Annotated in this window: 99 protein-coding genes and 1 other RNA gene (2 of these 100 running past the window's edge); 55 read left to right on the forward strand and 45 right to left on the reverse strand. The window is 63.7% G+C overall.

The features are described from left to right. From V1293_RS31635 to V1293_RS31645, 3 genes are all read right to left on the reverse strand, one after another. On the reverse strand, window positions 1–939 hold the 5' portion of the coding sequence (locus V1293_RS31635; protein WP_334515115.1) for a DUF4403 family protein. It extends 630 nt beyond the left edge of the window; 939 of the gene's 1569 nt are visible here — the first part of the coding sequence; the start codon lies at window positions 937–939; its stop codon lies off the left edge, out of view. A gap of 150 nt (window positions 940–1089) precedes the next feature. Beyond that, on the reverse strand, window positions 1090–1773 hold the full coding sequence (locus V1293_RS31640; RefSeq protein ID WP_334515117.1) for a L,D-transpeptidase: 684 nt from the start codon (window positions 1771–1773) through the stop codon (window positions 1090–1092). Between the two features lie 399 nt (window positions 1774–2172). Then, window positions 2173–3567, reverse strand: a complete 1395-nt coding sequence (locus tag V1293_RS31645; protein ID WP_334515119.1) for a TAXI family TRAP transporter solute-binding subunit — start codon at window positions 3565–3567, stop codon at window positions 2173–2175. 137 nt (window positions 3568–3704) lie between these two features. Between V1293_RS31645 and V1293_RS31650 the strand changes: the two genes are divergently transcribed. The 3 genes from V1293_RS31650 (at window position 3705) to V1293_RS31660 (ending at window position 6237) form a co-directional block, all read left to right on the forward strand. Further along, window positions 3705–4760, forward strand: a complete 1056-nt coding sequence (locus V1293_RS31650) for a glycosyltransferase family 4 protein (protein WP_334515120.1) — start codon at window positions 3705–3707, stop codon at window positions 4758–4760. A gap of 47 nt (window positions 4761–4807) precedes the next feature. After that, entirely contained in the window at window positions 4808–5497 is a 690-nt protein-coding gene (locus tag V1293_RS31655) for a class I SAM-dependent methyltransferase (protein ID WP_334515121.1), read from the forward strand. Between the two features lie 122 nt (window positions 5498–5619). Further along, a complete protein-coding gene (locus V1293_RS31660; protein ID WP_334515123.1) occupies window positions 5620–6237 on the forward strand; it encodes a hypothetical protein in 618 nt (205 codons plus the stop codon). A 204-nt stretch (window positions 6238–6441) separates the two neighbouring features. Here V1293_RS31660 and V1293_RS31665 read toward each other — a convergent pair whose 3' ends face one another. Continuing rightward, window positions 6442–8106 carry an aminotransferase class III-fold pyridoxal phosphate-dependent enzyme gene (locus V1293_RS31665; RefSeq protein ID WP_334515125.1) on the reverse strand — a complete coding sequence of 555 codons (1665 nt, stop codon included), beginning with the start codon at window positions 8104–8106 and terminating at the stop codon, window positions 6442–6444. 34 nt (window positions 8107–8140) lie between these two features. Between V1293_RS31665 and asd the strand changes: the two genes are divergently transcribed. Together asd and V1293_RS31675 are read left to right on the forward strand one after the other, a co-directional pair. Continuing rightward, window positions 8141–9004 carry an archaetidylserine decarboxylase gene (gene asd / locus V1293_RS31670; RefSeq protein ID WP_334517002.1) on the forward strand — a complete coding sequence of 288 codons (864 nt, stop codon included), beginning with the start codon at window positions 8141–8143 and terminating at the stop codon, window positions 9002–9004. A 73-nt stretch (window positions 9005–9077) separates the two neighbouring features. After that, window positions 9078–9593 (forward strand): NUDIX hydrolase, encoded by a 516-nt coding sequence (locus tag V1293_RS31675; protein ID WP_334515127.1) that lies wholly within the window; start codon window positions 9078–9080, stop codon window positions 9591–9593. Between the two features lie 51 nt (window positions 9594–9644). Here the strand turns inward: V1293_RS31675 and V1293_RS31680 are convergent, their stop codons facing one another. Both V1293_RS31680 and V1293_RS36265 read right to left on the reverse strand, forming a co-directional pair. Continuing rightward, the gene (locus tag V1293_RS31680) at window positions 9645–11021 is read right to left on the reverse strand and encodes a FecR family protein (RefSeq protein ID WP_334515129.1); all 1377 of its coding nucleotides are present in this window, start codon (window positions 11019–11021) and stop codon (window positions 9645–9647) included. Window positions 11022–11189: 168 nt separating this feature from the next. After that, window positions 11190–11330: a hypothetical protein gene (locus V1293_RS36265; RefSeq protein ID WP_442894311.1), complete on the reverse strand. Its 141-nt coding sequence runs from the start codon at window positions 11328–11330 to the stop codon at window positions 11190–11192. Window positions 11331–11715: 385 nt separating this feature from the next. On the opposite strand from V1293_RS36265, the gene V1293_RS31690 reads away from it, so the two are divergent. Further along, window positions 11716–12429, forward strand: a complete 714-nt coding sequence (locus V1293_RS31690; protein ID WP_334515131.1) for a DNA helicase — start codon at window positions 11716–11718, stop codon at window positions 12427–12429. A gap of 114 nt (window positions 12430–12543) precedes the next feature. Here V1293_RS31690 and V1293_RS31695 read toward each other — a convergent pair whose 3' ends face one another. After that, entirely contained in the window at window positions 12544–13248 is a 705-nt protein-coding gene (locus V1293_RS31695; RefSeq protein ID WP_334515132.1) for a DUF2147 domain-containing protein, read from the reverse strand. Window positions 13249–13455: 207 nt separating this feature from the next. Here V1293_RS31695 and V1293_RS31700 point away from each other — a divergent pair, with 207 nt between their 5' ends. Then, window positions 13456–14304, forward strand: a complete 849-nt coding sequence (locus V1293_RS31700; RefSeq protein WP_334515134.1) for a DUF2147 domain-containing protein — start codon at window positions 13456–13458, stop codon at window positions 14302–14304. A 389-nt stretch (window positions 14305–14693) separates the two neighbouring features. Then, window positions 14694–15947 (forward strand): extensin-like domain-containing protein, encoded by a 1254-nt coding sequence (locus V1293_RS31705; protein ID WP_334515136.1) that lies wholly within the window; start codon window positions 14694–14696, stop codon window positions 15945–15947. Window positions 15948–16042: 95 nt separating this feature from the next. Here the strand turns inward: V1293_RS31705 and V1293_RS31710 are convergent, their stop codons facing one another. From V1293_RS31710 to V1293_RS31730, 5 genes are all read right to left on the reverse strand, one after another. Further along, complete coding sequence (locus tag V1293_RS31710) at window positions 16043–16966, reverse strand: FAD binding domain-containing protein (protein WP_334515138.1); 924 nt, start codon at window positions 16964–16966, stop codon at window positions 16043–16045. Continuing rightward, window positions 16963–19653 (reverse strand): molybdopterin-dependent oxidoreductase, encoded by a 2691-nt coding sequence (locus V1293_RS31715; protein ID WP_334515139.1) that lies wholly within the window; start codon window positions 19651–19653, stop codon window positions 16963–16965. The genes V1293_RS31710 and V1293_RS31715 overlap by 4 nt, the downstream gene beginning before the upstream one ends. Then, window positions 19650–20324 (reverse strand): TetR/AcrR family transcriptional regulator, encoded by a 675-nt coding sequence (locus tag V1293_RS31720; protein WP_334515141.1) that lies wholly within the window; start codon window positions 20322–20324, stop codon window positions 19650–19652. Before V1293_RS31720 ends, V1293_RS31715 begins: the two co-directional genes overlap by 4 nt. An 83-nt stretch (window positions 20325–20407) precedes the next feature. Further along, window positions 20408–20758 (reverse strand): KTSC domain-containing protein, encoded by a 351-nt coding sequence (locus V1293_RS31725; RefSeq protein WP_334515143.1) that lies wholly within the window; start codon window positions 20756–20758, stop codon window positions 20408–20410. A gap of 76 nt (window positions 20759–20834) precedes the next feature. Next, window positions 20835–21089 carry a PilZ domain-containing protein gene (locus tag V1293_RS31730; RefSeq protein WP_334515145.1) on the reverse strand — a complete coding sequence of 85 codons (255 nt, stop codon included), beginning with the start codon at window positions 21087–21089 and terminating at the stop codon, window positions 20835–20837. Window positions 21090–21363: 274 nt separating this feature from the next. Here V1293_RS31730 and V1293_RS31735 point away from each other — a divergent pair, with 274 nt between their 5' ends. Continuing rightward, window positions 21364–22872 carry a sensor domain-containing diguanylate cyclase gene (locus V1293_RS31735; RefSeq protein ID WP_334515146.1) on the forward strand — a complete coding sequence of 503 codons (1509 nt, stop codon included), beginning with the start codon at window positions 21364–21366 and terminating at the stop codon, window positions 22870–22872. A 289-nt stretch (window positions 22873–23161) separates the two neighbouring features. Further along, window positions 23162–25417: a TonB-dependent siderophore receptor gene (locus V1293_RS31740; protein ID WP_334515148.1), complete on the forward strand. Its 2256-nt coding sequence runs from the start codon at window positions 23162–23164 to the stop codon at window positions 25415–25417. A gap of 28 nt (window positions 25418–25445) precedes the next feature. Here the strand turns inward: V1293_RS31740 and V1293_RS31745 are convergent, their stop codons facing one another. After that, the gene (locus tag V1293_RS31745) at window positions 25446–26087 is read right to left on the reverse strand and encodes a TetR/AcrR family transcriptional regulator (RefSeq protein WP_334515150.1); all 642 of its coding nucleotides are present in this window, start codon (window positions 26085–26087) and stop codon (window positions 25446–25448) included. A 202-nt stretch (window positions 26088–26289) separates the two neighbouring features. Here V1293_RS31745 and V1293_RS31750 point away from each other — a divergent pair, with 202 nt between their 5' ends. From V1293_RS31750 to V1293_RS31760, 3 genes are all read left to right on the forward strand, one after another. Continuing rightward, window positions 26290–27573: an HlyD family secretion protein gene (locus V1293_RS31750; RefSeq protein WP_334515153.1), complete on the forward strand. Its 1284-nt coding sequence runs from the start codon at window positions 26290–26292 to the stop codon at window positions 27571–27573. A gap of 51 nt (window positions 27574–27624) precedes the next feature. After that, window positions 27625–29205, forward strand: coding sequence for a DHA2 family efflux MFS transporter permease subunit (locus V1293_RS31755; RefSeq protein WP_334515155.1), 1581 nt, complete (start codon window positions 27625–27627; stop codon window positions 29203–29205). A gap of 329 nt (window positions 29206–29534) precedes the next feature. Beyond that, entirely contained in the window at window positions 29535–31337 is a 1803-nt protein-coding gene (locus V1293_RS31760) for an ABC transporter ATP-binding protein (protein ID WP_334515157.1), read from the forward strand. Between the two features lie 349 nt (window positions 31338–31686). Here V1293_RS31760 and V1293_RS31765 read toward each other — a convergent pair whose 3' ends face one another. Then, window positions 31687–32718, reverse strand: a complete 1032-nt coding sequence (locus V1293_RS31765) for a DMT family transporter (protein ID WP_334515159.1) — start codon at window positions 32716–32718, stop codon at window positions 31687–31689. Between the two features lie 72 nt (window positions 32719–32790). After that, window positions 32791–33534 (reverse strand): sulfite exporter TauE/SafE family protein, encoded by a 744-nt coding sequence (locus V1293_RS31770; RefSeq protein WP_334515161.1) that lies wholly within the window; start codon window positions 33532–33534, stop codon window positions 32791–32793. A gap of 186 nt (window positions 33535–33720) precedes the next feature. Between V1293_RS31770 and V1293_RS31775 the strand changes: the two genes are divergently transcribed. Beyond that, window positions 33721–34434 (forward strand): alpha/beta fold hydrolase, encoded by a 714-nt coding sequence (locus tag V1293_RS31775; RefSeq protein WP_334515162.1) that lies wholly within the window; start codon window positions 33721–33723, stop codon window positions 34432–34434. A gap of 143 nt (window positions 34435–34577) precedes the next feature. On the opposite strand, the gene rnpB is transcribed toward V1293_RS31775, so the two are convergent. Beyond that, window positions 34578–34995, reverse strand: an RNA gene (gene rnpB, locus V1293_RS31780) — RNase P RNA component class A. A gap of 143 nt (window positions 34996–35138) precedes the next feature. On the opposite strand from rnpB, the gene V1293_RS31785 reads away from it, so the two are divergent. From V1293_RS31785 to V1293_RS31800, 4 genes are all read left to right on the forward strand, one after another. Next, entirely contained in the window at window positions 35139–35570 is a 432-nt protein-coding gene (locus tag V1293_RS31785) for a PAS domain S-box protein (protein WP_334515165.1), read from the forward strand. Window positions 35571–35687: 117 nt separating this feature from the next. After that, window positions 35688–36038 (forward strand): YciI family protein, encoded by a 351-nt coding sequence (locus V1293_RS31790; protein WP_334515167.1) that lies wholly within the window; start codon window positions 35688–35690, stop codon window positions 36036–36038. 39 nt (window positions 36039–36077) lie between these two features. After that, complete coding sequence (locus V1293_RS31795; RefSeq protein WP_334515168.1) at window positions 36078–37313, forward strand: RNA polymerase sigma factor; 1236 nt, start codon at window positions 36078–36080, stop codon at window positions 37311–37313. Window positions 37314–37667: 354 nt separating this feature from the next. Next, window positions 37668–38948, forward strand: a complete 1281-nt coding sequence (locus V1293_RS31800; protein ID WP_334515170.1) for an IS4 family transposase — start codon at window positions 37668–37670, stop codon at window positions 38946–38948. 38 nt (window positions 38949–38986) lie between these two features. On the opposite strand, the gene V1293_RS31805 is transcribed toward V1293_RS31800, so the two are convergent. Beyond that, complete coding sequence (locus V1293_RS31805) at window positions 38987–39775, reverse strand: N-acetylmuramoyl-L-alanine amidase (RefSeq protein WP_334515172.1); 789 nt, start codon at window positions 39773–39775, stop codon at window positions 38987–38989. A gap of 643 nt (window positions 39776–40418) precedes the next feature. Here V1293_RS31805 and rsmH point away from each other — a divergent pair. The 13 genes from rsmH (at window position 40419) to murC (ending at window position 55941) form a co-directional block, all read left to right on the forward strand. Beyond that, window positions 40419–41414: a 16S rRNA (cytosine(1402)-N(4))-methyltransferase RsmH gene (rsmH, locus tag V1293_RS31810; protein WP_334515174.1), complete on the forward strand. Its 996-nt coding sequence runs from the start codon at window positions 40419–40421 to the stop codon at window positions 41412–41414. 3 nt (window positions 41415–41417) lie between these two features. Then, window positions 41418–41810 carry a cell division protein FtsL gene (gene ftsL, locus V1293_RS31815; protein ID WP_334515176.1) on the forward strand — a complete coding sequence of 131 codons (393 nt, stop codon included), beginning with the start codon at window positions 41418–41420 and terminating at the stop codon, window positions 41808–41810. Further along, window positions 41807–43558, forward strand: a complete 1752-nt coding sequence (locus V1293_RS31820) for a peptidoglycan D,D-transpeptidase FtsI family protein (RefSeq protein WP_334515178.1) — start codon at window positions 41807–41809, stop codon at window positions 43556–43558. Before ftsL ends, V1293_RS31820 begins: the two co-directional genes overlap by 4 nt. 47 nt (window positions 43559–43605) lie before the next feature. Continuing rightward, window positions 43606–45066, forward strand: a complete 1461-nt coding sequence (locus V1293_RS31825) for a UDP-N-acetylmuramoyl-L-alanyl-D-glutamate--2,6-diaminopimelate ligase (RefSeq protein WP_334515180.1) — start codon at window positions 43606–43608, stop codon at window positions 45064–45066. After that, window positions 45063–46445: a UDP-N-acetylmuramoyl-tripeptide--D-alanyl-D-alanine ligase gene (locus V1293_RS31830; protein ID WP_334515182.1), complete on the forward strand. Its 1383-nt coding sequence runs from the start codon at window positions 45063–45065 to the stop codon at window positions 46443–46445. Before V1293_RS31825 ends, V1293_RS31830 begins: the two co-directional genes overlap by 4 nt. A gap of 182 nt (window positions 46446–46627) precedes the next feature. Further along, window positions 46628–47734 carry a phospho-N-acetylmuramoyl-pentapeptide-transferase gene (gene mraY, locus V1293_RS31835; RefSeq protein WP_334515184.1) on the forward strand — a complete coding sequence of 369 codons (1107 nt, stop codon included), beginning with the start codon at window positions 46628–46630 and terminating at the stop codon, window positions 47732–47734. 10 nt (window positions 47735–47744) lie between these two features. Next, window positions 47745–49145 carry a UDP-N-acetylmuramoyl-L-alanine--D-glutamate ligase gene (gene murD / locus V1293_RS31840; RefSeq protein WP_334515186.1) on the forward strand — a complete coding sequence of 467 codons (1401 nt, stop codon included), beginning with the start codon at window positions 47745–47747 and terminating at the stop codon, window positions 49143–49145. A 3-nt stretch (window positions 49146–49148) separates the two neighbouring features. After that, window positions 49149–49538, forward strand: a complete 390-nt coding sequence (locus tag V1293_RS31845) for a hypothetical protein (RefSeq protein WP_334515188.1) — start codon at window positions 49149–49151, stop codon at window positions 49536–49538. Further along, window positions 49522–50187, forward strand: a complete 666-nt coding sequence (locus V1293_RS31850; RefSeq protein WP_334515190.1) for a nucleotidyl transferase AbiEii/AbiGii toxin family protein — start codon at window positions 49522–49524, stop codon at window positions 50185–50187. Before V1293_RS31845 ends, V1293_RS31850 begins: the two co-directional genes overlap by 17 nt. Before the next feature lie 153 nt (window positions 50188–50340). Continuing rightward, window positions 50341–51678 (forward strand): DUF5107 domain-containing protein, encoded by a 1338-nt coding sequence (locus V1293_RS31855; protein ID WP_334515192.1) that lies wholly within the window; start codon window positions 50341–50343, stop codon window positions 51676–51678. 419 nt (window positions 51679–52097) lie between these two features. Next, on the forward strand, window positions 52098–53249 hold the full coding sequence (ftsW, locus tag V1293_RS31860) for a putative lipid II flippase FtsW (protein WP_334515194.1): 1152 nt from the start codon (window positions 52098–52100) through the stop codon (window positions 53247–53249). 47 nt (window positions 53250–53296) lie between these two features. Next, window positions 53297–54397: an undecaprenyldiphospho-muramoylpentapeptide beta-N-acetylglucosaminyltransferase gene (gene murG / locus V1293_RS31865; RefSeq protein ID WP_334515196.1), complete on the forward strand. Its 1101-nt coding sequence runs from the start codon at window positions 53297–53299 to the stop codon at window positions 54395–54397. Window positions 54398–54537: 140 nt separating this feature from the next. Further along, complete coding sequence (gene murC, locus V1293_RS31870) at window positions 54538–55941, forward strand: UDP-N-acetylmuramate--L-alanine ligase (RefSeq protein ID WP_334515198.1); 1404 nt, start codon at window positions 54538–54540, stop codon at window positions 55939–55941. 56 nt (window positions 55942–55997) lie between these two features. Here murC and V1293_RS31875 read toward each other — a convergent pair whose 3' ends face one another. Next, window positions 55998–56333, reverse strand: coding sequence for a GIY-YIG nuclease family protein (locus V1293_RS31875; protein ID WP_334515201.1), 336 nt, complete (start codon window positions 56331–56333; stop codon window positions 55998–56000). Between the two features lie 20 nt (window positions 56334–56353). On the opposite strand from V1293_RS31875, the gene murB reads away from it, so the two are divergent. The 9 genes from murB (at window position 56354) to ligA (ending at window position 69230) form a co-directional block, all read left to right on the forward strand. Further along, window positions 56354–57274, forward strand: a complete 921-nt coding sequence (gene murB, locus V1293_RS31880; protein WP_334515202.1) for a UDP-N-acetylmuramate dehydrogenase — start codon at window positions 56354–56356, stop codon at window positions 57272–57274. A gap of 118 nt (window positions 57275–57392) precedes the next feature. Next, entirely contained in the window at window positions 57393–58385 is a 993-nt protein-coding gene (locus tag V1293_RS31885) for a D-alanine--D-alanine ligase family protein (protein ID WP_334515204.1), read from the forward strand. 310 nt (window positions 58386–58695) lie between these two features. After that, the gene (locus V1293_RS31895; RefSeq protein WP_334515206.1) at window positions 58696–59682 is read left to right on the forward strand and encodes a cell division protein FtsQ/DivIB; all 987 of its coding nucleotides are present in this window, start codon (window positions 58696–58698) and stop codon (window positions 59680–59682) included. Beyond that, entirely contained in the window at window positions 59679–60998 is a 1320-nt protein-coding gene (gene ftsA, locus V1293_RS31900; RefSeq protein WP_334515208.1) for a cell division protein FtsA, read from the forward strand. The genes V1293_RS31895 and ftsA overlap by 4 nt, the downstream gene beginning before the upstream one ends. 90 nt (window positions 60999–61088) lie before the next feature. Beyond that, window positions 61089–62879 carry a cell division protein FtsZ gene (ftsZ, locus tag V1293_RS31905; RefSeq protein ID WP_334515210.1) on the forward strand — a complete coding sequence of 597 codons (1791 nt, stop codon included), beginning with the start codon at window positions 61089–61091 and terminating at the stop codon, window positions 62877–62879. Between the two features lie 353 nt (window positions 62880–63232). After that, complete coding sequence (gene lpxC, locus V1293_RS31910; protein WP_334515211.1) at window positions 63233–64192, forward strand: UDP-3-O-acyl-N-acetylglucosamine deacetylase; 960 nt, start codon at window positions 63233–63235, stop codon at window positions 64190–64192. A gap of 283 nt (window positions 64193–64475) precedes the next feature. After that, window positions 64476–65384, forward strand: coding sequence for an outer membrane protein assembly factor BamD (locus V1293_RS31915; RefSeq protein WP_334515213.1), 909 nt, complete (start codon window positions 64476–64478; stop codon window positions 65382–65384). 13 nt (window positions 65385–65397) lie between these two features. After that, window positions 65398–67071, forward strand: a complete 1674-nt coding sequence (gene recN / locus V1293_RS31920; protein WP_334515214.1) for a DNA repair protein RecN — start codon at window positions 65398–65400, stop codon at window positions 67069–67071. An 11-nt stretch (window positions 67072–67082) separates the two neighbouring features. Beyond that, window positions 67083–69230 (forward strand): NAD-dependent DNA ligase LigA, encoded by a 2148-nt coding sequence (gene ligA, locus V1293_RS31925; protein WP_334515216.1) that lies wholly within the window; start codon window positions 67083–67085, stop codon window positions 69228–69230. A gap of 113 nt (window positions 69231–69343) precedes the next feature. On the opposite strand, the gene V1293_RS31930 is transcribed toward ligA, so the two are convergent. Further along, window positions 69344–70627, reverse strand: coding sequence for a multidrug effflux MFS transporter (locus V1293_RS31930; RefSeq protein ID WP_334515217.1), 1284 nt, complete (start codon window positions 70625–70627; stop codon window positions 69344–69346). Window positions 70628–70857: 230 nt separating this feature from the next. Then, window positions 70858–72693 (reverse strand): aminopeptidase P family protein, encoded by a 1836-nt coding sequence (locus tag V1293_RS31935; RefSeq protein WP_334515219.1) that lies wholly within the window; start codon window positions 72691–72693, stop codon window positions 70858–70860. Between the two features lie 190 nt (window positions 72694–72883). Between V1293_RS31935 and V1293_RS31940 the strand changes: the two genes are divergently transcribed. After that, the gene (locus V1293_RS31940; protein WP_334515220.1) at window positions 72884–73072 is read left to right on the forward strand and encodes a hypothetical protein; all 189 of its coding nucleotides are present in this window, start codon (window positions 72884–72886) and stop codon (window positions 73070–73072) included. Window positions 73073–73075: 3 nt separating this feature from the next. On the opposite strand, the gene V1293_RS31945 is transcribed toward V1293_RS31940, so the two are convergent. Next, a complete protein-coding gene (locus V1293_RS31945) occupies window positions 73076–73966 on the reverse strand; it encodes a 50S ribosomal protein L11 methyltransferase (RefSeq protein ID WP_334515222.1) in 891 nt (296 codons plus the stop codon). 199 nt (window positions 73967–74165) lie between these two features. On the opposite strand from V1293_RS31945, the gene V1293_RS31950 reads away from it, so the two are divergent. Together V1293_RS31950 and V1293_RS31955 are read left to right on the forward strand one after the other, a co-directional pair. Then, the gene (locus V1293_RS31950; protein WP_334515224.1) at window positions 74166–74327 is read left to right on the forward strand and encodes a Flp family type IVb pilin; all 162 of its coding nucleotides are present in this window, start codon (window positions 74166–74168) and stop codon (window positions 74325–74327) included. Between the two features lie 432 nt (window positions 74328–74759). Further along, window positions 74760–74909 carry a hypothetical protein gene (locus V1293_RS31955; RefSeq protein WP_334515226.1) on the forward strand — a complete coding sequence of 50 codons (150 nt, stop codon included), beginning with the start codon at window positions 74760–74762 and terminating at the stop codon, window positions 74907–74909. 69 nt (window positions 74910–74978) lie between these two features. On the opposite strand, the gene V1293_RS31960 is transcribed toward V1293_RS31955, so the two are convergent. Next, the gene (locus tag V1293_RS31960; RefSeq protein ID WP_334515229.1) at window positions 74979–76580 is read right to left on the reverse strand and encodes a phytoene desaturase family protein; all 1602 of its coding nucleotides are present in this window, start codon (window positions 76578–76580) and stop codon (window positions 74979–74981) included. A 168-nt stretch (window positions 76581–76748) separates the two neighbouring features. Between V1293_RS31960 and V1293_RS31965 the strand changes: the two genes are divergently transcribed. After that, complete coding sequence (locus tag V1293_RS31965) at window positions 76749–79034, forward strand: spermidine synthase (RefSeq protein WP_334515231.1); 2286 nt, start codon at window positions 76749–76751, stop codon at window positions 79032–79034. 45 nt (window positions 79035–79079) lie between these two features. On the opposite strand, the gene V1293_RS31970 is transcribed toward V1293_RS31965, so the two are convergent. Next, entirely contained in the window at window positions 79080–79481 is a 402-nt protein-coding gene (locus tag V1293_RS31970; RefSeq protein ID WP_334515233.1) for a carboxymuconolactone decarboxylase family protein, read from the reverse strand. Between the two features lie 149 nt (window positions 79482–79630). On the opposite strand from V1293_RS31970, the gene V1293_RS31975 reads away from it, so the two are divergent. Both V1293_RS31975 and V1293_RS31980 read left to right on the forward strand, forming a co-directional pair. Continuing rightward, window positions 79631–80056: a YeeE/YedE family protein gene (locus tag V1293_RS31975; protein WP_334515235.1), complete on the forward strand. Its 426-nt coding sequence runs from the start codon at window positions 79631–79633 to the stop codon at window positions 80054–80056. Between the two features lie 3 nt (window positions 80057–80059). Further along, entirely contained in the window at window positions 80060–80518 is a 459-nt protein-coding gene (locus tag V1293_RS31980; RefSeq protein ID WP_334515238.1) for a DUF6691 family protein, read from the forward strand. A 45-nt stretch (window positions 80519–80563) separates the two neighbouring features. On the opposite strand, the gene V1293_RS31985 is transcribed toward V1293_RS31980, so the two are convergent. The 6 genes from V1293_RS31985 to V1293_RS32010 all read right to left on the reverse strand — a co-directional run bounded on the left by V1293_RS31985 (window position 80564) and on the right by V1293_RS32010 (window position 86767). Continuing rightward, window positions 80564–81346 (reverse strand): L,D-transpeptidase, encoded by a 783-nt coding sequence (locus V1293_RS31985; RefSeq protein ID WP_334515241.1) that lies wholly within the window; start codon window positions 81344–81346, stop codon window positions 80564–80566. A gap of 359 nt (window positions 81347–81705) precedes the next feature. After that, window positions 81706–82467 carry an ABC transporter permease gene (locus V1293_RS31990; RefSeq protein WP_334515244.1) on the reverse strand — a complete coding sequence of 254 codons (762 nt, stop codon included), beginning with the start codon at window positions 82465–82467 and terminating at the stop codon, window positions 81706–81708. After that, the gene (locus tag V1293_RS31995; protein ID WP_334517003.1) at window positions 82464–83387 is read right to left on the reverse strand and encodes an ABC transporter ATP-binding protein; all 924 of its coding nucleotides are present in this window, start codon (window positions 83385–83387) and stop codon (window positions 82464–82466) included. The genes V1293_RS31990 and V1293_RS31995 overlap by 4 nt, the downstream gene beginning before the upstream one ends. Window positions 83388–83525: 138 nt before the next feature. Further along, window positions 83526–83816, reverse strand: coding sequence for a type II toxin-antitoxin system HicB family antitoxin (locus tag V1293_RS32000; protein ID WP_334515245.1), 291 nt, complete (start codon window positions 83814–83816; stop codon window positions 83526–83528). An 8-nt stretch (window positions 83817–83824) separates the two neighbouring features. Further along, on the reverse strand, window positions 83825–84019 hold the full coding sequence (locus tag V1293_RS32005; RefSeq protein ID WP_334515247.1) for a type II toxin-antitoxin system HicA family toxin: 195 nt from the start codon (window positions 84017–84019) through the stop codon (window positions 83825–83827). Between the two features lie 84 nt (window positions 84020–84103). Beyond that, window positions 84104–86767 (reverse strand): ATP-dependent helicase, encoded by a 2664-nt coding sequence (locus tag V1293_RS32010; RefSeq protein WP_334515249.1) that lies wholly within the window; start codon window positions 86765–86767, stop codon window positions 84104–84106. Window positions 86768–87056: 289 nt separating this feature from the next. Here V1293_RS32010 and V1293_RS32015 point away from each other — a divergent pair, with 289 nt between their 5' ends. After that, window positions 87057–87230: a DUF1328 domain-containing protein gene (locus V1293_RS32015; RefSeq protein WP_334515251.1), complete on the forward strand. Its 174-nt coding sequence runs from the start codon at window positions 87057–87059 to the stop codon at window positions 87228–87230. A gap of 69 nt (window positions 87231–87299) precedes the next feature. Here V1293_RS32015 and V1293_RS32020 read toward each other — a convergent pair whose 3' ends face one another. Continuing rightward, on the reverse strand, window positions 87300–87824 hold the full coding sequence (locus V1293_RS32020; RefSeq protein WP_442894312.1) for a thioesterase family protein: 525 nt from the start codon (window positions 87822–87824) through the stop codon (window positions 87300–87302). Between the two features lie 88 nt (window positions 87825–87912). On the opposite strand from V1293_RS32020, the gene V1293_RS32025 reads away from it, so the two are divergent. Then, window positions 87913–89325, forward strand: a complete 1413-nt coding sequence (locus V1293_RS32025) for an FAD-binding oxidoreductase (protein WP_442894385.1) — start codon at window positions 87913–87915, stop codon at window positions 89323–89325. Between the two features lie 46 nt (window positions 89326–89371). Here V1293_RS32025 and V1293_RS32030 read toward each other — a convergent pair whose 3' ends face one another. Further along, window positions 89372–90295: a LysR substrate-binding domain-containing protein gene (locus tag V1293_RS32030; RefSeq protein WP_334515254.1), complete on the reverse strand. Its 924-nt coding sequence runs from the start codon at window positions 90293–90295 to the stop codon at window positions 89372–89374. Window positions 90296–90304: 9 nt separating this feature from the next. Here V1293_RS32030 and V1293_RS32035 point away from each other — a divergent pair, with 9 nt between their 5' ends. Together V1293_RS32035 and V1293_RS32040 are read left to right on the forward strand one after the other, a co-directional pair. Further along, window positions 90305–91780, forward strand: a complete 1476-nt coding sequence (locus V1293_RS32035; protein WP_334515255.1) for an MFS transporter — start codon at window positions 90305–90307, stop codon at window positions 91778–91780. 365 nt (window positions 91781–92145) lie between these two features. Continuing rightward, the gene (locus V1293_RS32040) at window positions 92146–92844 is read left to right on the forward strand and encodes an outer membrane protein (protein WP_334515256.1); all 699 of its coding nucleotides are present in this window, start codon (window positions 92146–92148) and stop codon (window positions 92842–92844) included. 57 nt (window positions 92845–92901) lie between these two features. Here the strand turns inward: V1293_RS32040 and V1293_RS32045 are convergent, their stop codons facing one another. The 9 genes from V1293_RS32045 to V1293_RS32085 form a co-directional block, all read right to left on the reverse strand. Further along, on the reverse strand, window positions 92902–93891 hold the full coding sequence (locus tag V1293_RS32045; protein WP_334515257.1) for a hypothetical protein: 990 nt from the start codon (window positions 93889–93891) through the stop codon (window positions 92902–92904). Beyond that, on the reverse strand, window positions 93888–94676 hold the full coding sequence (locus V1293_RS32050; RefSeq protein WP_334515261.1) for a creatininase family protein: 789 nt from the start codon (window positions 94674–94676) through the stop codon (window positions 93888–93890). The genes V1293_RS32045 and V1293_RS32050 overlap by 4 nt, the downstream gene beginning before the upstream one ends. A gap of 16 nt (window positions 94677–94692) precedes the next feature. Continuing rightward, on the reverse strand, window positions 94693–95478 hold the full coding sequence (locus V1293_RS32055) for a DNA-binding domain-containing protein (protein WP_334515263.1): 786 nt from the start codon (window positions 95476–95478) through the stop codon (window positions 94693–94695). Beyond that, window positions 95475–96380 (reverse strand): MNIO family bufferin maturase, encoded by a 906-nt coding sequence (gene bufB, locus V1293_RS32060; RefSeq protein WP_334515265.1) that lies wholly within the window; start codon window positions 96378–96380, stop codon window positions 95475–95477. Before bufB ends, V1293_RS32055 begins: the two co-directional genes overlap by 4 nt. Before the next feature lie 110 nt (window positions 96381–96490). Continuing rightward, window positions 96491–96748 (reverse strand): BufA2 family periplasmic bufferin-type metallophore, encoded by a 258-nt coding sequence (gene bufA2, locus V1293_RS32065; protein WP_334515268.1) that lies wholly within the window; start codon window positions 96746–96748, stop codon window positions 96491–96493. A gap of 193 nt (window positions 96749–96941) precedes the next feature. Beyond that, window positions 96942–97205, reverse strand: a complete 264-nt coding sequence (gene bufA2 / locus V1293_RS32070; RefSeq protein ID WP_334515270.1) for a BufA2 family periplasmic bufferin-type metallophore — start codon at window positions 97203–97205, stop codon at window positions 96942–96944. Between the two features lie 373 nt (window positions 97206–97578). Further along, on the reverse strand, window positions 97579–99366 hold the full coding sequence (locus tag V1293_RS32075) for a thioredoxin domain-containing protein (RefSeq protein WP_334515272.1): 1788 nt from the start codon (window positions 99364–99366) through the stop codon (window positions 97579–97581). Window positions 99367–99455: 89 nt separating this feature from the next. Next, the gene (locus tag V1293_RS32080; RefSeq protein WP_334515274.1) at window positions 99456–99920 is read right to left on the reverse strand and encodes a DoxX family protein; all 465 of its coding nucleotides are present in this window, start codon (window positions 99918–99920) and stop codon (window positions 99456–99458) included. A 137-nt stretch (window positions 99921–100057) separates the two neighbouring features. Next, window positions 100058–100789: a cytochrome c biogenesis CcdA family protein gene (locus V1293_RS32085; protein WP_334515276.1), complete on the reverse strand. Its 732-nt coding sequence runs from the start codon at window positions 100787–100789 to the stop codon at window positions 100058–100060. 199 nt (window positions 100790–100988) lie between these two features. Between V1293_RS32085 and V1293_RS32090 the strand changes: the two genes are divergently transcribed. Beyond that, on the forward strand, window positions 100989–103028 hold the full coding sequence (locus tag V1293_RS32090; protein WP_334515278.1) for an adenylate/guanylate cyclase domain-containing protein: 2040 nt from the start codon (window positions 100989–100991) through the stop codon (window positions 103026–103028). Window positions 103029–103129: 101 nt separating this feature from the next. Then, entirely contained in the window at window positions 103130–104119 is a 990-nt protein-coding gene (locus V1293_RS32095) for a hydroxyacid dehydrogenase (protein WP_334515280.1), read from the forward strand. Between the two features lie 99 nt (window positions 104120–104218). Here V1293_RS32095 and V1293_RS32100 read toward each other — a convergent pair whose 3' ends face one another. From V1293_RS32100 to V1293_RS32110, 3 genes are all read right to left on the reverse strand, one after another. Further along, window positions 104219–106201, reverse strand: coding sequence for a hypothetical protein (locus tag V1293_RS32100; RefSeq protein ID WP_334515282.1), 1983 nt, complete (start codon window positions 106199–106201; stop codon window positions 104219–104221). Window positions 106202–106240: 39 nt separating this feature from the next. Further along, window positions 106241–107347: a phosphatase PAP2 family protein gene (locus tag V1293_RS32105; protein WP_334515284.1), complete on the reverse strand. Its 1107-nt coding sequence runs from the start codon at window positions 107345–107347 to the stop codon at window positions 106241–106243. Between the two features lie 119 nt (window positions 107348–107466). Then, window positions 107467–109377, reverse strand: a complete 1911-nt coding sequence (locus V1293_RS32110; protein ID WP_334515286.1) for an adenylate/guanylate cyclase domain-containing protein — start codon at window positions 109375–109377, stop codon at window positions 107467–107469. Between the two features lie 339 nt (window positions 109378–109716). On the opposite strand from V1293_RS32110, the gene V1293_RS32115 reads away from it, so the two are divergent. Continuing rightward, window positions 109717–111018, forward strand: coding sequence for an MFS transporter (locus V1293_RS32115; RefSeq protein WP_334515289.1), 1302 nt, complete (start codon window positions 109717–109719; stop codon window positions 111016–111018). 23 nt (window positions 111019–111041) lie between these two features. Here the strand turns inward: V1293_RS32115 and V1293_RS32120 are convergent, their stop codons facing one another. Both V1293_RS32120 and V1293_RS32125 read right to left on the reverse strand, forming a co-directional pair. Next, window positions 111042–112067 (reverse strand): M23 family metallopeptidase, encoded by a 1026-nt coding sequence (locus tag V1293_RS32120; RefSeq protein ID WP_334515291.1) that lies wholly within the window; start codon window positions 112065–112067, stop codon window positions 111042–111044. 102 nt (window positions 112068–112169) lie between these two features. After that, on the reverse strand, window positions 112170–112781 hold the full coding sequence (locus tag V1293_RS32125; RefSeq protein ID WP_065749568.1) for a TetR/AcrR family transcriptional regulator: 612 nt from the start codon (window positions 112779–112781) through the stop codon (window positions 112170–112172). 108 nt (window positions 112782–112889) lie between these two features. Between V1293_RS32125 and V1293_RS32130 the strand changes: the two genes are divergently transcribed. Together V1293_RS32130 and V1293_RS32135 are read left to right on the forward strand one after the other, a co-directional pair. Then, window positions 112890–114122, forward strand: a complete 1233-nt coding sequence (locus V1293_RS32130) for a cytochrome P450 (RefSeq protein WP_334515294.1) — start codon at window positions 112890–112892, stop codon at window positions 114120–114122. A 170-nt stretch (window positions 114123–114292) separates the two neighbouring features. Then, window positions 114293–115343, forward strand: partial view of an AsmA family protein gene (locus tag V1293_RS32135; protein ID WP_334515295.1) — the 5' portion only. 296 nt of this gene lie beyond the right edge of the window; 1051 of the gene's 1347 nt are visible here — the first part of the coding sequence; the start codon lies at window positions 114293–114295; the stop codon falls past the right edge of the window.

The raw sequence follows: 115343 nt of genomic DNA on the forward strand, positions 1-115343 counted from the left end.
GAATGGGCAGGACGGCCTGGTCTCGGCCGGCGTGATGCGGGTCTCGGCCTCGATGCCGAGCGTCAGCGTAAGGTTCGCAGCGTCGATGCGCGGCTGCGCGGCAATCGCCCGTATGGGGCGCAATTCCAGCCACAGCGTCGGCATCGTCGAGCCGGCCGTCGTGCCTTGCAGCGGGATCGAGCGGCAGGCCTTGGCCCATTGCGCCCGCGCGTTCTGTTCGAAGGCCGGATCGTTGCGCATGCGCGCCTGCACCAGCGCGATCTGCTCGGCGACGTTCTTGTCGATCAATGGCTTCACCTGCGCGGGAACGTTGACGCGCGCACCCGCCACGCTGAGGCTACTGTCGCCGAGATTGACCTGCGCTGCCAGGTTGGGCTCGATGCGCCAGTTCGCGGCGATCTTCGGCCGCGCTGATATGACGACGTTGCCCTTGATCTCGGCGCTGGCGTTGAGGTTCTTGATGTTCACGCTGCCGATCTGCTTGGCGACATTGCCGCCGAGCAGGCCGCCGAGCGCGTCGCCGACCGCACCCGTCGCCTTCGCCGACAGCGAGCCGGTGACGTTGAGCGTTCCCGTCAGCGGCGTCGCCAGCGTCAGCACGTCGGGCGCGCCGGTAGCTACGATCGGTCCGCGCGAGGCGGTCCAGCCGATGTCGGCGTTCTGCAGGATCTGCGAGATCGGATTGTCGGCCTTGCCGGTGAAGTTGCGCGGCGCGCCGCGATCGGCGGCGTCGCGGATTGCCGACAGCGCAACCGCGATTGGCGCCATCACGGTGGATGCGCGCGGCGCCGGCGGCAGCGGCGGCAATTCGGCGAGCGCGGGCGGCTGGTTCGTGGCGCGCGGCGCGACGAAGTCCATCACCTTCAGGCTCGCCGCAAACGAGACGATTAGGACCGCAAGCGCAATCGAAATCGTCTTCAGATGCATCGGCAGACGCATCGTCCCCCCGATCCCATTGAATAGCCCCACAACGTTCTACAGCGGCGGCGAGGGCCACGCCACTGCGCAATAAGGGCTGCATCAGATCAATACAAAACGGCCCCGGCGAAGGCCGGGGCCGCATTCTTCGCATTAAGAAACGCTAATGACTTAGCGAATGGTGCGGCCGAGATCGGCGCGGCGATCCGTCATCGGCAGCACGATCACCTTGGTTCCAACGCTGACGCGCGAATAGAGATCTCTGACGTCCTCGTTGGTGAGGCGCAAGCAGCCCGAGGAGACACGGGTGCCGATCGTCTCCGGCGCGTTGGTGCCGTGGATGCGGTAGATGGTGCCGCCGAGATACATCGCGCGGGCGCCGAGCGGATTGCCGGGGCCGCCGGCCATGTGGCGCGGCAGATAGGGCTGGCGGGCGATCATTTCCGGGGGCGGGGTCCAGGCCGGCCATTCGGCCTTGCGGGTGATGGTCTGCGTGCCGGACCAGGTGAAGCCGTCGCGGCCGATGCCGATGCCGTAGCGCATCGCCTGGCCGTTGCCGAGCACGAGATAGAGATAGGTGTTCGGGGTGTCGATGATAACAGTGCCCGGCGCCTCGCGGGTGTAGTAGTTCACGACCTGGCGGCGCAGCCGCGCCGGGATCTCGACCGTCCGGTCTTCGTCGTCCTGGGGCACGGCCGCAACCGGCGGCGGGGCCGCTTCGATCTGCGGCAGGAAAAACGGAAACAGCGGCAGCGGAGCCGCTGCAGCGGGTGCGGAAAATGCGGTCGCGCCGATCGCCAGCGCACCAAAAGCGGCGGCAGCAATGCGGATGTTCAGCTTCAATGAATTAAACATGGTCGTCCCCTGTTCTACGCCCAGTCGCGCCGTTTTCGGCGCGTCGTTGGGGAAGCATGTACAGGTGAACCGTTTCAGGACATTTGCACAAAATCGCCAAAATGGTTTCGTCCCGTTAGGGAATTGTTTCATTAAGGTTTCGTTGACGGCGGGCGGGGCTGGTCTTCCCCTCTCCCCTTGTGGGAGCGAGACGAGCGAAGCTCGCTCTTGGGGTGGATCAATCGCGCAAAGCGCGATTGAGACGGGGTGAGGGGTTCTCTCCGCGAAGACAGACCCCTCATCCGACCTCGCTGACGCGAGGGCACCTTCTCCCACAAGGGGAGAAGGAAGAAGAACTCCCGCTGCGCCGGATCAGGCAAGTGAGCTGATCGAAGGAAAGGCGTCCGTACCAATCAGGCTTTAGCTGGCGCGCATTCGCGGCGTCCCGGCAACGCCGGCGCCGAGCACGACACGCCGGTCGGCGACAGCATGGTGAAATTGCTCGAGCGCGAGCCCGATCACCGACAGGTCGCCGTCCTCGACCGCGCCGTCGTCATAGCAATCGAACGCGTGACGCAATATGCCGTCGGCTGCATTCTGCATCTCCGCCAGTTCGTCTGGCGTTTCCGCCTGGCGTACCCTGGAAATCAGGTCGAGCAGTTCATCGCGATGGCCGACATACACCTCGCGTTCGTCTCTGTTCCAGTAGTGCCTGAACCAGGCGCCGACTGACCCCAAGCCTGAGACAAGCAAGATCGCGCCCCAGATATAGTCGGTGTATTTTTCGAGGAACGTTCGTTCATTGCCGTCGATATAGGCCGCCGCTCCTGCATGCGCCGGTAGCGCGGCGTCTTTGTCGGTATCCGGCTTCTCGATCTGCGAGGCGGTCGGCAATTCGCGCGCGAGCTGCTGGCGGTTGGTGAAGAGCTGGCGAGCCAAGGCGGCGACCGCCGTGTCCGACAGCGACTTCGGCGCGATGATCAAGTGGTTGACGGCAACGGTATCGATCTTGTCTTCCGGCCGCTGCGGCGAGGAGCCGAAGATGCTGGCGGGAATCTCCTCGGATTCGTAGATCGGGTTTTTTTTCGCGATCGCATCGGCAACCTCGATCGGCAGGAATTTCGGTTCGCCGCGGGCGGTCGCCGTTGCCGCGATCGCGTCCACGGTGATCTTGCTCTTGAGCGGGCCGACCGCCATGAACGCGTCGACCGATTGGTCGCGCGCCATCTCATTGATCTGGTTGGTGGCAAACTGGCTGATCGTGACCTTGTCGGGGTTGATGCCGGACTCTTTCAGAACATTGCGCAGCAACGCGACATTGGCCTGCGTCCGCCCGATCACGCCGACACGGTGGCCGGCCAGTTCGTCGAGACTCTTGATCTTGGGCGTGGGATGCTTCTTCGAGCCTTTGGCGGGAAGGCCCGAAGGCGCCCACAGCACAACGACATTCTTGCGCAGGATGGCGACCGACTCGGCGTTGGCCGGCAGGTTCAGGTCGCCGCGTGCCACCGCGAGGTCGGCTTTGCCGGCCGTGAACAACGCGATGCTCTCCGCCGCGCCTTCCGTCGTGATCGGCGCCAGCCGGACCGACCCGCCCTCGCGCGCAAACGTCTGCGCCATCAACTGGACTAGTTTCTGGTCCTCGCTGCCGGCGGGCCCGACCGCAATTCGCAGGGTTGTCGGCCGCAGCACGTAATAAAGCGTGCCGGCGACGACGCAGAACGCAAGCATGCCGGCGGCAAGGATAAGAAGCGCATAGCCCTTCTGCTTTCGCCGTCGGCGGGATCGCGCATTATTGTCGTTTGGATCTGACATCTTGCTGTCACGTTACACGAAAATGCATGGAGAGGGGCTTAAAAAACAACCTTACAGAACGATGACGTCATACGCCTGAAATATCCATGTCCCAACGTCGGATTTGAGAATCGTTCACGAAATCTCGGGTCCGGGACATGAAGATACTGATTGCGACCGATGCGTGGCATCCGCAGGTGAACGGCGTCGTCCGCACGCTGACGTCGCTGGCGAAGAGCGCCACAGCGCTTGGCGCCGACATCGGCTTCCTCACCCCGGACGGATTTGCCTCGATGGCGTTGCCGACCTATCCGGGGTTACGCATCGCGCTGCCGAACCGGTGCGAGATCGCGCGGCGGATCGGAGAGGCCGCGCCGGATGCCATCCACATCGCAACCGAGGGGCCGATCGGCTGGGCGGTGCGCGCCTATTGCCGCCGCCGCAAGCTTGCGTTTACCACGTCCTATACGACGCGCTTTCCCGAATATATCGCCGTCCGCACCGGGTTCCCCTCCAGCGTCGGCTATGCGGTGCTGCGGCACTTTCATGCCGCGTCTTCCACCGTCATGGTCGCAACCGATTCGCTGCGGCAGGAACTTTCCACGCGGGGTTTCCGCAAGCTCGGCTTCTGGACGCGCGGCGTCGATACCGAACTGTTCAACCCGCATGCGCCGGCGACGCTCGATCTGCCGCGGCCGATTTTCATGACCATGGGCCGCGTTGCGGTCGAAAAGAATCTCGAAGCGTTTCTGTCGCTGGACCTGCCGGGATCGAAAGTGGTCGTCGGCGACGGGCCGCAGAGGGCGCAACTCGCCAAACAATACCCCGACGCGATTTTCCTCGGCGAGAAAAAGGGCGCGGACCTGACCGCGCATCTTGCGGCTGCCGACGTCTTCGTGTTTCCGAGCCTCACCGATACGTTCGGCGTCGTGCAGCTCGAGGCGCTGGCCTGCGGCGCGCCGGTCGCGGCGTTCCCGGTCACCGGCCCGAAGGACGTCATCGCCGATCACCCGATCGGCGCGATCGATACCGATCTGCGCAGCGCGTCCTTGCGCGCGCTGACGATGTCGCGCGAGGCCTGCCGGAATTTTGCGCTTTCGCGTTCCTGGGAAAACAGCGCGCGGCAGTTCATCGGCAATCTGACCGCGCTGCAGCCGAGCCGCGCGCTGCGGCCGGTGCGCCGGGCGCCCGCTACAAGCGCTGTGCAGAGCTAAGACCATCAAATCAGTCATACGCGTAAGACGAGAAGGCAGAACCAACCATGGCAGACATCATCAAGCTTGACGGTAGCAGGACCCTGGACTTCGACCGCGAAACGGTCGAGCAGGCCTATGATCGCTGGGCGCCGGTTTACGACCTCGTGTTCGGGGGCGTGTTCAGCAAGGGCCGCAAGGCGGCGATCCAGGCGACCAACAAGATCGGTGGCCGCGTGCTCGAGGTCGGCGTCGGTACCGGCATTTCGTTGCCGCTATACGCTCAGCATCTGCGCATCTTCGGCACCGATATTTCGGAAGCGATGCTGCAGAAGGCGAAGAAGCGCGTCGACGAACTCGGCCTGAAGAACGTCGAGGGCCTTGCGGTGATGGACGCCGAAAACCTCGAATTCACCGACAATTCGTTCGACGTGGTGATGGCGCAATATGTCGTCACCGCAGTGCCTAACCCGGAAAAGGCGCTCGACGAATTCGCCCGCGTGCTGCGGCCGGGCGGCGAACTCATTATCCTGACCCGCGTCAGCGCCGATGCCGGCATGCGCCGCTTCATCGAGCAGCGGCTGCAGCCGGTGGTGCGTCCGCTCGGCTTCCGGACCGCTGAGTTCGCCTGGTCGCGCTACGCGCAATGGCTGGCGGGTGCGCGCGGCATCGAACTGGCGGAGCGCCGCCTGGTGCCGCCGCTCGGCCATTTCTCCCTAGTGCGTTTTCGTAAAGGCGACATCGCCGCGGCGGCCTGACGCGAAGCGTTGCCGCCCGCGTCATCGCGTCCCTGCGAGCCGTTACATGTCGACATGATGATGTCACATGCCGGACATCGAATCTCGATAAGCACAAACCCGAAAGAATTTGGGGGTAGAGAATGATCAAGAACTTCCTGCAGGAACTGCGAACCCAGCGCTGGGATGACCATCGCTATTATCACCACAGCCGCATCAACCAGTCGCTGCACTTCGTCAGCGCAGCGAGTTTCCTGTTCGCTTATGCGATGCTGTTCTTCGATCCCGTGGTGTCGGCGCTGGTCGGCTGGCTGGTGTCGATGACGACGCGGCAGGCCGGTCACTTCTTCTTCGAGCCGCGCGGCTACGACCACGTCAATCACGCGACCCATGAGCACAAGGAAGAGATCAAGGTCGGCTACAATTTGCAGCGCAAGGTCGTGCTGATGACGGTCTGGGCGCTGTCGCCGCTGGTCCTGTATCTCGACCCGACGCTGTTCGGCCTGTTCACGCCCTGGACCTCGACGGCGGACTTCATGCGCCAGGTGGCGAAGATCTGGCTGGCGGTCGGCATCGGCGGTCTGTTGTTCCGCACCGTCCACCTGTTCTTCATCCGCGACGTCGAGACTGGCCTCGTCTGGATGACCAAGATTCTCACCGACCCCTTCAGCGATCTCAAGCTGTACTACAAGTCGCCGCTGTATCTGATGAAGGGCGAACTGATCGATCCCGGCCTCGAGAAGCACGTCAAGCCGGCTTGAGTGGCCGGAATGGTCGCCGTCATGCCCGGCCTAGTAACGGGCATCCACGTCTCTGGCACTGTCATTCCGGGATGGTCCGCAGGACCAGACCCGGAATCTCGAGATTCCGGGTTCGACGCTTCGCATCGCCCCGGAATGACGGTGGAACAGAGACAGGAATGTCCAGAATCAGGCTGGTCACGGAGGTGGAAAAAGGCAGCGCCCTCAGCGCTCAAACCTCTTGGCAAGCATCTCTTTCAGGATTTGCCGCTTGATGCTCTTGTTGGTCAGCGCGGCATCGTGCCACCACCAGCCGTCGCGCTTCATCTTTTCGGTTGCCGCGACAAAGCGATCGGCGACTTCGGTGAAGTCAGCGTCGGTGTAGTTGAGGCTGAAGATCAGCCGGCCGGTTCCGACCCAACTCAACGCCAGCCCCTCGGCGCGCAGATAGTATTGGAGCATCCAGTTGTAGCGGGACGGCTCGGTATATTGCACCATCCAGATCGAAGAGAGATTGCTGACGCGGACGGGCAAATCGCTTGCGGCCAGCCGCTCGTTCAATGCGGCGGCGCGTCCGTTCCAGGTTTCATCGAGCCCCTGATAGACCGCATTGAAATTCGGACTGGCGAGGCGGCTGAGGAATTCATCCATCGCCGTCATCACGTAGGGGTGCGAATTGAAGGTGCCGCGGGCGAAGCAGACGTCCGCGGGGCGGTCATCGCGAAAACGCCGCATCAGTTCCTTAGCGCCGCAGACGACGCCGACCGGAAGTCCGCCGGCGAGGCTCTTGCCGTAGGTAACCATGTCGGCGCGAACGCCGAAATATTCCTGGGCGCCTTTGGCGGCGAGGCGGAAGCCGACGAAGACTTCATCGAAGATCAGCACGATGCCGCGCTGGTTACAGACCTCGCGCAGCTTCTTCAGCCATTCGGTGTAGCCCGCGCGATCGAACGCGCCCTTGCGCGAACTGTCGACGAGGGCGGAATCGCCGGGCGCGTTGGCGTTCGGATGCAGCGCCTGCAGCGGATTGACCAGCACGCAGGCGATGTCGCGGCGTGTGCGCAGCACATGCAGCGTCCGCGCCGACATGTCGGCCAGCGTATAGGTCTCATGCGGCGAAACCGGATTTCCGACGCCCGGCTGCACGTCGCCCCACCAGCCGTGATAGGCGCCGGCGAAACGAACCAGATGCGTACGCTTGGTGTGATAGCGCGCCAGCCGCACCGCCTGCATGACGGCTTCGGTGCCGGACATGTGGAACGAGACTTCGTCAAAGCCGGAGATTTCGCACAGCCGCTGCACGTTGTCGGTAATGACGGGGTGATAGGGACCGAGCACGGGGCCGAGCGCATGGGCGCGCTTTTCGGCTTCCGTGATGCACTCCTTGTAGAAGTCGTTGCCAAAGATGTTGACGCCGTAGGAGCCGGTCAGGTCGTAGAACACATTGCCGTCGACATCGGTGACGGTGACGCCGGCGGAGGACTGCATGAAGGCGCCGGTGCCGAGATTTTCCCGGACCAGCCGGCTGTACTGGAACGGCACCCGGTAGCTTTCGGTGAACTGCAGGTCCGAGATGTGCCCGGCCGCCTCAGTCGTCATCTGCCGGCCCTTGGCGTAGCGCTCCTGATAGAGGCGGGCGAGGCGGAAGAAGGCGTCCTGGCGCTGCATGGCGACGTTGCCGGGCGCGCCGTCGGAGCAGAAGAAGCCGTCGATATCGAACTCGTAGTGCGGCAGCAGCCGCGCGACCATTTTGGACATTTTGGAATGTCCGGCCAGCGAACGGTGCTTGGCGCGCGACAGCGCCAGCCGCGCCTGCAATTTGGGGAAGACTGCCGCGGCACTCACGACCGCAGCGGCGGACAGCGAAAGAATCGGAAGGGACGAATCCATGCCTGAAGCGCTAGCCAATCCTGCTGACAGATTGATGACAATGAGGGGCCTGATCGCCCGCTTTACCCAGCAGGAGGACCTCAACTTCCTGCTGACCAACCGGATTCCGCGGGCGGCGCTGACGCGCTTCATGGGCTGGTTCAGCAAGATCGAGAACCCGTTCGTGCGTGATGCTTCGATCGCCTGCTGGCGGCTGTTTTCCGATCTCGATCTGTCGGAAGCCAGCAAGACCGAATTCAGAAGCCTGCACGATTGTTTTACCCGCGAGCTGCGGCCCGGCCTGCGTCCGGCCGATCCCGATCCCGCCATCGTGGTCAGCCCCTCCGACGGCATCATCGGCGCCTTCGGCAGAATCGCGGATACCGAACTGTTCCAGATCAAGGGCGCGCCTTATTCGCTGCTCGACCTGCTCGGCGATCCCGCGCTGGTCGAGAGCCACCGCAACGGCCGCTTCCTCACTTTGCGGCTGACGTCGAGCATGTATCACCGCTTTCATGCGCCGCATGATGCCGCGATCGAGAAGGTGACGTTCATGCATGGCGACGTCTGGAACGTCAATCCGATCGCGCTGAAGCGGGTCGAGCGCCTGTTCTGCAAGAACGAGCGCGCGGTGCTCGAGATGCGCCTGCCATCGGGCGAAGCGCTGACGCTGGTGCCGGTCGCGGCCATTCTGGTGGCCAGCATCCGGCTGCATTTCCTCGATGTGACGCTCAACGCGCAGAGCAGGGGGCCGGCGGTGTTTCCCTGCGATGCGAAAGTCAGCAAGGGCGACGAACTCGGATGGTTCGAGCACGGCTCGACCATCATCGTGCTGGCGCCGGATCATTTCGAATTCGCTGACCATGTCGCGGAGGGAGCCCGCATCCGCGCAGGCGAGCCGCTGTTGCGAAAACCGTAGTTCCCGATCTCGATCTTGCGGCCGCTTGCCGCTATATGGTCGCGAGATTCGAAATCGGGAAACGGGAAGAGAGATGGCGCGAACGCCCGTTCTGGCGGCGGGAGGCATTGTGCTGCGGCAGGCGGAGTCGCCGCTGGTCGCGGTGGTGCGCTTACGCAAGGGCAATGAATGGTGCCTGCCCAAGGGCAAGCTCGATCATGGCGAGACGCCGCGCACCGCCGCCGAACGTGAGGTGATGGAAGAAACCGGGCACGACGTCTCCGTGCACGAATTTCTGGGCACGCTGGTCTATGAGACACGCGGTGGCCCCAAGGTCGTGCATTACTGGCGCATGGAGGCGGGCGGCACGCCGGTGCGGGAATTGATGCGCGACGTGAAGGCGGTGGACTGGCTGCCGCTGGGGGAGGCCGTCGAGCGGCTGTCGCGCGGCTATGAGCGCGCGTTCCTGGAGAACGTTGGACCGATCGCGCTGGCCGCGGCGAGCGGTGTCGAAGGCGTGGCATTGCCGGACGTGGCGCAGCCTGCGTTGCGCGAGCACAAGACGGACCGCGTGGGCTTTCTTCGAAACTTGCTCAGGCTCTTTCGCTAGCTCGTGTCCCGATGCAGCGCGCAAGCGATGCGTCGCAGAACCGGGGCACGACTATCGCAATTCCTTTGGCGGCGGCTTGCCGCGTTGCGGTGCGGGCGCAGGCCGCCTCGGCGCGGCGGGCAATCCCGGACGCTGCAGGGCGGGCGCTCCCTGAACGGCGGGCGGCCGGTGCAGTCCGGGCACGCCGAACCTGTTCGGCAGTCCTGGCCGTGCCGGCGGCGCGGCGGGCTGCGCCGGCACATTGGGCTGTTGCGGTTGGCCTGCGCGTGGCGGCAGTCCGGGCTGTGCCGGCAAGCCGGGGCGTGACGGTTGTGCGGTCCGCGGCGGCACGCCGGTTTGGCTGGGCGAGCCCGGCTGCTGCTGTCCCTGGCGGTTCGGCACAGTCGGCAGTGGCGGCTGACCGGGTTGCCCCGGCAGACCGTTCTGCCGCGGCTGACCCGGACGGTTCAACTGACCAGGCTGCTGTTGTCCGGGCCTGTTCTGTCCGGGCAAACCATTTGGCCGCTGCTGGCCAGGCTGAAGCTGCCGGATCGGCCGGTTCGGATTGACGAAGCCAGGATTGGCGCGGCGGAATTCGCGCTGCTGGAACACGACCTGCCGGCCGACATTCTGCGTCGAGTGAAGCTGGCGCACAAAGCCCTGGTCGCGCAGCATCACCTGTTGCGGGATCACCAGCGGCACCGCGGCGAAGCGCGCGCCGCCGGCGCCCGGACGGATCGTGAAGCCGCTCGCGCCTTGCGTCAGAAAGCCGAGCCTCGCTCCGGCGCGATCGTTGACCTCGATGCGGCCGACGCGCCCGTCGGCGTCGGGATAAAGCTTGACCGCGACGTTGTTCGGATTGTTGGCGGCGGCGCCTTCGGGCACCTCGACGAGACCGGTGGTGCCGCGAATGCCGAGCGTCGCCGTCGGCGTCGTGATCTTCATGTCGCCGGTTTTTGCCACCGAGGCGGCGACGAACGCGGCGGTGCCCTTGGCGACGTCGAAGATCGCCGCGTTGCTCTTGCCGCCATCCTCATAGACGTAATTGTCGATGGTGATCTTCGTGTTGGCCTTGAGATTGAAGGTGGTGTTGTCGATGAAGGTGATGCCGAGCGCGGCATTAGCTCCGGTCTGCACGATGTCGTTGAGATAGATGTCGTCCTTGACCTTGAGCGGCGTGGTCTTGTCGTCGCGGATCACGCTGGCGCTGCCGGTCACGGTTGCGACGTTGCCGATCGGCTCCTCCGGCGCCTGCGCATCCGCAGCGGGCGTAGTCGCGTCGGGCGTGGCGGGATCGGGTGCGGCCGTCGCCGGTGCGGCGGGCTGCGAAGGGTCGGGCTGTGCCTGCGCCAATTGAGTCGGGTCGGACGGAGCCGCGGAAGCATTGGTCATGCCGATCGACGCGCTGCAGGCCAACAGCAGTAGCGCGAAGGAAAGCTGGCGCGACATCGGGGATTTCCGTTCACGGGGGAAGGCAGAAGGCGGGGCCGTGATTTCAGCGCCGTCAGCCTGAATGTGGGATGAACACCGCACTTGTCGTCACGGGAGGCCAAAACGGGCAAGCGCCACGTCCGGGATGTCAGGACATGGCGCTGTGACCTTAATAAGGAAAAATGCTCAGCCGCGCTTGTGCGGGGTCAGGTTGAGCGGCTTGGAGGGCTTTGCCGCGGGCGCGTAGTTCACCGGCGTGGCGGCCGGCGGCACGTAATGAAAGACCGCCTTGCAGTCGTCGCTGAGCTGCGCGCGCTTCTGGACCATGCAGGCGGTAACGCGCTCGACATGAGCAAAGCCGCATCGCATCGCCGGTGCACATCTGCTCCTGCTCCTGCGAATAGGCTTGAGCTGCCGTACCCAGCGCGCCTAGCGCAAATGTGTTTCGTCGCAGGGAGATTTGTTTCGCGGGAGCGCGGTCCTCCGCATGGCTGCCGGTCGAGCCCGTTTCCACTACTCCGCAACCTCGTTCAAGGTTGGCAATGTCCCTTCGGCACAGATCGGCTATAATCTGATTCTGGCGCGGCCCATGCCTCCCCCCTCCGTCGGGAAAGCATCATTCATGCGGGGCCATTGCGATCATCGAACCAACTGTTCGAGCACCAAGCATAAGGAGGGGTTGTGATCATTGCTCGCAATAGGAGGTTCTTCGATGAAGCTGTCTGCGCCCCTTTATCACTTGAAGCGTAAGGCCAAACTTCTATCCCGTGCAGAAAATATCCCGCTGCACGAGGCGCTCGACCGCGTTGCCAGGCAAGAGGGTTTTGGCGGCTGGAGTTTGCTCGCGGCCAAAGCGACCGCAACCGCGCCCGCTGAAAAACTGTTTGCGCGGCTGGCGCCCGGCGACCTGGTGCTGGTGGGGGCGCGCCCGGGCCAGGGCAAAACCCTGATGAGCCTCGAACTTGCCGTGCAAGCCATGAAGTCCGGCAGTCGAGGCGTGTTCTTCACGCTGGAGTACACCGAAAAGGACATGCTGGATCGTTTCCGCGCCATCGGCGTGGCGCGGGAGGATTTTGCCGGCCTGTTTGAATTCGACAGCTCCGACGAGATGAGTTCGGATTACATCGTCAAGCGGCTGGCCACCGCGCCTCGCGGCACCCTGGTGGTCGTGGACTATCTGCAACTGCTCGACCAGAAGCGTGAGAATCCGGAATTGATGGTTCAGGTTCGCACCCTGCAGTCGTTCGCCCGCGATCGCGGGCTGATCTTCGTCTTCATCTCCCAGATCGATCGCTCATATGATCCGTTGAAGAAACCATGCCCCGACCTGGAAGATGTCAGATTGCCGAATCCGCTGGATCTGAGCCTCTTCACCAAGACATGTTTCCTGAACAACGGCGAGGTTCAGTTCCGCGCGGCAAGCTAGGACAGCGCCAACCGGCGCCATTTAGCGATGTGCATAAAAGAGGCCCCGTGAAATCTCACGGGGCCCAAGTCTTGGGAGACAAGTCTTGGGAGAATAGGGTCTCGGGGAAAAATATCAGCTCGTGCGCTTCCAGGTCTGGCCGCCGCAGAACATTCCGCCGAAAGCGCAGCCCTGGACCTTGAGCGTATCGGTGCCCTTCAGCGCGATCGTCGAGTCGTAATTGCGGCCGCTGCTGGGATCATGAATCCGGCCGGTCCACTTGCCGCCCTGCGGCTTCATGTTGATCAAAATCCGTTCGCCGGTGTTGACGGAATAGCCGCACAGATTGGCGCCGCATTCCTCGATGCGAACGTTGCCCTTGTTCTCTTCCGTCGCCCAGATGCCGATCGGCGAGTTCGGGTCGGACGCGGTGGCTGCGGGAGCCGGCGGCGGCACGGGTGCGGCGGCGACAGGGGCGGGCGGCGGAGGCGGAGCGGGCGGCGCAGCTTCGGTCCGTGCCGGTGTTGCGGCCGCAACGGTAGTTGGAGCGGGTGCGGGCGTCACCGCTGTTGTGGCGGTGGCCTGGGCCGGAGCGGGCGCTGCCGGTGCGGTCGCCACGACGTCATCGTCGTTCTTGCTCTTCGAGCCCATGCCCTTGAGATCGACATTGCCGAGCGTGCCGTTGTAGCCGGGCGCGGTGATCTTGATGCAGGAGATGGCGCTGCAGTTGCGCGGCGCTTCAACGCGAACACGCTCGCCGTTGATCTGGAGGGTGATTCCGCCGGCATGGGCCGAGGTGGTGGCCATCAACAATGCGGCGAGGATGTAGAGCTTCTTCATGAGAGCCTCCTGAACGGCTTGCGAGCGGGTGCGGAGAACGTGGGCGGACCCTACGCGGCGCGAGGGAGGCGTTCTGTGACGTAGGTCACAAGACGCCCGGAAGCGCCGCAGCCGGAAGCGCCGCTGCGGCGCGGCTCGGTGATTCAAATCACATCCAGTCGGGGTTCCTCGCGACTAGTTTTCCGCGTCACCAGCGGGGAGGCTTCGATGAAACGATTTTGTTTTCTCGCCGTGCTGATCGCGCTCAGTTCGTCGGCCCATGCCGGTCGTTCGATTTCGTTCAGCGTCGGTAGCCACCGGGTGCACATCGAATCCTCCAGGCGTTGCCATTCGGTATCGTGCGCCAGGATGTCGATCTCCAGAAGCCTCGACTGGCGCCGCAAGCGTGACCGCTATGACGACGCGCGCGACACGGCAGTGCCGGCGAAGCCTGTGCCGCCACCTGCGCCGCAGACGGTTTCGCCACCCGCACCACCCGTACCGCCGGCGACCACGGCGCCGGCCAAGACCATCGTTGCCGCGCCGCCACCGGCCGTTTACACGACGGCCGCATCGAGAAGCCAGCCCGTCGCTGCGCCTTCGCCACCTCCGCCGCCGCAGGTTTCGATTCCAGTGCCGCCGCCCACGCCGCCTCCGAAACCGGTCGAGACCGCGCAGCCTGCGTCGCAGGTTGAGCGCGTCTCGCATCAGGCCGAGGAAGAGCCGTCCGATTCTCCGATCGGTGATTGGCAGACCGAAGGCAAGGGCACGGTGCGGATCGCCAAATGCGGCAATGCGCTGTGCGGCTTTGTGCTCGGTTCATCGAACGAGAAGGGCGAAGCGATCCTGATCAACATGAAGCCGAAGAAGGAAAGGCAATGGACCGGCGGCGTCTACAGCCAGGACTCTGGCGAGACGTATTACGGCACGATGTCGATGAAGGGGATCAACACGCTTCGCGTCGAAGCCTGCGCGCTCGGCCGCTTCTATTGCTCCGGCAACAATTGGAGCCGCATCACGCGCCGCGCCGACAGCCTGGTGACGTCGTGGCAGACGTTATCGGGATCGCGCTCGTAGAGCCTTCAACGGTTCTTCGCTCTTGACGCTATGTGCGCCCACGAAAACGCCCGGTGACACCGTCACCGGGCGTTCGGGTCCATCTCTGGACGGGAAGTCTAGAACACGCCGAGCACAATCGCGGCGACGAAAGCGAATGCAACATACGCAGTTACAACGCCAAGTCTGCTGGCGAGAGGACTTACGAAATCCATTGGGGAAAGCTCCCTGGGTTCACGTCGTGCCCGCACATAACACTGAAAGCTAGCAAAGCGTTCCCGGCCCAAAAAGTCAGTGTTGCTGTCCATCCACCCGCTCTCCACGGGCGGCAGTCCCCGAAAACATGGTAAAAAATTCGTAAAATCAACATGTTGAAGAGTCTTTAAATAAATTGGTTGAACGTGCGGGGGATGACGCGCGGAGTTCGTTTGTATCTCGTCGGCTCCTTCGTCCTCGTCTCGCTAGCGGGTTGTGGCCGCGGATTTTTTCAGTCCGCCGAGCGCGAACCGTGGCGTGCCGAGGCCGAAATCGCTTGCCTGAAGTCCGGCGCGGTCAAGGAGAGCCCGGAACTGGTCCGGATCGACCCGATCGCCGGTCCCGGCGTGTGCGGTGCGGAATACCCGCTGAAAGTGGCGGCGCTCGGCGAAAACATCACCAGCTTCGGCTTTGCCGACGAAAGCCTGCGGCCGCCCGGCAATATCGGCAATCAGCCGCGCTGGCCGATCACCCGCGCGCCGGCGGCAGCGCCGCCCCAAGGAAACTATCAAGGAAATTATCAGGGAAGCTATCCGGCTCCGGCGCCGCGCCAGCCGAACTATGCTGCGCCGTCGAACGGCCCGATCTCGCTGTCCGCGCCGGGTGTCGGCCCGCAGGAGGATGACATCGACCTGCCGCCCGAAGGCGCGCCGACCTCGCGCGACGGCGGCTATGTGGCGGCGCCGTCCTATCCGCCGCGCGACCGCTACACCGCGCCTTCTTCTGCGCCGCATCCGCAGCCATCCTATTCGCCACCACCGGCAATGCCGGCCGCGCCGCGGCTCGGGCCCGCACAGGGCAATTCCGTCAGCGCCTTCGGACAGGTTTCGATGAAGCCTGCGGCGACGCTGGCGTGCCCGATCGTCTCGGCGCTCGACCGCTGGCTCACCGATTCCGTGCAGCCGGCGGCGATGCGCTGGTTCGGCGTCCGCGTCGTCGAGATCAAGCAGATATCGGCCTATTCGTGCCGCGGCATGAACGGCAATCCGCACGCGCATATTTCCGAGCACGCCTTCGGCAACGCGCTCGACATCGCAGCCTTCACGCTCGCCGACGGCAGGCGCATCACGGTCAGGGGCGGCTGGCGCGGCATGCCGGAAGAGCAGGGCTTTCTGCGCGATGTGCAGGGAGCCGCCTGCCAGCAGTTCAACACCGTGCTGGCGCCCGGCTCCAATGCCCACCATGAGGATCACATCCACGTCGACCTGATGCGCCGCGCCTCCCGCCGCACGATCTGTCAACCGGCCGCCGTGCCGGGCGAACAGGTCGCAGCCCGCGCCGGGCAGCGTAATCCCTACGCGTCACGCGATCCGTATTTGACGGGCTCGCTCGGAGCCAAGAAGTCGATCTCGCGCTGGTTCAGGGGTAACAGCAAGGTCAACGAGGAAGACGAGTTCGAGGATCATTGACGTTGGGCAGATTTGTCCGACGCGTATGGGTGGAGCGCAGCGATATCCATCAATCCCGTTGGTGGGTTTCGCAAGCGCTCAACCCGTCCTACGGGTCACCCCGCCAGCCGTTCCAGCAAGTCCTGCACGACGCCCTTCAGCAGATCGAGTTTGTAGCCCGTCATCGGTAGCGGCTTTGCACCTGATGTGGCTTGTTCTGCGGCGCTGGCAATCGTTGCTGCATTGACCTTCTTTCCCTGCAACGCGGCTTCCGCGGCCGCGAGCCGTAGTGGCACCGGGGCGATGCCGCCGGCGGCGAGGCGGACCAACTGGAACGCGCCGTCCTTGATCACGGCGCGGGCGCAGATCTCGACCAGCGGCCATTCGGCATGGGAGCGGCTGATCGCGCGCTTGTACAGCGCGCGTTCGCCCTGCAGCGGAACGGGCAGCTCGATGCTCTTGATCATCTCGCCCGGCTGCAGCGCGTTGTCGGCGCTGCCGTTGGAGCCGTCGCCGAGGAGATCGCCGATCGTCAGCGAGCTTCTGCGATCGGTCGTCACCTTCGCTTCATAGGCGAGCAGCGCGGCGGCCATCGTCGAAGGATGCGGCGCCACGCAGGGACCGAGATCAAACGCGACGTGATAGAGATGATTGCCCGATCGTGCCGGACAATCCGATCCGCCCTTCTTGAGACAGGCGATATGCGGATTTCGAAAATACCAGCAGCGCGAACGCTGCGCGAGGTTGCCGCCGAGGGTCGCGAGGTAACGGATCTGCGGCGTCGCCAGACCTTGCGCGGACGCCGCAATGCCCGGATAAGCCGCGGCGATGCGTGCATCGGTGGCTATGGCGGCAATGGTGGTGAAGGCGCCGATGCGCAGACTTCCCTCGGCGCCCCAATGCATCCCGATCATGTCGGGCGCGGCTGATATATCGATCAGCGGTCCTGTTGAGACGCCGCTGCGCCGCCTCTCGCTGAGATCGGTGCCGGCTGCGCGGAATTCGGCTGCTTGCGTGGCAGTCATGGCTGATGGTGTCATGCGGCGGCCCTCCCTTTGAGTGCGGCGACGAGACGGTCGGGACGGATCGGCAATTCGGTCAGCCGAACGCCGGTCGCATTGTGAATCGCATTGGCGACCGCGGGCGAGGTCGGCACGGTGGCGACCTCGCCGATGCCGACGCTGCCGCCGAGCACGTGATCGAAGCCGCCTTGGTCGAAATGCACGTCGATCACAGGCGTGTCCGCGATGCCGGGAATGCGATAGTCCTCCATGCCGCCGCTGAGCACGTCGCCGGTACGGGAATCGACTTCGCGTGCTTCATAGAGCGCGTAGCCGATGCCCTGGATGACGGCGCCGGCCGCCTGGCTGTGCGCCAATGCCGGCGCCACGATCCTGCCGACCGCAATACCGGTGTGAACGTTGACGACGCGCACATGGCCGAGCCAGGTATCGACTTCGACTTCGACGACCTGCACCGAGCTCGGAACGCCGGCGCCGATCGCAAGGTTGGAGAAGCGCCGCATCATCCAGCCGAAGATCATGCCCATGAATCCGGCCTGCTTCAGCGGCGACTGGACGCCCGGCGCCATCTGCCGGGAGTCTTCCGGGCGTACGCCGGAAGCGGAGAGGTCGGGCGATGCCGCGAGCATGTCACGCCATGGCGCGTTGGAGCCGGGGACCGGTTGCCGCCTGGCGTTTTGCCGGATCGCGGTCTTCAACTGCTCGATCGCCAGCAGCATCGGCGGGATCACCGAAGCCGTGACCCTACTGCCGCCCGAGCCCGGCCCCTCCGGCAGTTTTGAATCGCCGATCCTGACCTCGATCTCATGCGGCTCCAGCCCAAACTCGTGCGCAACCGTATTGGCGATCACGGTGCGGGTGCCGGTGCCGATATCCTGCGTCGCGGTGCTGGCGATCAGGCGTCCGCCCTTCACCGCCACCTCGACCTTGGAGCCGGGCTGCCACAGATAAAGCCAGTAGCCGGTGGCGACGCCGACGCCGCGGCGATATCGTCCGCTCTGCGCGGCTATCGGTTTCCGGTTGCGCCACACCTCCAGGTTCATGGCCCAATCGTACAGCCGCTGGCGGTTGGTATCGGGATCCCATCGCTTGCGCAGCGCGATCGGATCGACGTGCAAGCGCAGCGCCGCTTCGTCGATGGCCTGCTCCAGCGCAAAGGCCATCGGCGGCCCACCGGGCCCCCGGAAGGGAGCACCGGCCGGCAAATTGCTGATGACATCGAAATCGGCGAGCTCTTTGGCTTCCGCCGGATAGATCAGGCGCGCCAGTGCGGCGATGGTGGAGTTGGTCGCGGCTCCGGTATCGGCGTGCGCCGTCAGCGACAGCGCTTTCAGTTCGCCCTGCTCCGACGGCAGTAGTGCGATCTTCATCTCCGCGGCCGGCCGATAGCCGGTCACCGAAAGCTCCTCGTGCCGGTCGTAGGCAACCCTGACCGGCGCCCTGGCTTCGCGCGCCAGTTCGATGGCGGTGGTCGTTTCCACGCCAAGTGCTGCCTTCGAGCCAAAACCTCCGCCGACATGATCGGCAATCACGCGTACCTTGTCGCGGTCGAGCTTGTAGCGTTTGGCGATCAACTCCATCGTGTGAAACACCGCCTGCGTCGAAACATGCACGGTCAGCCGGTCGCCGTCAAAACGCGCGACCGCGGCATGCGGCTCGAGGCAGGCGTGCTGTTGCGTGCCGGTGCGGAAGGTGCCCTCCACCAGCAGCGGATTGTTCGCCGCACGCGCAGCGTCGACCCAGCTCCGCACTTTTTTCGGCTTTTTGGAGAAAGCCGCCGACGGTCCGCGGATATTGCCTTTCCAGGAGGCCGGCGAACCGCCGCCTTCGGAGACGTTGCCGGCCTTCTTGCGCGCGGATTTTTCGAACACCACCGGCGCATCGGCCCGGCGCGCCTCGTCGAGCCCGATCGCCGAGGGCAGGCGTTCGCTGCCGAGCTTGATGGCGGCGATGGCGGCCAGCGCGGTCCTGCGATCCCTGGCCGCGATGGCGGCGATCGGTTGGCCGACAAAGCGGACGATGCGGTCGTCGCCGAGCAGCGAGATCACGGCACTCACGCCCGGCATCGCGCGCGCCGGCGCCAGATCGAGTTCGCTGATACGCGCATGCGCAAACGGCGAGCGCAGGATCACCCCTTCGAGCTGGCCGTCATGATGGATGTCGACGGTATACTTCGCCATTCCCGTCACCTTGTCGCGCGCTTCCATGCGCGGCGGCAGGATATCGTTGCCGTCGAAGCGGCCGGCGCAGGCATCTGCTACCGCACGGAAGATGCCGTCATAGGCGCCGCAGCGGCAGAGATGGCCCGACAGCGCCGCGCCGATTTCCTCGCGCGACGGCACCGCCGTTCCCTTGGCCGCGCGCCAGGAATCACAAAACGCTACGGCCTCGACGATGAAGCCCGGCGTGCAGAAGCCGCATTGCAGGGCGTCGTGCGCCATGAAGGCCTTCTGCACCGGGTGCAGTCTTGCCGCGCCGATGCCTTCGACCGTCGTCACGTTCTTGGTTGCGGCTGATCGAGCCGGCATCAGGCAGCTCACGGCGGGTTCGCCATCGACCAGCACGGTGCAGGCGCCGCAGACGCCGGCCCCGCACACGAGCTTGGTGCCGGTGAGGTCGAGCGCGTCGCGCACGACGTCGACCAGCAGCGCATCGGGATCGTCGGGGAGGGGAGCAAGCTTGCCGTTGATCGTCATGGTGCTCATCTGCGATCTCCAGGTTTGCGGGAAATGGATCGGGGGGCTGCTCCCTTCGCAGGCTTCGGCGTGGCGGCGCGCGACCTGGATGCCGGGCGCACGGCGCCCGCGACCAGCGTTCGCAACATGATTTCCAGATCCTTCAGGAAAGCATCGGCCGGCTGCATCGCGGGGTAGGCGGATTTCGTGCCGTTGACCGCCATCTCGACGCAGCGCGCAAGATCGCGCGGTGTCATGCCGGCGTTGAGTACGAGGCCTTGCTTGCGGCAGACGCGCACAATCGTCGCGGCGAGCTGCTCCGCATAGGCTGTTGTGTATTTCTGGTAGAGGTCGCGCGCCTGCAGGAGATGTTCGGAGAACAGTTCCTCGACATGGGGCGAGCCGTCGAGCGAGGCCGCCAGTTGGCCGAGTTTCGCGCTGACCGACGCGACCAGAATATCGGCAAGGCTGCCGTCTTGCTTCTCGGCGGCGGCCGCCGCCGCAATCTCGGCCGCGAGTGCGTCCTCATGCAGCCGCTCGATGACGGCGCGGAACAACGCTTCCTTGGACTTGAAGTGATGATAGAGCGCCTGCCGCGTCAGGCCGGCGGCCTCCGCCGCCTGCTCGATCGACGAGCGCCGGAAACCGTGCCGGCGGAACACCAGCATCGCGGCATCGAGAATTCGGGTGCGCGGGCCCATTTGACGATTTTGACAAAACTGAAAGAAATGTCAAATAACGGAATCGTGGGGCAGGGAACCGTGCAGCGACGGCAAATCCGATGTCACTGATAGGACGGCACTTTATGCGTGCGGCAGTCGTACGGTCCGTTTTCGTCGGAGCCTGTCGCCTTGATGTTCGCCTTAAAATACTGGCCCATCGAAGGTGCGTTCAGCAGCGCATCGCGCGCCGCCTTCGGCAGTTCGCAATAATGGTCGTAGACGCCGTTGCGCTGGATGAGCATGTACTGGTTCGCGTCGTCGTAACATACGCGCGCGATGATGCTGCTCCGGGTGACGTCCTGGCAGGTGAAGGCCCTGAGGTCGACCGGGCCCCGGTCCCTGACGTCAACGGTCTCGGCTTCCTGCCAGCTGGCGGTGAAGAGCAGAGCGAGGATGAAGGCGAGACGGGTCATGGCGTGTTGCACCGGCAAGGGCGCAGGGAATCTGCACCTTCAGCGAGGAGGCCACAAGCGCCAGCGGCCCGTCCGGCTACACGAACTTGATCCCGATCACGTCGCCCTTTTTCCAGGCGAGCTTGCAGGCCCTGCCGGGCGATGTCCGGTCGAACTTCAGTTGAAACTGCGGCTTGACGAATTGCGGGTCCTCGACCCTCAGCCGGGCGCCGCCCTCCGAGATGTCGATGACGGTGCACTGGCGCGCGGCGAACCCGCCGTCGACCGTCATCCATGCGGGCTGGTTGGTGCGCCGGCGGGCAGGCCGGGACTTTTTTCCGATTAGCGACATGACGCGTACCTCCCGGCCATCTAACGCAGATGGGGCGATGCTTGTTGCGGGTAGGGACAAGCTGACTGATCCGGCCCTGCCACGTGCGGAGTGACAAGCGCGCGTGTCGAGAGAATGGCTCATATTCGCCGCGCGTCGGCCGGAGAGCATCCGGAAGGTTAGCGAAGCCTTAACAACGGGCTTCGCATTGCGCTCAAATCGCGACCGCATCTTCAAGACCAAAACACTATGAAAGGAGCAGGCGCGGGGGCGCTGAGGGGGTTGGGGGACGTTGATGACCGAGCGCATCACGAGACAGAAGGTTGCGCCGACCAAGCGGCTGCTGGCGCTGGGGCTCACCGTTACCTTGAGCTTTGCCGCGATCTGCGGCTGGGTTCTCTGGCATGCGGGCGACCGCGACTACCTGCACAGCCGGGCGGCTGCGACCAATCTGGTCTCCAGCCTGGCGAGCGAGATCGAGCGAAACATCGAGCTCTACGATCTGTCGCTGCAGGCGGCCGTGGACGGCATGAAATTGCCCGATATCAACAGCATCAGCCGCGAGTTGCGGCAGGTCGTGCTGTTCGACCGGGCGGCCACCGCCAAGGACATGGGCTCGATTCTCGTGATCGATCGTCTTGGCAGGGTCGTGATGGATTCGCGCTCGCTGGTCCCGGCCGAGGCAAATTACTCAGGCCATGATTTCTTTCAGGTTCACGCCAGCCGGCCCCACGCCGGGCTGTTCATCAGCCGTCCATGGGTCGCCTCCGACGGACAATATCTGATCGGTCTCAGCCGGCGCATCACCAACGACGACGGCTCATTCGGCGGGGTCGTCGCCGGCAGCATGCGCATCAGCTATTTCCACAGCCTGTTCAGAAAACTGAACTTCGGCGACAAGGACTCGATGACGCTGCTGAGCGCGGACGGCACCCTTCTGATGCGCGCGCCGTTCGACATCGACACGATCGGGCAGAGCCTGCGAAAATCCACCGTCTTCAAGCAGTTTCCCGGAGTGCAAAGCGGCTGGTACGAAACGGCTTCGATCCTCGACGGCGAGAAGCGCCTGTTCGTCTTTCAGCAGATCGGCCATCATCCGATGCTCATCATCAACGGCGTTTCGCTCGACACCATCTATGCGGACTGGTGGCGGGAAGTCTGGCTGATCGGCTCGATCATGCTGGCGCTGTGCGCGGTGACGATGGCCTTGACGGTGTTCCTGGTCAATGCGCTGAAGCGGCGAACCGCCGCCGAAAACAAGCTCGCCTTGCTGGCGAACACCGACGCCCTGACCGGGCTTTGCAACCGGCGGAAATTCGACGAGGTTCTTTCCCGCGAATGGCGCCGTTCGCAGCGGACGGCGACGCCGGTCTCGCTGCTGATGATCGATGCGGACGGTTTCAAGGCTTACAATGATGCGCATGGACATCAGGCGGGCGATGCGGCGCTCGCCTCCATCGCGCAATGCATTGCCGGCGGGACGCGGCGCGCATCCGACCTCGGCGTCCGCTACGGCGGCGAGGAGTTCGCGGTGCTGTTGCCGGGTGAAACCGGCCAGGGTGCATTCCGGATCGCCGAGGTGATTCGTGCAAGCGTGTTGTCGCTTCGAGTCCAGCAGAAGGGTCGCCCTGATATTTGTCCGACGATCAGCATCGGCGTGGCTGCCATGATTCCGCAGCTAGGACTGACGCCGGGCGACTTGATCAAATCGGCCGATCTGGCCCTCTACGAGGCCAAGCGTTCGGGCCGCAACCGCACGGTCGTAGCGCCGACGATGGCAAGCGCCCATCGCGTGGCGGCCTGAACCATCCGATCCGGCGCTTGGCTCGCAGTGATGTGGAGACTGTGGCATGCGGACGTCGCACGCGGTGCATGACGGCCGCGTCCGCGGTTGCGGCGCTCGCTGTGTTCTCGCATGAGATTGTTTGATTAGACCAATAGTAATTCTAAATTTCGTTCGACCATCGCTGCTCAACCCGTTTGGACAAATACTAATTCTAAACGCGTGATTGACGCGCTGTTGTATCCCTCGCGCACTTCATCGCAGTGGTCGCGCTTGTTACTGGTCCCGCGCGAAGCGATGAGGACTGGAAATGAATGCATGCTTGAAGACCGCGGGATGGTTCGGCGCCGCGCTGCCGATGCTCGCCGCGATGATCGATGCGACGCCGGCGGAAGCGCAATCGTCCGCGCGGGAATTGCCGGCAGTTGTCGTCGACCAGCCCTCACGTTCGCCGGCCGCGCGGTCGCGCCCCGCACCCAAAAGGCAATCCGCGTCTGCGGCGAGCCGTCGCGCAGCCCAGCGCGCGCAGACGCCGCCGGATGCCGCGGCCGCCGCAGGCGCGCGCGCTGAAACGGCGACCGGACCGGTGCGCGGTTATCTCGCGGGCCAGAGCGGCACCGGCACCAAGACCGACACGCCGCTGCGCGAAACCCCGCAATCGATCACGGTGGTTACCGCCGACCGCGTCACCGACCAGGGTGCGCTCACCGTGCAGGAATCGCTGCGCTACGTGCCGGGCGTGTTCGCCGACGCCTACGGTCCGGATTCGCGCGGCGACTATCCGCGCATTCGCGGCCAGGATCCGAACATCTATCTCGACGGCACCCGCGTGGTGAACACGTTCCAGTTCAACGAATGGCGGCCCGATCCCTACACGCTGGAGCGCATCGAAGTGCTGCGCGGCCCGGCATCGGTGCTGTATGGCGACACCTCGACGGCAGGCCTGTTGAACCTGGTCTCGAAGCGTCCGCAGGCGGAAAGCTTCAACGAGGTCGGCGTGCAGTATGGCAGCTTCAACCGCAAGCAGGTGCAACTCGACTCGACCGGCAACCTGACCAAGGACGGCGAGTGGCTGTACCGCTTCATCGGTGTATTCCGCGACAGCAACTCGCAGACCGATTACGTCAAGGACGACCGCATCGTGCTGGCGCCGTCACTGACCTGGCGGCCGACCAACAACACCAACTGGACTGTGCTCGGCACCTATCAGAAGGACAAGACCGGCTCTTCGACCGCGTTCCTGCCGCATGAAGGGACGCTGTTTCCTGGTCGCAACGGCCTGATTCCGGTGCGGCGATTCGCCGGCGAGCCCGGCTTCGACAAATACCAGACCGAGACCGGCGCGATCTCGAGCCTGTTCGAGCACAGCTTTGGCGATGCGCTGAAAATTCGCCAGAATATGCGCTATACTCATGTCGAGGGCATCTATAGAACGATGTATCCGGATTTGACTATCGATCCAGCCAATCCGGATTCTCCGTTTCTTGATCCCAGCAGACGCACTGTGGCGCGCAGCATCTGGAGCCGCGAGACGGTCAAGGACAGCCTGACCTCCGACAGCAATGCCGAACTCAAGATGCTAACGGGTCCGGTTGCGCACAAGCTGTTGTTTGGCGTCGATTACCGCGAACTCAGGGAACGCGCGCGATCTGCCTTCGCCAGCGATCCCACGCCATTTGATCTCTACGCGCCGGTTTACACCGGCGTGACTCCGCCAACGCTGTCGCCCGAACCGGATTTGCGCCAAAGCCAGCTCGGGCTTTATGTGCAGGACCAGATGCGGCTGGGGCCATGGCTGGCCATCGTCGGGCTACGCCAGGATTACGTCACCAGCGACGTCGTGGGATCGCCGGTGGAGAACACCAAGGCGACCACCGGCCGCGCCGGGCTGATGTATGAACTGCCGTTCGGGCTGACGCCTTATGTCTCCTACGCACAGTCGTTCAATCCGAACTTCGGCAGCGGCGTCTGCGTCGGCGTCTGCGTAGCCTCGCGCGGTGAGCAGGTGGAATTCGGCTTCAAGTACAATCCGTTTGCCGGCACGGCGATCAACGGAGCAGTCTTCGACACCACCGAGAAGAACAGGTTGGCAACCGACCCCAACGGTTCTCCGTTCTCGGTCCAGACCGGCAAGGTGCGGATTCGGGGTGCCGAACTCGAGGTGATCACCCGCGTGACGCCGGACCTCGATCTGATCGGCGCCTACGCCTACGTCAATGCGATTGTCGAAAGCGGCGACAACGCCGGCAAGCATGTCGAAACCGTTCCCGAACATCAGGCCTCGCTATGGGCGAAGTACCGACTCACCGCGCTCGGCCTGCAGGGCGTCACGATCGGCGGTGGCGTGCGTTACATCGGCGAATCCTGGGACGGCGCCGACCTCATCCGCACACCTGACTACACGCTGTTCGACGCGATGATCCGCTATGAGACCGGGCCGTGGCGGTTTCAGGTCAACGCCAGCAACCTTGCCGACAAACGGCATGTCACCACCTGCCTCGCGCGCGGCGACTGCTTCTTCGGCATCGGCCGCACTGTGCTGGGGAGCGCGACGTACAGGTTCTAGGGCGCGCCCTCGAAAGGGGAGGCCGGTCTCACTTCGGCTTCGCCCGGTACGTCTGCAAAAATATCCGCGTCGCGCTGTCGACCACGCGCGCGATGAGTTCCGCCGATGGCGCCGGCTCTGCCTGAAACACGAACGGCAGAAACAGCGTCGCCTGGCACATCTGCATGAACTGCGCTGCTGCAAGCTGGCAGTCGTCGATTGCCAGATCGTTCGGCTGGACATGCGCCTGCAGATATTCGGCGAGACGGTTGATCGTCTTCGCCAGCACGTTCTCGTAGAACCGGCGGCCGACCTCCGGCATCCGCTCGGCGATCGCCATCACCGTGCGGATCGACGATCCGCCGCCTGGCCGGCACATCGTACCGATGTAGGTGCGGCCAAATTCCCGCAGCGTGGTTTCGACATCGCGCCTGGGGTCGAGATTGTATGCGATCTTGCCCTTTTCGAGCGCTTCGTCCTCGACGATGGCTTCGAACAGCCGGCTCTTGTCGGCGAAGTAGACGTAGAGCGTGCCCTTGGAGACGCCGGCGGCGCGCGCGATCTCGTTCATGCTGGCCCCATCAAAGCCCAGATCCATGAACACCTTTCGCGCGCCGTCCAAAATCTGCCGGCGCTTCGAACTGTCTTCCTCGCCAAAGGGATGAATCGTGTTTGGTGTGGATGCAACCATTGGTTTATCTTCTCGCGCAAAAATTCAACCCGAGATAATGGCGGGAAGTCTTTCTCGCGTTATGGTACGTGTAGGAGCAATATAGCTTGACCGAACCGTTCGGTCAATGATACATTTTAGATCGAGCGCCAATGCGGCCGGTTTCCTCTCAGGTTTCCTTGGCCCACGTGCATCGTGATATTTGGAAATGGGGAGGCCTGTAATGGCCGCAGCGAGAGACCAGGCCGCACGCATCGTTCGCGAAACGGCGAACGGTGAAGCCGCACCTGACGCCGGTGCGCAGCTTGCGGACCAGTTGCGGACTCACGTTACGGATGAAACCCGGCGTCGCCCAGCGGAGCCGCCCAGCGGTCCCGTATCCGAAAAGCCAGCCGCAGCATCCGCCGATGCGGCGAAACCGGGCAAGCGCAAATTCATCATGATCGGCGTGCTCGGACTGCTCGCGCTGGCCGCGATCGGTTACGGCGCCTACTTCGTCCTGGTCGGGCGCTTCTATGTCTCGACCGACGACGCTTATGTTCGCGCCAACAACACCACGCTTGGCGCCCGGGTATCGGGCCATGTCGCGGCCATCCTGCCCCGCGACAATTCGATCGTTCGCGGCGGCGACGTGATTTTCAGGATCGATGACGGTGACTATCGCATCGCCGTGGATGCCGCGCGCAGCAAGATCGCGACCCAGCAAGCCACCATCGACCGCATCGGCCGTCAGGTCACGGCGCTCGAAAGCGCCGCGGAGCAGGCCAAGGCGCAGCTCGCTTCCGCGGACGCGGCGCTGAAGCGCGCCGGTCTCGACTTCGATCGCCAGCAGACGCTGAGCACCAAGGGTTTTGCCTCGCGCGCCGCCTTTGAAGTTTCAGAGGCCAGCCGCGATCAGGGCATCGCGGCGGTCAAATCGGCGCAAGCGGCTTACGACGCCGCGCGCGACAATGTCGAGGTGACGAAGGCACAGCAGGCCGAGGCCCGCGCGCAGCTTGCGGAATTGCAGACCCAGTTGGCCAAGGCGGAGCGCGACCTTGCCTTCACCTCGGTGCGCGCGCCGGTCGACGGCGCTTTCTCCAACCGCCTCGTCAATACCGGCGACTTCATCCAGGCCGGCCAGCGGCTCGCCAATGTGGTGCCGCTCAACGACGTCTTCATCGACGCCAACTACAAGGAAACCCAGCTCAAGCGGATCCGTCCCGGCCAGCCGGTGAATATCTCGGTCGACGCCTATGGCCACCGCAAGTTCGCGGGTGTCGTCGACAGCATTTCACCGGCGGCGGGCTCGGTGTTCACGCTGCTGCCGCCGGACAACGCCACTGGCAATTTCACCAAGATCGTGCAGCGGCTACCGGTTCGCATTCGCGTGCCGAAGGACGTCGCCAAGCAGAACCTGTTGCGCGCCGGCATGTCGGTCTATGTGACCGTCGATACCCGCGAGGGCGCGGCCGACGCCGACAGCGAGGCCGACCTCGATGCGCCCGGGATGGTTCATCCGCAGTAGTTTCTCCCTTAAGGCCCCGGGCAAAAGCCCGGCGCCCGTTCCGAGCTGACCATGGCCGACGCCACCGCCGCATCGCCTTCCATGAACGCCGCGGGCGACGACCGCATTCCGCCGCGACGGCTGTTCGCGTTTCTCATCATGGTGTTCGGGATGTTCATGTCGATCCTGGACATCCAGGTCGTCTCGGCGTCGCTGCAGCAGATTCAGGCCGGCCTTTCCGCCAGCTCCACCGAAGTGTCGTGGGTGCAGACGTCCTACCTGATCGCCGAGGTGATCGCGATCCCGCTTTCCGGATTCCTGTCGCGCGCGTTCGGCACCCGTTTGCTGTTTGCGATTTCCGCCTCCGGCTTCACGGTCGCGAGCTTCTTCTGCGGCTTTGCCTCGACCATCGAGCAGATGATCCTGTGGCGCGCGATCCAGGGATTTTTGGGCGCGGGCATGATCCCCACCGTGTTCGCGTCCGCCTACACGGTGTTTCCGCGCTCGAAGTTCTACATCGTCGGGCCGATCATCGGGCTGGTCGCGACGCTGGCGCCGACGATCGGGCCGACCGTCGGCGGTTTCATTACGGACATGATGTCGTGGCACTGGCTGTTCTTCATCAACATCGTTCCCGGCATCGGCATCACCATCGGCGTATGGCTGCTGTGTGATTTCGACCGGCCCAATTTCGGGCTGCTCGAGCATTTCGACTGGTGGGGCCTGCTGTTCATGGCCGGTTTCCTCGGCACGCTCGAATATGTGCTGGAAGAGGGCCCGCAGTCGCAATGGCTGGAAGACACGTCGGTCGCCATCTGCGCGGCGATCTGTGCGGTTTCGGCGATCGCCTTCTTCTGGCGCGTGCTCAGCGCGCGGGAGCCGATCGTCGACGTCAGGACGTTTACCGATCGCAATTTCGGTGTCGGCTGCCTGATCTCGTTCTGTGTCGGCATCGGCCTTTACGGCCTAACCTACATGTATCCGCGTTACCTCGCCGAAGTGCGCGGCTACAGCCCGCTGATGATCGGCGAGACCATGTTCGTCTCTGGTATCGCCATGTTCCTCACCGCGCCGCTCGTGGGTCGGCTGATGGCGAAATACGACATGCGCTACCTGATCGCGATCGGTCTGGTGCTGTTCGCGCTCGGCTCCTATCAGATGACGTGGATCACGAAAGAGTATGATTTCTACGAATTGCTGATTCCGCAGATCCTGCGCGGCGCCGGCATGATGCTGGCGATGGTGCCGACCAACACGATCGCGCTCGGCACGCTGGCGCCGGAGCGGGTGAAGAACGCCTCGGGCCTGTTCAACCTGACGCGCAATCTCGGTGGCGCGGTGGGGCTGGCCGTCATCAACCAGGTGCTGAACGAGCGCACCGACCTGCACATCTCACGCCTGCACGACCGCGTCACCTGGGGCAACGCCACCGCGGTCGAGACGCTCAACATGTTCACCCAGCGCCTGCAGGGCATGGGCGATGCCACGCTGATGGCGATGAAGCAATTGTCGCAGATCGTGCACCGCCAGGCCGTGGTGATGGGTTATGGCGACGCCTTCTTCATGCTGACCGTGTTCTATTTCGGCCTCAGCCTGTTCGTGATGGTGTTGAAAAAGCCGTCCGCAACGGTGCTCGGCGGCGACGCGCATTGAGCGGGCGCGGCAATGCGCGATCACGCTGATGTCATGTTGCAAATCACCCGCGATGCATTTATAAGCTGCGCATTGTCGCTCGAACCGGGGAGATTTGCATGATTTCGATGTATTCGCAGATCGCACCCTCGCGTCCGATGCTCGTGCTGGTATTTCGGTCGCGTCACTGAGCGCGATCTCCGCCGGCCCTGATCGGGTCTGACGCCCGGTCTCCAAAGCTTCCCAACGACTTAATCGATTCTTTCAACGACGCTTGCGTTCGGCCTCTCGCCGCCCGCGCGTCCATTCAGATGGAGCCGGCGTGTGCCTTTGCGCAGCCGGATGACGCCATGACCGTTCAAACAGATAAACGTCCCGCGGCGATACGCGTGGTGATTCCATTCGTGTTCCGCCACTGGCTGCAACAGCCCGGCCGCGCCGCTATCGTCGCGGGCGGCCTGCTCGGCGCGACTGCGGCCGACCTGTTCATGCCGATCTTCTCCGGGCGCCTGGTCGATGCGCTGACCCTGGGCGCTTCGGATGCGGCGGCGCGGCATGCCGCGTTCGTTGCCTTCGGCGGGATCGTGGCGCTCGGCCTCATGTCGATGATCCTGCGGCTGACCGGCCTGCAGGCGATCGTGCCGTTCACGCTGAAGACGATGTCCGACGTGTCGCGCGACGCTTTCGCGCGCGTGCAGCGCTTCTCCACCGACTGGCACGCCAACTCATTTGCCGGCTCGACCGTGCGCAAGGTCACGCGCGGCATGTGGGCGCTCGACCTGCTCAACGACACCATCCTGATGGCGCTGTTGCCGTCGCTATTGGTGCTGGTGGGCTCGATGATCCTGCTCGGGCTGCACTGGCCGGTGCTGGGCGCGGTGATCGCGGTCGGCACGGTGATCTATGTCTCGATGACGATGGCGTTCTCGGTGAACTACATCGCCCCTGCCGCACGCGTCTCCAATGCATGGGACACCAAGGTTGGCGGCACGCTGGCGGATGCCTTGACCTGCAACGCGGTGGTGAAATCCTTCGGCGCGGAAGCGCGCGAGGACGCGCGGCTGGCCGGCGTCATCGGCCGCTGGCGCACGCGCGTGCGGCGGACCTGGTTCCGTTACAACTACACGAGCACGGCGCAGCTCGTCGTGTTGTTGTGCTTCCGCGGCTCGGTGATCGGCGGCGCGATCCTGCTGTGGATCGCCGGCCGCGCCACGCCGGGCGACGTCACCTATGTGCTGACGAGCTACTACATCATCCACGCCTACCTGCGGGACGTTGGGATGCACATCAACAATCTGCAGCGTTCGGTGAATGACATGGAGGAGTTGGTCGCGATCCATGGCGAGCCGATCGGCATTGCGGATGCGCCTGATGCGAAGCCGATCGACATCCAGGGCGGCCGCATCGTGTTCGACGACGTGACGTTCCATTACGGCGGCCATCGCGTGCCGCTGTATGACGGCCTGTCGGTGGAGGTCCGCGCCGGCGAGCGGGTCGGCCTGGTCGGCCGTTCCGGCTCCGGCAAGACCACGTTCGTCAAGCTGGTGCAGCGGCTGTACGACGTCAGTGGCGGCAAGATCCTGATCGACGGTCAGGACATCGCGAAAGCGACGCAGCATTCGCTGCGCAGCCAGATCGCGATCGTGCAGCAGGAGCCGATCCTGTTTCACCGCACGCTGGCGGAAAACATCGCCTATGGCAGGCCGGGCGCCAGCATGGTGGCAATCGAGCAGGCGGCGCGGCTTGCCAACGCGCACGACTTCATCCTGCGGCTGCCGAAAGGTTACGGCACGCTGGTCGGCGAACGCGGCGTCAAGCTGTCGGGCGGCGAGCGGCAGCGCGTCGCGCTGGCGCGGGCGTTCCTGGCGGACGCGCCGGTGCTGATCCTGGACGAGGCGACCTCGAGCCTCGATTCGGAATCGGAAGGCCTGATCCAGCAGGCGATGGAGCGGCTGATGAAGGGGCGCACCTCGATCGTGATCGCGCACCGGCTGTCGACGGTACGCAGCCTCGACCGCATCCTGGTGTTCGACCGCGGCCAGATCGTCGAGGAGGGAACGCACGCGGCGCTGACGGCGCGTCCGGGCGGCGTCTATCGCGGGCTGTTCGAGCTGCAGGCGACCGAGTTCGGCCGCGTCTCGGCGGCGGAGTGAGGCCGCGCATTCTTGCTAACCCCATCGATGGCGGAATATATTTCGGCCGTCGATGGAGCGTACGCGATGCGCTGGTTTCGAAAAGTGCGGAAGCTTGACGTTTGGGAAGCGGCGGACATTCAACCGGCCGGGGACATCGAAGCGGCGCACGCCATCCGCGACATTTGCAGGTCAGCCGCGGCGATCGTCGAACATATGGCGAGCGTTCATGGCAGCAAGGCGGAGCAGGAGCGGGCCTCCGGCGCCGAGCGATACCAGGCCGCCATCAAATGCGCGCTCGAGATCGCAGGCAAAATATCCGACGATGCCATGCGTGATGTCGCGGTGAGCCAGATCATCAGGCTATGCGTCAAGGTGAATCATTTGAAGACGGCCCGCGCGCTGCTTCGGGCCATTCAGTTGGAAAAGATGCGAGCCGAACTGATTGCGGAGTGTCCGGCCCTGATCGATCAGGATGCGGCCAGCTGAGGTGGTTCGCGATCGCGTTGCGGCAGCGCCGGCGCGGCCTTTCGCGCGTGCGCGTCGAGATCGCAACCGTCACCACGACAGCGGCGGCGAACAGCAGGATCTGCAGCGTGATGGTCTCGGCGTTGAAGATCGCCGCCAGCGCAAAGGTGACGAAGGGTTGCAGCAATTGTATCTGCGACACCCGCGCGATGCCGCCCGTTGCCAGGCCGGCGTTCCATGCGAAGAACCCGATCCATTGCGAGAACAGCGCGACATAGAGCAACCCGAGCCATGGCCTCACGGCGATCTGGCTGATGTCAGCAGGCATGGTCAGCGCGGTCGCGGGAATCGAGAGCGGCAGCGCGATGACCAGTACCCAGCTGATCACTTCCCAGCCCGGCATCTGCGAGGTGAGCCGGCCGGAGAACGCATAGCCGATCGCGGCGACCGCGACGGAGGCGAACAGAAGCAGGTCGCCGGCCGCGAGCGCCCCGCCGCCTTGACGCAAGGCAAACATGATCACCAGCGCGGCGCCGGCGACCGAAGCGATCCAGAACAGCGGCCGCGGCCGTTCGTGGGTGACGGCGACCGCGACGAGCGCGGTGGCGATCGGCAGCACGCCCAGCACCACGCCACCATGCGACGCGTCGACCCGCTGCATCCCGAGCGACATCAGAAGCGGAAACAGGATGGCGACGCAGAGCATGACGATCACGAGCTGCGGCCACAGCGCGCGGGGCGGCAGCTTGCGGCGCAACACCAGGAGGAGCGCCAGCGAACACAGTCCGGCGATCGCGGTGCGCATCGAAGTCAGTGCAATCGGATCAATTTCCGCAACCGCGATCCGCGTCGCCGGCAGCGTGCCGCCGAAGATCGCCATGCCGACAAAACCCAGCAGCAGACCGAGACGTTCGCGCGACGAAGGAGAGGACATGACGCGATTGGTTAGCTGCTTTGCAGGGCAGCGTACAGCAATCTACTCGGAGCACATGGCGGCTATGCGCCGCTATCTCGGAGCAATGCTGCTCCACACCAATCCGGCGCCTGACAGAAACAACAGCGCCAGCACGACGTCGTAGAAGTTTCGGTCGTTCAAGGCGTGGTAGGTGCGCATGCCGAGGCGGGCGCCGATCAGCGTGCCGGGCATCGCCAGGAGCGCCAGCCAGAAGACGTTTGTTTTGACGAAGCCGCTGGCGATCTGAAGGATGAGTGCGGCGCCGAGCACGGTGCCATTAAAAATCTGGAAAACGCCGCGGCGCTGATCCTTGGTCCAGCCGCGGATGCTGGCCCACAGGGTCGGAAGCGGGCCCGACAGCCCGGCAAGGCCGCCGAGAATGCCGCCGGCAAATCCGACGCAGGCGTCGGCGATGCGGCCGCCGAAGCGAAAGGCCATCGGCTTGCGGATGAAATAGAGCGCGGTCGGAAACACCAGCAGCATCACGCCGACGCTGAGCTTGAAAACTTGCGGGTCGGCGCGCGCGACCAGCAGCGCCCCGATCGGCATGCCGAGGAGCCCGCCGGCCACGAATGGCAGAGCCAGCTTGAAGTCGAGCAGCTTCCACATCGACGGCAATGTCGAGATCTGCGAGCTGACCGAACAGATCAGCACCAGCGGCACGGCAATCGCGGGCGGCAGGATGTATAGCCAGATCCCCAGCGCCATCAGCGCCGTGCCGAAACCGGCAAGCCCGGAGACGAAACCGCCGGCAAGTGCGCCGGCAATCAAAATCGCGTAGGTGGCGACGTCCACTCTTCTCTTCCTTCGTCATTCCGGGGCGCATCGAAGATGCGAACCCGGAATCTCGAGATTCCGGGTTCGATGCTTTGCATCGCCCCGGAATGACGACGTTAAAATTTGCGTCGACGTTTACACGATGGAGCAGCTAGGTACTATCGCAATCGTCACCTTCAACAATAACCCGGTGGAAACGGCCCGATGAGCGCACCTCCTTCGAAAACCTTTCTCGTCTGTCACGGCGCGTGGTCCGCGGGCTGGGCCTGGAAGAAGATGCACCCGCTGATGCAGGCGGCCGGGCATCGGCTGGTCACCCCGAGCTACACGGGCCTCGGCGAGCGCGCGCATCTGGCCCATCCGGCAATCAACCTCGATACGCATATCGAGGACATGCTGAACGTCATCAAGTATGAAGACTTGCGCGACATCGTGCTGATTGGCCACAGCTATGGCGGCATGGTCGCCAGCGGCGTGGCCGACCGCGCCCGCGACAAGGTCAGGCAACTCATCTATGTCGACGCCTTCGTGCCCGGCGACGGCCAGTCGCTGCTGGATCTGAACCAGGTGGCAGTGTTGCGGATGCAGGAGCTGGTAAAGTCCGGCGGCTGGCGCGTGCCGCCGAACCCGACGCCATCGGATACGTCGCCTGCAGATGTCGAATGGCTCTCCACGCGCCGCGTCGACATGCCGATCAAATGTTTCGAAACCAGGCTCAAGCTAACGGGCGGACCGTTGACCCTCCCACGCAGCTACATCTACGCCACGCGCATCACGCCTGCCGATACGTTCGGACCGTTCGCCAGGATGACGAAGGGCGATCCCGCCTGGAGCTATTACGAGATCGACGCCAGCCACTCGCCGAATGTCACCGCGCCGGAGGCGCTGATGGGTTTGCTGCAGAAGATTGTCGCGTAGTTCTGTAGATCCTCTGGGTGAGTGGGTGGTCGTAAACTCAGCTTACCCCTGACCACCTGCCGAAATGGCGAGGGGCCCGGCGTGTTCGCGCCGAACCCCTCATTTCAGCAAGACGCGTTTTCTTCGAAAACGCTTTCGCACAAAATATCAGCCGGCCTGTAAGCCGGGTTCTGTAGGGCACCACTCACTTGCGCAAGCGATACGTGACGGCCATTCCTCTGGGACCATGTTTGCACATGGCCTCGAGCAACCTACCCGGACGGCGAGCCTGACATCGCCCTGCGGTGTTATCGCTTTCGCGAACGGACCCGCGTTGCCGTCCCTATTCGGTTTTGCTCCCGGTGTGGTTTGCCATGCCGTTTCCGTTGCCGGATACGCGGTGCGCTCTTACCGCACCTTTTCACCCTTGCTCCGTCCGGAGACGGAGCGGTTCGTTCTCTGTGGCACTTTCCCTGGGGTTGCCCCCGCCGGACGTTATCCGGCACCGTATGTCGATGGAGCCCGGACTTTCCTCCCCCGCAGCCTTTCGACCGTAGCGGGAGCGGCCGTCCGGCCGACTGACATCATACGCATGGGGGCTCTAGCGCGTCGCGTCAAGGGACCGCGATGGTTAATCGGGTTCCATGCGCGCAATTTTGACAGAAGCGTCACCGGGGCATTTGATGCTGGCTCATCGATTTGAGGACAGATAGCGGTGACGAGTGATGAACATTCCTGCCGGTCTTGGTGAAGCCCTGCTGCACAGCGCCTCCGACGCGATCATCGCGACCGATCGCGAAGGCCGCATCACATTCTGGAATCCCGGTGCGGAGCGGATCTTCGGCTTCACGGCCGGGGAGGCTCTCGGCCAGTCGCTCGACCTGATCATTCCCGAAAACCTGCGAGCGCGGCACTGGAGCGGCTTTCGCCACACGATCGCGACGGGAACCAGCCGCTATGGCCACGGCGACCTGCTGTCGGTACCCGGCCTGACCAGGGAGGGCGTGCGGATTTCGGTCGAGTTCACCATCGTGCTGCTGCGAAATGGGGCGCAGGAGACCACGGGCACCGTGGCCGTCATGCGCGACGTGACGAAGCGCTTTGCGGAAATGAGGGAATTGAAGCGGCGGCTCGCCGGGACCGGCGCGCAGTCCTGATCGCCGGCTCCAGGATTGCCGCTCCGTCTGAAAAATAATTTCCCCGACGATGTCGTCTTGCCGGTGGCCCGTTCGACTGGGTGTCGGCGATCCAGCCGAACAAGAAGGAGTAAAGCGATGCAGTACCTGCTGTTGATCTATCGGAACGAAGCCGAAATCGGCAAAATGGGCCCTGCCGAGCGGAAGCAAGTGAGCGCCGACTACGGCGCATTCACCCAGTCCATCGTTCAGAGCGGCCATTTCAAGGCCGGCGACGGCTTGCAGCCGACGACGACCGCGACCACGGTGCGGGTTCGCGACGGCAAGATGCTGACCACGGATGGTCCGTTCGCGGAGACGCGCGAGCAACTCGGCGGCTACTATCTGGTCGAGGCCAAGGATCTCGACACGGCCCTCGGCATTGCCGCGCGCATTCCCTGCGCCAAGTCGGGTTCGATCGAGGTCAGGCCGGTCATGATCTATGACTGACGGCGAAGCCGTCATTCCGGGCTCGAAGCGGTAAACCAGATGACTCCGGTCGAGATCGAAAGAATATTTCGCGACGAGGCGGGCAGGGCGCTGGCGACCCTGATCCGCCTCGTCGGCGATTTTGATCTGGCCGAGGATGCCTTGCAGGATGCGTTCGCGGTGGCGTTGGCGCGGTGGCCCAATGCTGGCCTGCCGTCCAATCCGCGGGCATGGCTGGTCAATGTCGGGCGCAACAAGGCGATCGACCGCATTCGCCGCAACGTCACGCTTCGCGGCAAGCAGCAGGAGCTGACGCGCGAAATCCTGCTTAATGCGTCGGCGCCGTGCGAGAATTCCGACGGCGTGCTCGACGACGACATGCTGCGGCTGATCTTCACCTGCTGCCATCCGTCCTTTGCCGCCGAGGTTCAGGTCGCGTTGACGCTGCGCACGGTCTGTGGCCTCACGACCACGCAGGTCGCGCGCGCGTTTCTTGCAAGCGAGGACGCGATGGCGCAGCGCCTGTTGCGGGCCAAGCAAAAAATTCGTCTCGCCGGCATTCCCTATGAGGTGCCGGACCGCGACGCGCTGGAGCCGCGGCTGCGCGGCGTGCTCGCCGTGATCTATCTCGTGTTCACCGAAGGCTATGCGGCGACATCAGGCGAAGACCTGATGCGGCCGGATCTGGCGCGGGAAGCGATCCGGCTGGCGCGGCTGCTCGACGCGCTGATGCCGGGACGCGGCGAGATCAAGGGGTTGCTGGCGCTGATGCTGCTGCACGATTCCCGCCGTGCCGGCCGCGAGACCGCAGGCGGCGACATCGTGCTGCTGGAAGAGCAGGACCGGACGCTGTGGGATCGCGGGCAGATAGCGGAGGGCCTGCAACTCATCGAAGAGGCGCTGCGAATGCCGGGCCGGCCGCAATCCTATGCGGTGCAGGCGGCCATCGCCGCGCTGCATGCGCGTGCGTCGAACTACAAGGACACGGATTGGCGGCAGATCGCCGGCCTCTATGAAGTGCTGCTGCGGATCAGCCCGTCGCCGGTGATCGAGCTCAACCACGCCGCCGCGTTGTCGATGGTCGATGGCCCGGCGCGGGCGCTCGACCTGATCGATGCGCTGGAGGCGCGCGGCGGGTTGAAGGGGTATGAGCTGCTGCCGGCGGTTCGCGCTGACCTGTTGCGCCGTCTCGGCCGGCGCGACGCAGCGCGTGACGCGTATCTGAAGGCAACGGCGGCGACGCAGCTCGAACCGCTGCGGCGGTTTTATGCGCGAAGGATCGCGGAGCTTGGCTAGCGTAACCTCGCCCCGCCTCTTGCGGGGAGAGGTCGGATTGCCCATGGCGATCCGGGTGAGGGGACTCTCCGCATACTCACATCTTTCGAATTTGCTGAGGCAGCCCCTCACCCCAACCCTCTAAGAGCGAGCTTCGCTCGTCTCGACCCCGCAAGAGCGCTAGTTGATGCACACATCGTGGCTGCGACGGAATGACTCGGCCTTTTGATTTGGCCTTCCATAGCGAGAAGTTAGTGTGATTCTGTGTCTGGCACTTCGATTCTGTTGAGGTGCCAAGATGTTGAACGAACAATTCAGGCTTGGTCGGTTCGGGGATGGTCGCCTCGATAAAGGGGGGCGGCACTGCTCGAAGGTATGGTCACGCGCGCAAGTTCGTGCTTGCGGCGAGTGGCGGCCGGTGATCGTGCCAAGATAGTCCAATACGGCCGACTTCTCGCCAATGAGAACGTGAGCTTGGAAGCACTGCTCACAGGCTGGGGCGAACAGACGGCGGTTGCGGCGGCCGGCCGGCATGTGCTGGCGATCCAAGATACAAGCGAGATCAACTTTAGAACCAAGCCCGGACGTCGGCGTGGGCTGGGCGAGATCGGCAAGGGGACCGGCCATGGCTTGCTGTTACATGCGATGGCCGCGGTGGATGCCGACAGTGACGCATGTCTGGGTCTGGTTGCCGGCAAGATTTGGACGCGCCAGGGCCGGGTAACGGTGCCGCATGACAAGCGGCCGCTGGAGCAGAAGGAATCGGAGCGTTGGATCAGCACGGCCAATCGGGCCAAGCAGGTGCTGTCTGCGGCCGCGATGGTCACGGTGATTGACGATCGCGAGGGCGATATCTATGCCAAATGGGCAAGCGTATCGGCCTCAAACTTCCATCTGTTGACGCGGAGCATGCATGATCGCGTGCTGGTGGACGGTGCGAGTATGTATGCCACCGCCGCCAGCTGGCCCATTGTCGATACCGCGACCATCGATGTTGTGGCGCGCGCCGACCGACCGGCCCGACAGGCCAAACTCATGCTGCGTTTTGGCCGGGTCACCCTCAAAAGGCCGCAGGCCGCGTCGCCCAGCTTACCCAAGAGCGTCGAACTCACTCTGGTCGAGGTTGCTGAAGTCGATCCGCCGGCCAGCGTCGAGCCGCTGCACTGGTACCTGCTGACGACCCATGAAGTGAGCGATGTCGCTTCCGCCCGGCGGATCGTCAACTGGTACAAAAGGCGCTGGATTATCGAACAACTGTTCCGCCTGATCAAAACTCAGGGCCTCCAGCTCGAAGATAGTCGGATCGAAACTGCCGACCGACTGCTCAAGCTCACGGCGATTGCCGCCAAAGCTGCTGTCATGATCCTGCAGCTCGTTCAGGCGCGCGACGGACGCAGCACCGAGCCCGCCAGCAACGTGTTCAATGAAGAGCAGATCAAGCTCCTCGCCGCGCTTGCCACCAAGTACGAAGGCAGGACCGCACTCCAAAGCAACCCAAAACCTCCGCAAAGCCTGACTTGGGCCTCATGGATCATCGCCCGCCTCGGCGGATGGGACGGATACCCACGCACCAAACCCGGCCCCATCACCATGAGGCATGGCCTCGAATACTTCTTGGGCGTAGCCTCGGCTTGGCAAACCCTAAAAGACGTGTGAATCAACTAGCGCAAGAGCGGGGCGAGGGAGCGAATTACCTACCTCGCCGCAGCCACCGTCGTCATCGCCTCCGGCGGCAGGCTCGTCAGCAGTGCGTGCAGCGTGCTGATGGTCGAGTGATCGGCGATCCCATCGACGCGTGCGGGGCGGAAGTGGCGCTGAAAGGCGGTGACTACCTCCATGGTCGCGCCGTCGAACTTGCCGGTGGTCGGGACCTGGTAGCCGTATTTGGCCAGCGCCATCTGCAGCCCGGCGACGTCGTCGCTGATGCTGCCGAGCTTGAGCGTTTCGCCGCGCACGATCGGCGCCGGCTGCACCCAATGCCCGACGCCGGAATTGGCCAGCGAATGCCACGGAAATTTTTCGCCGGGATCCCTTTTGCGCGCAGGCGCCACGTCGGAATGCGCTAGCACGCGATGGGATTGTATCTTGCGGCGGAGCATGATGCCGCGGCACAGCGCGATCACGGCGGCGATCTGGCGCAGCGGGAAGTCCGGATAGCCCCAGTCATGGCCGCGATTGATGATCTCGATCCCGATCGAGCAGGAATTGATGTCTTCCTCGCCGGCCCACGAGGACACGCCGGCGTGCCAGGCGCGCTTGGCTTCCGGCACGCATTGCACGATGCGACCGTCTTCCAGCACGATGTAGTGCGCGGAGACGTCGGTGCCGGGGGTGCAGAGCTGGGCGATCGCGCCCTCCACGTCCGGCATGCCGGTGTAGTGCAGCAGGATCATGTCGGCGAGGCGGCCGTTGTTGCGGTCGCCATGGTTCGGTGACGGGATGACGTCGGATGCGATCGAGGAATCTGGGGTAAAGGTCTTCATGTCGGCGTTGGCCCTGGGAACGGGAAGGGCGCGTTGACGCCTCGAATCAATACCAGCAGATGCGAACGAACCAGAAGCCATTTTTTAGTCTCAAACCGGGCGGGAGAACGGCAACATAGTGTCTTAAGCAGCAATGCCGTTTACTATTCATTTACCTCGCGCTCGTGCAATCCGGGGTTCGAGTTCCAGCTCGCATTTTGACCGGGTGTGTGCGAGGTGCATCACCATTTTTTGGTATCTAGAGCTTCGGTTCTGATTGAATCAGAACCGAAGCTCTAGGCTCTTGTTTTGACGCGTTTTCTTCACGCGAACCGGTGCCCACTTCGCTCGAAAACGCTATAGAAAGCGCGCAAAACCCGCAGCCGATCATCAACGCTTTCTTAACGCTAAGTGCCGTTACTAAGTGGTGAAGAGCCGAACCGGGTTGGGGACGGCCGAGGCCCTCTTTCGCGCTCGAAATGCCATGGCAACCCAGCAAATTCCGTCTGGAAATGAGGCGCGAGGCCGGGCGAGAGACGGCAATCGTGCCTGTTCGCGGCTTTTTGGCCGGAAAAGCCCGGCGAAGCGCAGAGATTTGAGGCGCAATGGGCCTGTTCGCGTCCATCTTCCATGTTGCAGGCTGGACCACGCTGGGGGACGGCGCATGAGCCCGGCTGCTCCGCGCCATATCTCGGTGCTCGGCCGCGAGGCGGTCGAGATGCTGGCTCCCAGGGAGGGCGGCATCTATGTCGACGCGACCTTCGGCGCCGGCGGCTACAGCCGCGCGATCCTCGCCGTCGCGGGAACCCGGGTCATCGGCATCGACCGCGACCGGTCTGCGGTTACCGGCGGATTCGATCTGGTCGAGCAGTCGGACGGCCGGCTGACCCTGGTCGAGGACCGATTCTCCAACCTCGCAGACATCTGCACGGCGCAAGGCATTGCAGAAGTGGACGGCGTTGTGATGGACGTCGGCGTTTCCTCGATGCAGCTCGACCAGGCCGAGCGCGGTTTTTCGTTCCGGCTCGGCGGCCCGCTCGACATGCGGATGGGCCATGACGGGCCGACGGCGGCGGACGTCGTTGCCAAGGCCTCCGAAGCCGATCTCGCCAACATCATCTATATTTTCGGCGAGGAGCGCCATTCGCGCGCCGTTGCGCGCGCCATCGTTGCGGCGCGCAAGGAAGCGCCGATCACGACCACGCAAGCGCTGGCCGATATCGTCGGCAAGGTGGTGCGCTCGAAGCCGAACGAGATTCATCCGGCGACGCGCACGTTCCAGGGCTTGCGAATATTCGTCAACGCGGAACTTGACGAGCTGCATCTGGCGCTTTCGGCCGCCGAGCGCGTGCTGAAGCCCGGCGGGCGGCTGGTGGTGGTCTCGTTCCATTCGCTGGAGGACCGCATCGTCAAGGATTTTTTCAACGCGCGCGGCAAGACCGGCGGCGGATCGCGGCACTTGCCCGAGATGGCGCAGGCTGCGCCGAGTTTTCATATCCTGACCAAACGTCCCGTTACCCCCGGCGAAGCCGAAGTGGCCGCCAATCCGCGCGCGCGGTCCGCGAAACTGCGCGCTGCCGAGCGCACCGCTGCGCCGGCGCATGCGGCAGGCCGCCTGCCGGCCTGGCCCGTTCTCGCTGACGTGATGAGGGGAGGCTGACCAATGCGTGTCATCCACTTCCTCGTCATTGGTGTGCTGGTGTTCGCGGCGGCTTACGTCTACCGGATCAAGATGGAATCGACCTCGCGCGTCGAACGCGTGCTGCGGCTGAACGCCGAAATCCGCGAGCAGCGCGACGCCATCGCAGCATTGCGCGCGGAATGGGCCAAGCTCGATGCGCCGCTGCGGCTGCAAGGGCTCGCCGAACGCCATCTCGGCCTGAAGCCGCTCAACGCCACGCAATATGATCAGTTGAAGAATTTGCCGGAGCGGCCGCCGGCCTTTGCAAGGCCCGGTGCGCCCGACCCAATCGGCGCGATGATCAACACCATCGAGGCCGCTACCGATGCGCCGCCCACAACCGGGTCCGTGCCCGCAGCGGGAGATCAGCAATGACCGGCCGGGCGCTCACCAGCATCAGGCGGCCCGCGGAGCCATGGCGGCAGCGGCTGATCCGCAGCCTGCTCTACGGGCGCAACGTCGATCGCGCGGCCAAGGCGCGGGCCCGGGTAGGATTGGCCATCCTGCTGTTCGCGGCGATCTACGCGGTGCTGGCCGGACGTCTGGTGATGTTCGCGGTCGGCGCCGACAGCCACGGCGCGCGCCGCGCCGGCTCGCAGGACGCGATTGCGACCGCGCGGCCCGACATCGTCGACCGCAATGGCGAGGTGCTCGCCACCGACGTCAAGGCGCCGAGCCTGTTCGGTGAGCCCAGGCGCATCATCGACAAGGATGAGGCGATCGAACTCCTGACCGCGGCGCTGCCGGACCTCGATACGGCAGAGGCGCGCACACGCCTGTCGTCGCGCAAGGGTTTTGTGTGGCTGAAGCGCGAGATCGCGCCAAAGCAGCAGCACGACATCCACAAGCTCGGCATTCCCGGCATCGGCTTCCTGCGCGAGAACAAGCGGGTCTATCCGACCGGTGCCGCGGTCGCGCATCTGATCGGGCTCGTCAACATCGACAACCAGGGCATCGCCGGGATGGAGAAGTGGCTGGACAATAACGGTCTGGCCGATCTGCACCGCGCCGGCTTTGCCACCGATCGCCTGCAGAAGCCGGTGGAACTGTCGATCGACCTGCGCGTCGAACATGCGCTGCGCGACGAATTGTTGAAGGCGAAGGAAAAATACAAGGCGAAGGCGGCGTCCGGCCTCGTCTCCAACGTTCGGACCGGCGAGATCGTGGCTCTGGTGTCGCTGCCGGATTTCGATCCCAACAATCCGAAAGAGGCGCACGACCCCGACCGCATCAACCGCCTGACCACGGGCGTGTTCGAAATGGGCTCGACTTTCAAGGCGCTGACGCTGGCGATGGCGCTGGATTCCGGCAAGGCCAACCTGAACACCCTCTATGACGGACGCGGCGCGCTGAAGTTCGGCAAGTTCACCATTCACGACACCCATCCGGTCGGCCGCGCGATCACGCTGTCTGAAGTGTTCACTTTCTCCTCGAACGTCGGCGCGGCCAAGATCGCGCTGACGCAAGGCGTCGAGGCGCACAAGGCGTTCCTGAAGAAGCTCGGCCAGATGGACCGGCTGCGCACCGAACTGCCTGAAAGCGCCTCGCCGATCGTGCCGAAGCGCTGGACCGAACTCAACACCATCACGGCTGCCTTCGGTCATGGTATCGCGGTGGCGCCGCTGCAGGCGGTGATGGGCATCAACGCCTGCATCAATGGCGGCCTCCTGATCCCTCCGACCTTCCTCAAGCGGTCGGAAGAGGAGGCGCGGGCCATCGCCAAGAAGGTGCTCAGGCCCGAAACCTCCGACAAGATGCGCTATCTGATGCGGCTGAACGCCGAGATCGGAACCGCCAAGAAGGCGGACGTGAAGGGCTACTATATCGGCGGCAAGACCGGCACCTCGGAAAAGGTGGTCAACGGGCGCTATTCCAAGAAGCAGGTGCTCAACTCCTTCACCGCGATCATTCCGGCCGATAATCCGCAGTACCAGCTCCTGGTCATGCTGGACGAACCGAAGGCGCTGCCGGAAACCTATGGCTTCATCACCTCGGGCTGGAACGCGGTGCCGACCGGCGGCAAGGTGATTGCCCGCATCGGACCGCTTCTGGGCATTGAGCCGCGCTTCGATCTGCCGCCGTCCGACCGCCTTATTCTTGCGGCATCGAGGACAACCCAGTAAGGCGTATATCACCCGCGCGACGCTGCGCCGGGCCGGACTGGAGCACTATGAAACTTCGCGACCTCTTCAGCGATGACGCTGCGATCGAGCCGCAGGCGGAAGCTGTCGATGTTAAAGGCCTGGCGGTCGACAGCCGGGCGGTGAAGCCGGGCGACCTGTTCTTTGCGCTCGCCGGCAGCAAGACCGATGGTTCTCGCTTTATCGATGCCGCGATCAGCTCGGGCGCGGTTGCGGTAGCAGGAGACCATGCGCCGGCCGGCGGCCTCCGTGTGCCCTTTGTCGTCACGTCAAATCCGCGCCGCGCGCTGGCGCTGGCGGCGGCGCGATTTTATCCGCGCCAGCCCGCGACAACAGCGGCGGTGACCGGGACCAGCGGCAAGACGTCGGTGGCCGCCTTCACGCGCCAGATCTGGGAACGGCTCGGCCACGCCGCGGCCAGTATCGGCACCATCGGGCTCGTTTCGCCGAAGCGCACGGTCTACGGTTCGCTGACGACGCCGGACCCGATCGCGCTTCACAAGCAGGTCGACGAGATCGCAGGCGAGGGCGTCACGCATCTCGCCTTCGAGGCATCCTCGCACGGGCTCGACCAGTTCAGGCTCGATGGCGTGCGTATTGCCGCAGGTGGCTTCACCAACCTTTCGCGCGACCACATGGATTATCATCCCGATGTCGCGCATTACCTCGCCGCCAAGATGCGGCTGTTCCGCGATCTTGTCCCGCCGGGTGGTGCGGCGGTGATCTCGGCCGATCATGAGTGCTCGCCAGAAGTGATCGACGCGGCGCGGGTTCGGGGCTTGCGGATCATCGCCGTCGGCCGCAGTGCGGACGGCGCGGGTGAGGGCATTCGTCTTGTCGAAGCTGCGGTCGAAGGCTTTGCGCAAAAGCTCACGCTCGAACATCGCTGGCGTAAGTATGCGATCAAGTTGCCGCTGGTCGGCGAGTTCCAGATCGAGAACGCGCTGGTTGCCGCCGGGCTCGCGATCGGGACTGGCAGCGAACCGGCGGCGGTGTTCGCGACACTCGAACACCTCGAAGGCGCCAAGGGGCGGCTGGAACGGGTCGGCGAACACAATGGCGCGCCGATCTTTGTCGATTACGCGCACAAGCCGGACGCGCTGGCGAAAGCGCTGCAGGCGCTGCGGCCCTACGCCAAACGCAAGCTCGTCGTCATCTTCGGCGCCGGCGGCGATCGCGACGCCGGCAAGCGCCCGATCATGGGTGCGATTGCGGCCGAGAATGCCGATCACGTCATCGTCACCGACGACAATCCGCGCAGCGAAAATCCGGCCACGATCCGCGCCGCCATTCTGGAGGCGGCGAAAGGCGCCAGCGACATCGGCGATCGCGCGGAAGCGATCAGGGCAGGGATAGCGGCGCTGCAGCCCGGCGATGCGCTCTTGATCGCCGGCAAGGGGCACGAGACCGGCCAGATCGTCGGCGACAAGGTCTTGCCGTTCAGTGATCACGAGGCGGTGACCGCCGCGCTCGCAGCGAGGGTGGCATGAGCACGACGCCATTGTGGACCATTGCCGAAGTCGCGCGCGCGCTCGGGCTGTCGGGCGAGTATCCGGATGCGCCGATTGATTTCGTCACGCAGGATAGCCGGCTGGTGAAACCCGGCTGCCTGTTCGTGGCGCTGAGCGGCACGCCGAGCGGTGGCTTCATCTCCAGCTTCGCCAGCGCGCGCGACGGCTGGGAATTCGCCGACAAGGCGCAAGCCGCCGGCGCGGCCGCGATGATCGTTCCGCATCGGATCGACGGCGTCGGCGTTCCGCAGTTGATCGTCAAGGACACGCTGATCGACGGCTTGTGGAGACTGGCCCGCGCCGCGCGGGCGCGGTTCAAGGGTCCGGTGATCGGCTTGACCGGCAGCGCCGGCAAGACCAGCACCAAGGAATTCCTCGCCGCCTATCCTGCCGCCTATGCCAGCCCGAGCAGTTTTAACAATTTCTGGGGCGTGCCGCTGACGCTGTGCAACGCCAGCCCTGATGCGAGCGTGTGGGTCGTCGAAATGGGCATGAACCAGGCCGGCGAGATCGCGCGGCTCAGCGAATTGACAAAGCCCACCGTGGCGCTGGTCGTGAACGTCCAGCCGGTTCACCTGGAAAAGCTCGGGAGTCTTGAGGCGATCCGGCGCGAGAAGGTGAGCATCGTACAAGGCCTGCCAAAGGACGGCGTGCTGGTGTTGCCTGATGATGTCGCGGCGCCGGAATGGAGCGGCAAGGTCGTCCGCTTCGGTGAGGCCTCCGAGGTGCGGGAACTGAAGCATACACCCGAGGGCGAGAGCTGGAGCGTCGCCACTGATGTGAACGGCATGCACGTCGAATTTGGCCTGACGCCCGGTGCGCCGCACCGGCTGCAGAACGCGCTTGCCGCGCTGGCCTCCATCCACGCCGCCGGGCTTGAGCCTGCGGCGCTGGCCAAAGAGCTCAGCCATGTCGGCATCATGACCGGCCGTGGCGTGGAGCAGGCGGCCCATGGCGTCACCGTGATCGACGACAGTTTCAACGGCAACCCGGCCAGCATGGTGGCCGCGCTCGGCAGCCTGAAGGCGCGGCCGGTGAAGGCCGGCCGGCGCATCGCCATTCTCGGCGACATGCTGGAATTGGGCGCTGACGCGCCCGCCTATCACGAGAAGCTCGGACGCGACCTGCCGGGCATCGACGGCATCTACTGCGTCGGCCCGCTGATGCGCCATTTATACGATCTCGTGCCGGCGGACCGGGCGCTCGGCTGGCATGAAGACCCGGCCACGCTCGATCCCCAACAAATCGCCGCATTGCTCCGGGACGGGGACGTGGTGGTCGTCAAGGGCAGCAAAAAGATGTTCTGGGTGAACAAGTTTGTGCCGAGGCTGCTGGCCGCCTTGCAGGCAAAGGCGTAAACTGGCCGCACCTGACGGCTGTTGTTTCGGCGAGAGGCGATTCGTCAATACCAGGTGCATGACCAAGATTTGCTTGGTTTGCGGATCAAAACGATTATCAAGGCATTCCCGGAACGAAGGCGTTCCCGGAGGGCTTCCCGCCAAAGACGGCGCAACCAAGCCGCGTGATAGGGCCTACCTGAATGTTTTACTGGCTGATCGAGCTTTCCAACACCGTACCCGGTTTTGGCATCTTCCGCGGCTTGTTCAACGTGTTTCGCTACATCACCTTCCGCACCGGCGGGGCGATGGTGACAGGCGCGCTGTTCGTATTCCTGTTCGGGCCCTGGATCATCGATCATTTGCGGCTCCGGCAGGGCAAGGGCCAGCCGATCCGCACCGACGGCCCGCAATCGCATCTGATTTCCAAGAAGGGCACGCCGACGATGGGCGGGCTGATGATCCTGTCCGGTTTGGTGGTGTCGACGCTATTATGGGCGAATCCTCTCAATCCCTATGTCTGGATCGTGCTGGCGGTGACGCTCGGCTTCGGCTTCGTCGGATTTTACGACGACTATCTGAAGGTAACGAAACAGAGCCATAGCGGCTTCGCCGGCAAACTGCGGCTTATGATCGAGGCGGTGATTGCGATCGCCGCCTGCTACGCGCTGGTGCGGCTCGGCCGCGATGCGACCTCGACGTCGCTTGCGATACCCTTCCTGAAGGACGTGGTGATCAATTTCGGCTGGTTCTTCGTGATCTTCGGCGCCTTCGTCATCGTCGGCGCCGGCAACGCGGTGAACCTGACAGATGGTCTCGACGGGCTTGCGATCGTGCCGGTCATGATCGCCGCCGCCAGTTTTGGCATGATCTCGTATCTTACCGGCAACGCGGTCTTCTCGGACTACCTGCAGATCAGATACGTCGCCGGCACCGGTGAACTCGCGGTGCTGTGCGGCGCGGTGCTCGGCGCCGGACTCGGATTCCTCTGGTTCAACGCGCCGCCGGCCTCGATCTTCATGGGCGACACCGGTTCGCTCGCGCTCGGCGGCATGCTCGGCGCGACCGCGGTTGCCGTAAAGCACGAGATCGTGCTGGCCGTGATCGGCGGATTGTTCGTGCTGGAAGCCGTCTCCGTGATCGTGCAGGTCGCCTCGTTCAAGCTGACGGGCAAACGCGTGTTCCGGATGGCGCCGCTGCATCATCATTTCGAGCAGAAGGGCTGGACGGAACCGCAGATCGTGATCCGGTTCTGGATCATCTCGGTGATGCTGGCGCTCGCCGGCCTCTCCACGCTGAAGCTGCGGTGAGCCGCGCGCGATGATCCCCGTCACCTCCTTTGCGGGCAAGACGGTCGCCGTGTTTGGCCTGGGCGGCTCAGGCCTTGCGAGCTGCCACGCGCTGAAGGCCGGCGGCGCGGAAGTGGTCGCAGGCGATGACAGCGCCGACAATGTCGCCAAGGCAGCGCAGGCCGGTTTCACCACCGCCGATCTGCGCATGGTATCGTGGACGAATTTTTCGGCGCTGATCCTCACCCCCGGCGCGCCGCTGACGCATCCGGCGCCGCATTGGTCTGTGCTGATGGCGCGGCAGGCCGGCTGCGAGGTGATCGGCGACATCGAATTGTTCTGCCGCGAGCGTCGTCGCCATGCGCCGGACGCGCCGTTCGTTGCGATCACCGGCACCAATGGCAAGTCGACCACCACCGCCCTCATCGCGCATCTGATGAAGGTCGCCGGCTACGACACCCAGATGGGCGGCAATATCGGCACCGCGATCCTCTCGCTGGAGCCGCCGCGGATGGGGCGGGTGCATGTGGTCGAGATGTCGTCGTACCAGATCGATCTGGCGCCTTCGCTCGATCCGTCCGTCGGCATTCTCCTCAATGTCAGCGAAGACCATATCGACCGCCATGGCACGCTGGAGCATTACGCCGCCGTGAAGGCGCGGCTGGTTGCCGGCGTGCAGCCGAAAGGTACCTCCATCGTCGGCGTCGATGACGGCTGGTGCCGCAACATCGCCGACCGGCTCGATCAATCAGGCAAGCGCGTGGTGCGGATCTCCGTGAGGAACCCGCTGCCCGACGGCGTCTATGTCGAGCGCGAAACCATCGTGCAGGCCTCCGGCGGCGCGCGCCGCGAGATCGCAAGGTTAGGGGGCATCGGTTCGCTGCGCGGCCTGCATAACGCGCAGAACGCGGCATGCGCCTCGGCCTGCGCGCTGGCGATGGGCATCTCGACCGATACGTTGCAGAACGGCCTGCGCAGCTTCCCGGGCCTCGCGCACCGCATGGAGCAGGTCGGCCGTCGCGGCAACGTGCTGTTCGTCAACGACTCCAAGGGCACCAATGCCGACGCCGCCGCGCACGCGCTGTCGTCTTTCGCTGATATTTTCTGGATTGCCGGCGGCAAGCCGAAGCAGGGCGGCATCACCGGCCTGTCAGAATATTTCCCGCGCATCCGCAAAGCCTATCTGATCGGCGAAGCCGCGCAGGAATTTGCCGGCACGCTCGGTGAGCGCGTGCCGCACGAGATTTCGGAGACGCTCGATGTTGCTGTCGCCAATGCCGCGCGCGATGCGGAGGCGTCAGGACTGGTCGATCCGGTGGTGCTGCTGTCACCCGCCTGCGCCTCGTTCGACCAGTACCGCAATTTTGAAATCCGTGGCTCGAAGTTTCGCGATCTGGTGACGGCGCTGCCGGGCGTGAAGCCGGTGGTGTGAGGGTTGAACCGTCCGCTCCGCCTGCGCCTCGACTGGCCTACCTTGGCCGCTCATGCTAAGTTTATGGCCATGGAAACTTCACTGACCCGCCTCCCCAAGGAGTTTTTGTCCGAATTGGAGAGGAAATTTTTCTGGTGGGAGCACGTCGGTTCGCAACCCCGTTCGGAGGCCAGAATTCTGGCCCAGGCGATGAGCATGGCCGGCTTCGAAGAGGTGCGGCAGTTGGAGCAAATGCTTGGCTACGATCGGCTTGCCGAGACCATGCTTCAGGCCGAGCCGGGATGGATTGACGAGCGGTCATGGGAGTTTTGGCGTGGCCGCTTGATGCGGGCCACGGGCCGCTCGATACCCGATGAAGCTCCCATGAGATCGTTCCATGCCGGACCCGTTTGATCCTCGGATCGAAATCCTACCACAGGCCCAGAAGGAGATCTGGCCCCAGCTTGCTCCCGCGCCCGATCTGTCTTTCGTCTTGTATGGAGGCACCGCCGTTGCGCTCCACCTTGGCCATCGCGTCTCGATCGATTTCGATTTCTTCAAGGCCGAGCCGTTGGAGAAAGCGCGGATCGAGGCAAGCTTTCAGTTTGTCCAGAATGCGCGAACTATTCAGGAAGACGAAAATACCCTTGTCGTGGGCGTGTCGATGCCATCCGGCCCGGTCAAGGTATCCTTCTTCGGAGGGCTCGCGCTGGGGCGCATCAATGATCCGCTCCGAACGAGGGATCGGGTGCTTGTGGTTGCGTCGCTCGACGACTTGCTCGCCACCAAGCTGAAGGCGATTTTGGACCGGGCTGAAGCCAAGGATTATCGCGACATCTCGGCGATGTTGTCGGCCGGCGTTTCACTGGAGAGGGCGTTAGGGGCGTTCGCTGTGAACTACCGAAGAGATCCCGCGCTTCCTCTCAAGGCCCTGGGCTTCTTCAAGGACGGTGATTTGCCGTCGCTTCCCAAAGCCGATCAGGATTTGCTTCGGACTGCCCGAGACCGGGTTTCCGACGTGCCTGAGGTGCGGCTTTTGAATGGATTGCTTCCGGTTCGATGAATGCGACGTGGGAGAGCTCCTGCTGACTAGAGAGTGTCGCAAATGGCAAATCATGCTCCCCCACGTAACCTTGTTCGTTTCGCGTCAGCGGTACTCCCAGCGACCTTTGCGCTTCATGCCGTCGCGGGTGCGGCTGCGCCGGTATCCGACGGAGTGTCTCTCCGCGAGTCGACGATTTCGTGGAGCACCGTCAAGTACGCGACCTCTGCGGAGAACGGATTCGTCGGCGGGTCGCTCGACAAGAAGACCATCGTCGATCGCACGTTCAAGACCCACGTGCTCGAGAATCGCTATCTGAAGGTAACGCTCGTCCCCGAATTCGGCGGGCGCATTCTTTCCATCATCTACAAGCCGACCGGCCACGAACAGCTCTATCGCACGGAAGTAGGCGTGCCTTACGGCATGGAGGCCGGCAATTTTTATTACGACTGGCTGATGGTGTATGGCGGCATCTTCCCCACCTTCCCGGATGCCGAGCACGGCCGGACGTGGCTGAAGCCGTGGGATTTCAAGGTGGTGAAGGAGAGCGCCGGCGAAGTGACGGTGTCGATGTCGCTTAAGGATGATTTCGCATATTCCGCGGCACCAAAGCAGTTCCTCAAGGGTTCGACGGGTATCGAAGCGACTTACTATGTCACGCTGAAAGCCGATCGCGCCGCGCTCGATGCGCGCGCGGTGCTGAAAAATCCGCAAGCCCGGACGATCGACTACGAGTACTGGACGTGCACGACGCTCGCGCCGGGATCGGACCCGAATAATCCCAGGACAACCGGCGGCGCCGAAATCATCGCGCCGATCGAGGCCTACAGCACGCCCGCCTGGTCGGCCAATCTGTCCGGCGGCGACGAGAGCGCAGGCACGGGCAGGAGCCGTTTCGAAAAACTGCGCTACTTCAGGAACTGGCCGACGATGGGCATCGCATACGCAGCGCCCGATATGCTGGGCGGGAATTTCTGGGGCGTGATCAACCACGACAACGAAGAAGGGATCATCCGCATCGCCGACAATAAGGTCACGCGGGGTTTGAAGATGTGGACGTGGGGATATCAGTCATTCACGAACGAGACCGACGCACGCAAGGACCCGACCGAAGCGCGGCCCTACGTCGAATTATGGGCGGGCATGTCGGACCAGTTTTTCCACCGCGCCCAGCTTCCCGCGCGGGGCGAAGTGTCTATTCCGGAGACCTACAGCCCGACCGTCGGCATGAGCAACGTGACGGCTGCGAACGAGAATATCCTGATCAATTTCTCGGCCGCCGCATCCGGCGTGAGTCTTCAGTTCTTCAGCATCGAACCGGCCACGCCTTTGCGCGTAACGTTGAAACGCGGCGATGCGATATTGTTCAACGACGCCGTAACAGCCGACCCGAAAAACGGAAATCGCATTTCTGCGACGATTCCCGCCGGCGGCAGCGGCGAACAGGTGCGGCTCACGATCACGACCGCGGAAGGTAAAGAGCTGATGGCGGCCGAGACAAAAATAAAGTGAACTGTTGCCGACCGGAAATCGGGCGTTTCGGTGCCGTTGCGAAACCGATCAGCTCATAAATGCCAATTGATAGGTATCGATTCGTTCCGTCCAAAGAGCTGTCGTCACCCGCGAAGGCGGGTGATCCAGTATTCCAGAGGCGTCAGCGATAGAACCGCAAGGCCGCGGCTTACTGGATACCCGCCTTCGCGGGTATGACGACTATTCGTGAGGAGCCACTACGCGGTCATAAATGATAATGGTCTTATTAACGCTTTCTCGACGCTGGACCGTTTCTCAACCAAACTTGATGGATATCGCTTCGTTCCACCCATCCTACGCCGCATCGGTTGATCCCTCAAAAGTTACCCATCTCATTAACTCCCCATAAACCATCCTGCTCCACCAATGGGCGTTATCTCTGCCATTTGGGGACGCCCATGCTCCACCGTGACCAACGCACGCCGTTTTCGGACTGGTGGTGGACCGTGGATAAGCTGCTGCTCGGCGCGATCATGGCGCTGATGCTGGGCGGCGTCATCCTGTCGCTGGCGGCGAGTCCGCCGGTGGCGACGCGGATCGGGCTCGATCCCTTCCATTTCTTCGGCCGGCATGTGCTGTTCCTGCTGCCGTCCTTGCTGGTGCTGATCGGGGTGTCGTTCCTGTCGCCGAAGCAGATCCGCCGTCTCGCGCTGCTGGTGTTCGTGGTGAGCATTCTCTTGATCGTGGCGACGCTTGTCTTCGGGCCCGAGGTGAAGGGATCGCGGCGCTGGATCACGCTGCTTGGCGTCAACATCCAGGCTTCCGAATCCGCAAAACCCGCTTTCGTCGTGATGGCGGCGTGGCTGTTTGCGGAATCGACCAAGCGGCCGGAAATGCCGGCAACGTCGATGGCGATCGTGCTGCTGCTGACGCTGGTGTCGCTGCTGGTAATGGAACCGGATTTCGGCCAGACCATGCTGATCCTGATGGTGTGGGGCGCGCTGTTCTTCATCGCAGGGATGCGGATGATCTGGGTGGCCGGCCTTGCCGGCGCCGCGGGCCTCGGATTGTTCGGCGCCTATCTTCTGGTCCCGCACGTCGCGGGCCGTATCAGGCGCTTCATGAACCCGGCCTCCGGCGATACGTTCCAGGTCGATATGGCGATGGAGGCGTTCTGGAACGGCGGCTGGTTCGGGCTTGGGCCCGGCGAGGGCATTGCCAAACGCAGCCTGCCGGACAGCCATACCGACTTCGTGTTCGCGGTGGCCGCCGAAGAGTTCGGCATCATCCTGTGCCTGGCGCTGGTGGCGCTGTTCGCCTTCGTCGTGATTCGCACGCTGACGCGCGCCTATTCGAGCGAGGACATGTTCGCGCGCTTTGCGGCGTCGGGGCTTGCGATCCTGTTCGGTGTGCAGGCCGCGATCAACATGGCGGTCAATCTGCAACTGATTCCCGCCAAGGGCATGACGCTGCCCTTCATCTCCTATGGCGGCTCGTCGATCATCTCGCTGGCCTATGGCGTCGGCATGATGCTGGCGCTGACACGGCAGCGTCCGCGCACCGAGGTGGAATCGATGAACGCGGCCGGAGTGGCGCGCGGTTACGCTTGACCGCACGGACGTGGTGACGGCGGCTCCGTCGTGGGCTATTTGAAGCCATGGACAACGCACCTCTCATTCTACTCGCTGCCGGCGGCACCGGCGGTCATCTGTTTCCCGCCGAAGCGCTGGGCGTCGAGCTCATCAAACGCGGCCTGCGCGTGCGATTGGCGACCGATGCTCGCGCCCTGCGCTACAGCGGACTTTTCACCAGGGAAAATATCGACGTGGTGCCGAGCGAGACCGTGCGCGGCCGCTCGCTGCTGGCGCTGGCGCGCACCGTCTACACGCTTGGTTACGGCACGCTGGTGGCTGCCAGGTTGGAGCGGCGGCTAAAACCTGCCGCCGTGGTCGGCTTCGGTGGCTATCCGACGGTGCCGCCGCTGATAGCAGCAAGGCTGCTCGGCGTGCCCGGCATCATTCACGACGCCAACGCCGTGCTCGGCCGCGCCAACCGCTTTCTCTCCCGCCGCGTCAACGCCATTGCCACCTCGCTGCCGGGCGTGCTCGATCGCGATCCCGATCTCGCCGGCAAGACGGTGACCGTCGGCACGCCGATGCGGCCCGCGATCCTCACGGCCGCCGCTGTGCCGTTTGCGTCTCCCGAACCGAACGGGCCGCTCCGCCTGCTGGTGGTCGGCGGCAGCCAGGGCGCGCGGGTCATGAGCGATATCGTGCCGGGCGCAATCGAAAAGCTGGAGCCAATGCTGTGGAGCCGCCTGATTCTCACTCAGCAGGTGCGCAAGGAAGATATGGGGCGGGTGCGTGCGATCTATGAGCGGCGCAGGATCAATGCCGAACTCGCGCCGTTCTTTTCCGACCTGCCGGCGCGGCTGGCGTCGAGCCACCTCGTGATCTCGCGCTCCGGCGCCGGCACGGTGGCGGAACTCGCCGCGATCGGCCGGCCCTCGATTCTGGTGCCGCTGCCCGGCGCGATCGACCAGGACCAGTTCGCCAATGCCGGCGTGCTGGCCCAGGTGGATGGCGCTTTACGGATTCCGCAAGGAGAATTCACGCCCGACCGGCTGGCCGCCGAAATCTCCGCTTTCGCCGCCGAACCGGCGCGGCTGACCGCGATGGCATCAGCCGCCCGCAGCGTCGGCAGGCTGGATGCCGCCGAACGGTTAGCCGATCTGGTGATGAAAACCGCCGGAATCTAGGCCGTTGCGTACAAAATTGCCCCTTGTCATGCCCCGCGAAAGCGGGGCATCCAGTACTCCGCGGCGCCTGATTTGAGCCTCAGCTTCGCGGAATACTGGATCGCCCGCCTTCGCGGGCGATGACGGCCAAGGACATATCCATGAGACTGCCGCGCGAGATCGGACCCATTCACTTCGTCGGGATCGGCGGCATCGGCATGAGCGGCATCGCCGAGGTGTTGGTCAATCTCGGCTATACCGTGCAGGGCTCCGACGCCTCCGAGAGCGGCAATGTCGCGCGGCTGCGGGAGAAGGGCGTCAAGGTCTCGGTCGGCCACAAGGCCGAGAATGTCGACGGCGCCGACGTGGTCGTGGTCTCGACCGCGATCAAGCGTGACAATCCCGAATTGATGGCGGCCCGCGCCCAGCGCATTCCGGTGGTGCGCCGGGCCGAAATGCTGGCCGAGCTGATGCGGCTGAAAAGCTGCGTCGCGATTGCCGGCACTCATGGCAAGACCACGACGACGACGATGGTGGCGACGCTGCTCGATGCCGGCGGCCTCGATCCGACCGTGATCAACGGCGGTATCATCAATGCCTACGGCTCCAACGCGCGGCTGGGCGCCGGTGACTGGATGGTGGTCGAAGCCGATGAGAGCGACGGCACGTTCCTGAAGCTGCCGTCCGATGTCGTGATCGTCACCAATATCGATCCCGAACATCTCGATCACTTCAAGACTTTCGAGGCGATCCAGGACGCGTTCCGCAATTTCGTCGAGAACGTGCCGTTCTACGGCTTTGCCGTGATGTGCACCGATCATCCCGTGGTGCAGAGCCTCGTCGGCAAGATCGAGGATCGCCGCATCATCACCTACGGTGAAAACCCGCAGGCCGACGCGCGGCTGGTCGACCTGACGCCGACCGGCGGCGGCTCGACATTCAAGGTCGTGTTCCGCAACCGCAAGACCGACGCCACGCACGAGATATCGGACCTCATGCTGCCGATGCCCGGACGGCATAACGCCTCGAATGCGACGGCGGCGATCGCGTTGGCGCACGAGCTCGGCATGTCCGACGAGGCGATCCGCAAGGCGATCGCAGGTTTTGGCGGCGTCAAGCGGCGCTTCACCCGGACCGGGGAGTGGAACGGCGTCACCGTGATCGACGATTACGGCCATCACCCCGTTGAGATCGCGGCCGTCCTTAAAGCGGCGCGTGAATCCACCAACGGCAAGGTCATCGGCGTAGTTCAGCCGCACCGCTTCACCCGCCTGCAATCGCTGTTTGAGGAGTTCTGCACCTGCTTCAACGATGCCGATGCGGTCGTGGTCGCTGAGGTCTATCCGGCCGGCGAGGCGCCGATCGAGGGCATCGACCGCGATCATTTTGTCACAGGCCTGCGCGCCCACGGGCATCGCGAGGTGATCCCGCTGCCGAACGCGGGCGAACTCGCCAAGGTGGTTCACGGCCTCGCCGGTCCCGGCGACCTCGTCGTCTGCCTGGGCGCCGGCAACATCACGCAATGGGCCTACGCGCTGCCGGGCGAATTGAAGGCGTTGGGGTGATGGGCGCGCCGTCTCCAACTTCGTCATGGCCGGGCTTGTCCCGGCCATCCACGTCTTTACTTCGTAATTTCGTCGAAGAGATCGTCCCAATCCGGGTTCATCGCGACGATCTTCCAGACCTTCCACGCGCGCGACCAATGCTTGATATTGTGTTCGCGCTGGATAGCGTCACGAATGTCGTCGAATTGTTCAAAATAGACCAACCGTTTCAATCCGTACCGCCTGGTAAAGCCGTCGACGAATCCGGAACGATGTTCGAATACTCGGCGGACAAGATCGCTTGTTACGCCGACATACAGGATGCCGTTCGGACGATTGGTCAGAATATAGATGTATCCACCTGCCACGCCGAGATACTGCAAGACGTGGATGGCCGGGACAAGCCCGGCCATGACGAGTTGAGAGAGTTTTCGTGACCTATCCCGACATCACACCCGATCTCAAATCCGCGATGCCGGAGCTGCGCGGGCGGTTGCTGGCGAACCAGTCGCTGGCGGAGCTGACGTGGTTTCGCGTCGGCGGGCCGGCGCAGGTGCTGTTTACGCCGGCGGATGAAGACGATCTCGCGTACTTCCTGAAGCTGCTCCCGAACGAGTTGCCGGTCTATGTCGTCGGCGTCGGCTCCAACCTGATTGTGCGCGACGGTGGCATGGCGGGGGTAGTGATCCGCCTGTCGCCGCGGGCGTTCGGCGAGACGTCCGCTTCAGGCGATACCGTCAACGCAGGCACGGCCGCGCTCGACAAGCGCGTGGCAGAGACCGCGGTAGCCGCCAATATCGGCGGCATGGAATTCTTCTTCGGTATCCCCGGCACCATCGGCGGCGCGCTGCGGATGAATGCCGGCGCCAATGGCAGCGAAACCAAGGACGTTCTGATCGAGGCCACCGGCATCGGTCGCGACGGCGCCAGGCATGTCTTCAGCAATGCCGATATGAAGTTCGTCTATCGCAACAGCGGCGTCGACGCTTCAGTCATTTTCACCTCCGCGCGTTTTCGCGGCGCCGTCACGGACGCTGAAGCCATTCGCGCGCGGATGAACGAGGTGCAGACCCATCGCGAAACCGCTCAGCCGATTCGCGAAAAGACTGGAGGATCGACCTTCAAGAATCCACCCGGCAACAGCGCCTGGAAACTGATCGATGCCGCCGGCTGCCGGGGCCTTCGTGTCGGCGGGGCGCAGGTGTCGGAAATGCACTGCAATTTCCTCATCAATACCGGTAACGCCACCGGGCATGATATTGAAACGTTGGGTGAAACCGTGCGCGAGCGGGTTAAGGCGAATTCCGGAATCGAGCTACACTGGGAAATCAAGCGGATCGGGATTCCATCGTAATTGTCATTCCGGGGCGCGCGAAGCGCGAACCCGGAATCTCGAGATTCCCCGGTGTGCAATTGCACACCTGAGGTCTGCTCCTTCGGAGCATCCCGGAATGACGGATAGGTAGAGGCTGATGCGGATTACCATTCTCTTTGGCGGCACTAACACGGAGCGGCTGGTCTCGGTCGCGAGCGGCCAGGCGCTGCATCGGGCGTTGCCGGAAGCCGATCTCTGGTTCTGGGATGTTGCCGATACCGTGCATGAGGTCGCCTCGCAGCAACTGCTCGGGCACGCGCGTCCATTCGAGGATGAATTCAAACCCGGCAACCGCGGCCTGTCCCTCGAAGCGGCGCTCGACAAGGCCAGGGCTGAGGATCGCGTGCTGGTGCTCGGCCTGCATGGCGGCCGGGCCGAGAACGGCGAGTTGCAGGCGATGTGCGAACTGCGCGGGATTCCCTTCACCGGCTCCGGCTCGGCGTCGTCCAATCTCGCCCTGGACAAGGTGGCGGCCAAACGATTCGTGGCGATTGCGGGCGTCGCGGCACCGGCCGGTGTCGCCCTGGAAAACCTCGACGCGGCGTTTGCCGAATACGGCAGGCTGATCGCAAAGCCGGCGCGGGATGGATCGAGCTATGGCCTGATCTTCGTCAATGCGAAGCAGGATCTCGTCGCCGTACGCAACGCCGCAAAAACAGAGGAATATCTGATCGAGCCGTTCATCTCGGGCGTGGAAGCGACCTGCGGCGTGCTGGAGCAGTCGGACGGCTCGATGTTTTCGCTGCCGCCGATCGAGATCGTGCCCGCGGATGGCGCGTTCGATTACGCGGCGAAATACCTGCTGAAATCGACCCAGGAGATCTGCCCTGGGCGTTTTTCGCCCGAGATCACAGCCGCGCTCATGGACCAGGCGCTGCGAGCGCACAAAGCGTTGTCCTGCAGCGGCTATTCCCGGACCGACTTCATCGTCTCGGCGAAGGGGCTGGTTTATCTGGAAACCAACACGCTGCCGGGCCTGACCGCCGCATCGCTCTACCCGAAGGCGCTGAAGGCGCAGGGGATCGAATTTGCGGATTTTCTGCGTGATCAGATCGCGCTGGCCGAACGGCGGAACCGGGAACGGGTTTGACCGGCCGGACAAGCGATTAACAGGCCGTTAACCCGGAACTAACCTCGCCACGAGAATTGTTGCTAAAATCCTAAGAATTGTCCGGCAAACCACTCAAAAGACGCGCCAAAGCGCGTCCGCAGCGCCGCGAATTTACACTTTGTTTACCAGGAAGTCCGAAGGTTAACGCTGGCGGCGCATGTTGCGCTTGGCTCCGGGGCGTGCGCTGTTCCGACTTCAGATCAGCACCAAGTCCGGCAAGACCGAGGCGTCATATGGGCCGGAACCCGCGAAAATGCTTGCGGGAACAACACTTGGACAGGCTCGTGCAATGGATGGTGCAGGACGCCTCGCTCGGTCGCTGAGATCGCTGGGGCCCCAAGCTGACCTGAAGGCGGCCGCTATTGGAGCGGCCGTGCTGCTGCGCGAGCGGCTGGGCCTTCGTGCCCGCGTCCCGGCCAGGTCCGTGATCGATCGCGCGCCGCCGAATCGCCTGGTCCTTCTGGTCGAACGTTACCTTCCGAACCGCGCAGGCGTCGCCTTGACCGTGCTGATGCTGCTCGGCAGCGCAGGCTTGGGCATCGTCAAGGGCGGCCATGTCGACGACTTCATGGTGGCGCTCAGCGATACCCGTAATGCGCTCGCCAATTCCGCCGGGTTCCGCATCACCACCGTTGCCATCAACGGCCGCAAGCACTTGAGCCAGGACGAGGTGCTCGCGATCGGCGGCGTCAATGGCCGCTCCTCGCTGCTGTTCCTCGACGCCGCCACCGTGCGCGACAAGCTCAAGGCCAATCCCTGGATATCGGACGCGACCATCCTGAAACTCTATCCCGGCCAGTTGCAGATCGACATCGTCGAGCGCACGGCGTTCGCGCTGTGGCAGCAGGACGGCCGGCTGTCCGTGATATCGGAGGATGGCGCGGTGCTGGAGCCCAACGTGTCGCGCCGCTTCGTGACATTGCCGCTGGTGGTGGGCAAGGGCGCCGACGTCAGGGCCCGTGATTTCCTCGCCCTTCTGGACCGCTATCCGCAGGTTCGTATCGCGACCAAGGCTGCGATCCTGGTTGGCGAACGGCGCTGGAATCTGCGGCTGAAGGACGGCCTCGACATTCGTCTGCCGGAGAACGACGTCGGCAATGCGCTTGCCGTGCTGAGCAAGCTCGACAAGGAGGACCGGCTGTTCTCGCGCGACATCGTCGCCGTCGACATGCGCTTGCCGGACCGGTTGACGGTGCAATTGTCTGATGATGCGGCCAAGGCCCGCGAAGAACTGTTCAAGGACAAGAAGACCAAGAAGAAGGCCGGTGACGCATGACCGGCCTCGATCGCAACCAGACCCCGAAGACGCGTCCCGTCGACCACAAGCGCACGGCGCTGGTGGCGTCGCTCGACGTCGGCACCAGCAAGATCGCCTGCATGATCGCGCGGCTGAAGCCGTCGCCGCCGAGCGAGGCGCTGCGCGGCCGCACCCATGCGGTGGAATTGATCGGCTACAGCCAGATCCAGTCGCGCGGCGTCAAGGCAGGCGCCGTGGTCGATCTCGCCGAATGCGAGCAGGCGGTGCGGCAGGCCGTGGCGCTGGCCGAGCGCATGGCCAAGGTCCGAGTTGAGTCAGTATTGCTGTCGGTTTCCGGCGGCCGGCTGCAAGGCGCCCTGGTCGAGGCCGCCGCCGATATCAGAGGCGGCGCCGTTACCGCCGATGACGTCACCCGGGTGACCTCCACCGGCATGCGCCACGCCACCGGCGAGGGCCGCACCGTGCTCCACGCGCTGCCGGTCGGCTACGCGCTCGATGGCGTCAAGGGCATCCGCGACCCCCGCGGCATGGTGGCCCGGCAATTCGGCGTCGACATGAACGTCGTGACGGCAGATGCAACCGTTGCCCGCAATTTGATGCTGGTGGTCGAACGCTGCCACCTCAATGTCGAGGCCATGGCGGCGAGTCCTTATGTCGCAGGCCTTTCCGTGTTGACCGACGACGAGGCCGATCTCGGCGCCGCCGTGATCGAAATGGGGGCCGGATCGACCACGATTGCGACCTATTCTGCCGGCCGCTTCGTGCACGCCTCGGGTTTTGCGCTCGGCGGCCAGCACGTGACCATGGATCTTGCACGCGGCGTCGGCGCATGCATTGCGGATGCCGAGCGAATCAAGACTTTATACGGGACCGTGCTGACCGGCGGGTCCGACGCGCGCGAGTTGATGTCTGTTCCGACTGCAGGCGAGGAACACGATGCGCCGCAGATCGTCTCGCGCGCCACGATCGCGAACATCGTCCGGCATCGCGCCGAGGAGATTTTTGAAATGGTCCGGGACCGGCTCGCGGATTCCCCCTTTGCGGCAGAGCCGCGGGCGCGGGTTGTCTTGAGCGGCGGGGCGTCCCAGCTCACCGGCACCGTCGAACTCGCCACCCGCATTCTCAACCGGCCGGTCCGGATCGGCCGGCCGCTCGGATTCGGCCGGCTGCCCAACGAGGCCAAGAGCGCCTCGTTCGCGGTGCCCGCAGGCCTCCTGGTCTATCCGCAATACGCTCATCTGGAACACGTAGAACCGCGGCATACGCGGCAGCTCAGGACAGGGACTGACGGCTATTTCGGAAAGGTCGGACGATGGCTTCGCGAGGGCTTCTGATGACCGGTCCAGTAACCAAACGATTTTCACCAAATCCCGCGGCCGCCGGCCGGGGCGAACCAAAGCGCGCGTCGTAATCGAGAGGCAACCATGGCACTCAATCTGACCCCCCCTGACATCAGCGAGCTGAAACCGCGGATTACCGTCTTCGGCGTCGGTGGAGCAGGCGGCAATGCCGTCAATAACATGATCACTGCCGGGTTGCAGGGCGTCGATTTCGTCGTCGCCAACACCGACGCGCAGGCGCTGACCATGTCGAAGGCGCAGCGCATCGTGCAGATGGGCACCCAGGTGACGCAGGGCCTCGGCGCGGGGTCCCAGCCTGATGTCGGCGCGGCGGCGGCGCAGGAGGTCATCGACGAGCTTCGCGACCATCTCTCGGGCGCCAACATGGTGTTCGTCACCGCCGGCATGGGCGGCGGCACCGGCACCGGCGCAGCCCCCGTCATCGCCAAGACCGCGCGCGAAATGGGCATCCTCACCGTCGGCGTCGTGACCAAGCCGTTCCACTTCGAAGGCATGCGCCGCATGCGCACCGCCGAGTCCGGCATCGCCGAACTGCACAAGGTGGTCGACACGCTCTTGATCATCCCGAACCAGAACCTGTTCCGGGTCGCCAACGAAAAGACCACCTTCGCCGACGCCTTCGCGATGGCCGACCAGGTGCTCTATTCGGGCGTTGCCTGCATCACCGACCTGATGGTCAAGGAAGGCCTGATCAACCTCGACTTCGCCGACGTAAGGGCGGTGATGAAGGAGATGGGCAAGGCGATGATGGGCACCGGCGAAGCCACCGGCGAGAAGCGGGCGCTGACCGCGGCCGAAGCTGCGATCGCCAACCCGCTGATCGACGACTCGTCGATGAAGGGCGCGCGCGGCCTGTTGATCTCGATCACCGGCGGCAAGGACCTCACGCTGTTCGAAGTCGACGAAGCTGCCACCCGGATTCGCGAGGAAGTGGATCAGGACGCCAACATCATCGTCGGCGCCACCTTCGACGAAACGCTCGACGGCATCATCCGCGTCTCCGTCGTTGCCACCGGCATCGAGCAGGCGCAGATCGCGCGCAATGCCGCTGCCGCCCCGGCGGTCGCGACCACTGCCACCGCCGCGGCCGCCACGTCTTCGCCCGACAACCGTCTGGCCGAACTGACCGCTCGCCTTCGCGCCGACAATGCGCGGCTGGCCGAACGCGCCCAGAAGGTCGAGCCGCAGGCGGCTCCCGCGCAGGCCACTGCCGCCGCGCCGGCGCAACGTTCGTCCAGCAATGTCGAGCGTGCGGCGCTCGCCGCGATCGCAGCTGCGGTTGAGACGCCGCAGCAGGCTCCGATCCAGCCGGCGTCCTATGGCGACGTCACGGTCCGCCCGATCGCGCAGAAGCCGACCCTGTTCCCGGATCATAACGAGGCCGCCGGCGCCGAGCCCGACCAGCCTGCGACACCCGAGACCTTCATCCCGCAGGCGGCCGAACGTGCGCCGGCCCGCTCGCCGCGGATGCCGAAATTCGAGGATCTCCCGATGCCGGCGCAGGCCGAAATCCGGCAGGCCCGCGGCGAGGCCGAGGAAGAGCACCCGCAGAAGTCCAAGCTCTCGCTCTTGCAGCGGCTCGCCAATGTCGGCCTCGGCCGCCGCGACGAAGAGACCGAGCCGCCGATCGCGGCCCGCGCCTCCGGTCCTGCGATGGCGCCGCTGCCCGATCGAAAGCCGCAGCGTACCGTCGCCCAGCAAATGGCGGCGAATCACGAGCCGGTATCGGAGTACGCAAAACGCCCGGCGCCGCAAGGTTTGGACGTCCATGGCCGCCCGGCACCTGTTGCCCCGACGCCACAGGGCGACGATCATCTTGATATCCCGGCCTTCCTCCGACGCCAGGCCAACTGAGGTTTTGTAACATTTGAGACGAGCCAAGGGGCCCCGGCTGACCCAGCCGGGGCCCCTCTCTTTGGTTGGGTGCCGAGGCGCGGTTGTCCGTCCAACCAACTGATTTTGAATGATTAATTACTCATTCCGTGATCAGCTATTGCAGCTGAAACGGCCTTCGGCCGTGCCGGAATTTGGTTAACCCTTGGCGCGATTGCGGCAGAGATAGGGTAACAATCCGTAAAGAAGCGTGAGTTGGCGCGCTTTGGGAAATGATTATGGTCTGCCGTGACTTGGGGATGCCTAGAACGCGAATCGCCATCTACGCGCGGTTCCCGTCTTTGGGTTAAGTCAGGGTAGTGGGCAGTTAATCGATGAAATTCAGCCGGCAAACCACGCTTCGGTCGCAAGCCACCGTAACGGGCGTTGGCGTTCATTCCGGTTTACCTGTCAGCCTCACGCTTGGCCCTGCTCCTGTGGATGCGGGTTTTATTTTTGTCCGCACCGGCCTTGATGAGGCCGACCGCGAAGTTCCCGCACTCGCAGAATCGGTTACCGCCACCGATCTCGCGACCGTTCTCGGCGACCGCGAAGGCCCGCTGGTTTCCACTGCGGAACATGTGCTCGCTGCCTTGCGCGGCATGGGCGTCGACAACGCCATCATCGAAGTCGACGGCCCCGAAGTTCCGATCATGGACGGCAGCGCGGCGGCCTTCGTTGCCGCCATCGATCAGGCCGGCATTGTCACCCAGTCGGCCTCCCGCCGCTTCATTCAGATCTTGAAGCCGGTGCAGGTCGCAATCGGCGACAGCTTCGGCGAGCTGCGCCCGCATGCAGGTGGGTTCCGCGTCGAGGTCGAGATCGACTTCGCCAATCCGGTGATCGGCCGTCAGAATTTCTCGCTCGATCTCAACCCCGAAAGCTTCCGCCGCGAGGTTTCCCGCGCCCGGACTTTTGGCTTCATGAATGACGTGGCGCGGCTCTGGAGCGCCGGTTTTGCGCGCGGCGCCTCGTTTGAGAATACCGTAGTGCTCGACGACGCCCGTCTGCTCAACACCGAAGGGCTGCGCTTCAGTGACGAATGCGCCCGCCACAAGGCGCTGGACGCGGTTGGTGATCTTACCCTGGCCGGCTTGCCGCTGCTCGGCGCCTATCGCTCGGTGCGTGGCGGCCACAAGCTGAACCACGCCGTGCTGACGGCTCTGCTGGCCGATCGCAGCGCCTGGCGGGTGGTCGAGGCTGAACCGGCACGCCGTCCCCGCGGCTATGCCGAGGCCGGCGCGGGCATGGTGGGTGGCTTGATCGCCCCGGCCTATGGTCCGGATATTTCCTGATCTGACCGCGGCTGCAAAAGGCCGGGCTTTTCGCGCTGTAGAGGCGCGTTTTCCGTAGTAACCACAATTGGTAACGCCGCCGTTCAGCCGCCTTAATCCGGGCGAATTGGCTGCGTATTCGGTTGGTCGAGGACCATTTTTCGGCTACAGAGGCCCGCGGTTGCACGAGAAGCGCCACGGGCTCATGAAGAGTTGGCACGGGGAATATGGCATCCATGACCGCGGTTCGTGGACGGGCGGGCTCAGTCATCAACCGCATCAAAGGCGTCAGGTCACAGATTCCATGTCGGCACAGCGTATGACGCTTGAATCACGCAAATCACTTAGGCTTTTCAGCCTCGCCGGGGCCGGACGCTCGCTGCGGCTGGCGGCGGGCCTGATTGCGCTCGCCATTCCCTTGAGCGGGTGCGGCACCGGCGCGCTCTGGGACAAGTTCACCGCCAAGGACGACACCTTCAACGAGGAACCCGCGGACAAGCTCTACAATGAGGGCTTGTACCTGATGAACCAGCGCAAGGATAACAAGGCGGCCTCGAAGAAGTTCGAGGAAGTCGATCGCCAGCATCCTTATTCCGACTGGGCGCGCAAATCGCTGCTGATGTCGGCCTATTCCTTCTACAATCAGGGCGACTATGACAGCTGCATCGGCGCTGCGACCCGTTACGTCACGCTGCATCCCGGCAGTGCCGATGCGGCTTACGCGCAATATCTGATCGCGGCCTCGCATTACGACCAGATCCCGGACATCTCCCGCGACCAGGGCCGCACCGAAAAGGCGATCGCGGCGCTGGAAGAGGTGATTCGCAAATATCCGACCTCGGAATATGCCAACTCCGCCAAGGCCAAGCTCGAAGGCGCGCGCGACCAGCTTGCCGGCAAGGAAATGGACGTCGGCCGCTATTATTTGGATAAGCGCGACTTCACTCCGGCGATCAACCGTTTCAAGACCGTGGTCACGCGCTATCAGACCACCCGCCACGTCGAGGAAGCGCTCTACCGCCTCACCGAGGCCTATATGGCGATCGGCATCGTCGGCGAGGCGCAGACGGCGGCGGCCGTACTTGGGCACAACTTTCCTGACAGCAAGTGGTACAAGGACGCCTATAATCTTGTAAAGTCCGGCGGTCTCGAGCCGAGCGAGAACAAGGGTTCCTATATTTCCAGGGCCTTCAAGAAATTGGGTCTCGGCTAGGAATACACTTCGCATGCTGGCGCGTCTGTCGATCCGTGACATCGTCCTGATCGAACGGCTCGATATCGAATTCTCCCGTGGCCTCGCGGTGCTGACCGGCGAGACCGGCGCGGGCAAATCCATCCTGCTCGATGCCTTCGCGCTGGCGCTCGGCGGCCGCGGCGATTCGGGCCTGGTCCGCCATGGCGCGGAGCAGGGCCAGGTGACGGCCACCTTCGACGTCCCCAAGGGCCATCCGGCCGCAAGGATCCTGTCCGAAAACGGCCTCGACGACACCGGGGAAATGATTCTGCGCCGCGTGCAGCTTGCCGACGGCCGCACCCGCGCCTTCATCAACGACCAGTCGATCAGCGTGCAGACCCTGAAAGCGGTCGGCACTGTCCTGGTCGAGATTCACGGCCAGCATGACGAGCGTGCGCTGGTCGACGCCTCGACGCACCGGCAGTTGCTCGACGCCTTTGCCGGGCTGGAGAAAGAGGTCTCGGCAGTGGAAACGCTGTGGGAGGCGCGGCGCAGCGCCAACACCGCGCTCGACGCCCATCGCGCCAGCATGGAACGCGCCGCGCGCGAGGCGGATTATCTGCGCCACGCCGCCGACGAGCTGAAGACGTTGAAGCCGAAGGACGGCGAGGAGACCGCGCTCGCTGAACGCCGCACCATCATGATGCAGGGCGAGAAGATCGCAAGCGACCTGCGCGAGGCGCAGGAGGCGGTCGGCGGCCCCCATTCGCCGGTGCCGGCGCTGGCCGCCGCAGTACGCCGCCTCGAACGCCGCGCCGCCAATTCGCCTGCGCTGGTCGAGCCGGCGGTGAAGGCGATCGATATCGCGATCAACGCGCTGGAAGAGGCCGACCAGCATCTCAGCGCAGCCCTGGTCGCGGCCGATTTCGACCCCGCCGAGCTGGAGCGCATCGAGGAACGGCTGTTTGCGCTTCGCGCCGCCTCGCGCAAATATTCGACGCCGGTCGACGGGCTGGCGGCGCTCGCCGCCAAATTCGTCGCCGACGTGGCGCTGATCGATGCCGGCGCGGATCAGTTGAGGAAGCTGGAAGCCGCCGCGGATGACGCCGACAAACGTTACGGCGCGGCAGCCGAGAAGCTTTCTGCGGCCCGCAACAGGTCCGCCGAGAAGCTCAACAAGGCCGTCAACGCCGAACTGGCGCCGCTAAAACTCGAACGTGCAAAATTCACGACGCAGGTCGAGACCGACGCGAACTCGCCGGGACCGCAGGGCATCGACCGCGTCGAGTTCTGGGTGCAGACCAATCCCGGCACCAAACCGGGGCCGCTGATGAAGGTCGCCTCCGGTGGCGAGCTGTCGCGGTTTCTGCTGGCGCTCAAGGTGGTGCTGTCCGACCGCGGTTCGGCGCCCACGCTGGTGTTCGACGAAATCGATACCGGTGTCGGCGGCGCGGTGGCGGACGCGATCGGCGCGCGGCTGTCGCGGCTGGCCGGCCAGGTCCAGGTGATGGCGGTGACGCACGCGCCGCAGGTCGCCGCACGGGCCAGCACGCACCTGCTCATTTCCAAGGACGCGCTCGACAAGGGCAAGCGCGTCGCCACCCGCGTCAACGCGCTCGCCGCCGACCACCGCCGCGAGGAAATCGCCCGCATGCTGGCGGGCGCGGAGATCACCGCGGAGGCGCGGGCGGCGGCGGAGCGGCTGTTGCGCGCGGCGACGGCGTAGCCGTGACCGTCATGGCAAAGACCGCAAAACCAAAACCGCTCCCCGAAATTGCCAAGCTCACCAAGGCGCAGGCCAAGGTCGAGCACATGCGGCTGGCGCTGGAGCTGGAGGGGCACGACAAGCGCTATTACCAGGACGATGCGCCAAGCGTGACGGATGCCGAATATGACGCGTTGCGCCAGCGGTTCAATGCGATCGAGAAGCGGTTCCCGGAATTCGTCAGTTCGGAATCGCCATCGCAAAAGGTGGGCGCGGCGCCGTCGGGGCGCTTCAAGAAAGTCCGTCACTCCTTGCCGATGCTGTCGCTCGACAATGCCTTTGCCGAGCAGGACGTGATCGATTTCGCCGGCCGCATCACGCGGTTCCTCAAGCTGCCGGATGACAAGATCGACTTTTCTGCCGAGCCGAAGATCGACGGACTGTCGATGTCACTGCGCTATGAGGGCGGTGAGCTCGTCACCGCCGCGACGCGCGGCGACGGCGCGGTCGGCGAGGATGTCACCGCCAATATCCGCACGCTGGAAGATGTGCCCGAGAGGCTGAAGGGCCGCAACGTGCCTGACATCTGCGAGGTGCGCGGCGAGGTGTACATGACCAAGAAGGCCTTCCTCGCGCTGAACGAGCGCCAGAAGGCCGCCGGCGATACGATCTTCGCCAATCCGCGAAATTCCGCCGCGGGGTCGCTGCGCCAGAAAGATCCTTCGATTACCGCGTCACGTCCGCTCGGCTTCTTCGCCTATTCCTGGGGTGAAATGAGCGCGATGCCGGAGGGGACGCAAACCGGCATGATCCACTGGTTCGAGCGCTGTGGCTTCAAGACCAACCCGCTGACAAAGCTCTGTCATTCCGTCGAGCATCTGATCGCGTTCCACCGCAAGATCGAGGAACAGCGCGCCGAGCTCGATTACGACATCGACGGCGTCGTCTACAAGATCGACCGGATCGATTGGCAGGAGCGGCTCGGTTTCGTCTCGCGCACACCGCGCTGGGCCATTGCACACAAATTCCCGGCCGAGCGCGCCATGACGGTGCTCAAGGACATCGAGATCCAGGTCGGGCGCACCGGTTCGTTCACGCCGGTCGGAAAGCTGGAGCCGGTCGGTGTCGGCGGCGTGATCGTGCAGAACGTCACGTTGCACAATGAGGACTACATCAAGGGCATCGGCAACAAGGGCGAGCAGTTGCGCGAGGGGCGCGATATCAGGATCGGCGACACCGTCGTGATCCAGCGCGCCGGTGATGTGATCCCGCAGGTCGTCGATGTCGTGATCGACAAGCGGCCGAAGGGGACGAAGGAGTTTCACTTCCCGAAGAAATGCCCGTGCCCGCTGCACACCGACGTCGTGCGCGAGGAAACGGCAACCGGCGAGGAAGGTTCGCGCGCCCGTTGCACCGGCGAGTTCGCCTGTCCGTTCCAGAAGATCGAGCATCTGAAACTGTTCGTCTCGCGGCGCGCCTTCGATATCGACGGGCTCGGCGAAAAGCAGCTTCAATACTTCTTCGACGAGGGTTGGGTGAAGGAGCCCGCCGACATCTTCATCCTGCAAAAGCGCAATAACAAGCTCAAGCTCGAGGAGATCGAGGGCTACGGCGAAACCTCGGTGCGCAATCTCTTTGCCGCGATCGAGAGCCGCCGCCGCATTGCGCTGGAGCGTTTCATCTATGCGCTCGGCATGCGCCATGTCGGCGAGACCACGGCGCTGGCGCTGGCGCGCGGCTATGGTTCATGGGACGCATTTCACGACGCTTGCCTCAAGGTCGCCGAAGGCGACGAGGAAACCATCGTCGAGATGGATGCGCTCGACCAGATCGGCGATACCGTGATCAAGAGCGTCGCTGCCTATTTCGGCGAAAGCCACAACCGCGGCATCGTCGAGCGGCTGAAGAGGGAAGTCACGGTTCTCGACGCCGAGAAGCCGAAGAGCAATTCGGCGGTGGCCGGCAAGACCGTGGTGTTCACGGGCTCGCTGGAAAAGATGACGCGCGACGAAGCCAAGGCGACGGCCGAGAGGCTGGGCGCCAAGGCAGCCGGCTCGGTGTCGAAGAAGACGGACTACGTCGTCGCGGGGCCCGGCGCGGGTTCAAAGCTCGCGGAGGCAAAGAAGCACGGCGTGCCGGTGCTGACCGAGGACGAGTGGCTAAAGCTGATCGGGGAGTGAGTGACTTTCTCCACGTCATTGCGAGCGAAGCGAAGCAATCCATCTCGCGGCATAAAGAAAGAATGGATTGCTTCGCTTCACTCGCAATGACAGTAGCGGCCATTTCGGGCCCCTCACAACATCCCGCTTTCTTCCTCCTCCGCCTTCGCCATCAATTCCTCGCTGACCACGACCGTTGGCCGCGGCACGAGAAAGAACATCGCCGACGCGCAGGCGATCGAGAGCGCGAAGATCGCGGCCGTCAACGGCAGCGTGGTGGTGGAGTGGCCGCCGAGATAGGCGCCGAATTGCGAGACCAGCGCGCCGATGCCCTGCTGCAGGAAACCCATCGCGCCCGCCGCGGTGCCGGCGGCCTCAGGGCGGACGCTGATGGCGCCGGCTGCGGCGTTGTTCATCACGAAGGCGTTGGCGACCATGACGATCATCTGGGTGCCGAACAGCCAGAGCGGCGTCTGGTTGGTCCCGACGATGCTGAAGATGAGGTTCAGCAGCGCGCCGCCGAATTGCAGCGCCAGCCCGAACCAGATCAGCTTCTCCAGCGAATGGCGCGGCGCGAAGCGGACGCAGAACAGGTTGCCGACCAGATACGCAAATCCGGTGGTCGCAAACCAGGCGCCATATTCGGCGGTGGTCCGGCCCATCTGCGTCACCACGATGTAGGGCCCGCCGCCGGCGAACGTGAAGATGATCTGGGAAGCCAGCACCTGGCACAGCACATAGCCGAGAAAGGCGCGGTCGCGGATCAGCTTGCCGACGTCGCCGCGGAAGCTGCCGCGCACGCCGCGGTCGCGCCGCGTCTCGGGCAGCGCAACTGATATCAGCACGGCGACACCGAGCGAAGCCGCGGTGATGAAATAGAAGATTGCGCGCCAGCCGAACGCGGTCTCCAGGAGGCCGCCGGCGAGCGCGCTCAGCATTTGCGCCACCATCATGACCCCGATGACGAGGCTGATCATGGAGCTGATGCGGTCGCGGCTGTAGAGATCGCGGATGATGGCGCGGCTCACCACCATGCCGGTGGCGCCGCCGAGCGCCTGCAGGAAGCGCGCGGCGATCAGTTGCGGCAGCGTCTGGGCCAGCGAGCAGCCGATGCTGGCCGCTACCATCAAGGCCAGGCCCGCCAGCAGCACCGGGCGGCGGCCGAACCTGTCCGACAGCGGCCCCATGACGAGCTGCGAGCAGGCGATGCCGACCATGTAGAGCGACACCGTCATCTGCGCGACCGAGATATCGCCGTTGAACGTCGTCGCCAGCACGGGCAGCGCCGGCACCAGCATGTAGAGCGAGATCGGCGCGACGCCGGTCATCGCGACCAGCATCAGCAGCATGATTTTCGATGTCGCGACGGCGCTATTGTTCGCCGCCGCGCCGGGCGGCTTGCCCACGACGCCGTGCATTCAGTCCGATCCTCTGTTGGTTGAATCAGACTGTAGCGCGATGGCTCATGGCGGATACGGATGTTTCAGCATGCGGCCATGCCGAATTCGTACAACAAACTCCGCTGTCGTCATCCGCGAAGGCGGGTGACCCAGTACGCCGGGCAGCCTCGGCTCAATCGCTGACGTCTCTGGAATACTGGGTCCCCCGCCTTCGCGGGGGACGACGACTGTGCGTTAGGCAATAGTGATCAAAGCGGCAGCATCGCCGCCGTCGCCTCATCCAGCCACAGTTTCGTGGCGTTGTCGTCGAGATGCGGGCGCACCGCGCGGTTGACGCGCTCGTGGTAATCGTTCAGCCATTTCAGCTCTGTCGCGCTCAGCATATTCACATCGATCAGGCGGCGGTCGATCGGCGCCAGCGTCAGCGTCTCGAACGCGTTCACCGGCTTCTCGGCACCTGGCACGTCGGTGCCGATGACGAGTTCGAGGTTTTCGATCCGGATGCCATAGGCGTCGGTCTTGTAATAGCCGGGCTCGTTGGAAAGGATCATGCCGCGTTTCAGCGGCGTGGTGCCGAGTTTCGAAATCCGCGCCGGGCCTTCATGCACCGAGAGATAGCTGCCGACGCCATGGCCGGTGCCGTGCTCGAAATCGAGGCCGGCCTGCCACAAAAATTGCCGCGCAAAGGAATCGAGTTGTGCGCCGGTGGTGCCGTCGGGAAAGATCGCGCGTGTGATCGCGATGTGGCCGCGCAGCACACGCGTGAAGCGGTCGCGCATTTCGTCGGTAGGGTTGCCGATCGCGATCGTGCGGGTGACGTCGGTGGTGCCGTCTTCATACTGCGCGCCGGAATCGATCAGCAGCAGATCGCCGGGCGAAATCCGCCGGTTGCTCTTGCGGGTGACGCGGTAATGCACGATGGCGCCGTTCGGCCCGGTCCCGGCGATAGTCGGAAACGAAACATCCTTCAGCGCGCAGGTCTGGCGCCGAAAGGTTTCCAGCGCCTCGACGGTGTCGATCTCCGTCAGCGCGCCGGATGGCGCCTCGCGGTCGATCCAGGCGAGGAAGCGCGTCAGCGCCACCGCATCGCGCCGGTGTGCGGTCCGCGTACCCTCGATCTCGGTGATGTTCTTCACCGCCTTCAACAGGCTCACCGGATCGTTGCCGCGCACCGGTTTTCCCCCGGCGCCCGCGATCAGGCGGCTCAGCGCGTCCGCGGCGGTGGCGCTGTCGAGCGCGATCGTGATGCCGCTGCGCGCGAGCTCGGTCAGATCGGGCACCAGCGCGCCGGGCTCCCGGACATCGGCCGATTGTTCGAGATGGTCGCGCGTCAGGTTGGAAAGCTTGCGGTGATCGATGAACAGGGTGGGGCGGCCGTCCTTCGGCACCAGCGCGTAGGACAATGGCAGCGGCGTGTGGGAGACGTCGGCGCCGCGGATGTTGAAGGTCCAGGCCACCGCGTGACTGTCCGACAGCACCAGCGCCTCGGCCCCGAGCTTGGCGATCTCAAGCCGGATCCGCTTGAGTTTTTCGGCTTCGATCTCGCCGGAAAACTGCACGCCATGAACGGAAACGGGGCCGAGCGGCGGGGCCGGGCGCTCGGTCCACACCGAATCCAGCGGGTTGCTGTCGACCGCGACCAGCTCCGCGCCCGCGTTGGTGCAGGCGGCCGCCAGCCGCTCGGCTGCCGCGGAAGTGTGCAGCCACGGGTCAAAACCGAGGCGGTCGCCGGCGGCCAGATGCTTGGCCAGCCAGTGTTCCGGTGGCGGATCGGCCAGCGGCTCGATGTGCCAGGCCTTGCGGTCGACCTGCTTGGCGGCCTGCAGCGTATAGCGGCCATCGACGAAAATGGCGGCCTCGCGCGTCAGGACGATCGCGATGCCGGCCGAACCGGTGAAGCCGGTGAGCCAGGCCAGCCGCTCTTCGGAGGCCGCCACATACTCGTTCTGCTGCTGATCGGCGCGGGGAATTACGAATCCTGTCAGCTTCCGGCGCGCGAGCTCCTCGCGGAAGATGCCCAGCCGAGCGGTCAGCGCGACGCCGCTCTCGGGATCTTCGAATGTCTGGAAATGGGCTTCGAACATCGCCGGGTCACTTTAGAGTTCGGTGGAGCGATCCGCAATGCGGCGGAGTTGGCCACAATTTGGCATAATCCGTGCTTCAATATATCCGTCCGCGTTAGTCGGATCGAATGGTTTTACAGTGCAGGCTGTTCGGCTCAAGGTTACCGGGAGGCCCGAGGAGTGTTTCAACTCAACGAAGAGGGGATACACCATGCCAGCTTTCACGTTTGAGAGGATTTCGCCACCGGCCGACCGCGGCCCGATCCCGCCGGTCGCCAACAAGAAGCAGCGCGGCGTCATCGTCCAGATCTTGGACCGGTTGGTGGAAGCGCGGGTCAAGCGGACGTTGAGGGAAGAAAACGGCGTCACCGCCCGCAATCCTCGTAGACCAGCCGATTGAGTTTCAATTCACCTTGCGCAGCAACAGGCTGCTCCAACCGTCGATACGCAGGTGCCGCACCGGCACCAGTCCACGGGCGCGATAGGCGGCGATGACGGCGGGCGCCTGGTGCGTCAGCAAGCCCGACAGAATGACCAGCGCCGATGGCGCCAGATGCCGCGCCATCGGCCCTGCCAGTTGCCGCAACGGATTGGCGAGGATATTCGCGAGCACCAGATCGAACGGCGCAGCAGCCACGAATTGGGGCGCGGAAAAACCGGTGGCGCGGATCGCCTGCACCAGATGCCCCGCCACGTTCAGCCGCGCGTTTTCGCGGGCGACCTGCACCGAGGGCGGATCGATATCGCTCGCCAGCACCTTTCCATGCAGCGCCCTGGCGGCGGCGATCGCCAGCACGCCGGTGCCGGTGCCGAGATCGAGCACGCGGCGCGGACGCCAGGCTTTCAGGACATGATCGAGCAACAGCAGGCAGCCGCGCGTGGTGCCGTGGTGGCCGGTGCCGAACGCCAGCGCCGCCTCGATTTCGATGCCGAGCTTATTGGGCGCGATCCGCTCGCGGTCATGCTGGCCGTGGACGATGAAGCGTCCGGCCGGCACGGGGACGAGGTCTTCGAGGCTGGCCTTGACCCAATCCTTGGCCTCGACCGTGTCGAAGGCGATGCCCTCGGCGATGTCAGCACCGGCAGCATTGGCGACGAGTTCGCGCACCAGCGCCTGATCGGGCGGGTCGGCGAAGTGCACGGTAACGTCCCATCGGCCATCCGGCCGCTCAAATGCGGCGATCGCGGCCTGACCTTCAAAAAAAAATTCGGTTAGAGCATCGACGACACCTTTAGCTGCGTGCTCGTCACCGACTGCAAAGCTGACGCGGTGTGTAGGGGCGGTGGAAGCCATTGAAGAACCTGGAGAAAAGAAGAGAGGCGCGATCGGGGACAGGATGATTCATTCAAATTTGAGCAAATTTCACATTGTAATACTCGGAAAAGTTGCAGAGCCGACGTTAGGGCTGCCTTAGATTCATTTCCGTAGGTTCCCGGATAGGAACTGCAGGGGGAAGCCTCGGTTCCAGGAACACAAACCCAGGTCGGAACCAATGTCGGTCATCAAGTCATTCTTTAAGGACGAATCGGGAGCCACGGCCATCGAGTATGGCCTGATTGCAGCGGGTATCTCGATTGCGATCATCTCTGTTGTGAACGGTCTCGGCTCAACGCTGAGCACGAAGTTCTCTGACATCAGCAGCTCACTGAAGTAACCGCCCATTTCGGGGTCATTTTCGGGACCGGGCGCGCCAAGCGCCCGGTCTCTTTCGTTTCGGGCCAGCGTTGCTGCGGTGGCATATCCACCTTCTATCCACAACCGGCGGGGGCATTGCCGATCCGGTTATGCGCGGTAGATACCCGTTTTTTCCACAGCCGCCGCGGCGAGTTTTCGACAATCAATCCACAGGCTTTTCCTGTCATTACCCACCGGCTTTGCACATTGTCTGAATCCGGTCCGTCTTTGTAGGCCGAAGGCGAACCGAGGGACTTGGTTAAAACCCCGTTCACGACAGTCGTACACCCCCGATTTACCGCGCTCTCAGACGGTTCCCTCCAACCGGGCCGAATGGAGCCGCACATTAAGTGGCCAGGCCTAAGAACAGGGCACGCTGAAAACAGCGACAACAACAGGGGGAATTTTCAACATGACGAAGATTACTGCGGTTATTGCCTTGATGTGCGCCCTGAGCGCGTATGTGAGCTATCCGTCGGCCAACGGCGGCGCGACGCCTTCGCTGGCGCTGTCGATGCAGGAATCCCGTTCGCTTCCGATCGAAGCCTACGACGCCGTTTGATTTGACAATCTGATCGTTTCGCAAGGCGCAACGCCGGTCCCGGCGTTGCGCCTTGTGCGTTTCATCAGCCTATCCGAACAGTGCGCGGTGATCGCCCAGGATCACGCGCGCAGCGTTGTGGCCGGGGGCGCCGGTGACGCCGCCGCCGGGGTGGGCGCCGGAGCCGCAATGGTAGAGGCCCTTCAGGGGGCCGCGATAATCGGCATGGCCCAGCATCGGCCGCGCCGAAAACAATTGGTTGAGCGTCAAGGCGCCGTGGAAGATGTCTCCGCCGAGCAGGCCGAACTGACGCTCGAGGTCGAGCGGCGACAGCACCTGGCGGCCGATCACGCTGGCTGCAAAGCCCGGCGCGAATTTGTCCACCGTCGCGATCATGAGGTCGGCGACTTCGTCGCGGTGATCGTCCCACGATTTTCCATCCGGCAATTCCGGCGCGACATGCTGGCAGAACAGGCTCGCGACATGCCGGCCTTCCGGAGCGAGGGAATCGTCGAGCGTGGAGGGGATCAGCACTTCCACCACGGGCTCGCGGCTCCAGCCATGGCTGCGCGCGTCCTGCCAGGCGCGATCCATGTAGCCGAGGCTCGGCGCGAGGATGATGCCGGCGGTGAGATGGTCGCCGGCGCCGGGCAATGCGGTGAAGGAGGGCAGGGCATCCAACGCGACATTCATGCGAAAAGTACCTGATGCATTGCGCCAGCGCGAGATGCGTCCGAGGAATTCCGGCGCCAGCGCGCCCGACGGCACAAGCCGCGTATACAGCAGTTTCGGATTGACGCCGGAGACGACGTATTTCGCGCGGATGGTCTCGCCATTGTCGAGGATCACGCCCGCGGCGCGCCCGCCCTCGACAATCACTTCGCGCACGCCGGCTTCCGTTTCGATCTCCACGCCATGCCCGCGCGCGACGCGCGCCATCGCTTGCGTGATCGCGCCCATGCCGCCGATCGCGTGGCCCCATACGCCCTTCTTGCCGTTCACCTCGCCGAACGCATGGTGCAGCATGACGTAGGCCGAGCCCGCCGCGTAGGGACTGGCATAATTGCCGACGATGGCGTCGAAGCCGAACAGCGCCTTCACAAGGTTGTTCTCGAAGCGCTCGTCCAGCATCTCGCCGGCCGAGCGCGTGAACAGGTCGAGCAGATTGCGCTGCTGTTCGAGCGAGAGCTTGCGCAGGATGCCGGCTGTGCCCATCGCATTGAAGGCCTCGCGGATCGCACCGATCCCAAACCCCTCGACGATGTTCGGCGGAGGGCGCAGCACGAGCTGCCGCAGCACGTCGGCGATGGCCTCCAGCTCGCGCGAGAAGACATCAATAGTGGCCGCATCGCGCTCGCTGAGTTTTGCCACCGATGCCTGCGTGCGGCCCTCGCCGGTCAGGAGATAGCTGCCGTCGGGCGCGGGCAGAAAATTCTGTGCGCGGCGCTCGACGATGCGCAGGCCGTGATCGGCGAGCTTCAGGTCGGCAACGATCTGTGGATTGAGCAGGCTGACAGTATAGGCGGCCACCGAGTTGCGGAAGCCGGGGTGGAATTCCTCGGTCACGGCGGCGCCGCCGACCGCCTTGCGGCGCTCTACTACTTTTACGCGCAGGCCGGCCATCGCGAGATAGGCCGCGCAGGTGAGGCCGTTATGCCCCGCCCCAATGATGACAACGTCCGTCTCGTTCATGCCAGCTTCAGCTTCAAGAAGGTTTGATCGGGATGGGCGCAAAGCGCCCTATCCGTGCTTTCTTATCCCGCATTGCTCGCCGTGTCGCCCTATGCTCCATTGCGCCCCGCCGGCGGCCCTGCCGGGCATCCCGCCACCGGCGCCCGCCGGTTTCCAGCCGGAGTTTTGATGTCTTCTCCCGATCTGTCCGTTTCAGCGGACCAGCCTTCCGAAAGTCGGAACCTGTTAGTCCTGGTCGTCTACACCGCCGCGATCTTCGTCAGCGCGCTGCTGCTGTTCTCGGTGCAGCCTCTGTTCACCAAGATGGTGCTGCCGCGGCTCGGCGGCTCGCCGGCGGTGTGGTCGGTGGCGATGGTGTTCTTCCAGTCGCTGCTGCTCGGCGGCTATGCCTATGCGCATTTCCTGATGCAGCTGCGCAACCGCACGATTCCCGTGGCGGCCCATCTGCTGCTGCTCGCTTGTGCGATGCTGACGCTGCCGCTGTCGATCTCGAGCGGATGGGGCGATCCGCCGACGTCAGGCTATGCGCCCTGGCTGCTCGGCCTGTTTGCGGTGTCGATCGGGCTGCCGTTCTTTGCGCTCGCCGCCAACAATCCGCTGCTGCAGGCCTGGTTCGTCCGCACCGGCCACCCCAACGGTCCTGACCCGTACTTCCTCTACGCTTCCTCGAATATCGGCAGCTTCCTGGCGCTGTTGTCCTATCCGGTGCTGCTGGAGCCGATGTTCACGCTGCGCACGCAGAACCTGATCTGGACCGGCGGCTATGGCCTCTTGATCGTGCTGATCGCAACCTGCGGCGTATTGCTGCTGCGCTCGCCGGCGAAGGCGGCGGAACTGAACATGCCGGCCGACGATAGCGCCGCGCCGGCGCCGCCATCGATTTTGCGCGCCCGCTGGATCTTCCTTGCCGCCGTTCCGTCGGGGCTGCTGATCGCGGTGACCGCGCATATTTCCACCGATGTCGCGGCGGCGCCGCTGCTGTGGGTGCTGCCGCTGTCGCTTTATCTCCTGACCTGGGTGCTGGTGTTCCAGTCACGCCCGCTGTTGCCGCACAAGTTCATGCTGATGCTGCAACCGCTGGCGATCATGGGGGTGATCCTGCTGTTGGCGATAGGCGGCGAGCAGAACCTGTTGCTGACGCTCGGCGGCCACCAGCTTTGCTTCTTCATCATTGCGATGGCCTGTCATGGCGAGTTGGCGCGCACCCGCCCCGCCGCGAAATATCTCACGGGTTTCTATGTCGCGCTGTCGTTCGGCGGCATGGTCGGCGGACTATTCGCGGGGCTGATCGCGCCGTTCACGTTCTCCTGGGTCGCGGAATATCCGATCCTGGTGGCGCTGGCGGTGCTGTGCCGGCCGCCGGCCGACGAGCGGTGGCCGCAATGGAGCCGCTGGTTCTGGCCGCTGCTAGCCATCGCCGCGGCGGCGCTGATCGCGCCGTCCTACAGCAGCGGCAAAATCTTCACATGGCTGGATACCAATCGAGTCTACGTGGTAGCCGCAGTTGCGGTCGTCTCGATGATATTGGCGATCCTGCTCAAGGCGGATCGCTGGAAGCTGGCCGCTGTGGTGACCTTGGCGCTGGTGTTGATCCGGATGTATCCCTCCGACGACGGGCGCGTGGAGACCGTGCGCAGCTTCTTCGGCGTCCACAAGATCGTGGTGACGCCGAACGGCCAATATCATGTGCTGATGCACGGCACCACGATCCACGGCGCCGAGAAATTCAAGAACGACGATGGCACGCCGGTCACCAGCCAGCCGGAGCCGATCACCTATTATCACAAGGACGGCGGCATCGGCCAGGCGATCACCGCGATCCGCGAGCGCAAGGGCGCGCCGCTGCGGGTCGCCGTGATCGGGCTCGGCTCCGGCACGCTGGTCTGCGCGTCCGAACCTGGAGAGGACTGGAAGTTCTTCGAGATCGACCAGTCGATGGTCGATACCGCGCGCGACCCGAAATATTTCACCTACATCCAGGTTTGCCAGCCGAACCTGGAACCCGTGATCGGCGATGCGCGGCTGACCTTCGCGCGCGAGCCCGACGGCGTCTACGATCTGATCATCGTCGACGCCTATTCCTCGGATGCGATTCCGATTCATCTGGCGACCGAAGAGGCGATGGAGATCTACAAGTCCAAGCTGGCGCCGCAGGGGGCGGTGGTGATGCACGTCTCCAACCGGCATCTGGAGCTGTCGAGCGTCGTCGTCGGCATCGCCGACGCCAACGATATGAAGAGCTGGGTCTACAGCGAGGATTCCGGCCGCGACAATGAATACATCTTCTCGACCTCGGTCGTGGTCTCGGCGCGCGAAGAGGCCGACGTCGGCAAGCTGGCATCGTCGGACCAATGGGCGCTGACGGAAGCCGAAGACAACCAGCGGGTCTGGACCGACGATTATTCCAACGTGCTGGGCGCGGTGTGGCGGCGGCTCAGAAGGGGCGAGGAATAGATGAGGTGCGGCCTCCGAGCGCCATGACCTCCGAGCGGGACCTTGTCATTCGAGACGAATTTCATCGTCATTGCGAACTGGAATTCGTCTGCCCAATGGTTTCGCCGTACCGGCCTCGAATTGCGTGAACGCTTCCAGCGCGTGGCTCGCGTACATCACCGAGGGGCCGGCGCCCATATAGATCGCCATTCCCAGCGTTTCGCTGACTTCCTCCTTCGTGGCGCCCTGCTCCACGCAAGCCTTGACGTGAAAGGCGATGCAATCGTCGCATCGAACGGCCACCGCGATGCCGAGCGCGATCAGTTCCTTGGTCTTGGCATCCAGCGCCTTCGAAACCGTCGCTGCCTTCGCAATGCCCGCGAACGCCTTCATGACGTCGGGGGCCGATCCGCGAAGGCTACGCAGGAGAATGCTCAAATCGGTGGTCTGTTGCGGCCAATTGGTCATCGATTTTGCCCTGTGGTTTACTGGCACAGCATATCCGGCAGCGCGCCTGGCCGGCATTGCGATGGATCAAGGCGGCCGCCGCCGGCCCATTGCGATCATGCGCAGTCCGCCTATGATCTGAGCGTACCCATCGAGCCCTGGAAACCCTCATGGCCAATTTCACTCCCGTGTCGGCCGCAATCGGCGGCGTCCTGATCGGGCTTTCCGCGGTGCTGCTGATGTTGTCGACCGGCCGGATCGCGGGGATCAGTGGCATCTTCAGCGGCCTGTTGAATATGCGCGGCGAGGACAAGGGCTGGCGCATCGCCTTTATCGCCGGGCTTATTCTGGCGCCCGTCATCGCCGGTCTTGTCGGATACGGAATGTCGCCGCCGAAACTGCCATCGAACTGGGCCGTCATTATCGCAGCGGGACTGCTGGTCGGCTTCGGCACCCGTCTCGGCGGCGGCTGCACCTCCGGTCACGGCATTTGCGGAATAGGGCGGCTGTCGCCGCGTTCCATCGCCGCCACAGTCGTCTTCATGGCCACGGCGGTCGTTACCGTGGCAGTTACCCGCCACGTGTTGGGAGGTTGAGCCATGTGGATCATCGCCCCCTTGATTTGCGGCCTGATCTTCGGTGCGGGCCTGCTGATTTCAGGCATGGTGCAGCCGACCAAGGTTTTTGGTTTTCTGGATATCTTCGGCGCATGGGATCCGAGCCTTGCCGTGGTGATGGCTGCGGCGCTCGCGGTGTCGGTGCCGGGCTTCAGGCTGGCCGATCGCGCTGCGCGGCCGTGGTTTGCCGGGCAGTATTTTCGGCCGGGCAAGTCGGGGATCGATCTGCCGCTGGTAAGCGGTGCGGCGCTGTTCGGTGTCGGGTGGGGCCTTGTCGGCCTGTGCCCGGGGCCGGCGCTGGAAAGCCTTGCGACCCTGTCGCCCGGCATCATTGTTTTCGTCGCGGCGATGGCGGCCGGGATGATTGCGCACGACGCCTGGCAACAGGCGCGGCTGACGGCGCAACGCGACCGCACGCTGGCGAGCGCGACGGACGGTTAGGATCGCGGTCACGGATAATGCCGCGACCGCGAAAAATTCGCCCAGTTAATCCTGATAGCCGAACAGCCCGCGCGGCTGATACGACTGCCGCGGCTGGTAGTAGTAGCCCTGCGGCGCCGGCGCATAGCCGCGGTTGTCGTAATATTGCGGCTGTTGCTGCTGATAGGCCTGGGTCTCGTAGGCGCGGCGGCCGGGCGCGGGATAACGCGCTTCGTTGGAAGAACCGTCGGCGGGATAGATGTAGCCGTCGTCGGCCCGTGCAACCGGCGCTGTGCGCTGCTGCGGCGGTGTGATCACGATGGGATCTCCGGCGGAATCGTATTGCTGCTCATATTGCGGCAGCGGGGCGCGGCGTGCGACCGCCGTATTGGCGCGCCGCGGATTGCGCGCCAGCGCCACCTGGGAGGAGCCGGTCAGCGTCACCGTGGTATTGAGAACGCCTTGCTCCTGAACCAGCGCCCAGAGCTTTGAGGCGTTCTCGCGCGACAGCCGCACGCAGCCATGTGAGGCCGGGCTGCCGAGACGGTTGACGGAATCGGTGCCGTGGATGGCGTGGCCGATCTTGGTAAAGAAGATCGAGTGCGGCATCGGCGCGTCGTCGAATTCCTTGGAGTAGTGGTCTTCCTCCATCCGGAAGGCGCGGAAGCTGCCGCTCGGCGTTTCGTAGGAGGGGATGCCTGTCGATACCGGCCAGTTGTAACGCTCGACACCGTCGACCGCGACGGTCATCTGCTGGTTATCCTTATCAACGGTGATGGCGACTTTGGCTTGGGCTGCGCCCGAGGCAAACAGCGTCAGGGCGGTGACGGCAATGAGGAAGGAACGCATTTTACCTTTGGCCTCCAGACCCCTGTACTAAAAGCGCCGGCTCTCCCGTCCCCCGGGCATCACTATGCCCGGAAACCGGCACTGGTTCCAGTGGCCGCTCGCAATCGTTAACGGCTCCCGCGGCGCAAACAAGGCGACGGGACGGCACAATGGGTCATGAATTGCTGACTTTTTCGCGAGTGGAAGATGCGGCGGTGCCTGAGGTACCGGGGGTTCGTCATGCCCGGGCTTGTCCCGGGCATCCACGTCTTTGCGGCATTGGGAAAGAAACGTGGATGGCCGGGCATAGGCGAGCGGAAGCGACGCCGTCCTTCCAGACGGCTATGCCCGGCCATGACGGTGGAATAACATTTCCGGCGTCAATTCTTCAGCCGGTAACCGGTCCGGAAAATCCACCACACCAGGGCGATGCAGATGGCGAGGAAGCCGAGCGTCATGCCGAGGCTCAAGCCCACGCTGACGTCGGCGATCTCGTAAAAACTCCAGCGGAAGCCCGAGATCAGATAGACCACGGGATTGAGCAGCGTGACGGTGCGCCAGCCCGACGGCAGCATGTTCACCGAGTAGAAGCTGCCGCCGAGGAAGGTCAGCGGCGTCACTACCAGCATCGGGATCATCTGCAGCTTCTCGAACCCGTCGGCCCATATGCCGATGATGAAGCCGAACAGGCTGAACGTCACCGCCGTCAGCACCAGGAAGGTCAGCATCCACAGGGGATGATGGATGTGCAGCGGCACGAACAGCGCGGCGGTGGCGAGAATAATCAGGCCAAGGATGATGGATTTGGTCGCGGCCGCCCCGACATAGCCGATCACGATTTCGAGATAGGAAATCGGCGCCGACAATATTTCATAAATGGTGCCGACGAATTTCGGAAAATAGATGCCGAACGAGGCGTTGGCGATGCTCTGCGTCAACACCGACAGCATGACGAGCCCCGGCACGATGAAAGTGCCGTAGCTGACGCCCTCGACCTCGGTGATGCGCGAGCCGATCGCGGCGCCGAACACCACGAAATAGAGCGAGGTGGAAACCACCGGCGAGACGATGCTCTGCAGCAGCGTGCGCCAGGTGCGGGCCATTTCGAACAGATAGATGGCGCGGATCGCACGGTAATTCATGGCGCCCTCACCAGGCTGACGAAGATGTCTTCCAGCGACGACTGCCTTGTGTCGAGATCCGAGATGCGGATGCCGGCATTGCGGAGATCGCCGAGCAGGCTGGTGATGCCGGTGCGGTCGCCCTTGGTGTCGTAATCATAGATCACGGCGTGGCCGTCGTCGCACAGTTCGAGATTGTAGGCGGCGAGCGCGGCGGGGATCGCATCGATCTTGCCTTGCAGATGCACCTTCAACTCCTTCTTGCCGAGCTTCTGCATCAGTCCGGCCTTGTCCTCGACCAGGATGATCTCACCCTTGTTGATGACGCCGATGCGGTCGGCCATCTCCTCGGCTTCCTGGATGTAATGCGTGGTCAGGATGATGGTGACGCCGGAGGCTTGCAGCGCGCGCACCACATCCCACATGCCCTTGCGCAATTCGACGTCGACGCCGGCGGTGGGTTCGTCGAGAAACAGGATCTGCGGCTCGTGCGACAGCGCCTTTGCGATCATCACGCGGCGCTTCATGCCGCCGGACAGCGTGATGATTTTGGAATCCTTCTTGTCCCACAGCGACAGGTCTTTCAGGACTTTTTCGATGTGCGCTGGTTTCTTGGGCTTGCCGAACAGGCCGCGGCTGAAGCTCACCGTCGCCCAGACGGTTTCAAACGAGTCGGTGTGCAGTTCCTGCGGCACGAGGCCAATCAGCGACCGCGCGGCGCGGTAATCGCGGTTGATGTCATGCCCACCGACGGTGACGCTACCCTCGCTCAGATTGGCGATGCCGCAGATGATGCTGATCAGCGTGGTCTTGCCGGCGCCGTTCGGCCCGAGCAGCGCGAAGATTTCGCCGCGCTTGATGTCGAGATTGATGCCATTCAGCGCCTTGAAACCGGAGCCGTAGGTCTTTGATAGATTTGAGACGGATATGATGGGGGGCATCGCGAGCATGGCAGTCTGAAACGGAAATGGGCGAACGACACAGCGGCGCTTTCGGCCGGAATCGACGCGGGGAGGGGTGGGAACCGGGAGATAGGAACGCGGAAGGTCTTTCGCAATGCGTCGGACCGAGAAAAGCGCCTATTCCGCGGCGTGAGCGCGCGCGGGCAGTTCGATCAGGGCGACCATGTAGGTCTTAAGATCATCAGCGATTGCGGGATCGGATTTTAATTCAGTTAGCGTTCGCGGACGTGGCAGTAGCTTGCCGTCTCCTTCGACGCTTTCTGCATAAAGCTCCAGGGCTTCCGGCGCGTTGCGCAGCGCCTGATCGATATCATCGCCGCCCGAAGTGCAGCCGGGCAGGTCCGGAAACCAGACGCCAACAGCGTGCTCTGGTCCGGCATCTTCAATAAGGGCGATGTAGTGGGCCATGGCTAATCTCAGTCAGGTTTCCATCCTGCGCCCTCATAAATGGCACGGACTAGGCCTTTTCCCAAGTCCTTCTTGGGGTGCGGAACGACAAGTGTTTCACCCGAGATTGGGTTTTTGAACACGTGATGAGAGCCGGTGATGCGAACAAGTGTCCATCCCTCCCGCTCTAGGCGCCGAACAATCTCTCGGCTGTTGGTCAACATGAATGTCTCCTGAGATCATGTGACCTGGAACGCTAGAGCCGATTCGGTAGCGTTAAGTGAGCGCTCGGCAGAAATATTCGCGCCTTACGCCCGCTCCACAAAACTATCCACCACTTTTTTCTCGCCCGCCTTCTCGAACGCGATCGTCAGCTTGTTGCCGTCGATCTTCACCACGTTGCCGTAGCCGAATTTCTGGTGGAACACGCGGTCATCGAGCGAGAATTCCGAAACGGTGCCCGTGGATTTCGCGACCAGTTCGCCTTCGATCACCATCGGGCCGCGCTTGTTGCGCGAAAATCCGCCGCCTGAGAAGGCATCGCCACGCGAGCCTGCATCGCTGCGCGAGCCTGAGAATGACGACTGGCTTTCGTCAAAACCGCCGCGGGCCTGTCCGCGACCACCCTGGCCGCGGTTGCGGTTGGCCTGCGCGCGCTGCCAGCCCGGCGTGCTGTAGCTGGAGCCGAAGGATTCGACATTGTCGAAGCGCGACGGGCCGTAACCGCCGCTGCCGCCCCAGCCGGAGCCGCCTTTCGACTCCGTGATCTCGACATTTTGCGACGGCAGTTCGTCGAGGAAGCGCGAGGGGATCGTGGTCGACCACGTGCCGTGAATGCGGCGGTTGGTGGCGAAATAGAGCTTTGCGCGACGGCGTGCCCGCGTGAGCCCGACATGGGCGAGGCGGCGCTCCTCTTCGAGGCCGGCGCGGCCCTGTTCGTCGAGGGTGCGCTGGCTCGGAAACAGGCCTTCCTCCCAGCCGGGCAGGAACACATTGTCGAATTCGAGTCCCTTGGCCGAATGCAGCGTCATCAACGAAACCGCTTCTTCCTCGGCGCCGCCGTCGCGGTCCATCACCAGTGAGATGTGTTCGAGAAAACCTTGCAGGTTCTCGAACTCCTCCATCGAGCGCACCAGTTCCTTCAAGTTATCCAGCCGGCCCGCAGCGTCGGCGGAGCGGTCCTTCTGCCACATCTCGGTGTAGCCGCTCTCGTCGAGCACGATTTCGGCCAGATCCGTATGCGCGGTGACCTCGCGCTGGGCGCGCCAGCGATCGAATTGCGCGACGAGATCGCGCAGGCTCCCGCGTGCCTTCGGCTTCAACTCGTCGGTCTCGACCATGGCTCGCGCCGCCTCGAACAGGGGAATGCGGCGCTTGCGGGCGTGGTCGTGCAGCATCTGCACGGTGGCGTCGCCAAGCCCGCGCTTCGGGACATTGATGATGCGCTCGAAGGCAAGATCGTCGGCCGGCGAATTGATCGTGCGCAGGTAAGCCAGCGCGTCGCGGATTTCGGCGCGCTCATAAAACCGCGGACCGCCGATCACGCGATAGGGCAGGCCGAGCGTGACGAAACGATCTTCGAACTCGCGCATCTGGAACGAGGCCCGCACCAGGATCGCGACCTCGTTGAGGTTCTCGCCGGCGCGCTGCAGCTCCTCGATCTCCTCGCCGATGGCGCGGGCTTCCTCTTCCGAATCCCAGGAGCCGGTGACGGTGACTTTCTCGCCGTCGACATCCTCGGTGCGCAACGTCTTGCCGAGACGGCCCTCATTGTGCGCGATCAGATGCGAGGCGGCGGCGAGGATATGGCCGGTCGAGCGGTAATTGCGCTCGAGGCGAATGACTTTTGCGCCGGGAAAATCGTGCTCGAAGCGCAGGATGTTGTCGACCTCCGCGCCGCGCCAGCCATAGATCGACTGGTCGTCGTCGCCGACGCAGCAGATGTTTTTGGGGGGAGAGGGCTGAGCGACGGCATTTCCAGCGTCATTCCGGGGCGCACCGGCAGGTGCGAACCCGGAATCTCGAGCTGAGTCCTCATTATCTCCAGATTCTCCGATGTGCGATTGCACATCGGAGTTCGCATCTTCGATGCGCCCCGGAATGACGGGAGAGTCGGTGTGTCCCGGAATGGTCGCCGAGAGCGGCACGCCCGGCCGCGACGGCGCCTGCGACAACAGCCGCAGCCAGAGATACTGCGCGACGTTGGTGTCCTGATATTCGTCGACCAGAATGAACTTGAAGCGGTTCTGGTATTGCCGCAGCACATCAGGGTTTTCGCGGAACAGCCGGATGTTCTCCAGCAGCAGATCGCCGAAATCGGCGGCGTTGAGAATCTTCAGCCGCTCCTGGTAGCTGGCGTAAAGCTTGCCGCCCTTGCCGTTGCCGAACATCGCGGCTTCGCCTGCCGGCACCTGGCTAGGCGTCAGGCCACGGTTTTTCCAGCCGTCGATCAGTCCGGCCAGCATGCGCGCCGGCCAGCGCTTGTCGTCGATGTTCTCGGCCTGCAGGAGTTGCTTCAAGAGCCGCACCTGGTCGTCGACGTCGAGCACGGTGAAATTGGATTTGAGCTGCACCAGTTCGGCGTGAATGCGCAGGATGCGTCCGCCGATCGAATGGAAGGTGCCGAGCCACGGCATGCCTTCCACGGCCTGGCCGAGCATCTGGCCGAGGCGGAGCTTCATCTCGCGCGCGGCCTTGTTGGTGAAGGTCACCGACAGGATTTCGTGCGGCCGCGCCCGGCCCTGGCTCAGGATGTGGGCGATCCGCGTGGTCAGCACCCGCGTCTTGCCGGTGCCGGCGCCGGCCAGCACCAGGACCGGCCCATCCAGCGTCACAACAGCTTCGCGCTGTTCGGGATTGAGCCCGTTCAGATATTGCGGACCGGCTGCCGCCCGCGCACGCGCGGCGATGCCGCCAGCCGCAGGCTGGTGCTCGGGGACGCCGTGATGGGGCAGTTTGCTCGGCTCGGTCATTCTCGAATCGTCTCGTCCCCACGATGGCACCGTGAGGCGGTAAAGGGGAGCCTTCATAGCAAGGATTAAGGGCCATATAGGGCCTGGCCGGCCGTTTTGACAGGTTTTATCCCGGCGCTTTTGCGGGCCCGATTTCGCGGCCAGCCTGCGATTTTGTTCCGCCGGAATCGTCAAATTTCGTCGTTTTGCCGCCAGGAACCATCATTCCCAGCCCGGATTGGTCCTGCAGGCGATGCGCGGAGCGTCAGTCGCCGCCATCGCGAGCGCAACAGCCAATTGAGGTCGTGTCATGCTGAGCTGGGTCGTTACGTTTCTGATCATCGCGCTGATCGCGGGCGTTCTGGGCTTCGGCGGCATCGCCGGCGCTTCCGTCGAAATCGCGAGGGCAATCTTCTTCATTGCCGTGATTCTGTTTCTGGTCTCGGCAGTGGTCGGATTGGTTCGTGGACGCAGCAACGTCTAGCAGGCGCGGCTGATGCGCAACAACGGGCGGCGACGCCCCGCTACGGAGCGTCGGCGCCGCCACGCATCGCTATTTCTGGGGCATCGCAACCGTGCGGCCGATCCCCTCGGGCCGCGGCACGGCGGCATGCGAAGCCACGACCGCCTGGATGCGGGCGCGAATGTCCGGCGGGAAGGGCGCAACTTTGCGCGCCTTCATGTCCATATGCAGCGTCATGTTTTCCGACGTCGCGGAGAGCCAGCCTTCGGTCGCGTGCCGCAATTCCTCGAACGTGTGCAGCCGCTTCTCATCGTGACCTAACAGATAAACCGAAATCTGAACGGGATCGCCGAGATGAATTTCACGTATGTACCGTACATGGCATTCGGCGGTGAAGGTCGAGCTGTGGCGTTCCTTCATGTAGGCTGGCCCGATCCCGAGTTGCAGCCACATTTCGTCGATCGCGCGGTCCATCATGACGTTGTAGTAGGCCATGTTGAGGTGGCCGTTATAGTCGATCCATTGCGGTTCGATCTGCATCACCGACGACAGGAACGGGGCAGGCGGCAGCGGCATAGTCTTCAGTCGGTCGCCGGCGGCGGCAGCGGTCGTCATCATCCATCCCTTTGTTTTTGCGGATCTCTTGACCCCCCTTATATCCTTTGCCACGGTCCGCTCAAATCCGGAGGAATTTGGCGTGGCGATGACGGTATCAGGTAATTTGAAGCGGCCGGAGCCGCAGGCGCTGGCCAGCGCGGTCGAGGCGCTGGCGGCGCGATTCGGCAACCGGCTGATTACCTCGCAGGCGGTGCGCGAGCAGCACGCCCATACCACCACGTGGCTGCCGACGCAGCCGCCGGACGCGGTGGTGATGGCGCAGGAAACCCAGGACATCCAGGACGTGGTGCGGATCTGCGCCAAACATAGCGTTCCCGTGATCGCCTTCGGCACCGGCACCTCGCTGGAAGGTCAGGTCAACGCGCCGGCCGGCGGCGTCTGCATCGATTTGCGCGACATGAACCGGATTCTTGACGTTCACGCCGAGGATCTGGATTGCGTGATCCAGCCGGGCGTCACCCGCAAGGCGCTGAACGAGCATCTGCGCGACCAGGGATTGTTCTTCCCGATCGACCCCGGCGCCGACGCTTCGCTCGGCGGCATGGCCTCGACGCGGGCCTCCGGCACCAATGCGGTGCGCTACGGCACCATGCGCGACAACGTGCTGGCGCTCAAGGTGGTGCGCGGCGACGGCGAGATCATCACGACCGGCACGCGGGCGAAAAAATCATCGGCCGGTTACGACCTCACGCACCTGTTCGTCGGCGCCGAGGGTACGCTCGGTATCATCTCCGAACTCACCATGAAGCTGCGCGGTATCCCCGAGACGATCGCAGCCGCCGCCTGTTCGTTCGAGACCGTGCGCGGCGCCTGTCAGGCCACGATCCTCGCCATCCAGACCGGCATTCCGCTCGCGCGGATCGAACTGCTCAACGCCGAGCAGGTCCGCGCCTGCAACGCCTATTCCAAGCTGACCTTGCCGGAAACGCCACTGCTGCTGCTGGAATTCCACGGCAGCGAGATCGAGGTCGCCGAGCAGTCGAAGAACTTTGACGAAATCGCCAGGGAGTGCGGCGGCGGCGATTTCACCTGGACCACCAAGCCGGAGGACCGCACCAAACTCTGGCAGGCGCGGCATGACGCCTATTGGTCGGTCAAGGCGCTGCGGCCCGGTGCGGGCGTGGTGGCGACCGACGTCTGCGTGCCGATCTCACGGCTCGCGGACTGCGTCACCGAGACCGAGGACGATCTGAAGCGGCTCAACCTGCTGTCGCCGATCGTCGGCCATGTCGGCGATGGCAATTTCCATTGCTCGCTGGTCTGCGACGTCGACAACAAGGAAGAAATGGCGCGCGGCGAGGACTTCATGCATCGCCTGGTCGAACGCGCGCAGTCGATGGGCGGCACCTGCACCGGCGAGCACGGCATCGGGCAGGGCAAGCAGAAATACCTCGAGGCCGAGCTTGGCCCCGAGGCGATCGACGCCATGCGCGCGCTGAAGCACGCGCTCGATCCGCAGAACATCTTCAACCCCGGCAAGATCGTGCCGGTGGGGTAGGGGGTGGACTCATCAATGCGGAGCGGACGTCAGCGGTGACGCACCTTCATTGAAAGGATGTTCTTGCCGCTTCCTTGACAACCCAGTCAACAAACAGTGCGACGCGCTTGTCATTCGCCAGGGCGGCAGGCCAGCGGATGATGTGCGCCTTGCTGGATGTCATATCCCAGTTTGCCGACACGACGCGGCAAAGCCGCTTTTCCGCGAGTGCATCATGAACAAGCAAAGACCTGGCTAGAACGACGCCGTTACCCTGCAAAGCGGCTGCGATTGCCGTACCGAGATTATCGAAGCGAAGCCCGCCCTGAACGGGAGCCGTGACGCCCAGCCGCTCGAACCACACCGGCCACGACCATTCCGCGCCGTCGTTCCGGCCAACGAGGCCCTTGTGCAGTATTGGTAAGGTGCCGAGCACGTGCGGCTCCCGCAATGGCCGCCCACGTGGCAGCAGAGACGGGATCGCAACCGGGAAAACCATCTCGTCGAACAGCAGGCGTTGGGTCGACGTAGCACGCGCGCCAACCTTGGGAATCCATCGGATCTGCACGTCGAGATCGAGGGCGCGCGCTTGAACATCGCTTTCGATGATGCAGAGTTCGATCGCAATATCGGGATATGCTGACGCAAACGCCGTCAGACGCTGTACCAGCCAGTAGTTCGCAAGGGCGGAGCCGAGTCCGATCTTGAGTGTCACCGGCCGCACCGACGCACGCGAGCGGGCGCGTAGCTCTGCCATCTCGTCAAGCATCCGCCCCAGCCCCTCGGCCAAGCTAACGCCAGCTGCGGTCGGCAACAGACCGCCCCCTGTACGATCAAGCAACCGCGTACCCACAAAGCTCTCAAGTTTCTTCAGCCGATGGCTGATTGCGCTCTGTGTGAGCCCTAGCTCACCGGCCGCGAGCGTCATGCTGCGATGGCGCAGCGCCGCGTCGAACGCAATCAGACCATCAAAAGGCGGAAGAGCACGCATGCCAGCACTATGAAGGATATTCATGGCGATGTGAACAATTGGCGTTGGCAAAAAGCGGCAATCCAAGACACGAGTAGCCGCGCGATGACACAGCCAACAAATATCGCAGACAGCGACTCCGGTCGGTCTGCACAGTCCATGATGCCGGCCCTGCTCTTGGGGATGGCGCCCTTCCTCGCCAATTTTGATGTGACGGCGGTGGCCATCGCGTTGCCGACGGTCGCACGTGAACTCGGGTTCGACGTTGCCGGGTATGCGTGGGTCATGGATGCCTACAGTTTGGCCTTCACCGCCTGCTTGTTGTTTGCGGGAGCGTTGGCGGATCGGTATGGGCGACGGCGGGCGATGCTCGTCGGCAATGGCATCTTCGCACTCGCGTCTTTGGCGTGCGGGATGACATGGGACGGACCGACGCTATTGGCCGCTCGCGCACTGCAGGGAATTGGAGCCGCATTCATCGTGACTGGCGGCTTCGCGCTGATCGCCAGCGTCTATGTGCAGGCAAGGGCGCGCACAGACGCGTTTGCCTTGCTTGGTGTCATGTCCGGCGTCGCCATGGCATTTGGCCCGACGGTTGGCGGACTTGTCTCATCGTGGATCGGCTGGCGCTGGATTTTCCTCATCAACTTGCCAGCCTGCGCTTTGGTCGCGTGGGGCGTACCGCGGTTGGTCGCGGAAGCGCGCGAGGCGGTGCCCCGGCGGCTCGACATGCTGGGCGTCGTATTGTTTACCTCCGCGCTTACTGCGCTTGTCGAGGCGCTGTTGCATGGCCGCACGTCAACGCCACATTTGGTGGCGGGTCTCGCGCTGAGTGCGGTGTTTCTAGCTGTATTCGGCATGCAGCAGAGAAGCCGCGCCGACCCGATCCTCGATCCCGGCATATTCGTTCAACGGGCCATGATCGGAATTGCGATCCTCCTGTGCGCCGTATCGATCGGCTACTGGGCGATCCTCGTCTACTTGCCACTCTTCTTTGCTGCCGCTTTCGACTGGTCCTCGGAAGTAGCCGGCATCGCACTGCTGACGGCCACGCTGCCGATGCTGTTCCTGCCGCCATTGGGCGGCCGGCTTGTCGATCGTCTGGGATGGCGGCTTCACTTCGCCTTGGCGCTCGCGATTTTGGCAGCCGGCAATGCCACCGTTGTGATCGCGCTGATCTCGGATGGTTCAGCGCCGCCGCTAATTCCGATCTTCTGCGGGATTGTTGCTGTTGGGGTCGGCGTCGCTTTGGCGCACCCGCAACTGTCCGGCGCGGCCGTGTCGCTTGTGCCGCCGGATCTTGCTGGCCTGGCATCCGCCGTGACGGTCGTCGTGCGCCAAGCCGGCTTCGCGGTCGGCATCGCAGCTCTCGGCGCGCTGCTTCATACCCAGGGATCGGCGGTCAGCTACATCTGGCTGTTCTCAGCAGCGGCAATGGCTTCAGCGGCGGGACTGCTCGCGGCGCTCGTCTTGCTGCCCGCACCAACGGCCGCGTCAAAAAAGTAGCAGCGCCAGGAATGTCAGAATCTGTGCCCATCGCGTCATTTCGCTGCTGCGCAGCAATCGCGTCGCTTCAGGAGCAAGCCGGACATCAACTTCGTCGCGTCACGCCACCGGGCTTATTGGCATGCGGCCTGGCCGCGTCCGCGGTCCGCCGCCTTCGCGTTGAAACCGCAGGTGGTGGGCGAGGGCCCGCAACGGCGTTTTTCGCTCAAGGGTTGTACATTGTGGCGGCCGTCGCAGTTTGGTTCCAAACATAGCCTCGTTTCACCACAGCGCCGCCTGACTTAAACATCGTCGCGCCCGAAGTTCCCTCTTCAGCTTGGTTCCGCAACATGTGTTGCGTGTGTCGTGCGTGATGAGGTGCGTTGATGCGTTTTGTTTCCTGGGGGATCGTTGCCGCTTGTGGCTTTTTACTGGCAGGATCGGCAGCTAAGGCTACCGATCTTCGTATTCCGGACTTGCCCTCGCCTCAGTACAACTGGACGGGGTTCTATGCAGGCGTTTACGGCGGTGGGGCGTATGCGGCGTGGGCATCTGACTACTGCCGAAATGGTGCTTGCCGTCATGCAGAGGGGCAGGCGAGCGGCTTCGCCGTCGGCGTCTATGGTGGCTACAACCATCAGTTCGCCAACCGCTTTGTGATCGGCGGCGAACTCGATTGGGGCAAATCCTCCTCGTCGCGGGACGAACTGATCTTTGGCGACAGTGCGCTACTGTCGAGCTTCGGCGCATTCGGCTCCGCGCGGTTGCGCGCAGGCTACGCGTTCGACCGCCTGCTGGCGTTTGGCGCCGTCGGCGTCGGCTTCGCCAGCATCAGCAACGGCTACCGCTATACGATCCAGAAAGGGTGCGACACCCTGCAGCAGGCGATTTGGGACGAACAGGTCAAGGCCGGACTGATCGTCGGCGGCGGCTTCGAGTATGCCTTCACCAAGCATTTTGTCGGACGCGGCGAATATCTCTACGCCGATTATGGGAGCGTCACGCTGTCCAGCAAGGATCGCACGCGGGCCGAATTTCGCAACGAGATGCATCTCGTGCGCGTCGGCGCCAGCTACCGGTTCTGATGCTTCTCTCAATGGATGGTCCGGCGGCGATTGGCTGCCGGATCATCAAGTCACGCTCTATTGTCCGCGCGGTGCGGTGATCGCCTTGCGGATCGCCGCGAGCGGCGCGCTGTCGTCGAATTCAATATCTTCGCCAATCCGCTTCAATCCGAGGTCGCGCCATAGCGCGGCGAGATCGGGGGTCACGGGCTTCGGCCCCATCTCGTTGTGGAGCCGGGTCAGCACGCCGACGCCGACGGCCTTGTCGGCGGTTGCGAGAATGCGCTCGATCGGCCAGTCCTGCTCGTGACTGCCGCCGGCGGCGAGCACGCCGCGCATCGCGTCCTGCAAGCCGAGGCGATTATTCGTCGCTTTGCGGATTTCGATATCGGCCAGCAGGCAGAACATCGCGCCGCCCCAGTATTTGCGCCCCCAGGTGGGCGTGTTGTCGAGGCCCTGATCGCCGGCCTGTGGCAGACCTTTCGGCATGTCGCGCATCATCGCCTGCCAGATTTCCCGCGCGTTAAGGTCTCCGGCCTGCACCCGCGCGACAGGCTCGATATAGACGGCCAATCCCTCCGACAGCCAGGCGTAGCGATCGGGCATATCGGGCAGGGCGGTGTGCACCATCTCGTGCACCATCACCCAGTCGCGCTGCAAAACATCCTCGGTGGAGTCGCGGCCGAGCGGAATGCGAATGGCGGCGCCGCGATAGCCCCACGTGGTGCCGCCGCGGATGCGCCCGCCATCGACGGGCACCAATAGCAGCCGCAGCGAGGTGACGGGAAACCGCCCATAATAGGTCGTGATGGCCCGGGCGCACATCCTGATCCAGTCGAGCAGTTTTTCCTTGGGCAGCGCGATCTCGCCCGGAGCGAACGCGACATGGATGGTGCCGCCGGGCACTTCGAGATCGGTCCTGGGCAGCAGGTCGAACGCATCGTAGGGCATTCGGTTGCCGCGCATGTATTCCGATTGCGCGTCGGCGCGGAACGATAGGGCGCCTGCCAGCATCGCGGCGAGGAGGGCTACGGCAACGGTCCAGCGAAAGGCGCGGGCGGCTTTCATCGCAGCACGCCTTGGACCGTAGCCGATCGATGCTCGCCGGCGCCTTGTGCGATGAAGGCGGCGGCCTGTTCGTGGAGATCGTCAAGCATGGCGGCGAGCAAGACTTCGCCCTTGGCCGATGTCGCCCGTGTCGGATCGCCATAGCTGCCGGAGCGGCTGTAGTTCGGTGAATTCGGGTCCGACGGCGTCAATGCGCCCGGCATCTCCTGTTTCAACTCGGGGCTGGCTTCGGCGCGCGCCATGTCGACCAGATGCGGCGCCAGCGCCAGCATCAGCGACGTTTCCAGTTCGTCGGCATGGCTGCCATGGCTCTGCTCGGCCAATTGCCTGGCGACGCGGGGATAGCGCGGACCTTCGTGGATCCACAAATGCTTGATCCGCTCGCTCGCGAGGCGCGCCAGCGCGCGGTCGACCGGGGCCAATGTGCTGATCCCGGTATTGAGCACGAGCAGCTTTGCGCAGCCGCTGCCGAGTATCTGCCCCGCAACCTCGCGCACCAGCGCCTCGAAGGTCGAGATCGACAGGCTGCTGCTGCCGGCATATTCGACGAAGGCGGGGTAGTGGCCGTAGGTCAGCGTCGGCCAGATCAACGCGTCGATCTTTTCCGCCATCCGGCCGGCGAGCCACTCGGCCTGAATGCGGTCGGTATTGAGAGGGAGGTGGAAGCCGTGCTGCTGGGCTGCGGCGCCGATCGGCAATATTGCCACCGCGCCGTCAGCGATGCGCCGCGCGACTTCGTCCCAATGCATGCGCTCGATGAAATGGCGATCGGTGTCTATTCCCATTCGCCGGGCGCCCCTCTTATGAGCCGACGGAAACATCCGTCAAAAGTCCTGCCGTGATCCAGCCGTGCAGATAGCCCGCGCCACGGCCCGCCGCGCTGTCGGGGTCGTCATAAGTAGCTAACATTTCGCAGAGCACGCCGAACGGAATGCCGTTTGCGGCCTCGTCCCACATCATCGCCTCCTCCGCCGAAATTTCGCGGAACATCGGCGTGACGTCCTGGCGCCAGATCAGGAGATGCGCGGGCTGCTCCAGCCCGGTCGCATCCGGCGGCGCTTCGTCGTTCTTGAGCGCAAGCCAGATCGCAGCCGCGTTGGTCGCCAGCTCGAGCCTGGATGCGCTGGGATGCGGCCGGAACCTGAGGCCCGACCATGCTTCGGGCGCAAAGCCCGCCATGTCGGTCAGCTCGACGACCTCGCCTTCGGCGGCGTCGAAGGCGTCGTTGAGCGCCTTTTCGAGTGCTGCGAGATCGGACAGCTCGGGGTGCTCGGAATAGGGTGCGGTCGATTTCAGGAACGCCGGCAGGCCTTGCGAGAACCAGCGCAGGTTCGGATGCCCGGACGGGCGCGCCTTGACGTAAGCGTGGCCCATCTCATCGAATGTCTCGTCGCCGAGATAAAGATGCAGCAGCTCATGGTCGTTGCGCATGGCCTCGACCAGCCGCGAACCATAGGCATAGCGATAGACCCCGAACAGCACCTCGCGCTTCTCGCGCGGGCTGTCCAGGATTTCAGCCAGCACCTTTTCGTCGCCATCAAGAATGCCGCGCTGAAACGCGGCCTGCTGTCGCGCGAAGTCGCTCATCCCGTCTGCTTGCCTGCCGGCAAAATTTTCTCGGCCATCTCGCGGGTCCTGGCCACCTCAATCAGCAATTCGTCGAGCGGCGGAATGTTGTCATCGCGCTCAATCATGGTCGAGACCCGGCCGAAGCGCTTCAGCGCCGCGGCATAGAGCTCCCAGACATCCTCGCACACCGGATGGTCGTGGGTGTCGATGATATGGGTGCCCATGTGGCTGTGGCCGGCCATGTGAAACTGCACCACCCAGTCCGCCGGAATTCCATCGAGGAAGGTCATGGGATCGTAGCCATGGTTGAAGGCGCTGACATAGACGTTGTTGACGTCGAACAGGAGCCAGCATCCGGAACGTCGCGACAACTCGGACAGGAATTCCCATTCCGTCATTTCGGAACTGTTGAACTGGACGTAGGTCGAGACATTCTCGAGCACGATGGCGCGGCCGAGAAAATCCTGCACCAGCTGGACGCGGCTGACGACGTGATCGAGCGCCTCCCTGGTGTAGGGGATCGGCAGCAGATCATGCAGGTTCTTGCCGTGCACGCCGGTCCAGCACATATGGTCCGACACCCATTTCGGTTCGACGCGCTTGGCGAGGTCCTTCAAGGCTTGCAGATATTCGAAATTCGGCGGCGCGGTGGAGGCGATCGACATCGACACGCCATGCATCACCACGGGATAGCGTTCGCAAATGCGATCGAGCGTGCGCAGCGGCTGGCCGCCGGGCAGCATGTAGTTTTCGCTGATGACCTCGAACCAGTCGATCGGCGGATTGCCGCTCAGGATTTCGTCGTAGTGCTGATGGCGCAGGCCGAGACCGAAGCCGAGGAAGGGCGGCTTGGCCGATTCTATCGGACGGTCTGCAAGCGCGGCCGCCGAAGTATCTGGCAATCTGCTCGCGACGTTCATCTCGTCTCCACTGGCGCCGCCAAACGAGGCGTGTCCCAAACTACGCCACGAAACTATCATGGAAACGAGGCCCGGCCTACACCGGGCCCCGATTGAACCATACCAGGTAACTAGGACGGCGTGAACTTGCCCTTGGCCGCGGCACACTTCTCCTTGGTCATCTCCGAGAAGCCCTGCCCCTTGCAGGCGTTCTGTCCCTTGCAGGCATGATTGCCGCCCTTGCAGGCGCTCTGGCCCTTGCAGGCGTTGGCGCCGACGCACTTTCCTTCGCCGGCGGCATAGGTCACGGTCGACATGGTGGCGCCCGCCAGGAACAGGGTGGCTGCAGCGGCGGCAATGGCGGCGCCGGACTTGGAAGTCATCTTCATTTGTATCCTCCAAAAAGAAGTGTGAGGGTGCATCGCCCGCAAGCAGCGACAGTTCCAGCCGACAAACGGCACCCAGAAGCAGTTACGCGGTGGGTCTGGCTTTGGTTACACGCGCGGCCCGATTTATTTCAGCCGCCGGGTCGAAACAAAGAGGGCCCGGGAGCGCCGGGCCCTCCGCGCACCTATGCGCCGATCAACCCTTGACGAACTTGGCGCCCATGGCGGCGCACTGCTTTTCGCCAGCCATCGAGAAGCCGGTGCCCTTGCAGGCGTTCTGGCCCTTGCAGGCATTCGCGGAGCCCTTGCAGGCGCTCTGGCCCTTGCAGGCGTTGCCGGCCATGCACTTGCCCTGGGCGGCGTTCGCCGGCGTCGACACCGTCGACACCACCGAGCCCGCGAGGAACAGGGTGGCGGCGGCAGCGGCGAGCGTCGCACCGGATTTGGAATTCAACTTCATGACGATCTCCTCGATGATTGTTTAAAGACAAGACGCCGCAAGCATCCGTTTATCGTTCGATCACGGACCCCCACAACGCAAGCGATGTGATGGATGGCAATCGGGTCGCGGGGGCTTGCCGGAAACGTCAAGTCTCCGTGACCGAGTGCTCATCCGAAACCAGCTACGGGGCATCAGGCGATTTGGTTACAGAGTTTCAAAAGAAAATTTTCTTTTTTTGGCATTGGACATCCCGTCCATGTCTAACCCCGGCGGCTCCAGAGTATTTCGTTGCGCGCAGCAGCGACCGCGCGCCGCTCAGAAAGCGCGGCGCTTCAACGGATTAGCCTGGGTGTCTGCGGTCGGTTGCGTTGCACAACGAGATTCGATCGAGCTATCCACGCACAGGCTTCAGCTTTGCCATCTGCGCCACCGTGGCGCGCAGCTCCTCGGCGTTGAAGGAGGGAAACGAACAGATGCGGTTGCTGCAGGCGAATGCCGCGGGTTCGCCGAGGTCGGGATATTCGACGTCGGGGTTGGGTAATTTGCCCTCGCGCAGATCCAGCCACTCCAGCCGCTTGTAGCGGGCCGGCAGCGCACGGGCCAGGGCATGAAGGTTTTTCGCGCGGGCGTCGTCCTTGTGTCCGACGATTGTCATGTGGGTGGGCTCGACCGCGAGCTCTTCGTCGGCGAGCAAAATGCCGGGCAGCGGGCGCATCATCCCGGCCGAGGCGCTGGCGAGATAGCGCATCGCGTGCGCGGCCTGCTCGCGATAGCCTTCGTTGCCGAAGTAGCGGTTGAGCAGGTTCATGAATCTTGCGACCTGCACCTGGTCGTCGATCAGCTTGGCGGGTTTTGCGAGCACGCCGGTCTTGCCTTCGGCGGTCTTCGAGGTCGCGAAGCCGCCGGCCTCATCGCGGAAGGTCGCGACGAAATCGCCGGCCTTGGCGGCTGCCGTGAGCCAGTCGCGATTTCCGGTGGCGGCATAGAGATCGAGGAAGGCCTGGCCCATCGCGAGCGTATCGCCGAGAAATGGCCCGCCGCGATCCTTCTCGCCGTGACGGAAACCGCCATCCGGCAGCGCGCGGTTGTCGATCACCCATTTCGCCGCGCGTTCGGCGATCGCCAGCGCCTTGGGATCGTTGGTGACGTTGTAGTAGGCGGCAAGTCCTGAAATGGCCCAGCCATTTTCGCGCGCGTATAAATTCTTGTCGATGCGCGGCATGCCCAGTTTGCGGCGCTCGCTGTCCGATAGCGCGTAGTATTTGTGCCCGTCGGTATCGTGGTTGAGATCGGCGTCCTGGCTGACATGGAACGCACCGTCAGGGCTGGTCAGAAATTCCGCGAGATAGCGTTCGATGTTGCGCGCGGCGGCAAGATATTTCGGATCCTTCCACAGCGCGTAGGCCTGGCTGTACTGCCGGAGATATTGCGCCTGAAACGACATGATCTTTTCGAAATGCGCATGGGTCCAGGAGCCCGCTTCGGAATACTGGTACACGCCGCCCCAGACCGGATCGATCAACGCAATGGCGGCATCCAAGGTCTGCCGGGCGCGCTTGATCGCGGTGGCGTCGCCGGCTTCGGCGCGGGTGATCGCCAGATCCATGCTGTCGGCGTCGATGTATTTCTGGTTCTCGCCCCAGCCGCCGAGTTTTTCCTCGTAGGATTCGTCGACATTCTTGGTCAACGCGGCGCGCTGTTCTTTGTCGAGGAAGGCGGAGGTCGACGGCTTCACCTCGAAGGCTTCGCCGACCGACGGTCCGGGCGACGGATCGTCGATGATGGCTTTCAGCAGCGCCTGCATCCGCTCCGGCTCGATATATCCCCTGATCTTGGCGATCTCGGTGCCGTCGGGGCCGAACACGATGGTCGCCGGCCAGCCCCAGTCGCCGTAGCGGCTCGACAGATCGGGGTTGGCGTCCTGATCGACCCGCACCGGCAGATATTTCGCGGCCAGCAATTCCCTGACTTCGGGATTGGCGTAGGTCGTCTTCTCCATGACATGGCACCAGTGGCACCACACCGCCTCGAGATCGAGAATGACGAAGCGCTGCTCGGCCTGCGCGCGGGTGAACAGGTCGTCGCTCCATTCACTCCATCTGGGTCCGTCCGAAGCGAACGACGGAGACACGGCAAATGCGGCGAGGGCGACGAAGTCGGCAAGGCGGACGAGTTTCATGGCGGCTCCCGGAAACGCTGGCGTTTCGCCAGCTACGCGGCAGGCGAAATCCGGGCTCAGCTTTTCGGCGCTGTCACAGGATTGTGAGATCAGGTCGATTTCTCGCTGTGGCCGGCCGCATTCACCAGCAGCCGGTCCAGTGACGCCGCGCCGGGACCGCAGATCGCCAACCACATGAAGCCGGCGAAGTAGGCCGCCTCCTCGAAGCCGAGCAGCGTCTCCAGCGAATCGACGTCGCCCCATTTCGCCGACCTGATGGCGACCACCATGACCACCGCCAGCATCGCGGCCGGGATTCGCGTGAACAGGCCGAGGATCAGCATCGCACCGCCGAAAAATTCGACGCCCGACACAAAAGGAGTAAGTATTTTGGGAAGCGGAATGCCCCAACTGATAAAGTTTTCGGTCACCTGCGCCAGATTATTGAGCTTGCCCCAGCCGGTCAGCATGAAGGTGTAACCGACGATGAGCCGCATGATCAGGGGGCCGACCCAGGAAAAATGCGACGCGATCTGCGCAGGCAGCAGGATGAGCAGATGGACGATGAAATACATGCGAACCCCCCTTTTATTGGCGATGCCGCGACCTGCGGCTTCTTTCAATCCAGTGCGCGCAAATAAGCCGCGGCCGCGATCGCGGCGATCTGGTCCTGAAAGCAATTTCGCAATGGCCCGCCCCCTTGTTACAGGGCCTAACCGAAATTTTGCAGTGCGGGGAAAGTCTCCAGCAGCCAGATGCTGATGCTGGTGACGGAGCCGGTCAGGAAGCCGATGCCGGTGATCACCATCAGGATGCCCATGGCATGCTCGACCTTGCCGAGATGTCGCTTCATCCGCGCAAAGAGCGAGGAGAACTGTTCGATCATGAAGGCCGCCAGCAGGAACGGGATTCCGAGGCCTGCGGAATAGACTGCGAGCAGGCCAGCGCCCTTGGTGACCGTGGCCTCGGCCGCTGCGATCGACAGGATCGCCGCCAGAATGGGCCCGATGCAGGGCGTCCAGCCGAAGGCGAAGGCGAGCCCCATGGCATAGGCGCCCCACAGCCCGACCGGCTTCGGCATCGTCATCCGTCCCTCGCGCATCAACAGCCCGATCCGGGTCAGGCCGAGGAAATGCAGGCCCATGATAATGATGACGATGCCGGCCAGGATCGAGAGCTCGGCCGACCAGGCGCGGATCAGGCCGCCGATCAGGGAAGCGCTGGCGCCGAGCGCCACGAAGACGGTGGAAAAGCCGAGCACGAATATCACCGCCGATGCCATCACCGCCCGCTTGGAGGTCTGCGTCGTCTCCTCATTGGCGACATGCTCGATGGTCGCGCCGGTGAGATAGATCAGATAGGGCGGCACCAAAGGCAGCACGCAGGGGGACAGGAAGCTGACGAGACCGGCAATCAGGGCCGCCGGGATGGAAACATCGTGCATTGCATGACCTTCGAGAATTGCCACAAGGCATAGCGCCGTCATGGCCTATACGGAACAGACAATCGATAAGTTTCGTCGTCATTACGGCTCAAGTTCGGTCACAGAGCCGTGTCCGGGACGCCGAAATGGCCTCGCCGCTGAAACAGACGCTGGTATGGTCGCGTAATGCCGGTAACGGCCCCGCGACACAGGACCCCTCATGCGCCTTGGCATCCGCACCGCCATTTCCGCCCTCGTGCTGACGTCCATCGTCGTCAGCGCCGTCGGCGTGCATCTGTTGTGGTGGCGCACCGCCCATCAGGTCAGCCAGACGCTCGCCAACACCATCAACGACCAGATCGTTTCGGCCGTGGGCGACGAATTGCAGTCGGTGACGACGGAGGCGCGGTCGTCGATGATGGCGGTGCGAACGCTGCTGGCCGAAAAAGTGTTCGAGCCGCGCGACGCCGGGAAACGCGAAGTCGTTTTCCGGTCGCAATTGTTGTCGCAGCCGACCATCTCCTGGGTGGCGTTCGGATGGCCGGATGGATCGTTCTTTGCCGGGCACAAGGCCGGCGATGGCGTCATCGAAATGCTGGAGATCACCCCGGATCGCAAGCTGCGGACCAACCGCTACGAATTCGTCGGCAACGATCTTCAACTCAAGAACAGCTACGTCGAGGACACCAAATATTCTGTCACCGATCAGGAATGGTTTCGCACCGCCATCGAGACCAACGACGAACTCTGGGCAACCTTCACGACGCATCCCAAGGGCGAGCGGCTGGCGGCGGCGTTCGCGGCGCCGATCGATATCGACCAGAAGCCTGCCGGCGTCATCGCCATCATCATCGAACTGACGCGGGTATCGAATTTCCTGTCGCAGCTCACCGTTGGAAAATCGGCCGGCGCCTTCATCCTTGAACGCAACGGCAAGGTGGTCGCAGCCCCCGATCCGAACGCCAACGAAGCGGTGGCGTTGAAAACCGATCATCCGCTGTTTCCCATCGCGGTCGAAGCGATCCAGAACGCCAGCGCCTACGAACCAGGCGAAGGGCAGCCGTTCAATACAAAGGTGGTTCGCGACGGCAAGGCCTATCAGGCGGTGCTGACGCCGATCTCGTTTCCGGGCTGGTCGCTGGTGACGGTGGTGCCGGAATCGGAATTTCTCGGGCCGGTGCAGATGACGATCCGTAATTTGCTGGTCGGCCTTGCGGTTCTGATCGTTTTCGCCGGGCTATTATCGGCATGGCTGGCCCAGCGCCTGATCGCCGCGCCGCTGATCAAGGTGGTGAACGAGATCAGGCATGTCGAGCGTTTTGACCTCGACAAGGTGCAGCGGCACCCGTCGCGGCTGACCGAGATCGGGAATCTCTCCGGCGCGATCGGTGACATGGCGCAGGGACTTGCCGCGTTCCGCAAATACATTCCGGCCGACCTGGTGAAGCGGCTGATCAGCGATGGCAACGGGGCGCGCCTCGGCGGTGCGATACGGCCGATGAGCGTGATGTTCATCGATCTCGCCGGCTTTACCGGGATGTCGGAGCGGCTCGGCGACCGCATCATTCCGCTGCTGTCGCGCTATTTCGACAGCGTCTCGGTGCAGATTCAAAACCAGAATGGCACCATCGACAAATTCATCGGCGATGCCGTGATGGCGTTCTGGGGCGCGCCGGCGCCCAACCCGGATCATGCCGTCGATTGCTGCCGGGCGGCCTTGGCATGCCGGCGCGCGGTGGAGGAGGCGGGCCTGGTCGATGACCACGGCGAGAGCGTCAAGATTCGCATCGGCATCAATTCCGGCGACATGCTGGTCGGCAATATCGGGTCGGAAGTGCGGCTGAACTACACCGTGATCGGCGATGCCGTGAATATTGCGAGCCGGCTTGAGAGCACCAACAAGGCGTATGGTTCTACGATCATCATCGGCCCCGAAACGCGCCGGCTGGCGGGGAAAAGCATCGTGGTTCGCGAACTCGACCGGCTGGCGGTCTATGGCCGCGCGGGTGGATTGCAGATCTATGAATTGCTTGGAATGGCGGACGAGTTCGACGGGACGCTCGATTGGGTGACTTCCTATGAGGCCGGCCTGGCCGCCTGGCGCGCGCGTGATTTCAAGTCCGCGATCGCTGCGTTCGAGAACGTGCTGGAAATCCGTCATGATACCGCGTCGTCCGCGATGATCGAACGCTGCCGGCAGCAGCTCGAAAATCCCGCCGGCGACGAGTGGGACGGCACGACGGTCGCCCGGACCAAGTAGACCGACGCTGCCTGTCGCCTTGCGCGACGTGGCGGTTTGGCCATAGATGTACCCGCCGTGATGTTACACGCCTTGGCGATCGATAGGGAAGCTGCCCTGCGTTGAAAGTCCTGTTGACCCACACGCCGCAATCTCGCGCCCAGTATTATGGCGCGCGCAGCCTCGAGGGATTGCAAGCCATCGCGCAGGTGAAGCTGCATGAATCGAACGTTGCGCTCGACGCCACCGGCCTGATCGAGGCCGCAAACGATGTCGACATCATCGTGGCCGACCGCCTCACCGCCGGACCAGGCGAGATATTTCCGGCACTGCCGAAATTGCGCGCCTTCGTTCGCTGCGCGGTCGATATCCGCAACATCGACGTCGGCGCCGCATCGGCCACCGGCGTGCTGGTCACGCGGGCCGGGCCGGGATTCGTCCAGTCGGTCGCCGAACTGGCGCTCGGCTTCATGGTCGATCTGTCGCGCGGCGTGTCACGCGCCACGGCCGACTATCATTCGGAGCGCAAGCCCGAGATCATCATGGGCCGGCAACTGGCCGGCAGCCGTCTGGGCATCATCGGCTATGGCAGCATCGGCCGTTATCTGGCCCAGATCGCCATGGTGCTAGGCATGGAGGTTCTGATTGCCGATCCCTTTGCGACCGTCAGCGAACAGGGTCTTCAGCATGTGCCGCTCGACGATCTGCTTGTCCGATCCGACTTTGTCGTCTGTCTCGCTGTGGCCAACGAGCAAACCGAAAACCTGATCGGGCAGGCGGCGCTGGCGCGCATGCAGAGGCGTGCCTTCTTCATCAACCTGTCGCGCGGCAATCTCGTCGACGAGGCGGCGTTGTCAGCGGCGCTCCGCGAGAACCGCATCGCAGGCGCCGCGATGGATGTCGGCCGCGCACTGGACCAGATGCCATCGCCGGAGCTGGCGAAACTGCCGAACGTCATCGCGACGCCGCATATCGGCGGCCTGACGCCGCCGGCGATCGAGAGCCAGTCGCTGCAAACGGTGCGGCAGGTGGAGGCCATTATCGCCGGCGAGGTGCCGGCGGGCGCGGTCAACGCCGAGTATTGGAAGCGCAATCGTCCAACGCGGCGGTGACTATCGCGATCGCCTTGAGGCTGGCCACCGCTCCGTTGACCATTGCCGATTCACACCCCGCGTTGCGGCGGCCTGGTAGTGCCGAGATGGCGTGCACTGTTATGGCGCTTCAAGGTCGCCGTATCCCGTTTCCTCCGGCGGGTTGGTCGTATTTATCGGTGTCGGAATCGCCGACCCAACATATCGTGCCAGTTGTGGTGCCGCGACGCTGGTGCCGACGAGACGAAAAATACCGCCGCTTCGGTTGCCGCCGGCGGCGATGCCCTGGAGCGCATGCGACTCGTCACAGGGAAGGGCGAAGTCAGGACCGATGCGAGAACCGCCGCGCGCCGGGCCCGCCGATGCATAGGAGGACTTGCGTTCATCTGAAAGAATGTAGCCGCCGGCAACGTGCACGCTGGCGTCGTCGGCCGTGGCAATCCCGTTGAGGGTGCCTTGGCTCGCGATCAGCGACCCGGCCCTGTTGAACTTCCCTTGGTCGTATTCGCAGCCGGCCGCAGCCGACAGCGTTCGCTCCCACGTCGGATCGGAAAAACGTGAAAGCTTGGCGCCCGTACGCAAGTTCATGTTGGGATCGGTGCGTGCCACATAGGCATGAACTTCCGCGCGCTGGGGGATGTTGCTGACTTCGATCGTCCAGTCTCCGTGTTCGACAACCAAACCGTCGGTCGCGATGGTCGGCTCCACGTGAAGCCGCCACATCGTATTGTCGGTACCCCATGGGATCGGTACATCCACTCCGGCAGGGGGCAAAACAGCGGGAGGCGGCGTGACAGGTGCGGTCGGCATGTATTTTTTCCCGCTCGGTGATGTCAGGGTGACGATGACCGGGCCAGCGTCGTATTTTTTCATCCATACTTCGACGAAGCACAGGGTGGTATTGTCGGGAGGGAGGCGCCATGTCCATGCGATGCAGTCAGGCTGGCCACTGCTCCTGCAGACATGGACGTGCCCGTCGGTCAGAAAAGCATTGCCGGCAGCGAGCACGATGTCGAGCTTCGGCTGTCCCGCGGAGTACTGCGCAACAAGGTCTTTCAACGCGTCCTCCAGTTCCGCCGTGCCATCGTGCGGTCCGGTCGTCGGCCCGTAACTGAGGTTGATGATTACCCTCGTCGTTTTGCTCGGGTCGACAAAGGACATGATGTAGTAAACGGCATCCACCACATACGACTTGAGCCAGACGCCCGTCGCATCGCGCAGGCAGTTCTCTGCAAACTGCACGAACACCACGTCGGCGCCGGAGGCGTCGTCGGTGCCCGGCCGCCAACTCGGCGGACCGCGGCGGCCGATACGTGACGACAACGGGATGCTCCCTGCGAACACATCCATCACATGCGCGCCATGGGACGCCCGATACTTGAGGCTTTTGAATTCCGCCTCCGCGTAACAGCCTTCCTCGTCTATGATACCTGTATTCGTCGAGTGCAACGTGATCCAGTCGTTAAGCCCGATAATCCGCGAAGCAGCGGTCGGCGATTGGGTGTCGCGCAGGAACTCAAGGCCATACTTGAAGTCGATCAAGCGCTCGCCAAACTCGGTGTTGCCGTCCACCGGGATCGGATCTCTGCCCGGGTCCTGGTCTTGGTCCCAGATGCCGCGCACCCGGGTGCTGACCCCGGTGCTTGAAATAGTTTTAAGGAAATGCGCGGCGGCGAATGGGCAACCGTCGTCGATCACGCCGATCAGAAGATCCGTGGGCGGATCGGCGCTTGCCGTACGATCGCGCAGAATGATCCTCTCGGGTGATATTTCGACGTTTGGCATTACCGGCAGCGATAGTTCGACTCTGGAAACATAATTGTTCCATTGGGGGTACGTTGGCTGCCCGATCGCCGCCTTGGATCCGCGCATGGTGGCGTAACGTGAGTTCCGATCGGTCGGACCGAACTCGATACCTGGCTTATCGTCATGTCTGTCATCAGCCATTTCCCGCGCGAACGCCGCCGCCTTCTTGGCGTCCTTGAATTCCACGAGCAGGAACAGCTTGAAGCTCTTATTGTCGAAGGACGCGAAGTTCTTGAAATCCGTCGAGATCGCGTACCGCAGGTACGGACCAAAGCAGCCCGGCAATTGCTCGGCCATGGGAAGTCCTCCGCTTCGGATTGCACCACGAGGTTCGGCTTAAGGGAACTTGTTCGCCCATTCCATCTTGGCCGCATCCCACATGTGCTTCATCAAAAGAGATTGGGTGACGGAACCTCCCGTGGATTCCGAATAGAACTTGTTCGCGGCGAGATCCTGGTCGGCATTGAATGGATTGAAGTCCGTGCGGGGATGGCTGTCCATATGGGCGGCGTTGAACGTCCGGCTCTTGGATGACGTGCTTCCAAGGCAACGCCCGACGAAATACTCGGCCAGCGCCACGCCCAACATGCGTCCCGCTATGCTGTCGACCGGGAAATGGACTCCCGCCACGACACGATTGGTCGCGATGCGCGCCGCCTGCCGATTGAGCTGTGTGGCCACCGTCGGATATGCATTCAGGTTCAGCAGTGCTTTCAACAAGAACGCCACCGCGTGGGCCTGGGTTGAGTGTCCGCTCGGGAAGGATCCGTGCCCGGGCGTCGTGATCATCGGCTGGACCTGCGCGTTGTATTCGACCGGACGCCAGCACGCCAGCGCATGCTTGAAGCGCATTTCCACGAAGACGCAGAGCTGCAGCATGAGATTGACGAGCTCAAAGGTGCGCCTGGTCCGATCGGGATGCATGTAGACGATCGACGACCAGAACGCGTATTGCGGATCGATCTGCGCCAGAATTTCGGTCGCGCGTTCGTCGCGCAGCTCTGCCCAGCTGAGCACCTTCGGAATCTGCTTTTCGAAAGTATCCTGGCTCGGCCGTCCGATTGTGGCGATCACGGATCCGGACTGCGAGACTTGGAATCCGTCGCTCGTCTTTTGATAGGAAATGCCCTGAAGTAGCTCACCGACCGCAATATGGGCGCGAACCCACGGCTCCCAGCGATCCAGTGGCGGTGCGTTGTCTATGTCGATAGGGTTCGGCAACGGCGGCGCGTAGTAATTGGTATCAGGGCGGACGATCGTTCCTTCGCGCCCGAGGATGAGCGCATCCACCATGATCGGATTGGCGTAGACATCGCCAAGCGTGCCAAGGACTGAACCACCCGCTCCGCCGGCACCACCCGCGCCGCCAGCGCCTCCAGCCCCACCCGCTCCACCAGCACCACCCGCTCCGCCCGCTCCGCCTGCTCCGCCCAGTTGGCCCATTCCTGCCTCCTCTGTGAGTAAGTCAGCTTTCCGCCAGTAAGCGCGTCATTGCAATTTGTCCGGTGGTGCTCGTTCCGAATGTGTACTACTTCACACGAGCGAGATATTTTTCTCCAGGATCAATGCCGGTTCGAGTTGCCGTTTCCCGAAGGTAACCCCGCCATTGCCAAGCAGCACGCCCATTGCCGGCCGGTTTCGAGCTCCGCATTCGGCATGCGCGCAAGATATCGCTCAACCGTCAACTGCGGCTCGAGCTGTCGCACCTTGGCGAGCGCATCGCGCGCCTCATCCATTCGCTCCTGCGCCACGAGCGAGATCGTCAGAGCCCTCCACGTGGAGGGGTGCATGCGGTGGAGCACAAGCGACGAGCGCGCGAGCCTTTCGGCATTCTCGTATTGATGCGCGGAAAGTTCTGCTGTCGCGCCAAGGGACTCGAAATAGTAGCGTTGCGGATCGAGCGGAGAGAGCTCTATCGCGCGGCGAGTCGCGTCCACAGCCGCTTTCCCTTCCCCCATGAATGCGTTAACGGTGCCGAGATAGAGCCAGCCGAGGGCATGGCTGGGGTTGGCATTCACAGCCTCGCTGCAGCGCTTGCGCGCGGTCTCCAGGTCCTTCAACAAGTGACAATAGACAAACCCTTCGGTCGCCAGCGCAAGCGCGTCCGACGGATCCCGGTCGAGGGCGGCGTGGGTTGTGCTTAAAGCCTCGACCGCCTCGCGCTTGCGGTCCTCAGACCAGCCGCGCGTCACCTGCAAGATGTACCAGTTGCCAAGCCAGGCGCGCGGGGCAGCGATCCGACTATGCCGGTTAATCAGTTCGTCAAGGATTTTGCGCGTCTGAAGAAACTCCTCCTTGCTGGAGCGGTGCATCAACTTGATGCTGCCAAGCAGCAGCGAGTAGCTCTCGAGAGTTGGCAGCGGCTGGGTCAGAATATGCTCAACCTCGGCGTCGAGTACGGACAAATGCACAGCTTGGGCGATACGATCCGCCAGTTCGCTTTCCGGCCTCAGCAGATCGCCGATTTCGCCGTTCAATCGGCCAGTCCAAACCACCTGGTTGTTGCGCGCTTCGGAGAGTTCGGCAGTCACCATGATCTTGCCGGCATCCGCAACATATGCCCCGCTGAGGACATAGGTGGCGCCAAGATGTGCTGATACCTCTCCGACGTTGTTCGCGCGGCCGCGGAATACGGCAGTCGACAGGCGTGAAATCACCTTCAGGTCTGCTGTCTTCGACAGTCGCCAGATCACGCTGTCGGCAATCAGGTTGCCGACATCGAAAAGCGCCGGGCTGTCGCTCCTCGCAGAGAAGGGGATCACGGCAATGGTCGGCTGCATGGCCGTTCCATAGTCGTGCCGCCGGGTAAGGCTTGGACGCGGACTAGCCGGGCCAACGCGATATGCCCGAACCGGCTTGTCAAAATGCTTGAGAATGCATTCGCCAAGGTCTTCGCACGACGCATCGACCCCGTGCGTTAGTTCGTCGCGCGCCGCGGCGCTGCCGATGGTCTCTCCGGGATTCGCCAGCGTGGCCAGGGCCGCCGCCAGTTGCTCGTGGGCCGACGCGCTGGCAATCGTCTCGCCGGGGCCGGCCAGTGTCGCCAGCCGTGCTGCCAGGTTTACGCCGGTCCCGTAGATATCGATCCCGTCGCTCCACGCCATCGCGGCGTTGATTCCGGCGCGCAGTTCGAAATGCTGGTCTTCGGGCATGCCGGCGTTCTGCGCGGCAAGTGTCCGGTGCATCGCCGCGGCGGCATCAGCGGCGTCAGGCACCGTCTCGAAACGCGCCAAGAGGCCGTCACCCAGACTCTTTACCAGGACACCGCGATAGCGCGGCAGTATCTCAGTGGTGACGACCCCGACAAAGTCTGCCCATCGGCGCACTGTGAAGGCTTCGTGCTCTCGCATGAGCCGCACCGATTCCACGAGATCGACCAGCAGCACGACGGTCTCTTGGCGCACGAGTGCGACGCCCGCGCCCTGAACAACAAATCGCCCAGTCTGGGCGGCCTGTTCTTCGCCTTTGTCCACCGCCCTATCGTTCATGTTGAACCAATTTCGCGATCCCGGCTCCTACATCTTAGATGGTATGGAACCGCACGCAAGAGCCGCGCGAAAAGCACTCTGAATCGAGTGCCGCCAGCTACGACGGGCCACGGCGCGCAAGACCGATTGAGTATGCGTCGCAATTCTAAAGCGATTGATACGTGCAATGCCGGATAAGGTTGTGCATCGAAACCACATCCCGGTACGGTCCCGGAGAAATTCGTGTCATTCTGAGCCATCAATGCGAAGGTGCGTCTGATTAGACTATTGCTAACCATCCGAATTACCGAGACATCGAAGCAATCCACGCGATAAGCCAACCTGATGCGTCTTCCCTTCTTCTACGGCTGGCTGATCGTTGCGGTGACGTTCGTCACCATGGCGATCGGGGTCAATGCGCGGACGGCGTTCTCGCTGTTCTTTCCGCCGATCATCGGCGAGTTCGGATGGGAGCGCGGCGTCACGGCGGGCGCGTTTTCGTTCGGCTTCGTGGTGTCAGGCGGCGTCAGTCCGCTGATCGGGCGCATGATGGATCGCTTCGGTCCGCGCGGGGTGATGGAGCTCGGCGTCTTGCTGATGGGCGGCGGGCTGTTGCTCGCGCCGCTGACGACGCAGCCCTGGCATCTCTATCTCACCATCGGCGTGCTGGTCGGCGCGGGCAGCGTGTGCCTTGGCTATTCCGGACAATCGCTGTTTCTGCCGAACTGGTTCATTCGCCGCCGCGGGCTCGCCATGGGGCTCGCCTTTGCCGGCGTCGGCATCGGCTCGGTGACCCTGCTGCCGTGGGTGCAGCATTTGATCGAGCAGACCGGCTGGCGCACCGCCTGCACCGCGATGGGCATCCTGGTAATCGCCGTGCTCGCGCCGATCAATTTCTTGCTGCGCAAACGCCCCGAGGATATCGGGCTGTTGCCGGATGGCGATGCGGCGCCGTCGGCGACATCGGCCGCGCCTCGCTCGAACGTCGTCGATCCCGTGTGGGCCGGCACCGACTGGACGCTTAGCCGCGCGTTGCGTACCGCGCGTTTCTGGTGGATCTCGCTCGGCTATTTCTGCGGCCTCTACATCTGGTACGCGGTGCAGGTGCACCAGACCAAATTCCTGCTCGACATCGGCTTCAGCGCCAACGTCGCGGTGTGGGCGCTCGGCGTCGTCAGCCTGCTCGGCATCCCCGGCCAGATCTGGCTCGGGCATCTTTCCGACCGGATCGGGCGCGAATGGATCTGGGCCATCAGCTGCACCGGCTTTGCAATCTGTTTCGCCGCGCTGATCGCCTTGAAGTTCGCGCCGGTGTTGCCGCTGGTCTATCTCATGATCTTCGCGCAAGGCGCGCTCGGCTACGGCCTGACCTCGATCATGGGCGCGGTAGTGCTCGAAATCTTTCAGGGCAGGCAATATGGCAGCATCTTTGGCACCATCATGCTGGCCGCATTGGCCGGCGGCGCGGCGGGCCCATGGGCGACCGGGCTGCTGTACGATCTTTCAGGCAGCTATACGCTGGCGTTTGCGATCGGCATCGCCGTCAGCATCCTGTCGGCGTTTGGGATCTGGCGGGCGTCGCCGGGCAAGGTGAGGGCGGTCGCGGGACAAATGCACAAGGCGCATATCGGGAGCGGCGCGGGCTAGCCGCAATTACTCTCGACCACGGCTCATCGAGGCCGCGCCTCAATGTCGAACGTCTTTCGCAGCACTTCCGCACCGTCTCTGGTCACGCGATACGTCGCGGCGTAGCGTCCGGCGGGCCACGCTGCCGCGTTACGCTTCTTTCCAGCGATGACAAGGAATTGCGCCTTGTCCCGGTCGAGCGCTGGAAGATTGTTGGCGGAGACGGAAGCGCCATCGGGGCCTTGCACCGCGAGGAATTGCTGGTCGCCGGCCTGCAGGCCGATGGTCCTGACATAAGCGACGAGTGCATCCGACCCCGGCGTGACGGGATGCTTGCCGATTTCGCCGGACTCGATCAGCTCCATGGTCGGGGCGATGCCGGCAAAGCCGTAATCGATGATTTCGCGCGGACGGTATTGCGTCTGTTCGGCAAGGGACGCGGCCCAGAGCGACCGGCCGCCGCCGCAGGAATTCTCAGGTGCGCCATAGGCAAAGGGATCCACGATCTTTCCTTGATGCCGCACCGTGAAGTGAAGATGAAAGAATTCGGTATCGCCGGACAGGCCGACCAGGCCGATCGGCTGTCCGGTGGTCGTTTGATCGCCGACCTTGACCCGAACACTGCCCTTGGCCATGTGGCAATATTGGGTGTGCCAGCCGCTCTCATGTTCGATGACCACGCCGTTGCCGCATTCCTTTCCGGCGATGGCGGCCTTGCCTGCGGTCTTGACCGAGATGTCCTCCATGTCGTTTCGCGCCCCGATCACGCGTCCGGGCGCCGCGGCGAGCACCTCTATTCCCTGTTTCTGTATTTCCAGATTCCGAATTCTGATGTCGGTGCCGTCGTGACCGTCATAGCTGCGTCCGCCGCAGCGATAGTCACGGACCTTGTCCGAGGCGTCGTGATCGACATAGTTCTGAAAGAAGCAGGTCAGGCCCGGCTGGCACTTGATCGGCAGCGCGAGCGAAACGACTTCCTCGGCCTCGGCGTCGATCGCACCAGCAAGACACAGCAATATCAAGATCAGGTATTTCAGGCGCGACCATCCAAGTGCAGCGAGGCGACGCATAAGTTGGCGCGCCGAATGTGTCGAATATCCGGTGTCGGCGTTCGCAGGCATCCGCGCACGGTATCGATTTGCGACGCATCGCGCGAGGCGGATATTTCCGTCTCAGGCCGATGAAATTCCCATCGTCCTCTGCAGGTCTCCGATAGCGCGAAAAAAGCTGTCGGGCGGCGTGGTCTCGGGATCGATCAGGCGGTGCAGACGGAAGCCGTCCTCCAGCGCCAGCACCAGCGCGCCGGCCCATGTCGGATTGAGGATTGTCGTCCTGCCGCTGTTCCTGGCCGTGGTCTCGATGATGTCGGTGACCAGTTTTCGCCGGGCGCGCAGCCGCTTGGCAAGTTCGGGCCGGCGCTTTTCGGCGCGCGCCACGAACAGGATCATTTCCATGTGCAGCAGGGGAGAGCGGCCGAGCGGATCCTGCTGGCTGCGGTTCATGGTCTTCAGCGCATCGATGAAATCCGCAAGGTTCTTGTGCCGCTCGAGCAGATCACGGATGCGCCCGATGGATTGCTCGACGTGATCCTCGAGCATGGCGATGATCAGTTCGTCCTTGCTCTTGAAGTTCGAATAGAACGCCCCGCGTGTGAAGCCGGCCGCCGCCGCGATCGCCTCGATGCTGGCGCCGCCGATGCCCTGTTCCTCGAACACGCGCGCCGCCGCCTCGAACAGTTTTTCGCGGGTGTCGTCCCTTGTGGGTCTGGTTCGCACTCTTGACATCCGGCCAGTTTAGGCGAGAATGCAACTCAATACAATAATGTATCGAGTTTCGATCGACCGGCCCGGGGAAACGCGCTGAACTGCGCACAGCAACCAGTTGAGGTCACCATGAACGAGCATGTTCAGCCTGCCAGTAGCGCGCCGTTGTTCAATCCGCTGTCCCCGGAATTCATTCGCAATCCCTATCCGCATTACGAGCGGATGCGCGCCACCGATCCGGTGCACCTGACACCGCTCGGCGTGTATGTCGCCAGCCGCCACGCCGAGGTCAGCCTCGTGGTGCGCGACAAGCGGTTCGGCAAGGATTACGTCGAGCGCACGATCCGGCGTTACGGCCCCAAGATCATGGACGAGCCGGTGTTCCGCAGCATGAGCCACTGGATGCTGCAGCAGGATCCGCCGGACCACACCCGCCTGCGCGGGCTGGTGGTGAAGGCCTTCACTGCGCGCCGGGTCGAGGACATGCGCCCGCGCATCCAGCAGATCGTCGATGAGACGCTCGACCGCGTCATCCCGCAGGGGAAGATGGACCTTATCGAGGATTTCGCCTTCCGCCTGCCGGTCACCATCATCTGCGACATGCTCGGAATCCCCGAGGAGCATCGCGAGGTGTTTTATACAAGTTCGCGCGACGGCGGGCGTCTGCTCGATCCGGTGCCGCTGACGCCGGACGAGATCAAGCAGGGCAACGCCGGCAATGCGATGGCGGCGATGTATTTCCAGCAGATGTTCGAGCTGCGGCGGAAGACCCCCGGTGACGACCTGATCACGCAGCTGGTGCAGGCCGAGGAGGACGGCCACAAGCTCTCCAACGAGGAACTGACCGCCAATATCATTCTGTTGTTCGGCGCGGGCCACGAGACCACCGTTAATTTGATCGGCAATGGCCTGCTGGCGCTGCATCGCAATCCCGACCAGCTCGCGCTGCTCAAGGCCAGGCCCGAGCTCATCACCAACGCCATCGAGGAATTCCTGCGCTACGATTCGTCGGTTCAGCTCACCGGCCGGGTGGCGCTGGAGGACATCGACGATCTCGGCGGAAAACGCATCCCCAAGGGCGAGAGCGTGCTGTGTCTGCTGGGCTCGGCCAACCACGACCCCGCGGTCTATCCCGACCACCCGGAACGCCTCGATATCGTCAGGCCGAATGTAAGGCCGCTGTCCTTTGGCGGCGGCATCCATTTCTGCCTCGGCGCCCAGTTGGCGCGGATCGAAGCCGAGATCGCGATTTCGACCCTGCTTCGGCGGATCCCGGACCTGCGGCTGGATGACGCGCTCAATCCGGAATGGCGGCCGACCTTCGTGCTGCGCGGCCTGAAGCGCCTGCCGGCGAGCTGGTAACGCCTTGGCGGCGGTTTTGAGCCCCTGGCTCCGGTGCTTGGAGCCGGGGTGGGGCTCCTGTCAGTATGACGCTGTGACTTCGCCATACTTCTCTCTATATTCCGGGCTGCTCCGGGGCCGGATTCGGCGTAGCGCGGCCTGCGCGCCGGGGCGGTTCAAAGGGAGATACCGTGCAGACGACGCTGCTCGGCCTGGCAATCGCCTTCATCATTGCGCTGATTGCCGCGCTCGTCGGGCCATACTTCATCGACTGGAACCAGTTCCGGCCGCAATTCGAGGCTGAGGCGACGCGGATCATCGGCGCGCCGGTCCGTGTCGGCGGCAAGCTCGACGCGCGGCTGTTGCCGGCGCCGTCGCTGCAACTGCACTCGGTCGCGGTCGGCGGCGCCAACGATCTCGGCAAGGTTCGCGCCGACAAGCTCGACGTGGAATTCAGCCTGAGCTCGCTGATGCGCGGCGAGGTGCGCGCGACCGAATTGACGATCAACGGGATGTCGCTCGATCTCGGGCTCGACGCGAAGGGGCGCATCGATTGGCCGGCATCGACCGGGACGGTCAATCTGGGCTCGCTGGCGATCGACCGGCTCAATCTCACCGGCCGCATCGCCCTGCATGATGCGACGAGCCGCAGCACGCTCGAACTGAACGATATCGCCTTCAGTGGCGACGTGCGGTCACTGGCCGGCTCGGTCCGCGGCGACGGCAGTTTTATGCTGTCCGGCACGCGCTACCCGTTTCGGGTCTCTTCCGGGCAGGGGCCTGACGGCAACGGCACCCGCGTTCATCTCAATGTCGATCCGGGCCAGCGCGCGCTCGCAATCGACCTCGACGGGGTCCTGAATTTCGATGCGCGCGCGCCGCGCTTCGAAGGCGCGATGATGCTCGTCGCTCCTCCCGGTCAGAAGGGCAAGGGCAACGATCCACCGTGGCGTATCGCTGCGAAGGTCAAGACCGATTACTCGGCGGCGCGGCTCGATCAAATCGAGGTGACCTATGGCGCCGAGGAGCGCGCGCTGAAACTTTCAGGCAATGGCGACATCCGTTTCGGGGCGACGCCGCTGTTGCACGCGGCATTGTCGGCGCGTCAGCTCGATGCCGACAGGTTCGTCGCCAAGGATAATGCTAAGGATAATGCTACTGAGCCGGTTCGCGCGTTACCGACGCTGCGGGCGCTCTCGTCAGTCATTCCGCATCTGCCGATATCAGCGCAGATCGAACTTG

Source organism: Bradyrhizobium sp. AZCC 1693 (genome assembly GCF_036924745.1).
Lineage (GTDB): Bacteria > Pseudomonadota > Alphaproteobacteria > Rhizobiales > Xanthobacteraceae > Bradyrhizobium.

What these genes read in the sequence shown, in the direction of transcription:
- V1293_RS31640 (WP_334515117.1), bottom strand. Translation starts at nt 1,773, where the DNA reads ATGTTTAATTCATTGAAGCTGAACATCCGCATTGCTGCCGCCGCTTTT.
- V1293_RS31645 (WP_334515119.1), bottom strand. Translation starts at nt 3,567, where the DNA reads ATGTCAGATCCAAACGACAATAATGCGCGATCCCGCCGACGGCGAAAG.
- V1293_RS31650 (WP_334515120.1), top strand. Translation starts at nt 3,705, where the DNA reads ATGAAGATACTGATTGCGACCGATGCGTGGCATCCGCAGGTGAACGGC.
- V1293_RS31655 (WP_334515121.1), top strand. Translation starts at nt 4,808, where the DNA reads ATGGCAGACATCATCAAGCTTGACGGTAGCAGGACCCTGGACTTCGAC.
- V1293_RS31660 (WP_334515123.1), top strand. Translation starts at nt 5,620, where the DNA reads ATGATCAAGAACTTCCTGCAGGAACTGCGAACCCAGCGCTGGGATGAC.
- V1293_RS31665 (WP_334515125.1), bottom strand. Translation starts at nt 8,106, where the DNA reads ATGGATTCGTCCCTTCCGATTCTTTCGCTGTCCGCCGCTGCGGTCGTG.
- asd (WP_334517002.1), top strand. Translation starts at nt 8,141, where the DNA reads ATGACAATGAGGGGCCTGATCGCCCGCTTTACCCAGCAGGAGGACCTC.
- V1293_RS31675 (WP_334515127.1), top strand. Translation starts at nt 9,078, where the DNA reads ATGGCGCGAACGCCCGTTCTGGCGGCGGGAGGCATTGTGCTGCGGCAG.
- V1293_RS31680 (WP_334515129.1), bottom strand. Translation starts at nt 11,021, where the DNA reads ATGTCGCGCCAGCTTTCCTTCGCGCTACTGCTGTTGGCCTGCAGCGCG.
- V1293_RS36265 (WP_442894311.1), bottom strand. Translation starts at nt 11,330, where the DNA reads ATGGTCCAGAAGCGCGCGCAGCTCAGCGACGACTGCAAGGCGGTCTTT.
- V1293_RS31690 (WP_334515131.1), top strand. Translation starts at nt 11,716, where the DNA reads ATGAAGCTGTCTGCGCCCCTTTATCACTTGAAGCGTAAGGCCAAACTT.
- V1293_RS31695 (WP_334515132.1), bottom strand. Translation starts at nt 13,248, where the DNA reads ATGAAGAAGCTCTACATCCTCGCCGCATTGTTGATGGCCACCACCTCG.
- V1293_RS31700 (WP_334515134.1), top strand. Translation starts at nt 13,456, where the DNA reads ATGAAACGATTTTGTTTTCTCGCCGTGCTGATCGCGCTCAGTTCGTCG.
- V1293_RS31705 (WP_334515136.1), top strand. Translation starts at nt 14,694, where the DNA reads ATGACGCGCGGAGTTCGTTTGTATCTCGTCGGCTCCTTCGTCCTCGTC.
- V1293_RS31710 (WP_334515138.1), bottom strand. Translation starts at nt 16,966, where the DNA reads ATGACACCATCAGCCATGACTGCCACGCAAGCAGCCGAATTCCGCGCA.
- V1293_RS31715 (WP_334515139.1), bottom strand. Translation starts at nt 19,653, where the DNA reads ATGAGCACCATGACGATCAACGGCAAGCTTGCTCCCCTCCCCGACGAT.
- V1293_RS31720 (WP_334515141.1), bottom strand. Translation starts at nt 20,324, where the DNA reads ATGGGCCCGCGCACCCGAATTCTCGATGCCGCGATGCTGGTGTTCCGC.
- V1293_RS31725 (WP_334515143.1), bottom strand. Translation starts at nt 20,758, where the DNA reads ATGACCCGTCTCGCCTTCATCCTCGCTCTGCTCTTCACCGCCAGCTGG.
- V1293_RS31730 (WP_334515145.1), bottom strand. Translation starts at nt 21,089, where the DNA reads ATGTCGCTAATCGGAAAAAAGTCCCGGCCTGCCCGCCGGCGCACCAAC.
- V1293_RS31735 (WP_334515146.1), top strand. Translation starts at nt 21,364, where the DNA reads ATGACCGAGCGCATCACGAGACAGAAGGTTGCGCCGACCAAGCGGCTG.
- V1293_RS31740 (WP_334515148.1), top strand. Translation starts at nt 23,162, where the DNA reads ATGAATGCATGCTTGAAGACCGCGGGATGGTTCGGCGCCGCGCTGCCG.
- V1293_RS31745 (WP_334515150.1), bottom strand. Translation starts at nt 26,087, where the DNA reads ATGGTTGCATCCACACCAAACACGATTCATCCCTTTGGCGAGGAAGAC.
- V1293_RS31750 (WP_334515153.1), top strand. Translation starts at nt 26,290, where the DNA reads ATGGCCGCAGCGAGAGACCAGGCCGCACGCATCGTTCGCGAAACGGCG.
- V1293_RS31755 (WP_334515155.1), top strand. Translation starts at nt 27,625, where the DNA reads ATGGCCGACGCCACCGCCGCATCGCCTTCCATGAACGCCGCGGGCGAC.
- V1293_RS31760 (WP_334515157.1), top strand. Translation starts at nt 29,535, where the DNA reads ATGACCGTTCAAACAGATAAACGTCCCGCGGCGATACGCGTGGTGATT.
- V1293_RS31765 (WP_334515159.1), bottom strand. Translation starts at nt 32,718, where the DNA reads ATGTCCTCTCCTTCGTCGCGCGAACGTCTCGGTCTGCTGCTGGGTTTT.
- V1293_RS31775 (WP_334515162.1), top strand. Translation starts at nt 33,721, where the DNA reads ATGAGCGCACCTCCTTCGAAAACCTTTCTCGTCTGTCACGGCGCGTGG.
- V1293_RS31785 (WP_334515165.1), top strand. Translation starts at nt 35,139, where the DNA reads ATGAACATTCCTGCCGGTCTTGGTGAAGCCCTGCTGCACAGCGCCTCC.
- V1293_RS31790 (WP_334515167.1), top strand. Translation starts at nt 35,688, where the DNA reads ATGCAGTACCTGCTGTTGATCTATCGGAACGAAGCCGAAATCGGCAAA.
- V1293_RS31795 (WP_334515168.1), top strand. Translation starts at nt 36,078, where the DNA reads ATGACTCCGGTCGAGATCGAAAGAATATTTCGCGACGAGGCGGGCAGG.
- V1293_RS31800 (WP_334515170.1), top strand. Translation starts at nt 37,668, where the DNA reads ATGGTCACGCGCGCAAGTTCGTGCTTGCGGCGAGTGGCGGCCGGTGAT.
- V1293_RS31805 (WP_334515172.1), bottom strand. Translation starts at nt 39,775, where the DNA reads ATGAAGACCTTTACCCCAGATTCCTCGATCGCATCCGACGTCATCCCG.
- rsmH (WP_334515174.1), top strand. Translation starts at nt 40,419, where the DNA reads ATGAGCCCGGCTGCTCCGCGCCATATCTCGGTGCTCGGCCGCGAGGCG.
- ftsL (WP_334515176.1), top strand. Translation starts at nt 41,418, where the DNA reads ATGCGTGTCATCCACTTCCTCGTCATTGGTGTGCTGGTGTTCGCGGCG.
- V1293_RS31820 (WP_334515178.1), top strand. Translation starts at nt 41,807, where the DNA reads ATGACCGGCCGGGCGCTCACCAGCATCAGGCGGCCCGCGGAGCCATGG.
- V1293_RS31825 (WP_334515180.1), top strand. Translation starts at nt 43,606, where the DNA reads ATGAAACTTCGCGACCTCTTCAGCGATGACGCTGCGATCGAGCCGCAG.
- V1293_RS31830 (WP_334515182.1), top strand. Translation starts at nt 45,063, where the DNA reads ATGAGCACGACGCCATTGTGGACCATTGCCGAAGTCGCGCGCGCGCTC.
- mraY (WP_334515184.1), top strand. Translation starts at nt 46,628, where the DNA reads ATGTTTTACTGGCTGATCGAGCTTTCCAACACCGTACCCGGTTTTGGC.
- murD (WP_334515186.1), top strand. Translation starts at nt 47,745, where the DNA reads ATGATCCCCGTCACCTCCTTTGCGGGCAAGACGGTCGCCGTGTTTGGC.
- V1293_RS31850 (WP_334515190.1), top strand. Translation starts at nt 49,522, where the DNA reads ATGCCGGACCCGTTTGATCCTCGGATCGAAATCCTACCACAGGCCCAG.
- ftsW (WP_334515194.1), top strand. Translation starts at nt 52,098, where the DNA reads ATGCTCCACCGTGACCAACGCACGCCGTTTTCGGACTGGTGGTGGACC.
- murG (WP_334515196.1), top strand. Translation starts at nt 53,297, where the DNA reads ATGGACAACGCACCTCTCATTCTACTCGCTGCCGGCGGCACCGGCGGT.
- murC (WP_334515198.1), top strand. Translation starts at nt 54,538, where the DNA reads ATGAGACTGCCGCGCGAGATCGGACCCATTCACTTCGTCGGGATCGGC.
- V1293_RS31875 (WP_334515201.1), bottom strand. Translation starts at nt 56,333, where the DNA reads ATGGCCGGGCTTGTCCCGGCCATCCACGTCTTGCAGTATCTCGGCGTG.
- V1293_RS31885 (WP_334515204.1), top strand. Translation starts at nt 57,393, where the DNA reads ATGCGGATTACCATTCTCTTTGGCGGCACTAACACGGAGCGGCTGGTC.
- V1293_RS31895 (WP_334515206.1), top strand. Translation starts at nt 58,696, where the DNA reads ATGGATGGTGCAGGACGCCTCGCTCGGTCGCTGAGATCGCTGGGGCCC.
- ftsA (WP_334515208.1), top strand. Translation starts at nt 59,679, where the DNA reads ATGACCGGCCTCGATCGCAACCAGACCCCGAAGACGCGTCCCGTCGAC.
- ftsZ (WP_334515210.1), top strand. Translation starts at nt 61,089, where the DNA reads ATGGCACTCAATCTGACCCCCCCTGACATCAGCGAGCTGAAACCGCGG.
- lpxC (WP_334515211.1), top strand. Translation starts at nt 63,233, where the DNA reads ATGAAATTCAGCCGGCAAACCACGCTTCGGTCGCAAGCCACCGTAACG.
- V1293_RS31915 (WP_334515213.1), top strand. Translation starts at nt 64,476, where the DNA reads ATGTCGGCACAGCGTATGACGCTTGAATCACGCAAATCACTTAGGCTT.
- recN (WP_334515214.1), top strand. Translation starts at nt 65,398, where the DNA reads ATGCTGGCGCGTCTGTCGATCCGTGACATCGTCCTGATCGAACGGCTC.
- ligA (WP_334515216.1), top strand. Translation starts at nt 67,083, where the DNA reads ATGGCAAAGACCGCAAAACCAAAACCGCTCCCCGAAATTGCCAAGCTC.
- V1293_RS31930 (WP_334515217.1), bottom strand. Translation starts at nt 70,627, where the DNA reads ATGCACGGCGTCGTGGGCAAGCCGCCCGGCGCGGCGGCGAACAATAGC.
- V1293_RS31935 (WP_334515219.1), bottom strand. Translation starts at nt 72,693, where the DNA reads ATGTTCGAAGCCCATTTCCAGACATTCGAAGATCCCGAGAGCGGCGTC.
- V1293_RS31940 (WP_334515220.1), top strand. Translation starts at nt 72,884, where the DNA reads ATGCCAGCTTTCACGTTTGAGAGGATTTCGCCACCGGCCGACCGCGGC.
- V1293_RS31945 (WP_334515222.1), bottom strand. Translation starts at nt 73,966, where the DNA reads ATGGCTTCCACCGCCCCTACACACCGCGTCAGCTTTGCAGTCGGTGAC.
- V1293_RS31950 (WP_334515224.1), top strand. Translation starts at nt 74,166, where the DNA reads ATGTCGGTCATCAAGTCATTCTTTAAGGACGAATCGGGAGCCACGGCC.
- V1293_RS31955 (WP_334515226.1), top strand. Translation starts at nt 74,760, where the DNA reads ATGACGAAGATTACTGCGGTTATTGCCTTGATGTGCGCCCTGAGCGCG.
- V1293_RS31960 (WP_334515229.1), bottom strand. Translation starts at nt 76,580, where the DNA reads ATGAACGAGACGGACGTTGTCATCATTGGGGCGGGGCATAACGGCCTC.
- V1293_RS31965 (WP_334515231.1), top strand. Translation starts at nt 76,749, where the DNA reads ATGTCTTCTCCCGATCTGTCCGTTTCAGCGGACCAGCCTTCCGAAAGT.
- V1293_RS31970 (WP_334515233.1), bottom strand. Translation starts at nt 79,481, where the DNA reads ATGACCAATTGGCCGCAACAGACCACCGATTTGAGCATTCTCCTGCGT.
- V1293_RS31975 (WP_334515235.1), top strand. Translation starts at nt 79,631, where the DNA reads ATGGCCAATTTCACTCCCGTGTCGGCCGCAATCGGCGGCGTCCTGATC.
- V1293_RS31980 (WP_334515238.1), top strand. Translation starts at nt 80,060, where the DNA reads ATGTGGATCATCGCCCCCTTGATTTGCGGCCTGATCTTCGGTGCGGGC.
- V1293_RS31985 (WP_334515241.1), bottom strand. Translation starts at nt 81,346, where the DNA reads ATGCGTTCCTTCCTCATTGCCGTCACCGCCCTGACGCTGTTTGCCTCG.
- V1293_RS31990 (WP_334515244.1), bottom strand. Translation starts at nt 82,467, where the DNA reads ATGAATTACCGTGCGATCCGCGCCATCTATCTGTTCGAAATGGCCCGC.
- V1293_RS31995 (WP_334517003.1), bottom strand. Translation starts at nt 83,387, where the DNA reads ATGCCCCCCATCATATCCGTCTCAAATCTATCAAAGACCTACGGCTCC.
- V1293_RS32000 (WP_334515245.1), bottom strand. Translation starts at nt 83,816, where the DNA reads ATGGCCCACTACATCGCCCTTATTGAAGATGCCGGACCAGAGCACGCT.
- V1293_RS32005 (WP_334515247.1), bottom strand. Translation starts at nt 84,019, where the DNA reads ATGTTGACCAACAGCCGAGAGATTGTTCGGCGCCTAGAGCGGGAGGGA.
- V1293_RS32010 (WP_334515249.1), bottom strand. Translation starts at nt 86,767, where the DNA reads ATGACCGAGCCGAGCAAACTGCCCCATCACGGCGTCCCCGAGCACCAG.
- V1293_RS32015 (WP_334515251.1), top strand. Translation starts at nt 87,057, where the DNA reads ATGCTGAGCTGGGTCGTTACGTTTCTGATCATCGCGCTGATCGCGGGC.
- V1293_RS32020 (WP_442894312.1), bottom strand. Translation starts at nt 87,824, where the DNA reads ATGACGACCGCTGCCGCCGCCGGCGACCGACTGAAGACTATGCCGCTG.
- V1293_RS32025 (WP_442894385.1), top strand. Translation starts at nt 87,913, where the DNA reads ATGACGGTATCAGGTAATTTGAAGCGGCCGGAGCCGCAGGCGCTGGCC.
- V1293_RS32030 (WP_334515254.1), bottom strand. Translation starts at nt 90,295, where the DNA reads ATGCGTGCTCTTCCGCCTTTTGATGGTCTGATTGCGTTCGACGCGGCG.
- V1293_RS32035 (WP_334515255.1), top strand. Translation starts at nt 90,305, where the DNA reads ATGAAGGATATTCATGGCGATGTGAACAATTGGCGTTGGCAAAAAGCG.
- V1293_RS32040 (WP_334515256.1), top strand. Translation starts at nt 92,146, where the DNA reads ATGCGTTTTGTTTCCTGGGGGATCGTTGCCGCTTGTGGCTTTTTACTG.
- V1293_RS32045 (WP_334515257.1), bottom strand. Translation starts at nt 93,891, where the DNA reads ATGAAAGCCGCCCGCGCCTTTCGCTGGACCGTTGCCGTAGCCCTCCTC.
- V1293_RS32050 (WP_334515261.1), bottom strand. Translation starts at nt 94,676, where the DNA reads ATGGGAATAGACACCGATCGCCATTTCATCGAGCGCATGCATTGGGAC.
- V1293_RS32055 (WP_334515263.1), bottom strand. Translation starts at nt 95,478, where the DNA reads ATGAGCGACTTCGCGCGACAGCAGGCCGCGTTTCAGCGCGGCATTCTT.
- bufB (WP_334515265.1), bottom strand. Translation starts at nt 96,380, where the DNA reads ATGAACGTCGCGAGCAGATTGCCAGATACTTCGGCGGCCGCGCTTGCA.
- bufA2 (WP_334515268.1), bottom strand. Translation starts at nt 96,748, where the DNA reads ATGAAGATGACTTCCAAGTCCGGCGCCGCCATTGCCGCCGCTGCAGCC.
- bufA2 (WP_334515270.1), bottom strand. Translation starts at nt 97,205, where the DNA reads ATGAAGTTGAATTCCAAATCCGGTGCGACGCTCGCCGCTGCCGCCGCC.
- V1293_RS32075 (WP_334515272.1), bottom strand. Translation starts at nt 99,366, where the DNA reads ATGAAACTCGTCCGCCTTGCCGACTTCGTCGCCCTCGCCGCATTTGCC.
- V1293_RS32080 (WP_334515274.1), bottom strand. Translation starts at nt 99,920, where the DNA reads ATGTATTTCATCGTCCATCTGCTCATCCTGCTGCCTGCGCAGATCGCG.
- V1293_RS32085 (WP_334515276.1), bottom strand. Translation starts at nt 100,789, where the DNA reads ATGCACGATGTTTCCATCCCGGCGGCCCTGATTGCCGGTCTCGTCAGC.
- V1293_RS32090 (WP_334515278.1), top strand. Translation starts at nt 100,989, where the DNA reads ATGCGCCTTGGCATCCGCACCGCCATTTCCGCCCTCGTGCTGACGTCC.
- V1293_RS32100 (WP_334515282.1), bottom strand. Translation starts at nt 106,201, where the DNA reads ATGGCCGAGCAATTGCCGGGCTGCTTTGGTCCGTACCTGCGGTACGCG.
- V1293_RS32105 (WP_334515284.1), bottom strand. Translation starts at nt 107,347, where the DNA reads ATGGGCCAACTGGGCGGAGCAGGCGGAGCGGGCGGAGCGGGTGGTGCT.
- V1293_RS32115 (WP_334515289.1), top strand. Translation starts at nt 109,717, where the DNA reads ATGCGTCTTCCCTTCTTCTACGGCTGGCTGATCGTTGCGGTGACGTTC.
- V1293_RS32120 (WP_334515291.1), bottom strand. Translation starts at nt 112,067, where the DNA reads ATGCGTCGCCTCGCTGCACTTGGATGGTCGCGCCTGAAATACCTGATC.
- V1293_RS32125 (WP_065749568.1), bottom strand. Translation starts at nt 112,781, where the DNA reads ATGTCAAGAGTGCGAACCAGACCCACAAGGGACGACACCCGCGAAAAA.
- V1293_RS32130 (WP_334515294.1), top strand. Translation starts at nt 112,890, where the DNA reads ATGAACGAGCATGTTCAGCCTGCCAGTAGCGCGCCGTTGTTCAATCCG.